The organism is Streptomyces sp. NPDC051104 (assembly GCF_040682835.1).
Taxonomy (GTDB): Bacteria; Actinomycetota; Actinomycetes; order Streptomycetales; family Streptomycetaceae; genus Streptomyces; species Streptomyces cynarae.
The window spans coordinates 1-112029 of record NZ_JBFBBS010000010.1 but is presented as its reverse complement, the minus strand read 5'-3'; the positions used below and the strand labels follow the sequence as shown (position 1 = coordinate 112029).

Sequence of the window (112029 nt, the reverse complement as noted above, 5' to 3'; positions counted from 1 at the left end):
AGGCCGCCGGGGCTTGCGTCGATCGGCCACGGTTGACCACCAGTTGCGTTCGCTCGTCGGGGTCGAGGCCGCCCCAGATGCCGACCGGCTCGCGACGCTGGAGGGCGCCGTCCAGGCACGGCGTGATCGCCGGGCAGCGGGCGCAGATCTGCTTCGCGACGATCGCCTGGAGCTTCCCGGGGCCGCGCCGCCAGTCCTCCGGGAAGAACTCGTCGGGGTCGTACGTGCGGCACAGGGCGTCGTCGCCCCACCAGTCGGGCCGGCTGAGCGTCTTCGGGGCGTCGTAGCTGGTGCGCATCAGCGGCCTCCTCGGGGGTCGTGTCCGGACGTGTCCGGGCTGGTGTCCGCTGACGTGTCCGGACACGTGTCCTTGCAGGTCAGCGGCTTGAAGTGGGGAAGGTGAAGGAGAGGGGCGGACAGTGTCCGGACACGGGTCCGGGCACTGTCCGACAGGGCGAGCCAGGCCAGGGCGAGCAGGACGGCGCAGGCTGCTGCGGGCGGTCCCCACTCGGGCGCGGTGGACACGGCGGCGTCCACGGCCAGGGCGAGGTCGATCCATGCGAGGAGCAGGTGCAGGCTCACGCCGGGACCCCTTTCTCCCGCCACCGCGAGATCGTGCGCCGGGCACAGCCCAGCCGCGCCGACAGCTCGGCGATGGACAGGTCAGGGTCGGCCTGGCGGAAGGCGTACCGCCGTTCCTTCGGCTTCAGCGGCGGGTATGGCGGTTCGCCGCTCAGCGCGCGACGGATCGCAACCAGGTCCATGCCGTTCTGCGTGAGCCCGACCGGCAGCTCGGGGGCGGTCTTCCGCATGACGTCGTCCCGCTGATGTCCGCCCGCCACGCAGCGCTTCCTGGTGCACGTCCCCTCGACGCGGCCCACCGGGTCACGTCCGTGGTGCAGCCGGAACGCGACCCGGTACGCGGACTCGTCACGGCTCGCCATCGGCACGCCGTCCGGGGATGTGCGGCCCAGCCATCGGCGGTGGCCGCCGCGCAGTTGCCGCGTCATCTGGTCGAACCGCTCCTGCGTCCACCGCACCGGGGGCCGCTGGTACTGCGGCAGACCGAGGTCGGCCCGCACCCGTGCGACGAATCGGCGATCTACGCCGAGCCGTACGGCGGCCTCCGTGTTGGAGACGTCCTCGGACTTCAGCAGGCGGGCGATCTGCTCCCACAGCGCGGCGCGGACGTCGGCCTTATACGAGGTCATCCAGCGCCTCCCTGTCGGCCCTGGCCTGCTCGCGGCGACGCTCGCGGATGACCCGGTCGGCGAGGTGCTCGCCCGCCAGGCAGTGGTTCACCAGGCAGGTGCCGCGCACCTGCCCTTCGGGCTCCCGGCCGTGGTGCAGCCGGAACGCGACTCGGGCCGCGGTAACGAAGTGGTCGACCAGCGGCACCCCCTCCCGGGTGGTGCGACCCGACCACCGCACATGGCCGTCGATGCCTTCAACGGCCAGCTCCCGGAACCGCTGCTCCTCCGAGGAGGCGGTCGCACTGGGCGGTGCCGGGAAAGCCGGCTGGCCGAGGCTGGCGCGGACCCGGGCCACCAGGTCCGGGCCGCAGTCCAGCCGCTCGGCCAACTCGGCGTCCGAGACCGTCTCCGCTTCCAGGACGGCGGCGATGTTCTCCCAGCTGGCGGTCACCGGCTCACCACCTTCCGGCGGTTGGCCTTGTAGCAGTCCGCGTTGCAGTACACCTGCGCGCCCCGCGACGGCACGAACTGCTCCGTGCAGCCGGGGCAGGTACGGACGTTGTCGGTGCCCCGACGCATCGTGGAGACGTGCGGGCCGACCACGAGCACAGTGCGGGGGTGCTCGGGGTCGAGCTGGACCTCGCAGTACTTCGCGGTGACCTGCGAGTCGTCCAGCCACACGATGCCGTTACCGGCGTCGCAGACGTGCTTGAGCATGTTGTCGCCGTCGATCAGCTGCATGGACGACCGGAAGAAGACGCAGCCGAGGGCGACGTTCCCGGTCAGCGGCGCCTTCCTCCACCGCTGCCGCAGCCACCACTTCGTCGTCTCCTCAGCCTGCTTGTCCGCCGGGTCCTTGTACGCGCGGCCCTCCCTGTCGAACCGGGGACGCGCCTTGCTGTGGGGCTCGCCGGGGTAGACCGTGCCCCACGTGTCGTCCGTACGGCCGGGCGCCAGGAAGCCCCCAATGTGCTCAGCACGCTCCCGGTCCCCCGGCCGCTCGGCTGCCGAAACGGTCATCCCTCACCCCCGGCCGGCTCGGTGCCCACCGGGGCCACCGGCGCGGTCACGATGCCGCCGGGCTTGTACGGCGGAGCGGGGACCCGCGGGTTGCTGATCCCGAACAGGACCACGTCCTCGTCCCGCGCGGCGGCGGTGTTCGCGTACGCGTGCAGCGTCACGCCCGGCAACTCGTCCACGCCCAGGCCGGTGCCGGAGTTGGCGAGCTGGTACATCGGCACGGACACCGTCGAGTCGGCCACCCGGCGGGCAAGAACGACGCGCGCCAGACGGGCCTTCTTGTCGACGTCCACGACGGTGACCGCGGTGGCCGCCCACTGCTCGACCCGGGCGTCGAGGTACAGCCGGCCGAACGCGGTCAGCCTCGGCCCGTTCTCGCCCAGCTCGACGTAGCGGCGGACCGTCAGCTGCGGCAGCAGCGTCCCGTCCGGGTCGTTGACCGGCTGCTCGGTGGCGATCTCCCGCAGCAGCGTCTCGGCGGCGGGCAGCAGCGGCTTCGTCTTCGCCGCGGTGACGGCGCGGATCCGCGCCATGTGCCACGCCATCGCGCCGTGCGTCGACTCCGCCGAGCACGGGCAGCCCGCGACCGTCGCGCGGGTCTCGTCGCTGGTGTGGTTCGTACAGCCGGTCACGTCCGCCCGGCCCCGCTCGCACAGGGCGGCGCTGCAGCACGGGCAGTTGGGGCAGTCGGCCTGCTTGGGCCGCACGTACTCGGGGCCGAACGGCTCGTGGAAAGGGCCCTCTTCGTCGTAGCTCATGGGGTGTCCTGCCTGGTGAGGTGGAAGCGGTGAGGGCCGCCGCCCGGGGTGCGCCCCCGGGCGGCGGCAGCGGCCGGTCAGGCCGTGGCGGCGGGGGCCGGGAGAAGCGGCCAGTCGAACGGGTCGTCGTCCACCTGGTGGCCGACGCTGGCGAGGTACTCGCGGAACTCGCGGGTCTGCTCTCGCGCCCATGCGGCCTGCATCTCGTGCAGGTCGCCCAGCTCCTCGCGGGTCAGCCACGGGTACCGGCGGGCGATCTTCCAGACGACCCCGCAGGCCGCCTTCGCGTCGACCTCGGCGTTGTGCGCGCCGTCGAGCTTGACGCCCCAGAACGAGCAGATCGCGCCAAGGTTCCGCTTGCCCTTGCGGAACTTCGCGACGTGCTTGTCCAGCACGCGCGGGTCCAGGACGACCGGCGTCGAGGCCCACAGGCTCTTGACGCCGTACCGCTCGCACTCGCGCTCCAGCAACGTCAGGTCGAACTGGGCGTTCATGGCCACGATCGGCAGGCCGACCATCGAGTACGCGGACAGCGACTCGGTGACCTCCCGGATGACCTCGGCGGCCGGGCGGCCCTCCGTGCGGGCCCGCTCGGTGCTGATGCCGTGGATCGCGGTCGCCTCGGCCGGGATCTCCATCCCGCCCACATCCGACAGCCAGTTCCGGGGCTCGGTCGGCTGACCGCCGCCCCAGCGGACGACGCAGGCCGACACGATCCGGTCGCGGCGGACGTCCACGCCTGTCGTCTCGCAGTCGAAGCCAACGAGCGGGAAGTCCAGCCAGGTCTTCGTGTACGCCATGGGGTTACCTCCGTCCCTTGCGGCCCGCGCGCGTCGACCGACGGGGCTGGGACCGCTTCTTGAAAGGCCGCGTCTTCGCGGGGGCCGGGCGAACGTCCTGGGACGCCTCCGCCGCGGTGTGGGCCCGCTCCGCCTCGGCGAGGAGCTGGGCGGCCTCGGTGTCGGGCGCGTGCAGGATCTGCACCTCGCCCCGGTCGCCGGCGTCGTCGGCCTCGACCAGGGCCCGCAGCTCGGCGGACTTCGGCACGACCCGGATCAGGCGGCGGATCGCCGACTTCTCCCACATCCACAGGAAGAAGCGGTGCCAGTACGAATCGCGGGTCCCGGCTGTCTCGGCCCGCTGGTACGACTCGCTGAACTCGTCGCGGATCTCCTCGGCGTCCTCCCGCGTCAGGAGGATCACCTGCGAGCGGGCACCGTTCTTGAGCCAGGCGTACGCGTACGCGATGACGACCTCGCCGCGCTCCTTCTGCGACAGCTTCAGGTTCGGCCGGTGCACGAAGTCGTCGGGGTACCGGGCCGTCGGCACGTAGTCGTACTCGTCGTGCTCGCGGATCACGCCGACGTGCACCGACTCCACCAGGCCCGAGCGGTACATCAGCTCGATGTAGCCCTGGTACATCGGGACGAACGCCGCGGTGGTGCCCTGCCGTGTGATGGCGGCCTGCTTGCCGTCCGGGATCAGTCCGAACCGGGCGCAGGTCAGCAGCGCCTGCAGCACGCTCGCCGGCTTGCACTTCGCCAGCGTCGGCAGCACCGACCGGACGGCCGCGAAGAACGCGGCCTGGTCCACGCAGGCGGGCAGCGCCTCCTCGAAGTGACTGCGATAGACCTGCAGCCACTCCATCACCGTGGCGGACATGGCGGGCTCGACTTGCTCGTGGCCCTTGATGTCCGCGAGCTCGGCCGGGGAGTCCGGGGCCTGGTCGTGCTCCTCCATCGTCGCGGCCGGGGCCGGGATGCTCGCCTGACGGGCGGCGCGCAGACGGTCCTTCAGTGCGGTGCTCATGCTCATCCCTTCACGGAGGGCACGCGCAGCTGCCGGGCCCGGAACTCGGTGTAAACGGCCTTGTCAGGCCCGGACTTGAGGGCGTCGACGTCGAGGACCTCGACCGTCTTGCGGTACTTCGCGGCGATGTCGGGCCGGGCCTTCTCCAGCCGCTTGGGCGCGAGGGTCCCGTTCTGCTTGTTCGTCCAGACGACCTCGCCGCTGGTGTTGCGGACGATCTCGTTCGCGCCGGCGAGCAGCCGCATCTCGTTCTGGATCGTGCGGCGGGCCTCCTCGGCGGCCTTCACCTTCTGGTCCGCCGCCTCGAAACGCTCCAGGAGCGCCTTCGCCTGGTCGTCGTCCACCGTGGCGATCGACTCGGGCTTGACCTCCCACAGCTGGGCGAGGAGGTTCGCGGTGTCCTCCAGGCCGTCAGCGACCGGCGGGAAGCCCTCCACGACGTGCCGCTGGTACCACTGTTCGCAGTGCTCGACCAGCTCGCCGATGATCTCCTCGTCCCGCTCCAGCCGGAACCAGCGCAGCTTGTTCCCGCCGACGAGACCGGCGACGTAGCCGTGATTCCAGCCGCCGACCGCCATCGCCCAGTAGCACTGGATCGCGGGGGCGTCGGGCGGGGTGTCGCCGTCCCAGTCCTTGATCTGGTACTCGCTGCGGTTCTTGCACTCCACCGGCGCCACCACAGCGCCGGTGTCGTCCAGGGCGTACCGGTCGACGTTGACCTGCATCCACGGCCGCTCCAGGTTCTGCAGCGTGCCGGGCGGCATAGCGATCAGCACCCCGGACCGCTTCGAGAACAGGTGGGCGATGAACCCCTCGATCTCGCGGCCGACCTCGGCGTACTCGGTGTCCTCGTCGAACGATCGGCCGTGCTTCTCCTCGTACACGCGGCGCGGGGAGTTGTACTTACCGGCGAGGCCGAACAGGGCGGCGACGTCCGCACCGCCGATGCCGTTGCGGCGCGTCGCCCGCCACCGCTCGTAGTAGTCGGGGTCGTCCAGCGAACCGGACGGCAGGATCAGCCGGGCGGCCGGTGCGTCCGGCAGACCGGCGTCCTCACGGACGAGCGTTGCTGTGGTCACTTACGTCCCCCCTGGTGCTTGCCCGAACGGACCGGGCCGTCGATCCACTGGCCGGTGCTACCGGCCCGCTGCAGGGCCTCCTCGTCCAGCCGGTTGAGGTAGAGCACGGCCGACCGTGCGGAGGCGTTGCCCGAGGTCGTGAACGTCCGCTGGAAGGCGATCACCTCGGCCGCCGCGTCCCGGAATCCGGCGTCCTCCAGCAGCTCCACGGCTTTGTGTGCGCTCAGCCAGGTGTTGTCCTTCACGGCGGCGGCGAGGAAGTTGACTGCCGTCTCGCGCCTTCCGCCCAGCACGCCGCGCAGCTCGGCCTTCCGCCGGTCCCGGGGCGTCTTGGTGGTCGCCAGCCGGTGAGCCTCGGCGAGCACGCCCGGGTAGCTGTCACGGTGGCCGCACGGGTTGTCCCAGGCGTCCCGCGTCAAGCGGACGCCATCCCGGACGAAGCGGTCGGAGCGGATCGTGCCGCGCGGGCCGCCGCACGCCGGGCAGTACGAGGAGATCTCCACCGTGCGGACCCGTACGCCCTCATATCCGGGCTGCGTGCCGTAGTCGGGCACCCGCACCGTCATCGTCTCGGGCAGCGACGTCGTCTCGACGCCGACGAGGTAGCGCACCCAGACGGCGGCCTCGCCGCTCGCGAGGAGCGCCGCGTACGCCTCGTACGCACCCCGCGGCAGGTAGGCGCGGATCCGCCCGTCGCGGATCATGCGGGCGACCGCGTCGGCGGCCTGCGTGGTCCGGTAGTCGTAGCAGTGCTGCCACTGGCCCGGGTGGGCCTGCGCCTCGGAGACGACGGCCACGTGGTCCGCGACCGGCGGATCACTGGGGGTGGTCACCCTGGGGCGCGGGGCCGAGCTCCTGCCGCTCATTCCGTTCCCCCGTTCTTGGTCGGGGCCGGGACCTGAGCGCCGTGCGCGGACCTGTCGGTGCACACGCGGCCGGCGACGATGGAGGCGACCAGGAGCAGGAAGCACGCGGCCATCGCGCTGAGGATCAGTGCGTCGATCACCGGACACCTCCGCCGGGGAGGCACACCAGCTGGCCCAGCGGGCGGGCGGCGAAGATGTCGCGCAGCTCGGCGGCGATGAGGCCGTGGTCGTCGGGCAGCGGGTAGCTGGCCCAGACCTCGACGGGTACGCCGGCGTAGGCGGTGACGAGCTGGGCGACTCCCTGCCGGTCGTCACCGCGGCTGAGGGTGGAGCGGACGACCGTGCCGCCCATCAGGTCGGCGCAGACGTCGATGATCTCGCCGCTGCCAGACTCGCTGATCTGGTGGCCCTTGAGCACGCCGGGCGTCTCGCCGACGGCCCACACCATGGCGGACAGGTCCGGCCGGTGGCCGAGGAGTTGAGCGAGGGCCGCTGCGGCGGCCTGCTCGGGGCTAACATTCGGGTTCACGGAAACCTCGATTCAAGGGATTGAGGTGGCCTGCGTTTGTGGGGCTGCTGGACCCGGCACGGTCTGGCGGCCCCGCAAGCCGTCACACCTGGGCGACCGCGCGCCCTCGGCCCTTGGCGGGCTTGATGGCGGCCAGCGCCCGGACGGGCGGCGTGGTGGGGGTCTGCTTGGCCGGTTCGACCGGCTCGATGACGGCAAGGGCGTCGGCGGGCAAGACGGCCTGCATCGCCTGGATCACCCGCAGGTCGCACATGCAGAAGACCGCGGGATTCCCGCCGAACTTCTGGTGCGGCAGGCGGCTGATGTTGTCCTCCAGCCACCGGCGCTTGATCTTGAGCGCGGCTGCGGCCTCGTCGTAGTCGAGGTTGCGGACCTCGGTACAGACGCAGTGCTTGCGCGTCCAGGCCGTCACGGCGCACCAGCCCCGGCGTCCTCGATGACCAGGTCGTCCAGGCTGATGCCGTACTCGCGGCGCATGGCGAGCAGCGACATGATCGACGGGGTGGTCTCCCCAGAGATGAGCCGGGCCACCGTCGACCGGTTCGTGTTGAGCCGTCGGGCGATCGCCGCGGCGTTGCCGTCGCCTTTCTCCTTCGCCTTCTTCATCAGGCGTTCGGCGTGCAGCGTGGGCATGCGTTCCCTCCCTCCAACGGGGTGTGCACGGGTGCACGTGGTGCGTGCACGCATGAACCTAGACCACGTGCACGCGTGCACGCAAGGAGGATGCAGAGGTTCCAGGCGTGTTTTTCTCGTGGAGGGCCCCCGGCGCACACCGCCCACGACCAGCGAGAAAGCCGAAAAGGGTTGTTGATCAGGGAAGACGTGCACGGGTGAACACTGGCCCGTTGCACGCGTGCACGCTACGCTCGGATTTCATGCGGAGTATGGACACCCCAGACGACCGGCCCCAGAGGCCGGCGGACGACGGCAGCACGACTGCCGAGCGCTTCGGCGCCCTCGTCCGACGGCTAGCCTCCGAGGCCGGCTACGACATGACGCCCGGCGCCGGCGGCCAAGTCGCCCTCGCACGGGCCACCGGCATGAGCAGGCCCGCCGTCGGGCGCATGATCAACGGCCTCACCCTGCCGCTGCCCAACCACTACGAAAGGCTCGCAAAAGTCCTCAACACCGACGTGCGCAACCTTTTGGTCACCGCAGGTGTCATTACCCGCGAGACATGGCCAGAAGGTGTCATTCCGGATGTACGCTCAGGAACTTCGCAGTCACCGCAATCTCCAGAGGCTTACGCGGACTCGTGGGGAATTACGGACCCGATGATTCGCCAGACGATGATCTCGAACATCAACATGGCGATCCGGCTGCAGCGGGCGCAAGACACGGAGCACGCCACGGCAACCTCCTCGGGGTCGCCGTGATCAAGGGGGACTGAATGCCGCAAAGGACAACCATCGCATCCGCCAGCGGCCTGGTCGTCGGAATTGCGTCGACTCTCATCGTCACCGGTGACGTACCCGGTAGCGACAGTGCGGGGCAAACCGCGATCATGGTCGCTTGGTTCTTCGCGATGGTCTGCGTCACCGTCGTGGCCTCGGCCGCAATGAAGAAGTGGATCAAGTCGCTCGACGAACGAAACCGCAACCAGCTCGATCAGATCGCACGCGAACGCACCGCGTTCGCCGAGGCGTGCGAGCGCCGCACAGCGGAGCTGAACGAGCGTGAGGAACGACTCAACAGGAAGGCCCAGGCGTCCGGGGCTCACATGATGAGCCTCGCGCGCCGCCTGGACCAAGCACTCACCCGTAACGGCCAACTGGAAGACCAGCTCTCCGAGGTGACGCACGAGTATGCGGACCTGGCACGGGAACACAACGCGCTCATCACGGAAACCCTCCAGGAGCGCAGCGACCGCTTCGCCCGCAAAACCGCTACCGCACCCGTCCGACCGGCGGCCCCGGCGCCACGAGCGCAGGCACCGATGGCGAACGACCCGACGCAAACGTACGCAGACGAGCGCGGCGGCCACCACCCCGTGGAGCCGATCCCCCTGCGTCGCACCCCGTCCCCCGCTGCGCACCTGGTCGAGCAGCCGCAACACGAGCGCCCCGCTAAGGGCGTTGGCAGCCCGAGGTAGCCCAGAGTCGAAGCGGGGCCCCAGCGAGCCGACACGCTGGGGCCCTTTTGCTTGCCCGAGAGGGTGTCAGCTCACCGGCTCACGGCCGCTGGGGGCCCGGTCCGGATGCATCCCGCAGATCCGCAGCGCGTCCGACCGCGCGGACGCGTACGCCGCCATCACGGCCTCCTTGTCCGGCCCCCAGGCCCACGCCTCCGTCTCCGCGAGGTCGCCGCGGCGCCACTCCGCCGCGCTGTGGGCCGGCTCCTCGGTGAACTCGGCCTCCCAGTCCCACACCCACACCCCGCGCGGCTCGTGCACCCCCACGGCCGACACCACTTCCGTGCCGTCCGCCGCGTACACCGCCGGGCCGACCTTCCAGATGAACGCCCGGGCCGGCATCTCCGACCGCACGGCTTTCAAGCCGTTGTCGCTGCCGACCTGGCCACCCTGCATCCGGATCCACCAGTCCTTCGACCACTTCTCCACCAGCACCGGGCCGCCGCGGTCCCGCGCCCACCGCTCGGCGGTCTCCTCGGCGTCCTCCGCCCGCCAGAACCCGAGCGTCTTCGAGCCGACGTGCAGCGCGTACACCGACCGCCCGGGGTCCTGCACCGGGATACGGGCCTCGTGCTCCTCGTTGGCGTCGTCCACGGCCTGGGCGGCAGGCTCGATGCCGAGCGCCCGGTCGATCGTCGCCAGAGCGCCCTCATGGGCCTCCTTGAGCAGGTGCCCGTACCTGTCCGAAGTCGTCTTGATCGACTCATGGCCCAAGCGCCGCTGAACGTACGTCAGGCTGTGCCGGTCCGACAGCAGCGCGGCCACGTGCGAGTGCCGCAGGTCGTGGAAGGTCGGGTACTTCCACTCGGCGAGCAGCCCCGCCTCCTTGGCCTCCGTGACGGCAGCCACCCACCGGTCGTAGAACGTCGAGTAGACCAGCCGCTCCCCATGCCCGTTGTGGAAGAGGAGAGCGTCCTTCTTCATGCCGGCCAGGCCGTGCCCGAGCAGTTCCTGCCACAGCCCGGCGCTGATGTCGACAACGCGCCGGGACGCCTTGCTCTTGGGCGTGCCGAGGTACGGCCCGGGCTGCGGGTGCGTCTTGGGCCGCCGCTTCCAGGCCCGAGCCACGCGGACCTCGTACACGCCCGCTGCCGGGTTCCGGGCGTGCCGCGCGGCCAGAGCCGTGATCTCACCCCAGCGCAGGCCCGTGCCGTACGCCAGGCGCACCAGCACGCGATCCTCCGGGCGCTTGAAGCAGGAGACGATGCCGGCGACCTCGTCCGGCGTCATGAACTCCATGTCCTCGGTGCGCTCGTCGTCCTCGGCGCCGAAGTCGTCCGTGCGCGGCAGGCGGACGAGGGGGCAGGGGTTGCGGTCCCGCAGCGGCGGCTCCGCGTTCACGGCCTCGTTGAGGATGCTGCTCAGCAGACCGTGCAGGTTCTTGAGCGTCTTAGGGCTCATCAGCTTGCGCTTCGAGCCCCGCCAGACGTACGTCTGGGCCATCTTGTTCACCCAGGCCGACACGGTCGCCTTGGAGAAGTGCTCGGCGGACCGGATGTCGCAGTTGCCGAAGGTGGGCTCGAGGTACGTCTCCAGCTCCCTGTAGCAGTCCTGCCGGTAGCGCTCCTCCACGCCGGTCTTGTTCTTGATGCACTCCCGCGCGTAGGTGCTGAAGATGTAGCTCCGCTCCACGCCCGCCGAGGGGTCGATGTACCCCTCGCCCTTCACCCATCCGGGCGGCCACTGCTGGCCGTTGTCGTTGACGGCATCTTTGAAGATCTCCGCCGCCTCCAGGCCCTCGTCGGTGGCCGGGAATCTCTCGGTCTGCTGGGGCGCCGTCCGGGAGCCTCCGAGCCGCCATTTCACCTGGTAGCTCGTGACCTCCCCGTCGGCGTTCTTCCGTGATGTCACGTACGCCATGACGGGAGGGTACGGCACCGTGCTCCCACGGTGCTCCCAAACGGAGAATGAGAAACGGCCCCGGAGGGCCGTTGCCGCTGGTCACTCGCGGTGTAGGTGGTGGTGCCCGGAGCCGGACTCGAACCGGCACGCCCGCGAAGGGGCAGCGAGGTTTAAGCTCGCCGTGTCTGCATTCCACCATCCGGGCAGGCCTGGGCACCGCATCGAGCGCTCCGAGCCTATCGGGACGCGTCCCTCGAACAGCGGGCCCGGGACGCGATGTTGTCTTATTTTATTGATGTCTGAGGGTGCATCAGCACCCGGTACGGGCCATCCGCACTTGCCAATAGGCTTTCGGGGAAGCGCGGCCCTGTATGCGGAATGACGGAATTTCACCGCCCTGAAGGAGGGTGCGGAAGCGATTCCACTTGGGGTGATCAACCGCTTTCCACGGCCAGTGGCTCAGGACCCGTGTCATCCCCAGGTATGACGCGGGCCGTGGCGGTCCGACCGAAGGCTGTCCCGGGAACCGGAACAGCGGCTGACTCCACGGCGACGACGCGCCGCGACGATGGGACATGTCCTCTTCACCGTCGCCTTCCCGACAGGAGCAGCTCCCGTGACCAGCACCTCCCTCGCCGACCGGACCACCGCGGTGGCCGCCCGCGCCACGGACCTGTCGAAGGTCTACGGTCAGGGCGAGACCCAGGTGGTGGCCCTGGACCGGGTCACCGTCGACTTCCAGCAGGCCCGGTTCACGGCGATCATGGGGCCCTCGGGCTCCGGCAAGTCCACGCTGATGCACTGCGTCGCCGGGCTCGACTCCTTCTCCTCCGGTTCCGTGCGCGTCGGTGACGTCGAGTTGGGCGCGCTGAAGGACAAGCAGCTCACCAAGTTGCGCCGGGACAAGATCGGGTTCATCTTCCAGGCGTTCAACCTGCTGCCGACGCTGACCGCGCTCGAGAACATCACCCTTCCGATGGACATCGCGGGCCGCAAACCGGACAAGCAGTGGCTGGACACCGTGATCCAGATGGTCGGCCTGTCGGGTCGGCTGAGCCACCGGCCCGCACAGCTGTCCGGTGGTCAGCAGCAGCGCGTGGCGGTCGCCCGGGCGCTCGCGTCCAAGCCGGACATCATCTTCGGCGACGAGCCCACCGGGAACCTGGACTCCCGGTCGGGCGCCGAGGTGCTGGGCTTTCTGCGCAACTCCGTACGGGAGTTGGGGCAGACGGTGGTGATGGTCACCCATGACCCGGTGGCGGCGGCGTACGCGGACCGGGTGATCTTCCTGGCGGACGGGCGGATCGTGGACGAGTTGTACGGACCGAGTGCGGAGGGGGTGCTGGACCGCATGAAGCGGTTCGACGCGAAGGGCCGCACGTCCTGACGCGGGCTGCCCCCAGCACCCCCGAGGGCTCCGCCCTCGGTCCCCGCTGAAGCTGCGCCCCGGACCACCCAGCGGGGTCCCACGTCCCCAGCGCCCCGGGGGCTCCGCCCCCGGGCCCCCGATCGGCCTGCGGCCTCGTCCTCAATCGCCGGACGGGCCGGTTCTGCCTGGACTCGGCTGAAAGGCCCCCGCTCGGCTGCACACCCAGCCCCTCCGGCGTTTGAGGAGCGGGGCCCAGGGGGTGGCACCCCCTGGCGGGTCGAAGGGTCGGAGCCCCTGGGGACGAACACCACTCACCGCAACCACCAAGCCCTGGACAGACACATGTTCCGTACCGCCCTGCGCAACGTGCTCGCGCACAAGGCCAGGCTGCTCATGACCGTGCTCGCCGTGATGCTCGGCGTGGCGTTCGTGTCGGGCACCCTGGTGTTCACCAACACCATCTCGAACGCCTACCAGAAGAGCTCCGCCAAGGGCTTCGACCACGTGGACGTGGCCATCCAGCCCGAGAGTCGCAACGACACCGGCGACACCGTCGGCAAGGAGCCGAAGCTGACACAGGCGCTGCTCGACAAGGCGGCCGAGGTGCGCGGCGCCGACAGTGCCGTCGGGGTCGTCAGCGGCTTCACCGCCGTCGCCGGCAAGGACGGCAAGCTCATCGGCAGCGGCTTCCAGTCCCAGGGCGGGAACTACCGGGGCGACAAGGACCCGCGGTACCCGCTCGTCAGCGGGCACGCGCCCAAGGGGCAGGACGAGGTCCTCATCGACTCCCACACCGCGCAGCGCGCCGGCTTCAAGGTCGGGGACACCGTGCGGCTCTCCATCGACGGTCCCGTGCTGACGCCGAGGATCGCCGGCATCTTCACCACCGACGACGGCAACGTCGCCGCCGGAGGCAGCCTCGCCCTCTTCGACACGGCCACCGCCCAGCGGCTGTTCCACAAGGCGGGCGCGTACGACGAGATCGATGTGAAGGCCGCCCCGGGCACCAGCCAGACCGGGCTCCAGGGCGCGGTCGACGCCATCCTGCCCAAGGACGTCGCCTACACCACCACCGGCAAGCAGCTCTCCGACGACCAGGCCACGCGGATCGCCGACCAGACGAGCAGCCTGCGCAGCTCGCTGCTGGTCTTCGCGGGCATCGCGCTGTTCGTCGGCACGTTCATCATCGCCAACACCTTCACGATGCTGGTAGCCCAGCGCACCAAGGAGCTGGCGCTGCTGCGGGCGGTCGGCGCCTCCCGCCGTCAGGTCACCCGGTCCGTGCTGATCGAGGCGTTCGTGGTCGGCGCGGTCGCGGCCGTCACCGGGCTCGTCGCCGGCATCGGCATCGGCGCGGGCCTGCGGTCCCTGATGGGCAGGCTCGGCGGCAGCGTTCCGGACGGGCCGCTCGTCATCTCCCCGGGCACGGTCGCCACCGCCCTCGCCGTCGGTATCCTGATCACGATGCTGGCCGCCTGGCTGCCCGGCCGCCGCGCCGCGAAGATCCCGCCGGTCGCCGCGATGAGCAGCGTCCACGCCAAGGCCACCACCAAGTCCCTCGTCCTGCGGAACACGCTGGGCGCCCTGCTGGCCGCCGCCGGCGTCGTCACCGTCCTGTACGCCACCACGCTGGACAACACCTCGGACGCCCAGGCCCCGATGGGCCTCGGCGCGGCCCTCCTGGTCGTCGGCGTCTTCGTCCTCACGCCGCTGCTGTCCCGCCCGCTGATCGCGGCCGCCGCGCCCGTCCTGCGCGTCTTCGGTGTCGCGGGCAAGCTGGCCCGGCAGAACTCGGTGCGCAACCCGCGCCGTACCGCGGCCACCGCCTCCGCCCTGATGGTCGGCCTGACCCTGATCACCGGTCTGACGGTGATGGCGGGCAGTCTGCAGGCCGCGATCGACAAGATGGCGTCCTCCGCGATCAAGGCGGACTACGTGGTGTCCATGGCGAACCGCTACCCGCTCTCTCCCGACGTCGAGAAGACCCTGAAGTCGACCGAAGGCGTCGCCGCGACCAGCCCGCTGCGCAACGCGCCCTCCCGCATCGACGGACAGACCGAGTACCTGACCGGCGTGAACGGCGCCACGATCGGCGAGCTGACGGACCTGAAGCTCGACGAGGGCACCTTCAAGGTCGGCGGCACCCAGGTCGTCGTCGACGACGACACCTCCAAGTCCCACCACTGGACGGCCGGATCCCGGTTCCCGGTGTCGTACGAGGACGGCAGGAAGCAGCAGTTGACGATCGTCGGCGTGTACCAGGGCACCGAGATGATGCGCGGCATCATGCTGGACAACGCGACGCTCTCCCCGCACCAGAGCGACCCGTCCGACATGCAGGTGATGGTGAAGACGTCCGGCGGCGCCTCCTCCTCGGCCAAGGACCGGCTGGTGAAGGCCCTCGGCGACAACCCGGCCATCGAGGTGCAGGACAAGAAGGACATCTCCAACAGCGTCGCGCAGGTCTTCACGCTGATGCTGAACATCCTCTACGGCCTGCTCGCCATGGCGGTGATCGTCGCCGTCCTCGGTGTCATCAACACCCTCGCCATGTCCGTCTTCGAGCGTGCGCAGGAGATCGGGACGCTCCGCGCGATCGGCCTGGACCGCAAGGGCATCAAGCGGATGGTCCGTCTGGAGTCCCTCGTCATCTCGCTGTTCGGCGGGGTGCTCGGCATCGGGCTCGGTGTGTTCTTCGGCTGGGCGGCCGGTGAACTGCTCGGCACGAAGATGGCGACGTACGAACTGGTCCTGCCCTGGGCCCGGATGGCCGTGTTCCTCCTGCTGGCGGCGGTCGTCGGCGTCCTGGCCGCGCTGTGGCCGGCCCGGCGCGCGGCGCGCCTGAACATGCTGACGGCGATCAAGTCCGAGTAGCGGTACGTACGACAAGGGGCCCCGTTCCACGCCGGAACCGGGCCCCTTCGTCGTACGGGCGAGACTCACGCGCCCCAGGTGCGCGCCCGCAGCGGCATCCCGGACGCGCCCGACTCCGGTGTCCGTACCGCGAGGACCTGGTTGACGCCGATGCGGTTGCGTTCGAAGGCGAGGGCGGAGGCCGCCATGTACAGGCGCCAGACGCGGGCCCGTCCGGGGCTGGTGAGCGCTTGCGCCCGCACCCACTCGGCCTCCAGGTTGGCGACCCAGCGGCGCAGGGTGAGGCCGTAGTGCTCGCGCAGCGACTCCACGTCGCGGACCTCGAACCCGGCGCGCTCCAGCTGGGTCACCGTGGTGCCGATGGGGGCCAGTTCGCCGTCGGGGAAGACATAGGCGTCGATGAACGCGTCGACGGAGTACGAGGACTCGTCCTGCTCCGGGCGCCGGGCGATCTGGTGGTTGAGCAGCCGCCCGCCGGGCTTGAGCAGGGCGTTCAGAGCACGGGCGTACTCCAGGTATCTCTCCGCGCCGACGTGTTCCGCCATGCCGATGGAGGAGATGGCGTCATAGGGGCCGTCGGCGACGTCGCGGTAGTCCTGCACCCGGATCTCGACACGATCGGTGAGGCCTTCGTCGGCGACCCGCTTGCGGACGTAGGCGGCCTGCTCCTGGGAGAGGGTGACGCCGACGACGCTCGCGCCGTGCTCGCGGGCGGCGTGGATGGCCATGGAGCCCCAGCCGCAGCCGACGTCGAGGAGGCGCTGACCGGGCTTCAGGTCGAGTTTGCGGCAGACGAGTTCCAGCTTGTCGCGCTGGGCGTTCTCGAGGGTGCCGTCCGGCGATTCCCAGTAGGCGCAGGAGTACACCATGGACGGGCCGAGGACGATCTCGTAGAAGTCGTTGCCGACGTCGTAGTGGTGGCTGATGGCGCGTTTGTCGGTGCGCCGGGTGTGCAGATGGCCGCGGACCCGGCGGGCCTCCTCGCGGGGCGGCGGAGGCGGCGGGAAGGGCCCGGCCAGCTTCACGAGTCCGCGGACGGCGGCGCGGACGTCAGGGTCGCGGAGCGCCTGGGTGAGGGTGCGGGCGTCCTCTCCGCGTTCCCAGATCAGGCCGGCCATGAGGTCGAGGGCGGTGTACAGGTCGCCGTCGATGCCCAGGTCCCCGGCGACCCAGGCACGGGCGAGGCCCAGTTCGCCCGGCTTCCACAGCAGGCGGCGCAGGGCGCGGCGGTTGCGCACGACGAGGGCGGGAGCTCCCGGAGGCCCTGCCTCGGAGCCGTCCCAGGCGCGGACGCGCACGGGGAGCGGGGCTCCCACGATCTGTTCGACGAGGCTCTTCAGCCGCGGCGCGGCGTCTGCCATGGTGCACACCTCCGTGACGGGGGATCCCGGAATGTCCGACACCACGTAAACATCTGCGGGGCTCGACCGCAGTCCCCCGTTGGCGTTACGGCTGTGCAAAATGCCTGCGCACACCGCGGAAGGGGTACGGGCCCGGATACGCCGAAGGGGCCGCCCGCACCACGGATGGCGGGCGGCCCCTTCGGGCGCTGTCGGTGACCGGGGGTCAGGAGGCCTTGGCCTTCTCCTCCGACTTGCGCGCGGCGGCGACCGGGGCCGGCTTGGCGGCCTCGTAGAACTCCTCGCGCGGGGACTCGATCGCGCCGAGCGAGACGACCTCGCGCTTGAGGAACATGGCGAGCGTCCAGTCCGCGAAGACGCGGATCTTCCGGTTCCAGGTCGGCATGGCCAGACCGTGGTAGCCGCGGTGCATGTACCAGGCGAGGCGGCCCTTGAGCTTGATCTTCATCTTGCCCATGACGATCATCGCGACGCCCTTGTGCAGGCCGAGGCCCGCGACCGCGCCCTTGTTGGCGTGGCTGTAGTCCTTCTGCGGGAAGCCCCGCATACCGGAGATCACGTTGTCGCCGAGCACCCTGGCCTGGCGCAGCGCGTGCTGGGCGTTGGGCGGGCACCAGGCGTTCTCCACACCGGCCTTGCGGGCGGCGATGTCGGGCACCTGGGCGTTGTCACCGGCGGCCCAGATGTAGTCCGTGCCCTTGACCTGGAGCGTGGGCTCGCAGTCGACGTGACCGCGCGGGCCGAGCGGCAGGCCGAAGCGGGCCAGCGCCGGGTTGGGCTTGACGCCCGCGGTCCACACGATGGTGTTGGAGTCGACCTCGAGGCCGTTCTTGAGCACCACGTGGCCGTCGACGCAGGACTCCATGGAGGTGGACAGGTAGACCTCGACGCCGCGGCCCTCGAGGTGCTCCTTGCCGTACTTGCCGAGCTTGGGGCCGACCTCGGGGAGGATCTTGTCGGCGGCGTCGACGAGGACGAAGCGCATGTCCTCGCGGGACACGTTCTTGTAGTACTTGGCCGCGTCCCGGGCCATGTCCTCGACCTCGCCGATGGTCTCGGCACCGGCGAAGCCACCGCCGATGAAGACGAAGGTGAGCGCCTTGCGGCGGATCTCCTCGTCGGTCGTGGAGTCGGCCTTGTCGAGCTGTTCGAGAACGTGGTTGCGCAGGCCGATGGACTCCTCGATGCCCTTCATGCCGATGCCCTGTTCGGCGAGGCCGGGGATCGGGAAGGTGCGGGAGACCGCGCCGAGCGCGATGACCAGGTAGTCGAAGGCCAGCTCGTACGCCTCGCCGACCAGCGGGGCGATCGTGGCGACCTTGCGGTCCTGGTCGATGGTGGTGACCCGGCCGGTGAGGACCTCCGCCTTCGGCAGCACGCGTCGCAGCGGGACGACGACGTGCCGGGGGGAGATGCTGCCGGCGGCGGCTTCGGGGAGGAAGGGCTGGTAGGTCATGTACGAGCGCGGGTCGACGACCGTGACGGTCGCCTCGCCGTAGCGCATCTTCTTCAGAATGCGACGAGCTGCGTACAGGCCTACGTACCCACCGCCTACTACGAGGATCCTGGGACGCTCCGTGGTGCTCATGCCATCGAGTATCCACCCGCCTCAGGGGGGTGGCTCGTGCGCCCCTTCACAAGCTTGGGTGGGGTATCTGCTACACTTCGCCGCCCACGTGACCAAGGTCATGGTGCCGGGTAATGGGCCCCGGGGCGAACTGTCCGTTGTCAAGGCCGCGTGAGCTGCCCTTCCGGGTTCCGAAGCGCCCCATCGGGGCTCCGCACAGGGCCTCTCCGATCCCCTCGGGACACCCTCCGACGCGCTCGTGCGAGCAGCTTCGGAGCCCCCATGAGCCACACGGACGGCCCAACGGCCGCGAATCGCCGCCCAGCAGGGGCGTTTCTCTTGTGAAGAACTTCACGAAGTTTTCTGGCGGCCTGTCGGCCGGGGGCCGGGAAGGCCCCGGGAACCGCGCTCATACGTTACCCAACCTGCTCAGGAGAGGCTACCGGTGGGTAGAAAAATCTCGGCATGAGGACGCGTGAGGGGCTGTCAGGGTGGTGGCGAGAAGGAGGAGTCGGGCTCCATGGGGGCTGCGGCGCGCGGAGGGGGGTGCGGGCCGCTCGGGGGCTGAGGGCCGGGGTTGCTCGCCCCCGCCGCCCCTACCCATCCCGTCCCTGGGGGCTGCCGCCCCCAGACCCCCGCTGACCCTGAGGGCTGCCGCTCCAGATCCCCGCTGAGGGCGACCGCCTGAGGAGGATTCGCTGAGGACGACTCGCTGAGGACGGCTCGCTGAGGACGCGGGGCCAAGGGCGCGCGGCACCGGCCAGGCCGACCCTCGGGCAGAGGGCCCGGCGGCGGCGAGCCGGCGCCGTCCGACCCGTACGGAAGATCCGGGCGCGGACGCACGGCTCCGAGGTCGGCCACCGCTCCGGTCGACGACCGCCCCACGGCATCCGGGCCCACAGGCCGATACGGCCGCGCTCCCGCGCCCGACGACCACCCCACCGCCTCCCCCGGCCCCGCCAAGCCGATACGGCCGACTGCGCTGCCGCGCCCGACAACCGCCCCACCGCCTCCCCCGGCCCCGCCAGGCCGGTACGGCCGGCCGCCCTGACACGCCCGGCCCGGAGACGTCCCCGGGGTCGAGTTCAGGGGAAGCGGCGGTGGTTACGCGATCGACCAGGCGATGCCGTCGAGGATGTCGTGCTCGCTGACCACGACCTCCGTCGCGTCGATCCGTTCCATGATCGCCAGGAGTACGAGGGCGCCAGCGCCGATGACGTCCACGCGGCCCGGGTGCATCGACGGGATCGCCGCGCGCTCGGCGTGGGTGGAGTGGAGCAGCGCACTTGTGATCTCCCGAACCCGGTCGTGGGAGATCCGGGAGTGGTGGATCCGCGTCGAGTCGTACTCCGGGAGGTCCTGGGCGATCGCCGAGACCGTGGTGACCGACCCCGCGAGACCCACCAGCGTGTGCGCCTCCCGCAGCGGCACCGTCTGCTCCGCCAGGTCCAGCGCGGCCTCGATGTCGGAGCGTATGGCCGCGATCTGCTCCTCGGTCGGCGGGTCGGTGACCACCCCGTCCCGCACGAGGTGGCGCTCGGTCATACGGACGCAGCCGATGTCCACGGACCGCGCGGCGCGCACATGGCCGTCGCCGACGACGAACTCCGTGGAGCCGCCGCCGATGTCCACCACCAGGAACGGCGTGGCCAGATCCGTGCGGCCCATCAGCTCCCGGGTCGCCCCCGTGAAGGAGAACTCCGCCTCCTGGTCGCCGGAGATGACCTCCGGTTCGACGCCGAGGATGTCCACCACGCCGCGGACGAACTCGTCCCGGTTCTCCGCGTCCCGTGAGGCGGACGTGGCGACGAACCGGATCCGCTCGGCGCCGTGCTTCCTGATGACCTCGGCGTACTCCCGGCAGGCGGCGAACGTGCGCTCCAGCGCCTCGGGCGCCAGGCGTCCGGTGCGGTCCACGCCCTGCCCCAGCCGGACGATGGTCATCCGCCGGTCCAGGTCGACCAGTTCGCCCGTGGCGCCCGCGCCGGAGGCGCTGTCGGACACAGTCGCGTCGGCGACCAGGAGCCGGATGGAGTTCGTACCGCAGTCGATGGCGGCGACCCGCGTCATTTGGTGTCCTCCTCGGAAACCTCGGCCCCCACGCACGACCCCTTGCGCCACCACTCCGGCAGCATCGCGATCGCCTCGTCGCCGAGCGGGTTGACGCCCGGTCCGGCCGCCAGGGAGTGCGCCACCAGGACGTGCAGGCACTTCACCCGGTCCGGCATGCCGCCCGCGCTGGGGAAGCCCTCCAGTACCTCGATGGCGTCGCGGCGGGCGATGTAGTCCTCGTGCGCGGCGCGGTAGGCGGCGGCCAGTTCCGGGTCCGTGGCCAGGCGCTCGGTCATCTCCTTCATGACGCCGTCGGCCTCCAGCGTGCCGATCGCGGAGGCGGCCTTGGGGCACGTCAGGTAGTACGTCGTCGGGAACGGGGTGCCGTCGGGGAGCCGCGGCGCCGTCTCCACGACGTCCGGCTGCCCGCAGGGGCACCGGTGCGCGATCGCGCGCAGCCCCCGCGGGGGGCGCCCGAGCTGCTGCTTGACGGCCTCGACGTCCGCGTCCGTCGGCTCGGTGCGCGGGGTGGGCGGCGGAGGGGTTTCCATGGCTCTCTTTCGGGCTGTCTTTCTCGGGTGCGTCGGGGCGCGTCGGTTTGCGTCGGTATGCGTCCGGGTGCGTGACGGGCGCGTCAAGGCGCGGTGCGCTCACCGGCCGGACCGTCGGCCCTGTCCGCCTTGTCGGCCCTGTCCACCGCGTCCCAGAGGCCGGCGTACCAGGGGCGTACGGCCGTCGTCCGGTCCGCGCGCGACGGCTTGACCGCGTCCGGGTCGATCATGATGTAGCCGGTCTCCCCCGGCATCACATAGTGCAGCCGCTGCCGGATCTGCTGCTCCGCGTAGGCGTCGTCCTGCCAGCGCGCCTTCAGGTCACGCAGCTGTTCGACGCGCTTGCGGGCCTGCTCCTGTCGCCGCTCCAGGTCGGCGATCTCGCCGCGCTGGGAGACGTACTGCCGCATCGGGTAGGCCAGCGCCACGATCAGCGAGCACAGGACGAGGGCGAGGAGCGCGGCCCGGCCGGTGAGCCGGGAGCGGCGGGCCTGGCGCCGGGTCTGGGAGCGGTAGACCCGGGCGGCCGTCTGCTCGCCGAGCAGCCTGAGCCTGGTCGCGGTGGAGAACCGGTCGCGGTCCTTCCCGGCCATGTCTCCCGCCTCCCCTTCACACGCGCGTACGTCCCCGCACACGGTACGGGACCGAGTACGGGGACGTACGTACGACCGGCCAAGCCTGGCTCGGGCTTGTCCCAGCGGCTTGCTCCGGCCTCGTCTCAGCCCTTGAAGCGGGGGAAGGCCGAACGGCCGGCGTACACCGCGGCGTCGTCGAGGATCTCCTCGATGCGCAGCAGCTGGTTGTACTTGGCGACGCGCTCGGAGCGGGCCGGGGCACCGGTCTTGATCTGGCCGCAGTTGGTGGCGACGGCCAGGTCGGCGATGGTGACGTCCTCGGTCTCGCCGGAGCGGTGGGACATCATGCACTTGAAGCCGTTGCGCTGGGCCAGCTCGACGGCGTCCAGGGTCTCGGTCAGCGAACCGATCTGGTTGACCTTGACCAGCAGGGCGTTGGCCGCCCCCTCCTCGATGCCGCGGGCCAGGCGCTCGGGGTTGGTGACGAACAGGTCGTCGCCGACCAGCTGGACCTTGTCGCCGAGCTTGTCGGTGATGACCTTCCAGCCGGCCCAGTCGTCCTCGAACAGCGGGTCCTCGATGGAGACGAGCGGGTAGGCCGCGACGAGCTCCTCGTAGTACTCCGTCATCTCGGCGGCGGAGCGCTCCTTGCCCTCGAAGAGGTACTTGCCGTCCTTGTAGAACTCGGAGGCGGCGACGTCCAGGGCGAGGGCGATCTGCTGGCCGGGGGCGTAGCCGGCCTCCTTGACGGCCTCGAGGATGAGGTCGAGGGCCTCACGGTTGGAGCCGAGGTTCGGGGCGAAGCCGCCCTCGTCGCCGAGGCCGGTGGACAGGCCCTTGCTCTTCAGGACCTTCTTCAGCGTGTGGTAGACCTCGGTGCCCCAGCGCAGGGCCTCGGAGAAGGACTCCGCGCCGATCGGGGCGATCATGAACTCCTGGATGTCCACGTTGGAGTCGGCGTGCGAGCCGCCGTTCAGGATGTTCATCATCGGCACCGGCAGCAGGTGCGCGTTCGGGCCGCCCAGGTAACGGAACAGGGGCAGGTCGCTCGCCTCGGAGGCGGCGTGGGCGACGGCGAGGGAGACGCCGAGGATCGCGTTGGCGCCGAGGGAGCCCTTGTTGTCGGTGGCGTCCAGGTCCATCATCGCCTGGTCGATCAGGCGCTGCTCGGTGGCGTCGTAGCCGACCAGCTCCGGGCCGATCTGCTCGATGACGGCGAGGACGGCCTTCTCGACACCCTTGCCCTGGTAGCGGTTGGGGTCACCGTCGCGGAGCTCGATGGCCTCGAAGGCGCCGGTGGAGGCGCCGGACGGGACGGCGGCACGACCCGTGCTGCCGTCGTCGAGGCCGACCTCGACCTCGACCGTGGGGTTGCCTCGGGAGTCCAGGATTTCCCGGGCTACGACGACGTCGATGGACGGCACGAGCATCTCCTTCTTGGATGTGACGCTGGAAGTGCGGGGCTGTCTGCCTTGCGGCTGTGCCTTGCGACTAGAGCCTAACCGCCCCGGGGTGTCGGCCGGCCTACCGACCGTCCCGTGGACAGGGTGACGGTACACATTGTTCCCGTCCGGAACAAAGGGCCGGGGAAAGGCGGGGTGAAATCCGCGCGGCCGGGCGGCGAAGCGGCCGGACGACAAAGGGGCCGGACAGCACAAAGCCCCGCTCCGGCGCGTACGGGGGAACACGCGCCGGAGCGGGGAGCCCGCGGGGACGGGGTGGGCCCTCACGTGACCCCCACGGTGGGGGTCACGCCTGGGAGGGGCCTGGGGCCGGCTACCGGGCGGCTGTCACTTCAGGTGCAGCTGCTGGCCCGGGTAGATCAGATCGGCGTCCTGGACGATGTCCTTGTTCAGGTCGAAGAGCTTCTGCCAGCCGCCCTGGACGTGGTGGCTCGCGGCGATCGAGCTGAGGGTGTCGCCCTTGACCACCTTGTACTCGCCGTCGCCCTTCTCGACCTTCCGGCCGGTCGGGGTGGTGACGGTCTTCTGCGGGGCCGGGCGCTGCGTGGAGCGGTTGGCCGCCTGCTGCTCGGTCGAGCGGGTGGTGCTCTTCGTGGTGGTGGTGCTCTTCGCGCTGCTCGAGGAGCCGGTGGCCGCGGAACCGTTGTACGTGGCGCTGGTCAGACCCTTGCCGCACACCGGCCAGGCGCCCTTGCCCTGGCCCGCGAGGACCTTCTCCGCGATGGCTATCTGCTGGCCCTCGGTGGCCAGGTCGGCGCGGGAGGCGTAGGCGGTGCCGCCGTACGCGGCCCAGGTGGAGTTCGTGAACTGCAGACCACCGTAGAAGCCGTTGCCGGTGTTGATGTGCCAGTTGCCGCCGGACTCGCACCGGGCGACGGCGTCCCACTGGGCGGCGGTGGCCGCGGAGGCGTTCCCGGCCGCGAGGAGCGGGCCGGCGATGGCAGCGCCGGCGACACCGGCGAGCGCGATGACACGGGTGGCCTTGGACGAGCGGCGGTGCTTACCGTTGCCGGAACACAGCATGGTTCGTTCCCCTCACCGACGCCTGCGAGGTGAGCTGTCGGGTTCGGGCCGGTTGAGTTGCCCGGCCGTGCCCCTTGCGGGACACGGCTTCACCCCGAGCCGCTTCCGGTCAACTCCCGGACGCGGCGCCTACCTTGGGTCCCCCGCTCCTGCCTACGGCGCTTGACGCGACGACTGTTCCCGTACGGCCGCTGGCAGGATTCGGCGTTGCGACCGCAGGGGCTCGCTGTGGCGAGCGATCACGACCGTAAGCAGTCGATCGCCGGAATTTCAAAGACGATCAGGGCTTATGAGACTCATATCTCACTTTCGCCAAATAGGACATTCGGCGCTAAATGGGTCGCGAACTTCCGTCATACAAAGGGCAGTTCAGGACGACCCGCCGGTCGGGTCGACGTCGAGCGCAAGGCTCTGACCGGGGAGGATGAGGTTCGGATCGGCACCGACCGTCTGCTTGTTCGCCTCGTACAGCGCCGTCCATCCGCCGCCGAGGTCAAGGGAGTCGGCGATGGACGACAGATTGTCCCCGGGGCGGACGGTGTACGAGCCGTCGACGGCGTCGCGCGCGTCCGCGGTGCCGCGTGAGGCGTGCCGGCCGGACGCGTCCGACGCACGGCCGTCCGCGGCACTCTCTTCGGCGCTGTCTCCGCGGTGACGACCGGCACCCGAGGTCTCGGTCGAACTCGCCCCCGGCGAGGCATCGCTCTGTGCCGACTTGCCCGACTCATCGCTCTTCGACGTGGCCGTCGGCGCGCTACCGGACTCCTGTGCGCTCTTGGCTGTGTCGGCGCTCGACGCCCCGGACGAGGGCGAGGACGAGGAAGGCGAAGGGGACGAAGAGGATGAAGAAGGCGACGGAGTGGTCGACGCGGATGATCCGGACGAGTCGGACAGACCGGAGTCGATGCCGGAATCGAGGCCGGAGTCGGAGGACGATCCGCCGCCGGACGACGAGTCCCCGGCGACACCCGTGTCGACGTCGGCGGAGCCGGAGTCCCTGCTCAGACCGTTCAGCAGGCCGCAGGTGCCCCAGACCCCGACGCCCCCGGCCGCCAGGACCTTCTCGGCGACGGCGATCTGCTGTGAACGGCTCGCCTGGTCGGGGCTCGGCGCGTAGTCGAGACCGCCGAACTTGTCCCAGTCGTCCTGCGTCAGCTGCAGCCCGCCGTAGTGGCCGTTGCCGGTGTCCGCGCTCCATGAGCCGCCGCTGACGCAGTCCGCGACCTGGTCCCAGGTGGCGCCGGTGGCCGCGCTCGCGCCGGTGGCGCCGAGCAGCGGGATCGCGATCGCTGATCCGGTCACCCCTGCCGCGACGAGGAGAGCCGGAGCCTGACGGGGGCGACGGTGACGACCGTTCCCGGAGAGCATGCGGTTGCCTTTCACACGACAGCATCGACCGACGCGACGGCCGTGGCGTGCGGACCGCCGCGTTGCTGCGTGAACGTATCGGCACTAGATCGCTTGTCACAAGTTAATGCAGCGTAGATCACGTGAAGATCACAGAGGTGAGATCCTGTCACCTACTTGTGACCGTCCGTTTGTTCGCCGTGTCATGTCCGGATGTCGGCGGGACGTTCGTGACCTTTCTCCGGTACCGGTGTGAATGCCACGGGCAGCGTGCGCAGGCCCCGCATGATGAGTCCGCCGCGCCAGCGCAACGCGGACGGGTCGACCGCGAGCCGCAGGTCCGGCAGGCGGGTCAGGAGCGTGGCGAGCGCCGTCTGTCCCTCCAGGCGGGCCAGGGGCGCGCCCAGGCAGTAGTGGATGCCGTGCCCGTACCCGAGGTGCTGGTTGTCGCGGCGGGAGAGGTCGAGGACGTCCGGGTCGGCGAACCGCGCCGGGTCCCGGTCCGCGGCGGCCAGGACCACCAGGACGGGGTCGCCGGGGGCGATGTCCTGTCCGCCGACGGTGAGCGGCCGTGTGGCGAAACGCCAGGTGGCCAGCTCCACCGGGCCGTCGTAGCGCAGCAGCTCCTCGACGCCCGTCTCGAGCAGGTCGCGTTCCCCGGCGGCGAGCGACCGCTGCAGACGGGCCCGCTGCCCGGGGTGCCCGAGGAGCGCGAACGTGCCGTTCCCGATGAGGTTGACGGTGGTCTCGAACCCTGCGAAGAGCAGGATGAAGGCCATCGCGGCGGCCTCGTTCTCGGTGAGGTGCTCGCCGTGGTCGGAGGCGCGGATGAGCCCGGAGATGAGGTCCTCGCCGGGGCCGGGCTCGACGGGTAGCGCCAGGCGCTTGCGATGGATGAGGTCGGCGAGGTAGCCGCGCATCTTCTTCACGGACCGCGCGACGCCGCCCCTCGGTCCTCCCCCGTGGCGGATCATCATCCCGGCCCAGTCCCGGAAGTCGTCCTGGTCCTCGCGCGGGACGCCGAGCATGTCGCAGATGGCGTAGATGGGGAGCGGGAAGGCGAACTCGTGGATGAGGTCGGCCTCTCCCCTGCCCGCGAACCGGTCGATGAGCTGGTCGGTGAGTTCCTGGACCCGCGGCGCGAACTCCGCGACACGCCGGGGCGTGAAGGCCTTGGAGACGAGCCGGCGCAGCCGGGTGTGGTCCGGCGGGTCGATGTTGAGCAGATGGGTCATCAGCTCCGCCTTGCGCTCGCCGGGGATGCCGGTCTTGCCCTTGGCGTGCGCGGGCTCGTCGTGATGCGCCGGGTTCTTGCTCAGCCGCGGGTCGGCGAGGGCCTGCTTGGCATCCACGTACCGGGTGACCAGCCAGGCCTCCACACCGCTCGGCAGCCTCGTCCGGTGCACGGGGGCGTGCTCACGCAGCCAGGCGTAGGCGGGGTACGGGTCGGCGGCGAACTCCCAGGTGAACAGTTCGGGGGCCGGGGAGGCGGTCTCGTTCACTTCCTCGAGCCCCCGCTCTCCACCTCCCGGATCGCGTCCCGGTACGCGCGTGCCGCCGCGCGCAGGGCCGCCTCCGGGTCCACGCCCTCCGTCTCCGCGCGCGCGGCCAGCGCCAACAACTCGTAGCCGATGCCGTCGCCCTGCGGGAGCGGGACCTGAAGGGCCGCCGTGCGGACGCGGGAGTGCAGCTTCGCGGCGAGGGCGAGGCCCGGCTGGCCGAGCGGGATGCCCTCCGTCACCGACGTGCGCCGCTTCTCCACCGCCTTGGTCCGCAACCAGTGCTCCTTGACCTCCTCCGGCGTCGTCGCGGTCTCGTCCCCGAACACGTGCGGGTGGCGGTGGATCAGCTTGGCGACGATGCCGCCCGCCACGTCGTCGATGGAGAAGGGCGCCTCCGCGTGCTCCTCGGCTATCCGGGCGTGGAAGACGACCTGGAGCAGGACGTCGCCCAGCTCCTCCCGCAGCTCCTCGCGATCGCCCGCCTCGATGGCCTCGACCAGTTCGTACGCCTCCTCGATGCCGTACTTGGCCAGGCCCAGGTGGGTCTGCCGGGACGACCAGGGGCACTCGGCGCGGATGCGGTCCATGACCTGCACCAGGTCCAGGAGACGGGCGCCCGGGAGGTCGTACGACGCGGGCAGCAGCTCCAGCTCCGGCATCTGGACGCGGCCTGATCCGGCGAGGCGCGCCAGGCCGTCCGTCAGCGCGGGCTCGCCCTCACCCGTGGCGACGACGACCACCGTGCGCCCGCCGGCGCAGGCGTCGACCAGCTCCTGCGCGCTCGGGGCGGCCTCCTCGACCGCTATGCCCGCCTCGCGCAGATAGGGCAGCTGCGGGTGCGCGCCGTACGCGCACAGGACCCGGTCGGCGGCGTGCAGTGCCTGCCAGGCGGGCCAGGACAGGAGACCGGGCGCGACCCGGTGGCTGGTGGTGAGCAGGACGATCCGGCCGGGCTCGGCGGTCGCCCCCGGTCCCGGGGCCGCTTCGAAGCTGGTTGCGTTCACCCTCCGAACGTAACGCACGCCACGGACGGCCCCCGGAGTTGTCCACAGGCATGGGCCCATCGCCGCCGGAGTTGTCCACAGGCCCCGGAGCACCACTCCCGGACGCCTACCGCCCGGCCCCAGTCCCGTACCGCCCGTCTACGCCGTCTGCTGCGCAGCCGCCGCCGTGACCTCCTTGACCCACGGGGTCTTCGCGTCCGCCAGGCTGCTCTTCTGCACGTCCCAGGTGCCGTAGCGGGGGTTCAGGTCGACGTGCAGCTCCCGAGACGCCTGCGACATGGCCTTCCAGAACGCGGCCTTGCCCTCGGTCGTGCTCATGTCCGCGCCGAGCGCGGCGGCCAGTTTCTGCGCCTCGACCTCCGTGCGGAGGCTGTCGTCGAGGCGCTGGGGAGCCACCCCGTACTGCTCAAGCCACACGGTCTGCAGCTGCTTCGCGCCGCCCGCCTGCGCCTGGAGGTCCGCCCGCATCTGTTCGACGTCCCTGGCGGTGACGCTCACGCCCGCGTTCTTCGCGGCGCGGTCCAGGACCCGGTCCAGGACCAGGCTGTGCAGCGTGTCGCGGGTGAGGCTGCCGGTCTGGGCGACCGCCTGCCCGTACTGGGCGTCGCCCGTGGCGGCGGCGCGCTGGGCCGCGCGCACCTCGTCCACCCGGCTCTCCAGCTGCGCGACCGTGATCCGCTCACCTCCGACGACGGCCGCGGCACCCGGGTGCGCGGTGCCGCCGCACGCGGTGAGGAGAGGGGCCGCGACCAAGGCGGCGCTGAGGGCGATCGCGGGGCGACGGCGGTGCAAAATGACCTCCCAGGGTGGGGGATTGTGCGACGGTGCACAAGGTCTTGCGGTGATCGATGGTAAGGAGCGGACCGGCTCCGGCCAACCCATTCGACCAACGATTCACCGGCGCTTCGGGCACCGCCCGCCCCTGGTGGGCCCCCGTCCGGCCGCTCAGGCCCGCCCGTCCACCGCTCGCTCGACCGCCCCGGCCACGTCGGCGCGCAGCGTGTCGCCGGTGTCGAGCCTGGTCACATTGGCACCGGCGGTCTCGCCGCCCCCGGTGCCGACGAGCACGAAGCCGACCTTCCGGTACCCCGGTGCCGTCTGCGCGGCGGCCGAGATCTCGGCCCGGCCGACGGCGAGCACCACGTCGCAGGAGCGCTGCAGCAGACCGTTGAGGTACGGGCGCGCGTTGCCGGCGCTCTGCTCCCCGGTCACCGGCGCGTAGCTCACGCGCGCGTGCGTCTTGAGGGAGGCGTCCTGCATGCCCTGCCAGACCTCGGCGGCGGTGGTCCCCGCCTTGATGCCCTTGTCATCGGTGAGCAGGCAGACGTCGACGTCGTCGTAGCGCCTCGCCCGCGTGTCCGGGATCGGCGGCCGGTCGTCGTGCCGGAGAAGCAGCGTGCCGGCGACGACCACCACGGCGACGACGGCCAGCGAGCCCGCCGTCAGCGCGATGGTGCGTCCGCGGAGCGAGCGCAGCCAGGTGACGACGGCGCGCCCCACCGCGGCGGGCCGCCCCCCGGATCGCGCCTGCCCCGCCTTCCCCGGGCGCGCCTGCGCCACCTGCCTGACCTGCTTGGCCACCGGTTCCCCGCTCTCCTGCCGTACGCCGGTGTCTGGTCCCCTGCCGTACGTGTGTGTCCGCTGTCCTGCTGCATGTGTATGTCCGCTGTCCTGCCGTACGCCTGTGTCAGCGGCCGCCGGCCCGCCGCGGCCAGACCTTCCAGGCGTGGATCGAGGGGCCGGCCATCGACAGCAGGATCAGCAGGACGTCGAGCGCGAACAGCGGCCCGTGCGTGGTGTCCGGCGTCAGCTCCAGTTCGGCGACCCAGGCCGCGAGAACCGCGCTGAACGCCGCGAAGGCCCACCAGTCCGTCGCCCTGCGCCGGCGCAGGGCGAGCACGAGGGACGGCACGGGGCACAGCAGCCCCAGGCTGACGACGGGCAGTGCGGCGATGCCCGCACGCATGGCGAACAGCCGCACCGCCGGTATGGCGACGACCTTCATGTACCGCCCCTCGTGTCGTGGCTCGGCAGCCGGTTCAGCGGGTTCAGCCGGTGATGGCGACGGGCGCGTCCCAGGCGTCACGGTCCACGGTGATCGTGTAACCGTTGCGCGTCTCCTTGCTGTTCACCAAGTACTGGTGGGCGCGGCTGTGGTTGGTGTACTGGGTGGAGCCCCACGGCCAGTCCGTGGTCGTCGTGTACTGCTTGTCCCACAGCGCGTACCAGAGGTTGCCCGGCAGGTCGGTCTTGTTGGTCGCGGTGGCGATGGCCTTGGCGCTGGAGCTGCTGAAGCCGTAGTACCCGGCGCGGTAGACCTTGGCGCGCAGCTCCTTGTCGAAGGCGCGGACGTACGTCAGCACGGCGTTGTTGCACGACGTGTTCGTGATGTCGTACGGCTCCATGTCGAGGTAGATGGGGCTGCCGGCCTTCACGCCCAGCGCGGACGCCTTGGCCACCGCGTCGTTCGCGTCGCTCGTCCCCAGGGAGGCGGCGGTGGTGGCGGTGAGCTTCTCCGGGTTGGAGCCGCTCTGGCAGGGCGGCTGGGCGCCGACGTAGATCGGGATGAGCTTCCAGCCCATCGAGCTGACGGACTTCACCCAGGACGCGGTGAGGTTGGGCTGGCTGCAACCGCGGTTCTTGCCGCCGACATAGACGGCGGCCGCCCCGTAGAAACCGGTGTTCCAGGCCTTCATCGCGGCCGCCGAGGGCGCGGTGCAGGTGTCGAAGGCGTGTCCGGTGTACGTCTTCTGGGCGGGCCAGGTCGTGGCCGCCATCGACGTCTGCGCCGCTATCCCGGCACCCGCGACGACGGCGGCACCCGCCACCGACCAGGTGATGTACCTGAACTTCTTCGACTGCCGATGGCCGGCCATCCCCACCCCAATTCACGACAGGCGGACGCGTGCGGCGTCCGCTGGAAAGTCTTCTGAGCCCCTGAAGCGACGCGGGTCCGGCACGGCGACCGTCTGTACGGATTCGCAGGGAGACGTCCGCAGGCACACGGGACTTGAGCGTCCGAAGCGGATCGCACCGTAACCGACGGCGCCCTTCCGCTTGGAAAACGAACCCCCTCGATCGCCACAAGATTATCCCAGGGAACGGCAAAACCACCGGCTGAGGGGAACGACGACCCGGCCCACCGCGTCGCTCCTGCCTGATTTGGTGATCACTTGGACAGCCGCAGGGCTATGCGTGACCTGTACATGACCCGACCCCCATACGGTCCGGTCGGCGCGGCGCCCCGCGGACGCTCCAGCCTTGCCCCCTGCGCTCTCCCCGCCTGTCTGCAGGAGAGGGCAGGGGTTGAGGGTTGAGGGTTGAGGGTTGGGGATCGGGGGGTTCAGATGGAAAAACGGGTGGAAGCCGGCTGGTTCCAGCGGATCGCCTGGGTCGTCCTGGTGTGGGGATCGCTGGGCCTGCTGGTGTGGGGGCCGTTCCTGTACGCGGCGGTCCGCCGTAGGCGGCCGTCGGACTGGGGCGCCTTCGGGTCGTTCGTGCTGTACGAGTGCGTGACCCTGCCATGGGGAGCGGCCCGGGGAGAGGGGGCGGGTGACCCCGTCCTCGGCGCGGTCGTGATGTTGAGCCTGCTGACGGCGACGGGCCTGCTGCTGTTCGCCCTGTTCGACAGGCGGACGCCGCAGCGGGCGACGGTGCACGGGGCGATGCCCGCGCCTCCACCGCCGCGACGGAACCCGTACATGCGGTAGTCCGCCGCCGTACGCCCGTACGAATACCGTCCCGGCCCCCCCGCAGTGCCCCTCACGCCCTCCGCGTCCGCCGCAGGATCCGTACGGCGGGCCAGGCCAGCAGGGCGGTGACGCCCCACATGAAGCCCGCCATGCCGAGCCACTCTCCGGTGCTGGTCTGCGAGTCGTGGCCGAAGACGGTGACCGCGAGGGCCAGGAAGGCGAAGAGGCCGGCGAGGAGGCCGAACACGACCACCGCCGCCGTCTGCCGCCCGGTGCGCCGGGCGGGTGCGGGCCGCTCCTCGCCGTTCCCCGGGGTTGCCTGGGCCGCCCCGTTCCCTTGGGCTGCCGCGGCCGGTCGCGGCTTCGGCTGCTGTTGCCGGGGCGGCAGCCACACCACCGCGGACTGCGGCACGGCGGCGTCGACGGCCGCCATGGTGTGCGCGTCGACGCCGTACAGGCCCGGCTCCACCTCCACGACCAGACCGTCGGTCCCGACGAGCTGACGGCCGCCGTCGGGCCAGCTCAGCACCGCGGCGCACGCGCGGTAGGCCACGGTGACCGCCTTCTCCGTCCCGTCCTTGGCGCGCACGGTCATGCTGACACCTTCGTCCCCGACCACCAGCGCCGACGCGTCACCGCCCAGGGAGGCGAACCGCCGCCCGGTCACCGCGTACGTCGAACGCGTGGGTGCCGCCGTGTACCCGGCCCAGTCCGCGCTGTGCCCGGCGGGCACCTGCATCAGGGCCGTCCCGGCCGCCTCCAGGGCGACCGCGTGCAGATGCTCCGGCGTCACCGCCCACAGTTCGGAGCGCAGTTCGTCCAGGCCGCGCACCGACCGCCCGACGAGCAGGTCCTCCGCCGCCCCCGGCAGCCTCCGTGCGGCCGCCTCGGGCACGGTCAGCGCCCCGTCGGCCCGGGTGCGCACGGCCTCCAGGTCGCCCTGCCCGATCCGGCCCACCTGGAGCCCGGCGAGGACGTCGACGAATCCGCCGAGCACCGCGTCCTGCTTGGCGGGCAGGGCGTCCGCGAAGGCGGTCACGAGGGCGAAGCCGTCACGGCGCGAGGCGTAGTCGGTGGCCGCCGTGTAGGAGTAGCCGCCCTCCTGGCGCAGGGCGCGGGACAGCTCGCGCTCGAGGACGCCCGCGTACACCCGGGCCGCGGTGGTGTCGGTGACGACCGCGTCCAGCAGGACACCGCCCTTGCCGTCGGAGAAGTAGGCGGGAGCGGTGGGCAGCGCGGAGGTGACGGCGGGCAGGGGGCGCCGCTGACCCGCGGGCAGCTTGAGGGTGAGCCCGGCCGGCAGCCGCTCACCGGCGATCCACAGCGCCGCGTTGCCCTGGGTGAACCAGGTGTGCACCCACTCCCGTACGTCGTCCGGGCGCAGGCTGCGCACGCCCCACTCCGGGTAGCTGACCAGGCCGTATCCCTGGGCGCCGTACCGCCACAGCGGCAGCTGGCCGACATCGCGCCGGGACTCCTCGGTGCGCAGGATCTCCTTCTCGGTCTCCAGGCGCTCCATGGGCAGGTCGGTGAGGGAGGCGCAGACGCCCTGGAGGTAGGCGACGACCTCGTGCTCGGCGCCCTCCACGTGGAAGTGGGTGAAGGCGGCCTTGGTGGCGCCGTTGAAGTGGTAGTCGGCCAGGCCCTGGCGGTGCAGGGCGAGGTGCTCGACCAGGTGCGTGACGCCGGTCCGGGCGAGCGTCTCGTCGGCGACACCGACCCGGAAGACGAGTCCGGCGCGCATCGGCCCGGTGGCGTACGCGAAGAGGGTGGGTATGCCGTCGACCTCGGTGGGGTGGATGGCGGCCTGGGGGTTCATCTGGGGCCTCTGTTCGGCGTGTTCGTCGGGATCATCCGGGTCATCCTCTGGCGAGCGCGGCGTCGCGGTGCTTGACATAGGCGGCGGTGGCATCGCGGCCCAGCTCGGCCCAGGGGTACTCGGAGGCGAGGTTGCCGAGCACGCGGAAGCATGCGGCGGCCCGGGGCAGGTCCCCCATGAGGGAGAACAGGGCGGCGAAGTAGCCCGCCACGGTGACCCAGCCGTAGCCGCGGTGGAAGTGCGGGTGGAGCACGGACCTCTCGGCGGCCTCGACGAGTTCGGTGCGCACGGCGTCCTGCCGCAGGTACTCCTCGCGTTCCTTGCCGCGCAGGTCGAGCCTGTGCTCCATGTGCGCCTCGGCCACCATCCCGCCGTTCATGGCGCCTTCCGGAGCGTTGACGAGGCATTCCCGTGCGAAGCCGTGGGCCGCCTCCCAGCTCCCGCTCCACTTGGGGCACAGCTGCTGCAGGAGCCGGCCCTGCGCGGTGAGGTGGTTCGGGTGGTGTGCGGACAGCCGGTCGTACCGGCGCCGCGCCTCGTTCTGCCCGAGTTGCAGCCCCATGGCGGTGGTGAGCCGTGAGGCCCAGGCCGCGTCGAAGGCCGGGTCGAGCGCGGTGGCCCGGATCAGCAGCTGCTCGGCCTGCCGCAGGTGCGCGTGCAGCCCGGCGAACTGCTCACGGCTGACCTGCTTGGCGGGCGCGGCGGTCCGGATCTCCCAGCCGATCTTCACCTCACGGCTGCCGAGGACGGTGAGCGCGAGCACGTCGTCGGGCGTGGCGGCGAGAAGGTCGCGCATCCAGTCCTCGACGCCCTTCACGTCGGCCAGGACACCGACGGCGAAGCTGCGATCGGTCCCCTGCGGCAGCCCGTACACGTACTGGCGTATGGCCGCCCAGTCCCACGCGGCAGCGGCCTGCCGCAGCCAGGCGGCCTCGGGGAAGGCAGAGGCGACCTCGAAGTCGGGGGGCGGCAGGGAGGGGGCGGAGGGGTGCGACATGGCCGGATACTAAGCGAGGCCTGTGACAACGGGATTCGCCGGGCAAGCCCGGCCCGCGGTGGGCAGAAACTCGACCGTGTCTTGGCCGTCCCCCGACCATCCGGCCATCTTCCGTTAACCGGTCCTCCATAGCCTCCGCGCGTCCTGATCACCTAACGTGATCGGCGCGGCGCTGTCGTCGGCCCTGCTCAGCCTTGTCCCACCGAGCGCCCTCGCGCGCCCGCTGGGAGCCGACCGCTCCACGTCTCCTCGTCTCCGTCTCCCCCTCCCACCATTCCGTCTGCTCGCCTCCCCGGAGTCCCCATGGCCCTCAACGCCCGCCGCACCAGGCAACTGCTGGAAACCGCCGCGCCCTTGCTCCTACAGGGCGAGCAGGTGGAGATGACGACCCTGGCGGGCGTCGGCTCGGTGTCGGTCCGCAAGCAGGCGCTCACCGCGGCCGTGGTGGGCGTGCTCAGCGCGGGCACGGTGATGGCGACGGTCACGCCGCGCCCCCTGTACATAGTCCTGACCGACCAGCGCCTGCTCTTCTTCGACGGCAACCGCGGCGGCAAGCCGGGCAAACTGCTACTGAACCTGCCGCGGCCGTACGTGTCGGCGGGCGGTTCGAAGAAGGCGTTCCTGGGCCTGCAGTACGTCACGCACCTGACGCTGGCCGGCCAGGACAGGGGCCTGAAGGTCACGTTCCCGGTGCAGCACCGGTCGGACGGGCCGCGGTTCGTGGCGGGGTTGCCGGTGACGCGGTGAGGGCGCCGGGTCAGGCGGGCGTGGCGCGGTAGCGCCTTTTGTCCCGCACCAGCGCGAGACAGGCGGCCGTCTGCGCTCGTCCAGCGTCGCGACAGGCACTCCGGGCGATCACGGTTTTGGTGCGCAAGGCCAGGGGTTGCTTGTCGGTGCAGTCCCATAACCTGCGCTTACGACGACCGTGCAGTGGCCAGGTGGCGGACGGAGCAGTGGTCACGGGTAAGAGGACGGCCCAGCTCCTGGGCGCGTGGATCGTCTTCGAGGACGAAGCCGGGCAGGACCTGAAGCCCGGCAAGAGCCGAACCTGGTCAAGGCGGGGCAGAACGCCGCTGGCCAAAGTGGCGGGCAATGGTTCGGGCCGGGTCCTGATGGCCGGGATGATCTGCGTCCAACCAGGCCACGAGACCCGTCTGATCTACCGGACCCAAACGTACCGGGGCCGTACCGGCGAGAAGAAGGGCTTCCGGGCCCGCGAGTTCGCGGACCTGTTGACCTCTGCTCGTCGGCAGCTCGGCGATGTCCCGCTGATCGTGGTGTGGGACAACGCCAGCACCCGCCACGCCAAACCCTTACGGGAGTTCTGCGACCGCGACAGCGACTGGCTGACCATCGTCAAGCTCCCGCCCTACGCGCCCGACCTCAACCCCGTCGAAGGCGTCTGGTCCCACGTGAAGAAGTCCCTGGCCAACCTCGCACCCCGCGCGATCGAAGACCTCACCCCGCTCGTGAGGAACCGCTTACGCGGCATCCAACGCCGAGCCGAAGTACTCGACGGCTTCATCGCCGGGACCGGACTGGCACTGGCACCTCCGTAACGCTGTCACCCCACCCTTTCAACCTCAGCGGCAACGGCCGTGCCCGTTGTGCGGGTTGCCGACCCGGTCATGCCGAAGCCGGCAGCGAGTTGGGAGAGGGTGTCGTGCCGCCGCAGGTACACCAGGCCGACCAGCGCACGCTGGTGCGGCGGGAGCTTGCAGCGACGGTCACCCTCGCGGGTGACGATGAGCATCGTGACCCACTCGACCAGCGCATGAGGCAGGTCGAGTACGGCAGGATAGGCAACCAACAAGGCTCCTGCGCCAATGAGTTGAGACGTCGAACACCTCCCTCAACGGCATAGGAGCCTTGTCCGTTGCGGACGCCGACATCCTCACCCGAACAGTGGTCACACTGAAAGAGCTCACTGTCCCCGGCCCGCCCGCATTCAGCGCAGCCGCGCGAGCAGCAGATTCGGATCCGTGCGCGTGAGGTACGCCCCGCTCGCCACGTACACGGTCGAGCCTTTGACCGCCACCGAGGTCGGGTTCTCGATCCCGTCCGCCGCCGTCAGTACCGTCTGAACCGTGCCGTCCGAGCTGACGATGCTGGCCTGGTTGGTGCCGTTCTGGGCGGCCAGCACCTGGTCGCCGCGGCCGGTGAAGCTGAAGTCGTCGATCCCGGACAGGCCGGTCGCCTTGACGGTGTCCGTACCTGCCGTGCCGTCCTTGTTGATCGGTACCCGAAGCAACGTGCCGTTGCCGGTGTTGGTCACCCACACGGCGCCGTTGTGCACCTTGACACCGTTGGCCCCCAACGAGGACGTCGAGGTCGAACCGGGCTGGAAGTCGCCTCCCTGTGTCCATAGGGAGGCAACCCTCGTCCTCAGCGACACCTTCCACACGGTGCCGGACGAGGAGTCGGTCGCGTACAAGGTGTCACGGCTCGCGTCGATCGCCAGGCCGTTCAGCACCTTCACATCGGGCATCGCCACCACCAGCACGGGAGTGCCACCGCCCGCCGGGATCCGATAGATGCCGGAATTGCCGCCCGCGTTGTAGTTGACGTAGAGCGTGCCGTCGGCGGTGCGTACGATGCCGGACGCCGTCGCGCTGCCGGTGGTCGGCGCGGGAAGGGTCGCCAGTACGGTGATCGTCCCGCTCGTGGCCACCTGGGCCACCTGCCGGGACTTCTGGAACGTCACATCGGCGGCCCCGCCCGGCTCCAGCGTGATGTTCTCCGGCTGCTGCAGGGTGGCGATGTCGAAATGGACGACCTCGCGCGCATCGCTCAGCGGCGCGGTGGCACCGAAAGCGGTGCCCATGGTTTGCGTGCCGACGGCCAGTCCGGCGAGCGTGACCGCGCTCAGCAGGAGGGAGCGGCGATAGCGGCGAAGGCGAATGGAAATGAGGGCTCCCGGGTCGTTGGCGGACCGATGCGAGCAGTTGACGGGCCTGATGCTCGCAACCTTGTCTGAGAACAGTCCAGGATTCGCATGAGAAACCCCCTTATCGCCGCGCCAACCGCGCCGCCCGCTCGGGCCGGCCCGGCCCATGGGTGACCACACCCCTCAGACGCCCGCCGGGCCGTGACCTCACGCCCACCCAGCAGACCGTCAACCGTGCGCTGTCGGTATACCCCGCGTGGGGTGTCGTATCTGCTGCACCGGCTGGGCTGGTCACCGCAGGTCCCCGCGCACAGGGCCGTCGAGCGCGATGAGCAGGCAGTGGCCAGGTGGCGGACGGAGCAGTGGTCACGGGTAAGAGGACGGCCCAGCTCCTGGGCGCGTGGATCGTCTTCGAGGACGAAGCCGGGCAGGACCTGAAGCCCGGCAAGAGCCGAACCTGGTCAAGGCGGGGCAGAACGCCGCTGGCCAAAGTGGCGGGCAATGGTTCGGGCCGGGTCCTGATGGCCGGGATGATCTGCGTCCAACCAGGCCACGAGACCCGTCTGATCTACCGGACCCAAACGTACCGGGGCCGTACCGGCGAGAAGAAGGGCTTCCGGGCCCGCGAGTTCGCGGACCTGTTGACCTCTGCTCGTCGGCAGCTCGGCGATGTCCCGCTGATCGTGGTGTGGGACAACGCCAGCACCCGCCACGCCAAACCCTTACGGGAGTTCTGCGACCGCGACAGCGACTGGCTGACCATCGTCAAGCTCCCGCCCTACGCGCCCGACCTCAACCCCGTCGAAGGCGTCTGGTCCCACGTGAAGAAGTCCCTGGCCAACCTCGCACCCCGCGCGATCGAAGACCTCACCCCGCTCGTGAGGAACCGCTTACGCGGCATCCAACGCCGAGCCGAAGTACTCGACGGCTTCATCGCCGGGACCGGACTGGCACTGGCACCTCCGTAACGCTGTCACCCCACCCTTTCAACCTCAGCGTCAGCACTTGCCGTCAGAGGTCTAGCCCTGAGTATTCAGCGGAATCGGGCGATCTGACACCCCGATAGCAGAAAGGTGCCGTTGACCAGCAAGGATGCGAGTGTCTAGGTCGTATCCGCTGCAGAGAGCAAGGCACCTTTCTGGTGGTCGAGACTACAGGGTGGGACCGTCGGCTGTCCGTGGTGGCCGACGGGAAGAGGCTGATCGGGCATGCCGGGGCGGTGCTGCTGCGCCGGTGCGCGGACCGAACGGGGCTGACGGACGCGCTGGCAGGGGTGCTGCCGTCCAGCACAGCAGCCGGCTGGCGGGAACGCGCCGGGCTACTGGTGCACCTCGCGATCGCGATCGTGCTGGGGGCGGCGAACTTCTCGGAGGCCGAGCAACTCCAGTTGCATCACCGGCTGTTGTTCGGGCTTGTGGCCTCGGACTCCACCGCCCGACGCACACTGGCCGCGCTCGACGGGGCCACCCTGGTGAAGATCGCAAAGGTGCGGGCGAGGGTGCGCCGGCACGTGTGGAGCCTGCTGCATCTGCGGCCGGGCGGCTTCCCCTGGCTGACCGTGGCGGGCAAGCGGCTGACCGGCTGGATCGTCATCGACCTCGACGCCACCATCATCACCGCAGCCTCGAAGAAGGCCGGGGCTGCGGTCACCTTCAAAAAGACGTTCGGGTTTCATCCGCTGGCCGCGTGGTGCGCAAACACCACCGAGTCCCTGGCCATGCTCCTGCGACCGGGCAATGCAGGGGCGAACACGGTGGCCGACCACCTCGCCGTGCTCACCGAGGCCCTCGCCCAGATCCCCGGCTCCTCGGCCGCGAAGATCCTCGTCCGAGTGGACGGGGCCGGAGCCACACACGGACTGCTGGAGCACCTGGAAGCCCTGAACACCACGCGGCGCACGGTGCGCTACACCGTCGGCTGGAAGATCACCGAGGACGACGAGAAGGCCATCGCCCGCCTGCCCGAAGCTGCCTGGGAGACCTCCGTGCACCAAGACGGCAGTCTCCAAGAGGGCTACGTCGTCGCCGAGTTCGCCGGGGTGAACACCCGTGAGGGCTGGCCGGAGGGCATGCGGCTGATCGTGCGCCGGGTCCGTCCGACCCGCCGACACCTGAAGAAGCTGACCGCGTTCGAGAAGAGGACCGGCTGGCGCTACTGCATCACCGCGACCAACATCCGCCACATGTGGGGCATCGCCGGCTCGGGCCACGCCCAGTTCCTGGACGTGCTGCACCGCTCCCACGCCGGTGTGGAAGACCGGGTGCGCACCAACAAGGCGATGGGGCTGGGCAACCTCCCCTCCGCCTCCTGGGAGGTCAACCGCGGCTGGATGCTCGCCGTGAACCTCGCCGCCGATCTCGACGCATGGCTGCGGCTGCTGGCCCTGCACGACATCGATGACCTGGCCGACGCCGAGCCGGACACCATGCGCTTCCGCCTCTACCACCTGCCCGCCCGCCTCGCCGACCACGCCCGCCGCCGCTTCTTGCGGATCGAGCGGACCTGGCCCTGGGCGAAGGCGTTCATCACCTGCTGGCATCGGCTGACCGCCATGCCCGCCGTCACCTGACGCCCAGATCACCAGCCCGACGAGACAAGGAAAGGAGCAGACCTGCACGCCCTCCGGGTGCCGTGGAACCCCGGCGCAGCCGCAGCGACACGCGAAGGCCCCGCCCGCGATCACGCGGAACAAACAGGGCGAACCGACGACCCGGTCATGCACTCGCGGCTGCTGAAGAATCGAGGCTAAGGAAGGCTGGCCTTGCACATTACGCCTTCCTCCGAAAAACCTCATCGTACTTATGCGCCACTAAATGGAGTAAGCGCGGGGCACTGCATCCTCCAAATACCAGTGCCAAAATTGCCGCCGCACTTCAGAGTTCCCGAATTCTTCCCACACGGCCCCACCAGCTATGGCCACCGAAGCGAAGAAAGATGGATCCCAATCTTCTGAATCCATGTCCATTTCACCCAGCTCCGACTCGGCCAGAAATCCCCCCGCAAGCACATCCCGGTTTACCGCCCAGCAGGCGAGGCCCGCCGCCACCGCCGGGAAATACTCACGCCCCAACCTCATCTTATTATCAAGGAAAGTGTTGAGAACATTCAGCTCACTTCGATGTTCAGTCAAGGAGAGCGCCGGGTTCTCTGGGGTGGCATCGGGGCAAGGCGAAGCAAATGGGAGATCTTCCGTGAAACGGCTCCCCCACACCGGCCACGCCTTGACCGCACAGGCGGTAGACAGCGTCACATACGACCGCCACTGGTCCTGACCTAGGGCCCGCTGAAGCTCGGCGTGGAGTTGACGCCTCAGCGGATGCTCCAGTTCCCCGTTAGCGGAAATGCTACCAAGGTACTCGTGGCAGACCTCTTCCACAAACCTATCGGACATACATTTCCCCTACGATTTAGTCCAGTTACCGTTGACGTCGAAGTGATTTACGCCGCTCGGATCTCTCACCTCTTGAGGCACCCCTCGGTGTTTAGCCAGTGCCTTGAACCAATCAACACAGTCGTCGCACATATCTCGGTCGACTTCAATTGGTTCATTCGGTCGAGCGACAGCAGCCTGCCTCTCTGCATGAGAGGCGAAGTACTGACCGTCCACCCCGTGGTCCCTGAAGCCACTTGGTGTACGCGCTGCCCCAATCTCGTCTGTGACTTCAAGCACCTCCTCGGGCGGGACCCTTGTGTCGTTCGGGTCCACCTTGGGTTTAGTGGCCCATCCGCTCAAGAAACTGGCATCGTCCGCGTGTGCCGATGTCTTGCCAGCCGGGACACTTGGCCGGGGGCAGGCACCGGGAATACTTCCGTTGTTGTTGTGGACAAGGACTGGAGTGCTGCCAGCCTCCACATAGTACGTGTGCTACGCGACCCCTCTCTACCTGCGTTTTCGCAGGTCAAACGGTATTCGGCGGTCCGCTGAGGTGCGGGTTCGGCCGGGGTTGTTCGTGGTTGTTGCCGTCACTACTGCCGTCAAGGGTCTAGACGAATCAGGCAGGGCTGGGGCCTCGCGACGGCTCGGCGGTGGGCCTCCGAGGCGGCCCTCGGTCGGCGTGCGGCAAGGTTCGTGCGTCCGCCAGTCTGGCAGTTTGGGGGCCGGGGCGGGACGGGTTCACCGCTCGGAGGGCGGCAGGGAGCTTCGCTCCCCGTCGGAGGCGACGCCAGCCACCGCTAGACGGCGAGCTGGCGATTCGCGCGGAGAGCCGACCCCCTGGCCGGCCCTGTTCCCCTGGATATCCCAACGGGACAACTTGCTGCGCCAACAGCAAGTTTCTGGTCAACCTGGTCATGGGCCGCTGTCTCGTCTGGGAGCCGGGTCCGGCTGCGCCGGCGGCGAGCGGCTACTCCGCGCCGAGGATGCGCAGACCGTGGTGGGCTCGGAAGTCCTCGTAGTCCTTGAGGTTGAGCGTGGCCAGCGGCAGGTCGTAGGTAAGGGCACAGGCCGCGATCCACATGTCGTTGATCGGGCGTGGGCGTCCGCGCTGGATGCCCGCGGCTGACAGGCGGCCCCAGGTTGCGGCGACGGCTTCGTCGCCGGGCAGGATCGGGATGCCGGAGAGCCAGTCGGCGAGTTCCTGGCGGCTGCGGGTGCCCCAGTGGCGGATCTCGGTCCACTTGGTCAGTTCGCCGAAGGTCACGAAGGTGATCAGCGGCTTGCGGCCGATCAACCTGGTGGCGAGCGGGCCGGTGAGCTTGCGTTTGTGGGACAGCGAGGCGACGTCGGTGTCGAGGATGACGGGTTGCATGGCGGCGGCTCAGGCGACGTCGCGGTGGCGCTCGGCGTACGTGAAGGCCAGGAACTCCTCCAGTTCCTCGTCCGACTCGAAGGTGTCGGCGGCGAGGTCGTCCAGGGACCGGATCGGCTGGGTGTTCTTCGCGGCCAGCAGCTCCTCGACCGAAACGCGGGGCCGAAGCGGTGGATAGCCGGAGTACTCCGCGTCGGGTGTGCTCATCGGGACCTCCACGGGACGGGATATGGCTACCGAGGCCAGCATACGGGGGCTGACCCGCGCTGACACCGGGCTTCACCCCACGGAGCCGATCTCCGAACGTGCGTGCGCCGGTCCTCGCAGGTGCTGGCGGGATCTTGGGCCGGTGGCCTGCCTGGGGTGGGGTCAGGTACGGGCAGGGGGCCGTACGCCGGGCCGGCGAACGGGGCAGGCACTTGGTCCTGCTACATCAGCGCGTCCGCCGGGACGGCTTGCTGCGCCGGAAGCCAGGTTCTGGTCAGCTCGGTCACCAGACGTCGACGGATCCTGAGTCGGTCGTCGCTCAAGGCTCCACGCGCGTCCGTGGGCCGCGCCGGGAGCTGGCCGCGGCGAACGGCCGAGTGCATGTTCCGGGGCCGGGTGGGGAGGGATCGGCCGATGGTGGGGCGCTGGGAGCTTCGCTCCCCGCCGGAGGCGACGCCGGCCACCGCCCTCCGTGAGCCCGGTGACGGACGTGAAGGGTCGGCCCCCTGGTCGGCCCTGTGCCTGCGATCCGGCCGTAGGACGGTCGTCGGCGACAACTTGCTCCGCCAGGAGTCCAGTTACGGTCAGCCCGGCGACCAGGCAGATTGCCGCTCCGGCAGCCCCGGATCACCTCCGACTGCCGGGGCGGCTCGCCACCTGCGGCGTAGCTGGCCTCCCGATTGAACGGCGGGTTTGTCGGCGACGGCGGCCAGCCTCGGCGGGCGGGGGCCGCCTTGAACCTCGAACCTCGTAGAGAAAATCTGAACGCAAGCGCCGGGGCCGCCCGGCACAGCAGGGTCAATGGCCCCGCTTGCCGCCGTCCGACTCCAGGGCCTCGACGCGGCCACGAAGGTCGCCAATCTGCTGGACTGCCTCGGCCAGCGCTCGTTCCAGTGCCTCGACGCGCGCCGTCGCCCCGCCGACGTGTGCGGTTGCCTCCGGGCCGTCGGGAGCATCAGTGTCGTCGGCATCGTGGTCGTGGTCGTGGTGGGCGACGAAGGCTCCCTTGCCGGGGCGGGAGACCGCCCACCCGTCCTGCTTCAGCAGAGCCATGGCCTTCTGCACGGTCAGGCTCGACGCCCCGAACTCCCGCATCAGCACGGCCTGCGTCGGCAACGCGTCACCCGGCCGCAGCCCACCCGAGCGGATCCGCTCACACAGCGTCTCGGCGATCACCTCGAACGTCAGCGGCACCCCACTGCTCGCCGGCCTGCGCCCACGCCGCCCCACGAACGTCACCGCAGTTCACCCCACCCTTCGTGCCCTCTACCACCGGAATCCGGCCCGTCCAAACCCGGAAACCGGCCTCACACTACCCGCGCCGATCACCCACCAGAAACAGATCAGGAGGGATGCACTTGAATGCGCCCGTGAAGCGGTGCTACCGTCACGCACCGCCGGTGATCAACACCGCGCCTGCCGCCCGGACCAGCTAGCCCTGGTCCCCGCGCCCGCGCCCGCCCTGCGGCCTCCCTTCCCCTGTGAGCCGGTAAACCCGGCTGCCGCGACGCCGTCTTCGTCGTCCTCGCTCTCTTCCTTCTCCCGCCGAAGGTCTCTCCCGCATGCCCGCACAGCTCCAACTCCCGACCCCCACAGCCACTTTCGTCCCCGCCACGTGGACGTTCGCCCTGCCAGTCGGCACCACCACCCCGACCCACAACACCACTGACGCGTCCGCCGGTCAGCGTTCGGCGCTGGACCGCCGCGCCAGGCTCACCGCCAAGCTGGCGAAGCTCGCCGCCACCGGCCACCTCGCACCCCTCGCACGGCAGATAACCGGACTCGGCGGCTGCGCGCACCCGATCCGCCTGACCGGGCACCGCACCGCCTCGACAGCGCGACCGGTGAGATCCTCGACCACTTCGACTCCGGCCAACTCCCGGCGGGCGAACTGCTGGTCCGCTGCGGCAACCGCCGCGCCACCCGCTGCCCCGCCTGCTCCACCGTCTACCGCTACGACACCTACCAACTCATCGCCGCAGGCCTGCGTGGCGGCAAGACCGTCCCCACCAGCGTGGCCGCGCACCCGCGCGTCTTCGCCACCCTCACCGCCACCGGCTTCGGCCCCGTCCACAACCAACCCGACACCGGCCACTGCCGCTGCGGCCAGACCCACCCCGACGGCGCCCCCCTCCCTGGCACCCCGCTCGACCCCGACCGCTACGACTACACAGGAGCGGTCCTCTGGAACGCGCACGCCCCGGCCCTGTGGGCACGCTTCACCACCCACCTGCGTCGGGAGATCGCCAAGGCCGCCGGCCTCACCCAGCGCGCGCTGCGGCACCACGCCACGCTCTCGTACGCCAAGGTCGCCGAATTCCAGAAACGCGGCCAGGTCCACTTCCACGCCGTCATCCGCCTCGACGGACCCACCGGCCCAGGCAGCACCCCACCCGCCTGGGCCACCATTCAACTCCTCGACCACGCCGTACGCGCCGCCGCACGCACCCGCGTCCACCAGGAGGGCGAACCGCCGAAGCAACCGCAGCCCGCCGGGGACATCCCCGCGTCCCAGCCCCAAGACTCCAATCGAGCCAAGCGGTTGGTGTTCCGGTTCGGGCGGCAGATCGACGTCCGGGCGATCCGCGGCAACGACTTCACCGGCGGCCCGGTCACCGACCGGCACGTCGCCGCCTACATCGCCAAGTACGCCACCAAGGGAGCCGAGACCACCACCGGCACCCTCGACCGCCGCCTCCGCTTCCTTGCCGAACTCGCCACCCACGACATCACCGACCACGCCCGCCGCATGATCCACACCGCCTGGCACCTCGCCACCCGTTCCGAGCACGCCCACCTCCGCCTGCGGCAATGGGCCCACATGCTCGGCTTCCGAGGCCACTTCTCCACCCGCACCCGCCACTACTCCACCACCCTCGCCCACCTCCGAGCCGAACGCACCGCCTGGCGAGCCGGTCGACCCGACACCCAGACCCCAGCGTCGGCGGAGCCAGAGGCCGGTCAGACGGGCGGCAGTCCGGCCGGTGACCGCGCCGGACACTCCACCGACCTGGCCGCCGATCACCATCCCGGTCACCGCAACATCGTCGGTCAGCGCGTGGACTCGGACACGACGCTGGTCATCTCCCACTGGCAGTACGCCGGAACCGGCCTCCTACCCGAACTCGAACACCTCGCCGACCTCCTGGCCGCGAAACGGCAGACCCGACCCGCGCAACCGACGCAAACCCGACGCTCGGACCGTCCTGGCGACCGCGCCGGTCACTCCACCGGTCACCCGGCCGGTCACTCCACTGATCGGCTGACCAGTGCAGTCCGGCCTGGGGTCGTCGCGTGACCGCCGGCACGGAACTCCTCACCGTCCCCCAAGTCATGAAGCGCCTCCAACTCGGCCGCACCGCCGTCTACGACCTCATCCGCACCCGGCAACTCCCCTCCATCACCCTCGGCCGAGCCCGCCGCATCCCCACCCACGCCCTCACCGACTTCATCCACACCCGCCTCGACCAGGAAGCCGCCGCCTGATGACCACACCCCGCGACACCCCCGCCTCCCGCCGCACCCGCGCCAACGGCGACGGAACCGTCTACCAGCGAAAAGACCGCCGCTGGGAAGCCGCCGGATACGTCCTCGCCCCCGACAACACCCGCAAACGCGTCCGCGTCTACGGCAGCTCGCGCACAGAGGCACTGGCCAAACTGACCGAGAAGATCGCCGCTAGCAGCCGCGGCGTCCCCGCCGTCTCCGCGCAGGGCAGCCTGGCGGCCTTTCTGACGTACTGGCTGGAGAACCTCGCGGTGCACCAACTCCGCGAGACCACCCACACTCGGTACACCGCCGTCGTCGGCCAGTACCTCATACCAGGTCTGGGCAGGAAGAAGCTCGCGAAGCTCACCGCCAAGGACGTCCGTACCTGGCTGAACGAGCTGCGGGCCGTCTGCCAGTGCTGCGCACGCGGCATCGACGCCCGACGCGACCCCAACGCGCAGGCCAGCCGCCGCCCGCGCTGCTGCGCGATCGGTCAGTGCTGCCGCAAGCGCCTATCCCCGGTCACGCTTGCCTACATTCATTCCGTGCTCAAATCCGCGCTGGAGCACGCCGTGCGCGAGGAGGAGATCCCGCGCAACGTCGCCCGCAACGTCCGCACCGGAACCCCCCGCCCCCGCCGCTTCAACCCCTTCACCGCCGACGAGGCCCGGCAGTTCCTCGCCGCCGCACAGGGGCACCTGCCCGCCGCGCTCTTCGAGCTCGCCCTGCACACCGGCCTGCGCAAGGGCGAACTCCTCGGCCTGCGCTGGGAAGACCTCGACCTCGACGGCGGCACCGCCAGCATCCGCCGCACCCTCCAGCGCACCACCAGCCGAGGACTGGCCACCCTGCCCACCAAGACCATCAGCTCCGAGCGGCGCATCGCCCTGCCGGCCCCCTGCGTCACCTCTCTCCGCGCACACCGCGCCAGGCAGGCGAAAGAGAAGGAGCAGGCGAGCCCGAACTGGCAAGCCAGTGGGCACGTCTTCACGCGGCCGGGTGGGCATCCGATCGAGCCCGCCACCCTCACCCGGCACTTCCACGCGCTGCTCCGCGAGGCACGCCTCCGGCCGGTCCGGTTTCACGACCTACGCCACTCGACGGCAACGCTGCTCCTGGAGCATGGCGTGGAACTTGTCGTCATCAAGGAGCTGTTGGGCCACGCGCACATCGGTGTGACCGCGACGGTGTACGCCCACGTCCGACTCCGCCTCCAGCGCGACGCCATCGACCTCCTCGGCCATGCCCTCGGCAACCTCCCCGACCCCGGAGCCGAGCCTGACGATGGCGACGACCCGCCACTTTGTGCAGCACCCGTCCGCTGACGTTGCCGTCAACTACTGCCGTCAGACACCCCAGAGGCCCCACCGGAAACTGGTTCCGGTGGGGCCTCAAAATTTATCTCCCGACCACGGAAATGTACGTGTCATGACCAGCCGAGATCAAGTTTCGGATACGCCTACGGCCACACTTCAACTGTAGCTGGCGACATGTCATCAGAGCTCATCTTGGCATTTAGTCCGGCAGACGTAAGGATGCGCAAGATGGCGTCAGCCATAATGTGCTTAACCTGGCCCATATGAAGAACTGCAGGATGCGCGCGGTCACCATTGATCAGCGCCTGAAAAGCAGCCCCAGAAAGATTATCGGAGGGTGTCCAAATCACGTACGCCTTGTCCTCGTCAGGTTGGATTCCAAAACCGCCAAGTTGAGGCTCATCGAAAGATGCGGCTTGCAGTCCAGCAAGCTCCAACTGTTGCGCAACTTGATTAAGGAGCAAATCATCGGCCATGCCTTGATGATAGAGCATGCAGGCGCCGCACCTACCCGGGGACCCAGTGCAGCCAGGGCTTCACAGGGTCCCCGGGTAGGTGGTCACCTCCCGCCTCTGGCCCTTCGGATCATTCTGCCCTGTTAGTCTTTGCGGGCGGCTCAACGAAGGCGAGGGCGAGGCCTATTCAGGCCTCGCCCTCGGTGCACTTCGAGGCAGTCACTTAAGCCGGCAAGAACGGCGCAGATTATTCCCTGTCCGCCCAGCCCTGGACCGGAGTCCACAAGCTTCAGGACTCACCCCCTCTGCCATCCGATCGTTGCCAACAGAGCAATTGTCGCGTGATGGTCTCGGACTTAGAGAATTCTTTCGATCAGCCCGGCAGTGAGTTTTCCAGATCCTCGTCCGAAACCACCCCCCTGAGCCAGCCCACAATATCGTGAAGCTGATGGGTGGTGAGACCGTATACGGCCTTCGAGTCGATGGCGACATTGAATTCCTTGCCGGTCTCGAATAGGCCCTCATCCCTAACTTTGTGGACTGCGGTCAATGGCAAGCAACCCTGCCGCCTGGCCTCTTCCAACAAGGCCATACGTTCATTACTCATTCGACACTACTCTCGCCTGAACAGCGCTGAGACGACCTTGAATCCGTCGACACCTTCATCTGCCTGAACTATCTTCACTCGAGTGAACCCGAACTCGGCAGCTCGCTGCCCTGTCCATGTGCCCCTCGCAGCCGTTCTCAGGCTCTCACCGTTGGCAACAGCTTCGTTGAAGTGACCCAGGTTGTCACCGTAGCGCCAATACCCCTGGATCGACTTCGCCCGGTCGCCGAAGTGGTCCATCACATCTGCGAACATTTTCTTGCCTCGTAGAGGGGATCCGAGCTCGGGATGGTTGTCTATCATGAGCGTCAAATTCCCCGTTCTCGTCGAGAGCGGCCTGGTCCTTCTTCTCCGGGATGACCGCCTTGATACCGCGTCTGCGCAGGTGGGCACGGTTGCCGCGGGACGAGTAGGCCTTGTCCCCGGCGACCGCGTCCGGCCGGGTGCGGGGGCGGCCGGCAGGTCCGCGCACCCGCACCTTCTTCAGGACGGGGACGAACTGCGGACTGTCCGTCGCCTGGCCCGCGGTCAGGACGAGCGCCAGCGGGCGGCACTTGCGGTCGGCGGCGAGGTGGACCTTGCTGGTCTGCCCGCCCCTGGAACGTCCCAGGAGGGCGGCCCTCAGGCGGACTCTGCGTCGGCGCCGGATGCGTCGTCGCTCTTCCCGTTCGGGATCTGCTTCGACTTCCTGCCCGGTTTGTTCTTCGGAGCCACCCCCTTTGATCTGGCCTTCTCTTCCCCGGCCGCGGCCTTCCCCAGGGCGGTGAGGACGTCCTGGTCCAGGTGCATGCCAGCGGCGTCGTGGTGAGCGCGCGCGGTGGTGGAGTCGATGCCGACCAGGGACAGGTCCACCTCGCCCTGCTTCGCGGCTTCTGCGATCAGTCCCTCCAGCAGGGCCTCGAAAATACCCGCGTCACGCCACTGCCGGAAACGGTTGTGCACAGTGGGCCAGGCGTCGAACTCCTGCGGCATCTCCCGCCACTGCGCGCCGGTCTTGAACCGCCAGATCACGCCCTCGAGCTGCTGTCGCAGCCGCTCCGGGTACGGACCGTACGCGCCGATCGGCAGGTACGGCTCGATGAACTCCCATTCCTCTTCAGTCAGTTGCACTCGAGTCACGCAAGAAGATCTACCGGTGCAGCCTCCGCTGCGAGGGCGGACCCCGCAGATTGATCACGCCCCAATATGCGCCCTGAGATCAGCCGAGACCACGATGGGCGGCCCACAACGCCCCGGCACGGCTGGCAGCGTCGGAGACCAGGGCCGCCAGTTCGGGTTTATCGGGGACAGGGAACGAGACGTATGCGCCCCAACCGCCACCGACTGGTCTGCCATAGGCCTTCACGGCGAGGTGACCGTCCGGGAGAAGCCGGACGTTGAGTGTGGTCAGCGTGAACGCTTCACCGCGTCGAGTGTCCGTCCAGCGGAGCGCCTGCGGGATCGTGACATTGATCGCCAGAGCACTTACTTCCAGGTCGCTGCTCATGAACGGATGATCTCACGCGAGTTGCCGCAGGCGGCCGCCACCGGCTCACGCAGCAGGCAGTTTGATCACGACTCCATACGCGACCTAGCACACCAACGGCCGAAATCACCAGCCCACCTCCGCAGACGGGCTCATGGACTCTCACAAGATCACAGCGGACCGAGTGTGCCTAGCTCAACCTCTTCAAAGACATGCGACCACCAGGTTTCCTCATCAGAGAAGGCAGCCTCATCAATCTCCTCCAGGGCTTCTTTGAGATTCATGCCAGCCTCGATCAGGGCATCGTCATCCAACTCGCCTGCGATATCACGCGAAGCAGGAGCGGAAATGAATTGATGCCATCCTTCCAGGAATCTCAAGAAATCATTTAGCCGACTATTTACAAAGCGAAACTCCATTTCGCACCCCAGGAAGAATACTCCATCGGCCTGCGACGTCACATATCGCCCGGCGACATCTTTTTCGTTGAAGCCGAGCGTAAAATATTCAACACCATTTACTTCTAGCGGCAAAAACATAACAGCAGGGCTTGTGTAAAACATCCCTTCAATAGTGCTGGGAAGATTCGATTCCCTCAAGAGCCCTACGAGCTCGGCGGGGACATTATGAATGCGGGCGGATTCGACGGCGGCAACGACGTCGCCAATTGTCATCCCAGAACCTTGAGTCATGCGGGTAACCTACCATAACTCCTACTTCAGACTGCTCTTCTGCACGGACGACAACGGTGGGGCAAGGAGGTCACCTTGCCCCACCATCTCAACTGCCCTCACCTAGCGAGGCGTAAGCTAGTCAAAAACCCCATTTCTTATTTGAGTTAGAGCGCGTTTGAGTGCATTCACTCCGGCTCGCCGCGACGCCGAGGTCAAGCCATATTCGAAGCTATGTGTGACTGACGCATTCGTAAACTGATTCAAGAAGGCGCTGCAACCTGCATAGCTACAAGGAGCCAATTCCGTGTATACGCGTGTGACTGAGTCGGCACTCACACCCATAGACTGGAGTTGGTCCCAGGCCATGCGCTCTGCGTGGCGCGGACCACTCCTTGCCACTAGCGTCTGCAAAGCCCCGCCGGAATCCTTGTATTCCCAAACGGAGACATTGCGAGCACTTCTCGTCCAACCATTTGTCTTGCGCGCCGCAATTGCCTGCTTGCTCAGATCCGTTGACCCGTATTCGACCTGGCAACTATTGACGTTATGAACCAGGATTGGGGTCTGTCCTGCCTCCACATAGTACGTGTGGAAGGCGGAGCGTTCTTGCCTGCGTTTTCGCAGGTGAGGGAGGAATCAACAGTCCGTCAGCGTCCGTCGATGTGCGCTGGGGTGCGTCCCGGTTGCCGTCACCGTTGCCGTCAACCGCCGTGCCTGTTGTGCGGTTGCCGACCGGCCTACCGGCGCACGACCGGCCGGAGCGGGTGGGTCCCTCCTCGGTCGGGCAGCTTCGCCGGACCAGGGTTCTCCAGGGGCCGCCAAGGCTCACACCGTGACGCTTGCGCTCGGCCTTGGCGGCCCCTGGAGGTTCCTGGTACGCCTTCGGGGCCCGGCCGGGGAGGGACCCACCCGCGGCAGCCACTCATTCCCGTGCCACGACGCACCCGCGCACGAGCGCCGACCTCTTCCCCCTCCGAGAGAGGGTCGGGGTGTGGGGCAGAGCCCCACTGCTGTTCTCGGGTTGGTGTGCGTTGCTGGCTGCGGCGCCCGTGCGAGCTGCGGGCCGGAGCGGGACGGAGGCAGGAGCGGCGGCGCGCAGTCCGGGCGGGCGCCGCGCCGCGCGGATGCGCGGCGCCTTGAACCCGTAGAGAAAGTTGTAACTCAGTCTGTGGCGTGGGGCTTGAAGTCGTAGGCGCACGCCGGAAGTTCGCCCTGACGGTGGACGAGAGGGAGAAAGCGTACCGGTCGGATGGTCCACGTGACGCGGGTGCTGTCCTGGGTAATGGCCACCGTGCATGGCTCGGCGCGCAAGAGGGCTCGCCTGGTTTGGATGCGGCCTTCGTACAGCCATGCCCACGCATCGTCGGAGCCTTGGGGGTCGAGCGCTGGAGAGGCGGTGCGGAGTGCGACCGCGACCCATCTGTCAGCCTGCGGTGCCGTGTAGGCGTCGAAAGATGCCAGGAGTGCCGGCGGCCGCTCGTCGCTGAGGTCTTCCGTCCAGCATTCGCACCAGTAGCCGCGAACGGGGCCCTTCACGATGCCGCTCCTCGGGGGTAGGCCACGAGTACGTAGCGGGTGCTGTCGTCGTACAGGGTGAGTTGATAAGCGGTCCCTGCGGCCAGGTACGCCAGGGCCCGTTCTTGCTCTGGTTCGTCGGTGAGCCAGTGGCGGCCTGGCCTGGCGTATGCGGTGTCGAGCTGGTCTGTGATGTGGCTCGTGCGCTCCCTTAGCCAGCGCAATGCCAGGCGGGGGCTTGTGGCGTCGTGCGATCCCAGCGGGATGGGTCGGACCTCGTGCAGGGGGTAGGCGGCAGCCCAGCATTGGTAAGCGGCGTGCTGTCCGCCGGCGGTCGGCTCTTCAGGCCTGGTCGACGTCAGCACGGGCGTCCTCCTGGCCTGGGCTGCGTGAAGAGTTCCGCGGTGACCGTGTAGCCGCCGTGGCTGTCGTGGACGACGACCCGGTGTGCGATCGCGCTGACCATCCCTAAGCCTCGGCCGTGCACCGCATCCTCCCCGGGGTGCTCGACCTTCGGGGCGGAGTGCGTGCCGCCGTCGTCTGTGACAGAGAGGGCGATTACCTGTGGTGAGACAGCTAGCGCTAGGTGGAAGCGGCCGGTCACCTGGCCGCTGGCCGTGTGGAGGATCGCGTTCGCGCTCAGCTCGCTGACGATCAGCTCGGCGTCCTCGGCCAGGGGCGAGCCGCGCAGGATGTCCCGCGTCCAGCGGCGGGCTCGACCGACCTCTTCCGGAAATCCTGGGCAAGTGAGTCCCCAAGTCCGGATCTGACTCGTATACTCGTGCATACAAGTTCCTTCGTGCTGATAGGCCGCCATGTGCAGCGGGTTCGGGCTAGACGAGTTTCACACCGTCGTGGGCGCGGATAGCGGGCGGAGACGCCGCGTCCATCGCGTCCAGGACGCGAATCGCGTACGCCTCGTCGGCAAGCTCGGTGACCTCTTCACGGGTGACCCAACGCAGTGCACGGGTCTCGTCACCAGTGGTGGGGCTGCCGTCGGCGGCCTCGCAGCGGAAGACCAGCGAGACGATCAAGCCCTTCATGTTCTTGTAGACGCCGGTCAGGGTCGCGGGAAGTGCGATCTTGATTCCGGTCTCTTCGAGTACTTCACGCTGGAGGGCTTCGGGGACGGTTTCCTCGCGTTCGAGGACTCCGCCCGGGGGTTCCCAGTGCCCGTTGTCACGGCGTTGGATCAAGAGGCCGCGGCCCTGGTTGTCGATGACGACTCCGGCAACGCTCACGGAGTGCGGACGGTCAGTGGTCACGTTCCTCTGCCCTCTCGGATGGCTAGGCTCTCCACCGTAGCAACAAGACTCAGCCACTCGTCTAGATACCTAAAGGAGTACTCGTGAGCCCTCTCCCTTCCGGCCTCCTCGGCGATCTCGACCCCACGAGCGATCGTGCGGTCTTCAGGCAGATCGCCGACCAGTTGCGCGAGGCTATCGACCGCGGGCGGTTCAGAGAGGGCGACAAGCTGCCCTCCGAGGCCGATCTTGTCGAGCACTACGGGGTTTCCCGTATGACGGTCCGGAACTCCTTCTCCATCCTGCAGGGCGAGGGCCTGGTGCACGCCGAGCACGGCAAGGGCGTGTTCGTGCGACCACGACCGCCCGTGCGGCGTCTCGCCTCCGACCGGTTCGCCCGGCGGCACAGGGAACAGGGGAAGTCCGCGTTCATCGTCGAGGCGAACGCGGCCGGCAGTCACCCGCAGGTCGACAGCCTGGAGGTCAAGGAGGAGAAGGCCAGCCAGGACGTCTCCGCCCGGCTCGGATCCGTGCGGCGCGTGCTCGCCCGTCGGCGCCGGTACCTGCTCGACGGACGGCCGGTCGAGTTCGCCAGGTCGTACCTGCCGCTCGACATCGCGCGGGGCACGCCGATCGCCGAGTCCAACCCCGGCCCCGGCGGCATCTATGCCCGTCTTGAGGAGCTGGGGCATCGCCTCGACCACTTCGAGGAGGAGATCCGGGCCCGGATGCCGTCGCCTGCTGAGGTCAAGACGCTTCGGCTGGCCTCCGGTGTGCCGGTCATTCACCTGATCCGGACCGCCTACGACACCGAGGGGCGGGCCGTGGAGGTCTGCGACACGGTGATGGCGGCGGACGCGTACGTGCTGTCGTACCAGCTCCCGGCGACGTGATCGCGTGAGCGACGGTGGTGCGCGGGGCCGCTTCCTCGAACTCGTACACCCCAAGACGCTTACTCGTATAGACGAGTGGGCAAGTTGTGTGGCAAGGTAGTTGCGCGATCCCGGAGATCGGGTTCGCGTGACGCATCATGTATAGACGAGTAGATAGGAGAGTGTGCCTTGCGCACCATCCGTGTGGAGACCTCGGCCGCAACGATCCTGCTGACCGAGGCGCCCGAGCCCAAGGTCCGCGATCGGCAGACCGGCGAGATCGCCAAGGACGCGAACAGCGGTGAGGCGCTGATGACGATCGGCGTCGTCTACATCGAGGACGGCGAGTCGTCGTTGATCAAGGTCACCGTCCCGGAGGGCGGCATCTCGGAAGGGCTGACCCTCGGGGCTCCGGTCTCGCTGCCCGGGCTTGTGGCCCGGCCGTGGGAGAGCGTGTTCAACGGCCAGCAGCGCCACGGCATCGCTTTCCGGGCCGCCGCCGTCACCCCGGCTGCCTTCCCGGCCGCGTCGGGGGCCGCTGCCTGATGACCGACATCACGACACTGCTGGAGGTGGGTGGTCCCCTCGCCGCGCTCGGCGGCGGGGCCGCCTACGCCCGGGCCCAACACCCGGGCATCTACTGGTCCACCATCGGCTTACCGATATCCACGGTCCGGCTGCTTGGCTCGTACAGCTCGGTTATGGAGGCCTGCGGGCTGGCCGTGGCGCCGTCCCGGCTGCGGGTCCTCGCAGTGAAGGCCACCACCCGGCGTGAGGTCCGGCCGGTTCCGCCGCGTCGGGGGATCATCCGCCCCACCTCGACCGGACTCCGGCTTCGGCTGAGACTCGCTCCGGGACAGGAACCCGCAGACGTCGCCGCCTCGGCCGAACGGCTGCGACACGCCTGGGGAGTTCACGCTGTCTATGTCACGACGGTCAAGCCGGGTGTCGTCGAACTGCGGCTTGTTGGCTTCGACGTCCTGCGCAAGGTCCGCATGCCGCGCAAGTCCGAGGGTGGGTTTCTGAAGGCGCCGGTGGCGCTGCGGGAGGATGCCACGCCCTTCGTGCGCGACTACCGGACCATCCCGCACCAACTGACCCTTGGGGCCACGCTGTCGGGCAAGTCCATGTATCTGCGCCATCTGATCGCCGGACTCGCCCGGCAACGGGTCGCCCTGGTCGGCGTCGACTGCAAGAGGGGTGTGGAGCTGGCCCCGTTTGCTTCGCGGCTCTCAGCCCTGGCGACCGACCCGGAACAGGCGGCGGAGCTGCTGCCTGCGCTCGTGAAGGAAATGGAGGACCGATACGACTTGATCAAAGCTCGGCAGGGCATCGCGCCGGATACCCCGGAGGAGGAGATCACCTCGGACATCTGGGGACTGCCCGAGAGCGAGCGCCCGGTACCGATCGTGCTGTTCGTCGATGAGGTGGCGGAACTGTTCCTCGTCGCCACGAAGAAGGAGGAGGAACGGCGCGACGAGATGGTCACCCAGCTCATCCGTCTTGCCCAGCTCGGCCGCGCCGCCGGCATCTACCTGGAAGTGTGCGGGCAGCGCTTCGGCGCCGAACTGGGCAAGGGCGCCACCATGCTCCGGGCCCAGTTGACCGGGCGTGTCTGCCACCGCGTGAACGATGAGGCGTCCGCCAAGATGGCGCTCGGCGACATTGCCCCTGAGGCGGTTATGGCTGCCTGCGCCATCGCTCCCGAGCGACCAGGCCTGGCCGTGGCGGGCGACACCTCGGGCGGCTGGTCCCGCATCCGCACGCCCTACCTCTCCCTCGGCGACGCCGCCGAGATCTGCCGGGACTCGGCCCACCTGGTGCCCGACGTGCCGTCCCTGAAGCCGTTCCGGCCCGACGCGCCCGCGCGGCCGGTCGAGAAAGCGGCCCCGGCTGCCCGGCCGGTCCCCGTGACCGACTGACCTTCCCGCCTGTCCCGCCCCCGGTCGGCATGACTGCCTCACGCCACGTCCCTACCCCTCCCATGCCTGAACCCGGAAGGAGCCGCATCGTGCGCGCCCAACTGGCCCGCGTGGACGCGGTGCTCGTCCAGGCGGTCATCGCCGCAGCGCTGTCCTTCGCCCACCTGCACGACATCGCCTCGGCGGCCGGGCAGGACGGTTGGAAAGCGTGGGCCTATCCCATCTCCGTTGACCTGCTCCTGGTCGCCGCCTGGCGCCGACTACGGACGAGTGACGCGAAAGCGGCAGGGTGGTGCTGGTTCGTCATCGCGCTCGCCGCCTCCCTAGGCGCGAACGTCGCCACCGCCGGACTGCTCGACATGCACCAGGTGCCGGCATGGCTGCGCATCCTCGTTGCGGGCTGGCCCGCGGTCGCCTTCCTCGGCGGAACGCTCCTTGCTCACTCGGCGCCGACGACTACCACCGCCGACACCGAGGAGATCGAGGACCGGGAGGACGTGCCCGAACCGGCACCCGAGCTTCCCGCGCAACCGGCCGCCGTCGAGCCACCGCCCGAGCGTCCCGCCGTCCCCGTTCCGGCCGCCCTCGTCGACCACGCCCGCAAGGTCGCCGACGAACACCGCACCCGTACCGGAAGCCCCATCGACACCCCCACCCTGCGCGCCCGGCTCGGCGTCCCCGCGCCCATGGCCGAAGCCATCGCCGCCCACCTCTGAGAGGAGATCTCGTGACTGCCAACCGCCGCTTCCGCGACGTCACCCGCATCGGCCCCGTCCAGGTCGGCACGTTCAACGACCACAGGGGTCGTGAGAAGCACACCGCGGCCTGTACGGCTCCCCGCTGCGGCTTCTCCGCCGACTACGACAGCCGTGCCGCCGCCGAGCTGGCCGCCCGCACCCACCGCTGCCCCGTCCGCTGAAAGGACTTCGCACTCCGTGACCGTCAGCCTGCCGCTCGTCCTCGTCCTCGGCCTCTTCGCTTGGGGAGCGGTCAAGTTCCTGGGCGTCCGCACGTGGATCGTCGTCGTGATCGCACTCTTCGGCTTTTGGCTCTCGCACACCTTCATGGCCCCCGCCATCGAATCCGGCACCCGCTCCGGCGTGAGTGTCATAAATGGCACACATGACTAGACGAGTAGATAAGGAGACCTTCGCTGTGTTCCTGCCCAAGTACCCCGACAGTCCTGCGCCGCCGCCAGCGCATACCCACACTCCGGCCGATCCGGCGCCCGTACGCCGCGCGTTCCCGCAGGTTTCCGTCAGCACCGGATCGGTTGCGGTCGTGGTCGTCGGTGGTGTGGTCCTCACCGCGCTGCTGGCCGCCGTCGCCGTCTCGGCCATCTCCGTGGCCATAGCCGCCGTGGTCCTGCGTTCCCTGATCCGCGAACACCACCGGCGCTGAAAGACGCCTGACACCCGGGGCGGCACGACACGACCAAGCATCCGCCGCCCCGGGGCCCATCCCTCTCGACCGAGCCAGTCAGAAGGAGACAGCCATCATCACCCGCGCCACCCCGCCCCCGCTCCCGGAACTCGCAAGGATGGCCCAGCACGGCACCCTGCCGGGTATCCTCCGGCAGCTCTCCGGGCTCGGCGGTTGCACCAATCCGATCCGTCTCGACGGCCACCGCACCGAGTACGACGTGGACACGCGTACCGGCGAGATCGGCCGCGTCCTCCAGCACCTCGACTCGTCGGACCTTCCGGCCGGTCAGCTCCTCGTCCGCTGCAACAACCGCCGCACCACCCGCTGCCCGGCCTGCGCCGAGGTCTACCGCCGCGACACCTTCCAACTGATCACCGCCGGACTGCGCGGCGGCAAGGGCATCCCCGAACACGTCGCCGCGCACCCGCGCGTCTTCGCCACCTTCACGGCACCCGGCTTCGGCCCGGTGCACAACCGACCGACCGGCCCCGCCGGCACTGTCCGCCCGTGCCGCTGCGGCCTGCTCCACGACCAGGACGACGACGTACTTGGCACCCCGCTCGACCCGGACACGTACGACTACGAAGCCGCCGTCCTGTGGAACGCGCACGCCGGTACGCTCTGGCGCCGCTTCTCGGTCTACCTGCGGCGCGAAGTCGCCAAGCGGGCCGGGCTGTCACAGCGTGCATTCCGCGATCACGCGCGCGTGTCCTTCGCCAAGGTCGCCGAGTACCAGAAGCGCGGCGCCGTCCACTTCCACGCCGTCATCCGCCTCGACGGCCCCGACGGGGGAGACACCCCGCCACCGGCCTGGGCCACCGCCGACCTACTGACGGACGCCATCCGCGCCGCCACCGCCAAGGTCCACGTGGACGGTCCGGTCATCGACGGACGCGCGCACAGCTTCACCTTCGGCCGCCAACTCGACGTCCGCACCATCCGCTCGGCTGACTTCAGTGGCGGCCAGGAGCTGACCGAGCGGGCCGTGGCCGCGTACATCGCCAAGTACGCCACCAAGGGCGCCGAGACAGCGACGGGCGCCCTCGACCGGCCGCTGAAGTTCGCCGCCGAGCTGGCCCAGCTCGACATCAGCGACCACGCCCGCCGCCTCATCCGAACCGCCTGGACCCTCGGCGCACGCAAGGACCTCGAACACCTCAGGCTCCGCGCCTGGGCCCACATGCTCGGCTTCCGCGGCCACTTCTCCACCAAGTCCCGCCGCTACTCCACCACCCTCGGCGCCCTCCGCAACGCCCGAGCCGAATGGCGCCGAGCCCAGACCGCAGCATCAGCCAACGGACCCGAGCCCGACACGACGTATGTCCTCGCGCACTGGGTCTTCGCCGGAACCGGCCTGTCATCCGCCGAAGCCTGGCTTGCCGCATCCCTCGAACCCGCCCCCGGAACAGAAGGAGAACCCACCCATGCATGACGACGAGCTGCTGACGGTGCCCGACGTGATGGCGCGGTTGAAACTCGGCCGGTCCACGGTCTACGACCTGATCCGCTCTCATCGCCTGCCCTCGATCACCATCGGCCGCGCCCGCCGCATCCCGTCCTCCGCCCTCGACAGGTACATTCGCCATCACCTGGAAGAAGCCGCCTGATGCCCGCACCGCGCAAGAAAACTCGTGCCAACGGAGAAGGCACCATCTACCAGCGCAAGGACGGCCGCTGGGAAGCCGCCGGATACGTACTGACGACCGACGGTAGGCGGAAGCGCGTCCGTGTGTACGGCTCGACTCGACGAGAGGCTGCCGACAAGCTCACCGAGAAGATGGCCGCCAGCAACAGCGGCCATCCGGTCGCCACCGGTAGCGACACACTCGGCGACTACCTCGCCTACTGGCTCAACAACGTGGCCTTACACCGGGTCCGCGCGAACACGCACGAGCGCTACCGCACCTGCGTGCGCCTGTACCTCCTACCCGGGCTGGGGAACAAGAAGCTGGCTCAGCTGACGGCCAGAGACGTGCGCACCTTCCTCGACCGGCTCCGCACCACCTGCCAGTGCTGCGCCTGCAACCTCGACGCCGCACCACGCCGCTGCTGCGCCATCGGCAACTGCTGCGACAGACGCCTGTCCCCGCTCACCGTCGCCTACGTGCACTCCGTCCTCAAGTCCGCACTCGAACACGCCGTCCGGGAGGATGAACTGCCCCGCAACGTCGCCCGGAACGTCAAACTCACCCCGGCCCGCCACCGGCGCTTCGAACCGCTCACCGCCGACGAAGCACGCCACTTCCTCAAAGTGGCCCGGCAGGACAAACTCCGGGCTCTGTGGGAACTGGCCCTGAGAGCCGGACTGCGACGCGGTGAACTGCTCGGCCTCACCTGGGCCGACCTCGACCCGACCGCCGGCACCCTCAACATCCGCCGCAGCCTCCAGCACAACCCCGCCGGAGGACTCACCCTCTTCCCCACCAAGACCCGGGCCGCCGAACGACGCATCGCCCTGCCCACCGTCTGCCTGGCGGCCCTCGAACAACACCGCCAGGAGCAGGAGCGTCAACGCATCGCCGCAGGGCCTCGGTGGCGGGAGAGCGGCCTGATCTTCACCAGCCGTGTCGGCACACCCCTCGACCCCAGCGACATCGCCCGGCGATTCACCGGCCTACTCCACCAGGCAGGCATACGACGGATCCGCTTCCACGACCTTCGCCACACCTGCGCCACGCTGCTCCTGGAACAGGGCGTCCAACTCGTCACCATCAAGGAACTGCTCGGTCACGCCAACATCGGCATCACCGCCCAGATCTACGCCCATGTCCGCCTGCGCCTCCAGCACGATGCCATCAACCAACTCACGGACGTCCTCCAGAATGGCGACGATCCCGAAGATCCGCCGATGGCCACAGTGCCAGCCAACTGACCACGCCACGCAGAGACGCTCGGAGCCCCCACCACGAACCGCGGGTGGGGGCTCCGGCGTCTGCTCGCGTTGCCGTCAGCGTTGCCGTCAAGCGCCTGGGGATATCGTGGTCACCCCTGCCTCGGAGCGCCTTCCTTCACACATGGGATTGCTGGGAAGGCCCAGATCTTTGCGGTGCCGATGGGAGTGTGGAGAGTCTTACCAGGTGTGGCATCAGGCGACCTCAGGTCGCATATACATCGCCCCCGAACGCAATGTCAGGCTGCCCTCCAGCGCCCGTTCAGCAGCCATCTCACCCACCCTAAAGCGGCGTTCCGGGGCAACAGCAGCAGCATTCAGCCCAGCCCCCCTCGTACGCACCATTCGATTGGTGGTGAAACGGTTTAGCACCCTCCAAAGAGAGCCGACAAAATTGGCCATTTCCGGATCCCTTTCTTTGTCGAACCCTGCCGCCCAACGCCCGGATTCCAGAATGCCGGGCGTCTTCTCCAAACTCCTCACCCACTGAACGACAGGACCGATCCCGGGTCCGACAATCGCACCATCCGAACCGATATCCACAGGCAATCTGGGATGCAAGGCGGGATTCCAAATGGTTGCGATAGTTCCGCATTCATCAACCGACTCACGCACTGGCGGGGCCCCCCTATCCACCCATGGAACATAGGCGAGGAGCTTCACCCCTGGATGCTTGGACTGAATAGCCCTTAGGACCCGATCCTCGTCTTCGGGCAACAAAAGAAGCTGAATCTGTCGTCCAGTAGAAGGCATGTTCTCCTCGATCCATGAGCGGGCCACCGGCCACTACATCTATGGTATTGGCTTTGGAATCATCAGAACCGGCCCCTTACCCCACATGTGAATGTCAATGGCATTTGCCAGTTCTCGTGAATCCGGAGTGACACCGTCACTCAAGGTATCGACCGTATTCACGTAGAGAGGTGATCCATCTTCCAACTCGAACGTCAGGTCAGGCCTCCGCACCTCTCCATTGGGCCCGAATATTGTTTGCTCCGGCTTCACTGCGCCAGTGGTTCGGTCCGTTCCTCCAGCAATATGCTTCCAGCCAGGATTGGCGTCCATCAGTTCGTCCCGCACTTCATCCAGGTGCTGCACCGTCGACGGTTTACCCCGCATGCCAAACGGGTTACGGGGAATCCGCGGCTTTGCCCCGTTCGCACACTGACACTTTGTGGAGTGTCCTGCGATAGCTCCGTTGCAGTTGTGAACCAGGACTGGTGTGTCCCCGGCCTCCACATAGTACGTGTGGAGGGTGCCGATGGTGAGGTCGTAGGTCGTGGTGTGCGCGTGGTAGAGGCGGACCCCGGTGACCTTTGCCGTGCCGGTCGGGGTTTGGAGGACGTCGCCGGCCTGCAGGTCCTTGGCTTCGACGAAGGCCGACTGGGTCTCGTCGTAGAAGGGGTGGTGGAAGGTTGTGGTCAGGTGCGCGACCTGCGTGTCCTTCTCGCCCGTGTCGGCCTTGGCAGCCTGCGTGGTCGCCACCGGGCTGACCGCTGCCACCGGTGCCGTTGCCGACTGGTCGGCGTGGCCGTGGCTCGCCGCCAGGGCACCCAGCACCGCGGCCGAGGCCGCCAGGCCGAAGGCCGCCTTGCGGGCCGCCTTCTTGGCCAGGGACTTGGCGCCGGCCTTCAGGCCGGCCTTCGCCCCGTCCTTCGCCCCGTCCTTCGCCGCCTGTTTGGCGCCGGACTCGGCCGTCGCCTTGATCGTGAGGTCGACGAAGTCGTGGTCGGTGTAGGTCACGATGACCGCGGTGACCTTGTGGGCCTCTGTGCCCTTCGCGCCCGGCACGGAGTTGGCGATCGTGTCACCGACCTTCACCTGGTCGATGGCCTTCGTCGTGCCGTCCGCCATCAGGACCCGCGTCGAACCAGTGAAACTGTGCGGCTCGGCGTCCTCACCCGACGGCCTCGAACAGCTGGGAGCCTCCTCTTCGGCCGACCCACCCGGCTCATCCGAATGCGACTGAGCCTGTGTCCCAGCCCCCTCCGACTCCGCCGCCGAAGCAGCCTGGTCCGTGGCATCTGACGCCGCTGAATCAGCCGCCTCGGTCGCCCCCTTGCCGAACAGGCCACCCACGACCGACATCGCCTTCGGCGCCACCTTGGCCAGCAGCTTGCCGCCCAGCTCGCCCATCGCGCCGCCCAGCGCGCCCGCCGCCGCGCCCTCCAGGGCCGAACCCGCGAACGCGCCCACGCTGCAGTCGCCGCCGCCGTTCTGCGCGCACTTGAAGCCCTGCTCCACCAGGGAGCCGGCCGCGCCCGCCATCGCCGCACAGCCGATCGTGCCCACACCCCACGTGGCTGCCTCACAGCCTGCGAACACCGCCGTGGAGACCACGAACGACGTGATCGCCGCCGCATGGTGCTTGACGTACGTCGCCGCCGTCTTCGCCGCCGACACCGTCGCGTGGTACGCCGTCCTGGCCACCGAGGCGACCTTGTGCGCCGCCTTCTTCACCACGCTCACCGCTTCGTGCGCGTAGTGCTTGGCCTTCTGCACCACCCGGTGCACCACACTCGCCACGTGGTGGTAGGCCGAGTGCACCGCATGCACCACATGGCGATACCAGCGTCTGACATGCCGTGCGGCGTAGTGATAGATCCGCCGCGTGTAGCGCACCGTCGCCCGGTACACGTCCCGCACGTGGCTCACGAACCGGTGCGCCGCGTGCTTGACCGCGCTCACCGCGTGGTGCACCACCTGACGCGCCCGGTGGTACAGGTGGGTCGCCGTCTTCTTCACCGCGTGCCAGGCGCTCTTGGCCTTGCTCACCGCGTGCTTGGCCGCCTGCACCTCGCACGACCCGGTCCACCAGGAGCAGTGACCGGACGGGTCCGTGCCCTCCATCGGGTTGTCCGCGACGTACGCGAACGGGTTCGCGGCCGCCGAGTTCGGCGCCGGGTTCGGCGAGAAGCTGTCCTTGTTCAGGAACTGACCCGTGCCCGGGTTGTACCAGCGCGAGGCCGTGCCCACATCACCCGTACCGGGTTCCGTCCAACCCGACTGGAAGCCCAGATGACCCGCGATCGTGTTCGTCGGCGAGACCACCTTGCCCAGCGGGTCGTACGACACCGAACCCGCCAGCCCCGTCGCACCCGAGGTGAAGGTGCCCACCACGTCGTTGTGTTGGTCCGTCAGGGCCAGGACTCCGGTGCCGCCGGCCGGCTTGATGCCGATCAGGCCGCCCGTGGGGTCGTAGGTGTAGGTGTTGTCGCCGTCCGAGGCGATCGTGTTGTCCGCGCCCGAGTACTGGAAGGTGCGCGACGAACCGATCGTGGTGTCCGTGTCGGTGATGTTCCGGCCGGTCGCGTCGAGCGTGTAGGACTGCGTGCCCGCCACGATCTGGTCGCCGAACGCGTCCGTCTTGAACGCCATCGTGCCGCTCGCCGACGACTGCTGCGTCATCGTGCCGCGGGCCGAGTAGTCGTAGGAGTTCACGCCGTCCGACGTCAGCTCGTCGCGCTCGTCGTACGTGTACACGTTCGAGCCGTTGCGGATGCGGTTGCCGGAGGCGTCGTACGCGTACTGCGTGGTCGTCGTGCCGTCGTTCCACGACGTCAGGCGGTCCGCCCAGTCGTAGGTGTAGGTGTTCGACGACGCGCCCGAGACACCCGTCGTCGTCTTCGACGTCAGGTTGCCGTTCTTGTCGTAGCCGTAGGAGAAGCTCGCCGGCGTGGAGGCGCCCTGGACCAGGGTGTCGCCCGTCAGCTCGTGCGCGCTGTTGTAGGTGAAGGTCCGCGTCTGGCCCGTCGAGCCGTACTTGATCGACGACAGCTCGTTCAGTTTGCCGTACGCGTACGTCAGGTGCGTGCCGGTGGCCGCATCGTCCAGGGAGGCCAGGCGCCCGGCCGTGTCGTAGCCGTAGTTCGTCGTGCCCGCGGCGTCCGTGCGGGAGAGCACCTGGCCGTCGTCGTTGTACGAGAAGCTGGACGAGCCCGCCGAGCCGGAGGTCGTGAGCAGGTCACCGCGGTCGTCGTAGGTGAACGCGTCGTGCGTGGCCGCCTGGTGGTCCGCCGCGCCGGTGGTGCCGGCTTCGGTGGTGTCCGCGCTCAGCACGCGGCCGTCCGCGTCGTAGGTGAAGCTGCGGGTCGCCGTCGCCGCGTCCGCACCCGTGCCGGACATCTGCTTCAGCTGGCCCAGCGAGTCGTACGTCATCGACGTGGTCGCGCCGCCCGGCTGCGTCACGTTCGTCAGCTGCCCGTCCGCGTCGTACGCGTACGTCGTGGTCGAGTCCGCCGCCGAGGAGTACTTCGCCGTCGTCGGCTCGATCACCTTCTCCTGCTGGCCCCACGGCGTGTACGTGTAGCGCCAGGAGTTGCCGCGGCCGTCGGTGAACCGGGTCCGCTGGCCCGCCGCGTCGTAGCCGAACGTGGTCGTGATCGACGTGGAGGCGTCGACCGGCTGGATCTCCTGGGTGAGGGTGCCCGCCGCGTCGTACGTGAAGTGGCTGGTGTGGCCGTTCGCGTCGGTCGCGGAGATGACGTTTCCGTTGCCGTCGTAGCTCTGCGACGTCTGCGCCAGCACGTTGTTGCCGGCGTCGTATTGGGTGCTCTGCACCGGGGCGCCGGAGGCGTTGTAGTCCGTCTCCGACGAGGTGCCGTCCGGCAGGATCGTCTTCTGCCGGTTGCCCTCGAAGTCGTACGTGTACTGGGTGGTGTTGCCCGCCCCGTCCGTGACCGAGGTGATGTCACCGGCCCGGTTGTAGCCGTAGGACGTCTTCACACCGCCGGGTGTGGTGGTCGACGCCAGGTGCGCGCCGTAGGGGTTGCCGGAGGTGAGCGCGTACGAGTTCGTGGTCGTCAGCGTCTTCGTCGACGGGTAGCGCTCCAGCGTGCTCTGGGTGAGCTGGCGCCCCAGGAAGTCGTACGTCGCCTGGGTCTGCGCGCCCGTGCCGTCCGTCGCGGACAGCTCGTCGCCGTTGGTGTCGTAGGTGGCGTGGGTCTTGGTGCCGTCCGGTTCGGTGATCTGGGCGACGTTGCCCATCTGGTCGTACAGGTACGACGTGGTCCGGCCGCCCGGCGTCGTCACCGACGTCTGGTTGCCCTCGCTGTCGTACGTCCACACCGTGGTGCCCGCGTTGGGCGTCGAGGCGCCGGCGGGGGTGTACGGCGGCAGGGTCTCGGAGACCTTGTTGCCGACCGCGTCGTACGCCGTCGTCGTGGTCAGGCCGCCCGGGTCCTGCTCCTCGACCGCCTCGCCGAAGGTGTTGAAGCCGGAGGTGGTGACCGGGTGGACGGTGACCGGGTTGGTGCCGTCCGCCTCCGCCTGCACGGCCGGCGCGGTCGTCACCGCCAGGTTGCCGGACTCGTCGTACTGGTAGGTGGTGGTGTTCTGCTCGGCGTCCGTCATGGACGTCGGCAGGCCGCGCTTGTCGTACGTCCACTTCGTCGTCTGCTCGTCGGACGAGCCGACCGTGCCGCCGGTGCGGCCCTTGCCGTACAGGGAGGAGACGTCGGAGGCGGACAGGGCGCGCTGGTAGACCTGCGTGTCGGACACCGCGCCGGCGACCACGTCGGAGACGGTGCCGCCCGCGGTCTTCGTGCCGCCGATCGACAGCGGTCCGGTGCCGGTCCACGGCGTGGTGTCGGTGGCCGTGCCCGCAAGCGCGCCGTCGACGTACAGGTTCATCGCGCCGGTGGTGGCGTCGAAGGTGCCGACCAGGTGCGTCCAGGTGTTCAGCGTCGGTGCTGTGGACGCCTTGGCGTCGTAGAACGCGGACGGGGAGGTCGCGTCCTGGCTGGCGATGTGGAATCGGTAGGCGTTGTCGGCCTTGGAGTACTGCAGGTAGAAGGAGGCCCGGTTGGTGCCGCCCTGCGCCACGAATGTGCGGTAGGTGGAGGTGTCGGTCAGCTTCACCCACGCCGAGACGGTGTACGAGGCGGTGGTGTCCAGAACCGGGCTGTTGGTGGCGACGATGTCGCCGTGGCCGGAGGTGTCGCCGCTGAACTGGGCGGCGTCGTCCGACCAGGTCACGCCCGCTCCGGCGGTGGCGGTGTTGCCGCTGCCCGAGGCGTCGGTGACGTTCGTGCCGGAGGTCTGGTTGAGCTTCCACCAGCCCGCGGGGTGACCGGAGGCGTCCCCGTACAGCGTCTCGCTGAGCAGGTTGCCCATGTCGTCGTAGCTGCTGGTGACGGTGCGGTCGTAGCCGGAGGAGTCGTGGTCGTTCTGGCTGGCGACCTGGTCGTCCGGCGTGTACGAGACCGTGGTGACGCGGTCCACTCCGGTCGGGTCGACGGTGGTGGAGGTGGTGCGGGAGGCCGCGTCGACCGCGTAGTTGGTGACGTTCTCGCCGTTGTCCGTCGTCTTGGAGACGAGGTTGCCGGCGGCGTCGTACGAATTCGACTCCAGGACGTAGCTGGTGGAGCCGTCGGCGCTCTTCTTGGTCGCCGTCGCGAGCAGGCCGTCGTCCGTGTAGGTGTACGACGTGGTGCTGCCCATCGCGTCGGTCACCGACGCGAGGCGTCCGGACGGGTCGTAGGCGCGCGAGGACTCGATGAGGAGGCTCGGGCTCTGCGGGCTGACCGGGTCGCCCTTGTACATCAGGCCCTGGGTGAGCAGGTTGCCCTCGGCGTCGTACGTGTAGTCGATCTCGTTGCCCGCGCTCGAGACCTCCTTGGTCTTGTTGCCGGAGGTGTCGTACGAATAAGTCGTGGTGTTGCCGTAGGAAGCGCCCGCCGCCACGTTGGCGTCGGACTCGGTCGCGACGTGGTCGTAGCCGTCGTACGTCCACGTCTGGGTGCGGGACTGGTCTCCGCCGCTGCCGTCGGAGACGGTCTGCGAGCTGATGTTGCCGTCGTCGTCGAAGACGGTGGTGGTGACGGCGGAGTGGGTGGCGCCGGTGACCCGGTCGGTGAGCTGCGGGTCGTGCTCCTCGGTGACCTGGCCGGCCGCGTCGTACGTGTAGGTGGTGGTGAGGCCGTTCGGGTAGGTGTCGGAGACCACCTTCTGGCTGGTGACCTGGCCGACCCCGTCATACGTGTACTGGGTGACCAGGCCGATGGCGTCGGTGGTGGAGGCCACGTCGCCGTTCGAGAAGTAGGAGACCTGGTTGACCGCGCCGCCGGGGCTGATGGTCTTCACCGGCAGGCCCTTGGGCACCACGCCGCCGTCGGCGGACGGGTAGGTGCTGGTGCCGTCGCTGTAGACGGTCGTGGTGGTGCGACCGCCCGGGAAGCCGGGGACGGCGGGGCCGGTGATGGCGGTCTGGTTGCCCGCCGAGTCGTAGGTGTACGACGTCAGGTAGGTGTTGTCGGTGGCGGACGAGGAGCGGCCGTCACGCGCGGTCAGCACCTGGTCGTTGCGCGGGTCGGCCGTGGTCAGCTGGGCCGTGGTGTCGTCCGGGTAGTACGTGTAGTACTCGGTGTTGCACTTGTTCGCGGCCTGGTCCTGGCAGGTGGTCGAGGAGACGATGTTGCCGCGCACGTCGTGGCCGGTGACGGTCATGGCACCGTTGGGGTCGACGACCGTGTGCTCGAAGCCGGCGGTGTCGTAGCCGAAGCTGGTCCTGTTGCCGAGGGCGTCGGTCTCGGTCAGGGCGCGATTGCCGTGGGTGACGTCGTAGGTGTAGGTGAGCGTCGCACTTGTCGGCGTGGTGACCTTGACCGTCTCGACGGGCAGCAGGCCGGTGGAGTTCTTCGCCGCCTGGAACTGCTCGTTCACATCGCCCGCGGACAGCTCGGACCGGTAGGTGGCGACCTCTGCGACCGAGCCGTTGAAGTAGGTGACGTAACCGGTGTTGGACGTGGTGCTGGCGTGTGCCTCGTCGGGCCAGGAGCCGCCGATGTAGCCCGCGCCTACGGACAGGTTCGGCTGGTTGCTCATGGCGGCCGTGCCGGTCTGGGTGCCGACCAGCGTGTCGTCGAGGTACAGCGACTGGCTGGAGGCCGACGAGGAGAGCACCACGTGATGCCACTTGCCGTCGGTGACGGCGGCGGAGGAGGCCAGCGGCTTGCCTGCGCCGCCGGAGAACCAGAACTCGCCGTTGAGCTTGCCGCTGCTGCCGACGTAGAGGACGGGCGTGTAGTTGCCGGGCGTCGTGCCCGAGCTCAGTGGGTCACGGGAGGTGCCGAGCAGCACGCCGCCCGCGGTCGTGGTCTTGAACCACAGGCTGACCGATTCGGCGCCGGAGCCGGGCACCGCGCCGCTGGGCAGGCTCACATACGAGGTGCTGCCGTTGAACGAGGCCGTGGTGTGGTCGCTGAACGGTCCCGCGGCGCCGAGCGTGACCGCGTTGTAGGTGCCGGTGCCGCCGCGCACCTCGTTCAGCGCCTGGGACGCGCCGGCCGCCTCACCGAAGCGGAAGTACTGGTTCGGGGCGGCACCCAGCACCGCGCCGCGGTAGGTGTTGCTGGAGCCGGTGACCGTCGGCGCGCCCGGCTTCCACACCCCGCCGTTCTCGTCGGTGAGCTGGGTGAGGGTGGTGGCCGAGTCGTACGTCATCGCCGCGAACGTCTTGCCGGACGGGCGCGTGATGGAGGTCAGCAGGCTGGCGCTGTGCGTGCCGTACTTGTACAGCTCGCTGACGTCGGCGGCCTGGAGCGGACGGCTGTACCAGGCGGCGTCCGCGATGGAGCCGTTGAAGTAGGTGGGGTAGCCGTAGCCGGAGGAGGTGGAGTAGTTCGGCTCGTCGGGCCAGCTGCCGCCGAGGAAGCCGGTGCCGAGGTAGTTGAACGACTGGTTCTTGCCGAAGGCGGTCGCGCTCTTGATGGAGACGGAACCGGTGCGCGAGCCGACCTTCGTGTTGTCCAGGTACAGAGTCTGGGAGTTGCCCGCCGCGGACAGCACCACGTGGTGCCACCTGCCGTCGGCGACCGACGCGGTGGACACGATCGGGTTGACGCCGCCGCTGTACCAGAACTCGGCGTTCAGCTTGCCGTCGGTGCCCACGTAGACGGACGGCGTGTAGAAGCCCGCCGCCTGACCGGAGCCGATGGGCTGGGAGGCGTAGGAGTAGATGACGCCCGGGCCCTGGGAGGTCTTGAACCACAGGGAGAGCGCACCGGAGTCGGTGTCGTTGCCGAGGTTCTTCGGCAGGGAGATGTCGGAGGAGGTGCCGTTGAAGCCGGCCGCCGTCGCCGAGGAGCCGGTGAGCGGGCCGGGCTGCCCCAGGGTGACGTTCTCGTAAGTGGCGTTGGTGGTGCCCTCGTTGGCCAGGACGCTGTCCTTGGCCGTGGTACCGGAGGACTCCGACAGCGGCCAGAAGGTGTGCGGGTCCAGGTCGAGGGCGGCGTTGCGGTAGCCGGAGCCGCTGGTGTAGCCGTACGTCGTGCACTTGGTGGCGGACACCGGTGAGCAGACCTTCGTGAGCTGGTCGCCGCTGTAGCCGTAGGTCCAGGTCTGGACGGTGGAGGAGTCGCCGGGGGTGACCGGGTCGGTGACCACGGTCGCCACGTGGGCGGCCTGGGCGCCGGTGGGCGTGGACCAGGTCAGGTTGAGCGAGCGACCGGAGATCGCGGACGTCATCTTGGTGATGTGGCCGCTGGTCCAGGTGAGGTTCACCGACCGCCCGTTGGCGTCCGTCACCGAGGTCAGGCCGTAGGCACCGGAGCCCAGGGACTGGGTGAAGGTGTAGACGGTGTCGTCCTTGTCGGTCAGCGTGTAGCCGCCGGTGACCGACTTGAAGGTGGCGAAGCGACCGTTTCCGGGCGTGAAGGTCCCGTCGCTGTTCTTGCCGTAGCCGACCTCGGAGCCGTCGGGGTAGGTGACGTAGACGCTGGAGACCGCGCCGGAGGCGGTGTACTGCTCGGTGGCCCGGGCGTCGAAGATGCTCGACCAGCCGGCGCCGAACGCGCCCGCCCACCGCGGGTCGCGGGAGTTGTAGTCGCGCTCCACGTCCAGGGACGGACCGACAGTGGAGATCGAGGCGTCCGTGTCGGACGTCGTGTAGTTGCCGATCGAGGCGTCGAAGCCGTGGTCGCTGCTGTTCTGCGACAGGCCCGAGGTGATCACCCGCTGCGGCACCTCGACGGCCATCGCGTACGGGGTGGCCGTGGAGTAGAGGTTGGTGGCGGAGTCGTACGCCTGGACTGCCCAGGTGTAGCTCTTGCCCCAGGCCAGCTTCCCGGCGGGGACGGTCCAGTCACCGGTGGAGAGCAGGCCGGAGTCGGCGACCTTGGCGCCGGTGGAGTCGAAGACCTGGAAGAGGTACTGGTTGCTGCTGCCGCTGCTGGAGTTGGCGCCGCCCGCCCAGGCGGTCAGCTCGGGTGTGGTGGTGTACTCGACCGCGTTGTCGTTCGGGAACTGCTCGTACAGCTGGGGCGCGGTGTTGCCGGTGTAGGTCACCTCTATCCAGGGGCCCTTGTTCGGGTCGTTGAAGGAGCCGAACTGCTTCCAGTGCAGCGCGTCGGCCGTCGACGCGTAGACCGCCAGGCCGTAGTCGTTGGTGGTGCCGTTGAACCAGCCCTGGATGGCGGAGGTGGACAGCGAGACGGTCACCCAGTCGCCGACGCTGCGGTCGGCGGCGGTGTTGGCGCAGGCGTTGGGCACGCTCGGGGTGGCGTTGCCGATCGAGGAGCCCTTGGACGGACCCGGGTAGCTGGTGACGGACTCGGGCGACCAGGAGCTGGTCACGAGGGCGACGTCGAAACGTTCCGCCGTGCAGGTGGAGGCCCAGGTGTCGAACAGGTGCAGGTTGGCGGCGGTGACGGTGTTCCTGCTGCCGTCCCAGGCGGTGTCCCAGTGGTTGACGAAGCTGTTGGCCGAGTGGGTGCCGGAGTCGTAGGAGCCGACCTTGATGGTCTGCTCATAGGAGTGGTCGACGTTGTTGCCGGATCCGGACTCGGCGTAGGTGGTGGTCCAGCCGTCGTCCACGGTGGGGTCGACGGTGACCGGGAAGACGCGGTGCGCGTCGTGCAGCCAGCCGCTGTCCAGGGTCACCTTCAGCGCGTAGCCGTTCTCGTCGTGGACGAGTTCGGTGGTGACGTCGTGGGTGGTGGCCGGGTCGCCGGAGCGGCGGTTCACCTTCGAGTCGTACGCGTACGCCGGAGGGATGCGCTCGACGGTCTTGCCGGCGGAGTCCTTGAGGTCGATCCAGCCGTTGTCGTGCTGGACGGGGGTGAGTCCCTTGAGGGTGAGCGGGAAGGTCCAGGTGGTGCCGGCGTCCGCGGAGTGCAGGACGACCGACTCCTTCACACCGGTGGCGGTGGGCGCGACCTTCAGGTCGGTGGCGTCGAGGACGCCCGCGTAGGTGACGGTGGAGCCGTGTGCGGTGCCCTGGACGGGGGCGGCGCCCTTGAGGGCGTAGGCGACGCGGTGCGCGGAGTCGACCGCGAGGGAGGCGAGGGCGGGGTCGGTGGCCTTGGTGCCGAAGTCGACGGCCAGGGAGTTGGCCTTCTCGTGCCAGCGGCCGTCCGGGCCTGCCCGCACGTCCACGTCGATCGGCGCCCATCTGCCCTTGACCACCTGGTAGTTGACCGGAGACAGATGCATCTGACGGGTGATGGAGCCGTCGGCGTTGTCGTAGACCGTCGCGGTGCGCGAGGACTTGGCGGCGTCGCGCTTGCTGGTCCGGGGGTTGAAGCTGCCACCGCGGCTGCGGCCCTGCTTGATGGCGGGCTGGTGCGGGTGGTAGGCGGCCAGTTCACCACGGCCCTTGCCGGGCGCGTGGCCCGCGCCCCGACCGGCCTCGGTGGCCTTCGCCGACACGTGGTGCCCGTGCCCCGCGGCCGTACCGGACTGCTGGCGCGGCAGGTCGCCCCAGTGCGGGTCGGTGAACCAGCGCGCCATGGAGCTGAGGCTGAGCTGGGGCATCTGGACCGGGCCCAGCTCCATGCCCTCGGCCACGGCCTGACTTGTCGTCAACGACAGGGCCAGAGCCGTGAGAAGAAGCACGGCGACGCGACGGCGCGCTCGGTGGGCACGACGAGCGGGGCGGACGCGGCGGAACGACCGAACGCGCACAGCAACGACTCCAACAGTCAGGAAGGACACAAGAAGCGCGCCGATCTTGCCCGTTGTGAACTTGCCGTGAACAGATCAAGGGAGTGATCTTGCCTTGGCCTTGACCAGCCCTCGATGAACCTGTCCGGGTCGGCCTCGCTCGCCCGTTTGCGTTTTGAGAACTCCTTTACGGGCTAGGGAGGTTCTTGACCCCGGGAGTTCGATGGCCCTGCGGTCGTCGAGGGGTGGGGCCGGCGCCCGATCGGGCAGCCCGCCACCGGGTACTCGAGGTCCTGTTCGTCGCCTGCGCCTGCCGCGGTGAAGTCCATGAGCGCGGCCGGGCCGTCGGTCACCAAGCGTCCCGAAGTCCGCGCGACCGGGCAGTCTTTGTCCGGGCGGCGCCGCTGAGTCAGAGCGCGATTTCGGTGCGATGCAGATCGAGAAGATCCGGATCCTGCCGAACCAGTTCCTCCTCGAACGCGCCCCAGCCCCTTTCACGGACGAAGGCCGCCTCCGTCTCACCGATCGGGACCAGCCACACGACGGATGTCTCCACGCCGTTCTCCAGCACGACCGACGCGAAATCGTCGTCGAAGTAGACCGGCAGCGCGGCATAGAGGGCCGTCATGGTGCTCCCTGGAAGAAGCGGCATGGGCAGCGGGATCACTTCCCCGCGCAATACGGCCTGTCCGTCGGCCACCAGACCCCCGGCGACCCACTCCAGAACGCCCGGCAGAGGCCCGTGGTCCTCATCCGGAACCGGGTGGCCGCACGCCAGCAGTTCGAGGTGCTGGTGCCGCCCCGATACGCGGGACGTCAAAGGAGTCCTGAAGAGGCCGATCGTGGCGTATGACTGGATCCCCGGCAGCGCACCCCCAGTGAAGTAACCCACCTTTGGGGTGCCCTCAGGTGACTGCTCACGGGCTGACCAGGCACCCACCAGCCGACCGAGGCGGGATTCGAAGTGATCGACCAGAGCAGCCACCGCCACGCGCCATCCGTTCTCTTCCGAACTCCCGCTCACCGGTACTTATGGACCGTCCCCACCATGGCCTCGGCCTCCCCGGGGCAGCCTGCCAGTTCCCCGGCGCGGCGAATCTCCTCGTCGGTCATGCCGCGCGCCAAAGTGATCGCCTCATGGAGCCCGTCGGCGTCTCCGGCGTGGATCTTCTTCAAGTACCACTTCAGGGCCTCGACGCTCTGGCCCATGGCCGTGAGCAGGTCACCGAGCACGCCGTAGGCGTCGTCGACACCGCCCGCCGCGGCGGAGCGCAGGAGCGCGGCGACGGCATGGGGGTCGTGCTTCCCCCACCACAGCCGCGCCAGGTTGAACTGGGCGTGGGCGTCGCCGTCGTCGGCGGCCTCCTTGAAGAGCCGCTCGGCCTCCGCGAGGTCCTGCGGGACTCCCAGCCCGTTCGCGAGAAGATGCCCGAGGCTTCGCTTACCCACGGCACTGCCCCGGTCAGCGGTCTTCTTGAACCAGAAGGCGGCATCGGCGGGATGCTCCGCGAATTCCAGGAGGATCCCTCCGAGTACGTTCTGGACGCCCATGTCACCCGATTCCGCCGCAGCCGTGAGCGACGGCAGGATCTCGCCGAGCCGGTCGGCGGCAGCTGGATCCCCGTCCTGCGCCGACTCCAGAAGGGACAGAGCGGTTGCCGCGGTGGCGGAGATCTCGTCTGTCACTCGATCATGCTACCGCTGCCCTTCTCGGCGACTGCCGGCTGCTGATTCACTCGCCCGCTCAGGCGACCGATGCCCTGAAGGGATCGGTCGGGATGATCTCTGCCTCGTCGAAAAGCTGCTCCAACGCCTCGTGTCCGTGACGCCTGCGGAACTCGATCTCGGCGGCGGTCACCGGCAGTGTCCACAGGATGCGGGCGTGTCCCCCGGGCAGCGGACAGTGTTCGAGGTCGGGTCCGTGGAGGTAGGGCAGGCTGATCAGCAAGTGGTCGCAGGTCGAACCCGGCACCCACGGTTCACCGATCGGCATGCTGTGCGCCAGGTCGAGCCGGTGCCCGCCGCAGTGGTAGTACGCGATCATCGCCATGAGCTGGATGAAGCGCTCGTCACGGACGTGCGCGGTCATGACGAACTCAAGTCCATGACCGTCCTTCTCCATCAGGGCCCAGCACCCGGCCGTCACATAGGCCCAGCTGTCGCTGCGGGGACCGGGCGCCACAACGAGAACTCGCAGATCGGGCACTGTCTCTCGTCGTTCGGGCCCGAGGTCGTGGTCGACGGCCTCCACGGAATGTCCCACGAAGAAGGCTCGGACATGTGACTCAACGGCCTCAGCGGCCGGCAGCCTGACATCACTCACCGCGCGATCATCCCAGACTGCGGTCGGCCGCCCACGAGAGCATGGGAGACGCTGCCCGCGGGGCGTGGTTGGATCGGGCCGGGGAACTACGCGGTGGGAGAGCATGATGGCGGCTCGGGCGGTGCTCTTCGCCCTGGACGGCGAGGACGCGGAACGTCTGCGGGCCTGCCGGGACGACGACGAGGTGAGGCACGTCGTCGAGGAGATCGAGGAGCGCTGGGACCTGGACCACCTCTTCGAACTGGACAAGTCCTGGGACGCCCTGCACCGCTGTTTCACGGACGGCAGTCTGGCCTACGACAACGGCGACTTCCCCTTGTCGCACGTCATCCTCGGGGGAGTGCCCCTGTACGAAGGCGACGACTACGTCGTCTGTTTCGTCACCGCCGAAGAGGTCCGGGACGTCGCAGCGGCCCTGGAACCCCTTGACGAGCACTGGCTGTACGACCGTTTCGCCGAGCTCACATTCGACGACTACCAAGGCACCGGTACGCGGAGGACATCGCCTGTGCCCGGGCGTTCCTGCCCGGCCTGAAGAACTTCTGCCGCACGGCAGCGCACAGCGGCAGGGCAGTGATCTTCACCGTCGGCCAATAGGCTGCGCTGCCGCCACCGACCGCTTGCCGGCGCGCAGGACGGCCAGGGCCCGGGCGCGGTCGAAGGCGGCCACGGGGTCCGCGTGGTAAGTCCAAGGCTCAGCGCCCACCCACGGCTCCAGCAGCCGGAACTGCTCCAGCGCCTCGCGGCCTCGTCCAGCCAGGACCAGTGCGGCGGCGAGGGTGTGCCGGACCAGCGGCAGCCGCGGGTCGGTCGCCAGTGCGGCGGCGGTCGCGCCCAGAACGGCGTCGATCGCAGACCTCGGGTTCCGGCCCGCCAGCGGCACGGCGGGGCCGCCCAGCGCCTGCTCGAACGAGGCCAGCAGCGGCAGTACGGCCAGGAGCGAGTGCGCGGGGGCGGAGGTGGCGGCCTCCTTCGCGAAGCGGTGGGCCAGCCGGTCCGAGCCGCACCACTTGGCGCACCAGTACTGGAGGGCGTTGAGGTGACCGTAGAAGTGGTGGGGGGCGCGGGCGGTCAGCTTTACGGATTCCGAGGGATTACTCGGATCGGCCTGATTTTCAGCGGGAGGCCGTCAGGGAGACCGGCTTCCGGTACGGATTCCAGAAATCGACTCCCGCTCCTTCCTGAGCGTCGACCAGCGCACCGATCCCGTGCCGCGCGGCGAAGTCCAGTTCCGCGGGGAAAGCGGGAACGAGCATCAGGAATTCCACGTGCCTGCCATCGGCAAGCACCATGCTCGTCATCTCGCCTTCGAAGGGATCCGTGACCACGAAGCCGGCGAGTTCGGTCCCCGGCCAGAGCGGTCCCGGCGCCCGGTAGATGTTCTGCGCCGCGAGGGCCTTGCCCGATCGCGCAGCGTAGATCCCCACCTGGGCGATCGACTCGGCGATGTCGTCGCACTCCGGATCGCACGACAGGAAGAACTCCTGCCGGTGCTTTCCGTCAGCGCCCGGCACCGGGACGTCACAGACACCCGAGGTGCGGTAGAAGGTCAGCTCGTCCTCCCCCTCACCTTCGACCCACTTCAGGATCCGGATGTCGTAACCGTCCCGGGTCTGGAACGACGCCTCGCGCAGTGGTTCACCCCACTTGCGGATGAAGAACTCCGCGGGACTCGACGGGAGATCTGTCATGGTGCTCCTCCGAAGTCCTGGTACTGGCGCGCCCGCGGATCAGGGGGCGCGGCCTGCTCCTCCCCGGCGAACAGCCAGGCACCCACCAGCCCGAGCACGACGACGGCCGCACCGCCGGCCACCCAGGCCCCACGGCCCCGCAACGCGCCCGCCACCGCCGCCAACGCGCGGACCACCGGCACCCCGCGCGTGGATCGGGTCTTCTTCTTGCCGACACGCCAGCCACGCCGGGTCTTCATCGGGCGTCGTCCCCCGACGGCCTGACGAACAGACAGTGCAGCGCCGCTCCGAGCGTGGAGGCGAACAGCAGCAGGACGTCGGCGGCGTATTGCAGGCCGTGGGTGTCCACCGGTGTGAGCATGGCCTCGAACAGCCATGCCACGTTCACCACACTGAAGACCACCGCCGCCAGTCAGTCGGCGCGCGTGCCCCGCCGGAAGGCCAGCACAAGCGAGGGCACGGCACCCAGCATTCCCAGACTCAAAAGGGGTACGGCCGCCAGTGCCGCCCGGGACAGCAGCCCGGGCACGGTGCCTGTCACCGCCTCAGTCGCGCGCGGCGACCACGTCGTGCTTCACGGCCGTTTACCTTCGCCTCTCAGGCGCGTACCTGCGAAGAGGTCCGTACATATACACGAATATGGACGGGACGCCGTAGGGTACCTCCCCGGCCGGACGATGCCGACAGGGGAAGTCGTCCGCGAGGCCGCCGCCTCAGCCGCCGCACTGCCGCAGCATCATCTGCTTGTCGGCCGCCGTCACGGGAAGGTCGTACTTGAGCGACACCTGGGCGAAGCGGACCGAGTAGGCGCAGCGGATCTGTGTGTTCGGGGGCAGCCAGGTCGCCGGGCCGGAGTCGCCCTTCGCGCCATTGGTCGGTCCGTCCACCGGGATCAGGTTCAGCGGGTCGTTGGCGATGTCCTCCCGCTTGTCCTTCGACCAGCGCGAGGCACCCATCTGCCAGTCGTACGACAGCGGCATGACGTGGTCTATCTGCACTGTCGCCGCGTGGGACTTGGTCCACTCGATCGTCTTCCCGGTGTACGGGTCATGCAGCGTCATGGACGTGACGACGCAGTCCGAGCCCGCCCGGAAGCGGGCCTTCTCGCCATCGCGCTTCAGGAGATCGTTGCGCGAGTCACACCCGTTGTGGGAAAAGGGGATGCCGCCCGGGGCCGAGTCGGTCCAGGCGTAGCCGAACTTGTCCCGCTCGTACCCCGTCTTGGGTCCGCGCCCTTTCGTCGCCACTTTCCCGATCAGCGACCGGGCCTTCGCCTTGTCCGCGCTCGAAGTGATGGCTGCCAGCCCCGGCTTCGTCCCATCGGGATTGTCCAGCGGGTTCACCGCGTGGCCGTCGGCGGCCGTCGGGACGGCGGAACCGGAGGGTCCGCCGTCCGCGGGCGGGGCGAGGCCCTCACACCCGGTCACCATCAATCCGGTGGTCAGCAGCGCGGCGGATGCCAGCAGAACGCGCCGCCTTCCGCCACGGTGCCCGACGTGCCACTCAGTACGCATTGCGCGACGCCCTCCCCTTGCCTGTACCGCCCGCGCCGGGCCGTTCTCCCGGTCTCACGGTAGCCGTCAAGGGGTTGTGTCCCTCACATCGCCGTCGTCATGCGCGAACCGCCCCGCTCACGCGCCGCGACCCGATACGACCGCTCCGACCCGCTAAGACCCGCTCCGGCCCCCTCCGGTCCGATAGGGCCCTGTAGGGCCCGCTGGGACTGGCTAGGACCGGCTAAGCCCCGCTAGGACCCGCTACGATCCCAGGATCGACGTCAGGAACTCCCCGACCCAGCCCAGCAACTCCCGCCCGACCAGCGGCTTTCCGCCCACCTTCGCCGTCTTGGGGCGGGGAACCAGGACCTGGTGGACGGCCGGCTTGACGATGGTGCCGGGGTACAGGCGCTTGAGCCGCAGTTCCTGGGACTCCCTCAGCTCCACCGGGGCGAAGCGGATGTTGGTGCCCTGCAGGACGATCTCGCCGACACCGCAGGCGCGGGCGAGCATGCGCAGGCCCGCCACCAGGAGGAGGTTCTCGACCGGCTCGGGCAGTTTGCCGTAGCGGTCGACCAGTTCCTCGCGGACGGCCTTGATGTCCTCCTCCGAGTTCACAGAGGCGATCGCGCGGTAGGCCTGCAGGCGCAGCCGCTCGCCGGGCGCGTAGTCGTGCGGGACGTGGGCGTCGACGGGCAGCTCGATCTTGACCTCGAGCGGCGCCTCTTCTTCGATCTCGCCGGTCTCCAGCTGGCGCCGGTAGTCCGCGACCGCCTCGCCGACCATCCGCACGTACAGGTCGAAGCCGACGCCCGCGATGTGGCCGGACTGCTCGCCGCCGAGCAGGTTGCCCGCGCCGCGGATCTCCAGGTCCTTCATCGCCACGTACATGCCCGCGCCCATCTCCGTGTGCTGGGCGATGGTCGCCAGCCGCTCGTGGGCGGTCTCCGTCAGCGGCTTCTCCGGCGGGTAGAGGAAGTACGCGTAGCCGCGCTCCCGGCCACGGCCGACGCGGCCGCGCAACTGGTGCAGCTGGGACAGGCCGAAGGTGTCGCCGCGCTCCACGATCAGCGTGTTCGCGTTGGAGATGTCGATGCCCGACTCGACGATCGTCGTGGAGACCAGCACGTCGAACTTCTTCTCCCAGAAGTCGACGACGACCTGCTCCAGCGCCTGCTCCGACATCTGGCCGTGGGCCGTGGCGATCCGCGCCTCGGGGACGATCTCGCGCAGCCGCGCCGCCGCCCGGTCGATCGACTCCACCCGGTTGTGGATGTAGAAGACCTGGCCCTCGCGCAGCAGCTCACGGCGGATCGCGGCGCCGATCTGCTTCTCCTCGTACGGCCCGACGAAGGTGAGCACCGGGTGCCGCTCCTCCGGCGGGGTGGTGATCGTGGACATCTCGCGGATGCCCGTCACCGCCATCTCGAGGGTCCTCGGGATCGGGGTCGCGGACATCGTCAGCACGTCGACGTTCGCGCGCAGCTTCTTCAGCTGCTCCTTGTGCTCGACGCCGAAGCGCTGCTCCTCGTCGACGATGACCAGACCGAGGTCCTTGAACTTGGTCTCCGACGAGAACAGACGGTGCGTGCCGATGACGATGTCCACCGAGCCCTCGCGCAACCCCTCCAGCACCGCCCTGGCCTCCGTGTCCGTCTGGAAACGCGACAGCGCCCTCACGTTCACCGGGAACTGGGAGTAGCGGTCGGAGAACGTGCCGAAGTGCTGCTGCACCAGCAGCGTCGTCGGGACGAGGACGGCGACCTGCTTGCCGTCCTGGACCGCCTTGAAGGCGGCCCGCACCGCGATCTCCGTCTTGCCGTAGCCGACGTCGCCGCAGACCAGGCGGTCCATCGGGATCGACTTCTCCATGTCCTCCTTGACCTCGGCGATCGTGGTCAGCTGGTCCGGGGTCTCCGCGTGCGGGAACGCGTCCTCCAGCTCCCGCTGCCAGGGGGTGTCCGCGCCGAAGGCGTGGCCGGGGGCCGCCATGCGCGCCGAGTACAGCTTGATGAGATCGGCGGCGATCTCCTTGACGGCCTTCTTCGCGCGCGCCTTCGTCTTCGTCCAGTCGGCGCCACCGAGGCGGTGCAGGGTGGGGGCCTCGCCGCCGACGTACTTGGTGATCTGCTCCAGCTGGTCGGTCGGGATGTAGAGGCGGTCGCCGGGCTGCCCGCGCTTGGCCGGGGCGTACTCCACCACCAGGTACTCGCGGGTGGCGCCCTGGACCGTGCGCTGCACCATCTCGATGTAGCGGCCCACGCCGTGCTGCTCGTGGACGATGTAGTCGCCGGCCTCCAGGGTCAGCGGGTCGATCGTCTTGCGGCGGCGGGCCGGCATCCGCGCGCCGTCGCGGCCGGCCGCCCGCTGGCCGGACAGGTCGGTCTCCGTGAGCACGGCCAGCTTGAGGGCCGGGTCGACGAAGCCGTACTCGATCGATCCGCACGCCACGTGCACGACCGACTGGGACAGCGCCCCGAGGTCGGCGTCGAGGCGGGCCGCGATGCCCTCGCTGCCCAGCACCTCGACCGTGCGGGACGCCGGGCCGTGGGCCTCGGTGACGAACACGGTGCGCCAGCCGTCGGCGAGCCAGCCCTTGGTGTCGGCGAGCACCTTGGCGGTGTCGCCGCGGTAGGTCTCCGGGGCGTGCATGCCCAGCGTGAGCGTGTCCGCGTCCAGGTCGGCGTCCGCGGCGAACGGGGACACCGACCACCACATCATGCCCAGCTCGCCGGCCCGGTCCCGGACGTCCGCGAGGGACCACAGGGAGGCGGCGCCGACGTCGATGGGGGCCTCCCCGCCGCCGGCGGTCGCGGCCCAGGACGCCTGCAGGAACTCCTGTGAGGTGGCCACCAGGTCGGCCGAGCGGGTGCGTACCCGCTCCGGGTCGCAGACGACGGTCATGGCGCCCGCGGGCAGCACGTCGAGCAGCAGCTCCATGTCGTCGACGAGGACGGGGGCCAGGGACTCCATGCCCTCCACGGCGATTCCCTCGGCGATCTTGCCGAGGAGTTCGCCAAGCTCCGGGTGCTCCTCGGCGAGGGCGGCGGCGCGCTGCCGCACGTCGTCGGTGAGCAGCAGCTCGCGGCAGGGCGGTGCCCACAGGCCGTGCTCGGCGACCTCCAGGGAGCGCTGGTCGGCGACCTTGAAGTAGCGGATCTCCTCGACGTCGTCGCCCCAGAACTCGATGCGCAGGGGGTGTTCCTCGGTGGGCGGGAAGACGTCCAGGATTCCGCCGCGCACGGCGAACTCGCCGCGCTTCTCCACCAGCTCCACCCGGGAGTACGCGGCGGCGGCGAGGGCGTCCACGACGTCGTTCAGGTCGGCGCTCTGGCCGGTTCTCAGGGACACCGGTTCCAGGTCGCCGAGGCCCTTGACCTGGGGCTGGAGCACGGAACGCACGGCGGCGACGACGACGGAGACCGGGCCGGTCTCGGGGTCGTCGGAACTCGGGTGGGCGAGCCGTCTCAGGACGGCGAGGCGGCGGCCGACGGTGTCGCTGCGGGGGCTGAGGCGCTCGTGCGGGAGGGTCTCCCAGGACGGGTACTCCACGACGCCGTCGGGCGGCAGCAGGGTGCGCAGCGCGGCCGCGAGGTCCTCGGCCTCGCGGCCGGTCGCGGTCACGGCGAGGACGGGCCTGCCCACGTCCCGAGCGAGTGCGGCCACGGTGAAGGGGCGTGCCGCCGGGGGGCCGACGAGGTCGACGTGCATACGGTTGCCGTCGGTCGCGGCCTTGACCGCTTCCGCGAGTGCGGCGTCCTTGACTACGGCGTCGAGCAGACCGTGCAGGCTCATGGAGGGGCATCCGTCCCGGGGTGGGCAACACGAACACCCGGCCGCGAGATGTTCTGGGGCCGGGGTTGTCCAGCGTACGACGCCGGGCGCGTGACCGTCGGGGCTGTGCACAACGTCCCGCCGGCTGCGGGGTGCGGATGCCGGACGGTGTTCGCCCCCGCCGCCCTTACCCGTCCCGTCCCAGGGGCTCCGCCCCTTCGACCCCACCAGGGGCTCCGCCCCTTCGACCCCGGCGGGGACTGCGCCCCCTGCACCCCGGCGGGGAGTGCCCCCCTGCACCCCGGCAGGGACTACGTCCCCCGCACCCCCTTCGCAGGGCCCCGCGCCCCCGCCACCACCACGCAGGGCCCCGCGCCCCCGCCACCACCACGCAGGGCCCCGCGCCCCCGCCACCACCACGCAGGGCCCCGCGCCCCCGCACCCCGGCAGGAACTACGTCCCCCGAACCCTACGCAGGGCCCCGGCCCCGGCACCCCGCTGGGGCTTCGCCCCAGACCCCATCCGGGGGCCGGCCCCCGGACCCCCGCTCCTCAAACGTCGGAGGGGCTGAATTCTCAGCCCGTCCGGGGGTCCCCCGCTCGGGGAGCTCGGGGGAGTCTGAGGACGAGGCCGCAAGGCCGACAGCGGGGGTCCGGGGGCGCAGCCCCCAGGGACGGGAAGGGTAGGGGCGGCGGGGGCGAAAGATCCTCAGGCCGGGCCGGACGACGCAGGGAAGCCCGGCGTCGAAGAGCCTGTGCTCCCCGGCGCCGGGCTCCGCCCGATTCCCCCGTGCTCCCCGCCTCGGGGGCTACTCCGTGGCGATCGCGTTCAGTACGTTCATCCGGCCCGCCCTGAACGCCGGGATCAGGGCCGCGAACAGTCCCACGAAGGCCGAGGCGACGAAGACGCTCGTGATCGTGCCCCACGGGATCTGGAGGACGTTCAGGCCCTCGAGGGCGAGGAGCTTCTGGGCCGTGGCACCCCAGCCCATGCCCAGGCCGAGTCCCAGCAGGGCGCCGAAGAGGGCGATCACCACCGACTCCAGGCGGATCATGCGGCGCAGCTGGCGGCGGGAGAGGCCGATCGCCCTCAGCAGGCCGATCTCCCTCGTCCGCTCCACCACCGACAGGGCCAGCGTGTTCACCACACCCAGGACCGCGACGATGATCGCGAGGGCGAGCAGGCCGTAGACCATGTTGAGCAGCTGGCCGACCTGGTCCTTCAGCTCCTTCTTGTAGTCGGTCTGGTCGCGCACCTGGTACTGCGGGTACGGCTTCATCGACTGCTTCAGCGCCGCGTACGCCTGCTTCTCCTGGCCGTCCTTCGCTTTGGCGAACATGATCTGGTTCGGCGGGATCCTGTCCTTCGGGACGTACTTCTCCATCGTCGCGATGCTCATGTAGCGCGCGCCCTGGTCGAGGGCGGTGTCGTCGCTGGTGATCGCCGCGACCTTGAGCTTCGCCGTCCGGCCGCCCTTGAAGGCGACGGTGACGGTGTCGCCGACGTGCACGCCGTGCTTCTTGGCGTAGTCGGAGCCGACCGACATGGCGTCGTCGCCGTAGGCGGCTGGCAGGGTGCCCTGCGTGGTCGTGCGGCGCAGGTCGTCGGCGTACGACGGGTCCGCGGCCGTGATTCCGGTGTCTTCGGCCTTGCCGTCCGGCGAGGTCAGGGTGGCGTCGAGCATCTTGTAGCGGGTGACGTGCGCCAGATGCGGACTCTGCTGCATGGCCTTCTCGGCCTGCGGCACGATCCGCTGGTTGCCCTGGACGATGAAGTCCGCGCCGACCGACTTGTCCAGCTCGCTGGTGGCCGAGGCCACCATCGAGGAGCCGACCACCGAGAGGCAGGCGACCAGTGCGAGGCCGATCATCAGGGCCGCGCCGGTGGCGCCGGTGCGGCGCGGGTTGCGCAGGGCGTTGCGCTCCGCCATGCGGCCCACCGGGCCGAAGGCCCGCAGCAGCACCGCGCTGATCACCCGGACCACCCCGCCCGCCAGCAGCGGGCCGATGACCACGAAGCCGATCAGGGTCAGGACCACGCCGACGCCCAGGACCAGCGAGCCGTCGCTCGCCTTCTTGGCACTCGCCGCCGCGTACAGGGCGGCGGCACCGGCGCCGGTGAGGACGAGGCCGATCAGGGCGCGCACTCGGCCCGCCCTGCCGTCGGCCGGCGTGCCGGCGTCCCGCAGGGCGGCCATCGGGGAGACCTTGCCGGCGCGGCGGGCCGGCAGGTAGGCGGCCAGGACGGTGACGACGACGCCCAGGACCAGGCCGGCCACCGGCGTGGTCGCCTTGATCGTCAGGTCCCGCGTCGACAGGTCCATGCCCATCGAGCCCATGACCTTCATCAGGCCGATCGCGATACCGACCCCCGCGCCCACACCGAGGACCGACCCCAGGACACCCAGCAGCAGCGCCTCGACCAGCACGGACCGGTTGACCTGCCGACGGGAGGAGCCGATCGCCCGCATCAGGCCGATCTCGCGCGTCCGCTGGGCGACCAGCATCGAGAAGGTGTTGATGATCAGGAAGATGCCGACCAGGAACGCGATCCCGGCGAAGCCGAGCATGGCGTACTTGATGACGTTCATGAACTGACCGACGTCCTGGCGGTTCTCGTCGGCGTTCTCCTTGGCGGTCTGGACCTTGAAGGACCCGGCCTCGGCGAGTGTCCGTGTGACGTTCTGCTTCAGCTGCTCGTCCGACACACCGGACGCCGCGGTGACGTTGATGTTCGTGAACCGTCCGGTGGTCCCGAGCAGTTCGCGCTGCGCGGTGGCGGTGTCGAAGTAGACGACCGCGGCACCGGGGTTGGTCACCTTGAAGGTGGTGATGCCGACGATCCGCGCCCGGAAGTCACCGGTCTGCGCGATGGTGCGCAGTTCGTCGCCCAGTTCGAGGTGGTGCTTGTCGGCGGTGTCGGCGTCGACCATCATCTCGGTCGGCCCGCGCGGGGCGTGACCGGACGTGATCTCCATCGACCGCAGGTCGTTGCTCGTCCAGTCGCCGGCGATCGTCGGGGCGCCGGTGGAGGAGCCCATGTTCTCGTTGTCGCTGTCGACGACGGTCACGTTCATCGAACTGACGCCGCCCTCCACCGACTTGACGCCCTCGGCGTGCCGGGCCTTGTCCAGCACCGAAGCCGGCAGCGACTCGGGCACGCCGTTCTGCGGGGTCTCGTCGCTCTTGGCGACCTTCGGCGAGACGGTCACGTCGGACGCCGTCACCGCGAACAGCTTGTCGAACGTCGTGTTCATCGTGTCCGTGAACACGAGCGTGCCGCACACGAACGCCACCGACAGCAGGACCGCGACGGCCGACAGCGCCATGCGCCCCTTGTGCGCGAAGAAGTTGCGCAGCGAGGTCTTCAGGACGGTCATGACGTGCGCCCCCGGGCGTCGAAGTCCTTCATGCGGTCCAGAACGGTGTCCGCGGTCGGCTTGAGCATCTCGTCGACGATCCGGCCGTCGGCCAGGTACAGCACGCGGTCGGCGTAGGAGGCGGCGACCGGGTCGTGCGTGACCATGACGATGGTCTGGCCGAGCTCGTCCACGGACCGGCGCAGGAAGCCCAGCACCTCGGCGCCCGCGCGGGAGTCGAGGTTTCCGGTCGGCTCGTCACCGAAGATGATCTCGGGGCGGGCGGCCAGGGCGCGGGCCACGGCCACGCGCTGCTGCTGTCCGCCGGAGAGCTGGCTGGGCCGGTGCTTGAGCCGCCCGGCGAGCCCGACGGTCTCCACGACCCGGTCCAGCCACGCCTTGTCGGGCTTACGGCCGGCGATGTCCATGGGCAGCGTGATGTTCTCGATCGCGTTCAGCGTGGGCAGCAGGTTGAACGCCTGGAAGATGAACCCGATGCGGTCCCGGCGCAGCTGGGTGAGCTTCTTGTCCTTCAGGCCGGTGATCTCGGTCTCGTCGAGGTAGATCTGACCGCTGGTCACGGTGTCGAGCCCGGCGAGGCAGTGCATCAGCGTGGACTTGCCGGACCCCGAGGGGCCCATGATGGCGGTGAACTGGCCGCGGGCGATGTCCACGTCGACGTGGTCGAGGGCGACGACGCGGGTCTCCCCCGCCCCGTACGCCTTCACGACCTGCCGAGCCCGCGCGGCAACGGCCGTACGCCCTCCAGTGCTCCCGTGCCTGGGAATGGTCACGGCCGATGTCATGGTTAATCCCCTTTTGTCCATCAATGAATTACATGCGCGTGAGTGCGCTGATCGGTGGTCGATCGGTGACCGATCGGTGGTCGATCGGTGGTCGATCGGTGTGATGAGTACGCCGGTCAGTCTGGTGCCGGCGCACGGCCCGGCGCGCTGGTGCCCGGCCCCGTCTTCCGCTGGGGAAAACCCCACCCCCTCCGGTGCGGCCGGCGCGACCCCCGTGCGCCCCGACCGCTCCCCAGCGGCGTAAAGCCAGGCTAAGGAACGGGACCGGTCCCTCTCGTCCTCCGGTGGGACGAGCCCTCCCCGAGCCCTGATACGGAGTAACCCCTAGGGGTCCTCCACCTCGGGGTGGGCCGGCCTCGGGGGCCGCCTCCACCCGTCGGCCCATCCACTCTCCACCCTGACGTCGCGTGAGGGTCAACTCTCCCCGGCAGGGGCCGTGAGTGAGAGGGTGTCGTACGGCAGATACGTGCACAGGGAAACGACCGGGAGAGGATTCCTGTGGACCAGGGGGACACGGACATACGGACCGCTGCGGCCGGCCGCACCCAGGACGCGACGCGGCGCCGCGGGGCCGTCGTCGCCGCGCTGATGCTGGCGATGGCGCTGGCCGCGCTGGACTCGACGATCGTCTCGACGGCCGTACCGCAGATCGTCGGCGACCTCGGCGGATTCTCCGTCTTCTCGTGGCTGTTCTCGGGCTATCTGCTGGCCGTGACGGTGACGCTGCCCGTCTACGGCAAGCCGTCTGTGGTCGTGCAACGGCGGCGACAACCAGAAGTGGACCCTGACGTAACGGGCACACGCACGGGAAAGACGAACCCCCACCCCGCAGACCGCGGAGTGGGGGTTCGCATCAGAGCGCCGGGCAGGCCTTGCACCTGCATCTCCCCGCAGGAAGCGGGGCGTCTTTCCTTGGACCACCAACGCACCACCGGACACCGGGGGTTCCGACGACCAGCACATGATCAAGTGTAGCCCACTCCCGTCGGGGCTCGCACATCCCCGCCCGTCGCCCCGTAACCATTCACATTGAAGTAACCAGCAGTAACAACACAGATCGATGTAGCAAGCGCATACCGACCGGCCAGTTTGGCGAAAAGCCCCCGCGCGCCCGATCCCCGCGAGTAGCGTGCGTCGCCGCCCCCCCTGCTCCCTGCGGTCCGCACCGGACCCGATTCCACGCAAGGAGAACCGGGATGTCCGACGCGTTCATACCGCGGCACTCGTCCCCCGAGTACTCAGCACCGCACCACTCGCCACCGACGCACCCGACGCACCCGACGCACCCGACCTATCCGACGTACCCCTGGCAGCCGCCGCCCGCGGAACCGGTCCGCCGGCCGCTGCCGCAGCATCCGCCGCTCGGACACCACAGCGACCTGCGGATGCTGCGCACCGCCTACCGCTGGCAGCGGCGCGTGGCCACCCTCACCGCGCTCGGCTACTTCGCGCTGTTCCTCGCCCTGTCCGCGTTCGCGCCCTCGTTCATGACGGCCACCGTCTCCGGCGGTCTCACCATGGGCCTGCTGCTCGGCCTGCTCCAACTGCCCGTCACCTGCCTCGCGATCGGCGTGTACGAGTACACGGCGCGCCGCGGCGTCGACCCGATCGCCGACCGCATCCGCAGACAGGCCGCACTGGACACCGGACGGGGGGCGGCGCGATGACCACGGCGAACGCACCGGGAGGGATCACCGGGTTCAGCAGCTCCGCACAGGCCATGTCACTCGTGGCGTTCACCACCGTCGCCACGATCACACTGCTGCTGTGCGTGATGACCGGGCCTGACCGCGACGACCTCGACGAGTTCTACACCGGCTACAGCTCCCTGTCCCCGATGCGCAACGGCCTCGCCATCGCCGGGGACTACATCTCCGCCGCGACCGTGCTCGGCACCGGCGGGGTCATCGCCCTCGCCGGGTACGACGGCGTCGTCCTCGCGCTGAGCACGGCCCTGTCGCTGATGCTGCTGATGTTCCTGCTGGCCGAACCCCTGCGCAACGCGGGCCGGTTCACCATGGGCGACGCCCTGGCCCGGCGCATGCCGGGGCGCGCGGTGCGTATCACCGCCTGTGCCGTGACCATCGCCGCACTGCTGCCGCTGATGCTCGTCCAGCTCGCCGGCACCGGCGACCTGCTGGCCTTCCTCCTCGGCTTCTCGGGCGACTCCCTGAAGACCGGCTGCATCATCGGCCTCGGCGTCCTGATGATCGGCTACGCGACGATCGGCGGCATGAAGGGCACGGCCCTCATCCAGATCCTGAAGATCGTGATGCTGCTCGGCTCCGGCACGCTCGTAGCCGCGCTGATCCTGCGCCGCTTCGACTGGGACCCGGGCGCGCTGTTCGCGACCGCCGCGCACAACAGCGGGGCCGGTCCCGCCTTCCTGCACTCGGGCCTGGAGTTCGCGGGCGGCACGGCGCCCCGGGTCGACATGATCAGTACGGAGCTGACGGTTGTCCTCGGCGGCGCCTGCCTGCCGCACATCACCATGCGGATGTACACCGCGAACAGCGCCCGCCAGGTGCGCCGCTCGATGTCCTGGGCCGTACCGGCGGTCGCGCTGTTCGTGCCGGTCATCACGGTGGTCGCCTTCGGCGCCACCGCCCTGATCGGGCGCGCCACCATCGCCGCGGCCGACCCGCACGGCAACACCGCCTATCTGCTGGGCTCCCGGGCGGCGTTCGGGGCCGATGTGTCCAATGCCGAGACACTGATGTTCACCACGGTGACCACGGCGGTCTTCCTGACCCTGCTCGCCTCCGTCGCCGGGATGATCCTCGCCTGCGCCAACTCCCTCGCCCACGACGTGTTCGCGGCCCGCGTGCAGGAGATGCCGCCGCGCCGCGAGATGGGCCTGGCCCGTCTGTCGGCGCTGGCGGTGGGCGTCCCGGCGATCCTGCTCGCCACCCTCGTCCAGCACCGCAGCCTGCAGCCGCTGGTGACCCTCTCCTTCTGCATCGGGGCCTCCGCGATCGCACCCGCCCTGGTCTACAGCCTGTTCTGGCGCCGCTACACCCGAACCGGCCTGCTGTGCACGCTGATCGGCGGCACCGTGACGACTCTCGTGCTCATGACCGGCACCAACCTGGTCTCCGGCTCCCCCACCGCGGCCTTCCCGGACGCCGACTTCAACTGGTTCCCGCTCACGACCACCGGCCTCGTCTCCATCCCGCTCGGCTTCGCCTACGGCTGGCTGGGCACCCTCGTCTCCGGCCGCGGCCAGGCCGCCGAGCAGCGCCGGCAGTACGAGGCGGTCGAAGGCTGGATCCTGGCGGGGGCGACCCGCAGGAGCGGCTGACGAACGGCCGGGCGCGCGCGGAGGCCGTGAGGGCCGTCTACTCCGCGGGAGCCCGGCCCGTCAGCATGGCCAGGCTGTTGCGCACATGGTCCATCTGGGCCTGCACACAGTCCCAGACCTCACCGTGCTCCCGCAGCACCCGCTCCGTCTCCCGGGCGATACGGTCCTCCCGCAGCCTCGCCTCCGCGACCAGCTCGGCGGCGCGCGCCTGGGCGTCCCGCTGCACCTGCCGGGCCGACTCCTCGGCCTCGGCCAGCGCCCGCTGCGCCTGAGACAGCGCGACCTCCGCGCGCGCCACCCGCTCCGCCTCCCCCGCCTCGGCCTCCGCGACCCGTTCGGCCGCCGCCCGCTCCTCGTCCGCCCAGCGCTTGGCGTGCTCCCGCTCCTGCTCGGCGAGCAGCGCCGCCGTGCGCTGCCGCACCTCACGCAGCGCGGCCAGCGCCTCCCCGCGCCCCTCCTTCACCTCACGCCGTGCCGTGATCCGTACGTCGTCGGCCTCGGCCCTCGCCGCCAGCAGCCGGGTGCGGACCCGCTCCTCGGCCTCACCGCGCAGCTCGTCGGCGTACGCCTGCGCCTCGTCCCGCACCCGCCGCGCCTCCTGCTCCGCCTCCGCGAGCACACGCCCGGCCTCCTGCCGCGCCTCCTCCCGCAGGGCCTCGGCTTCCTCCCGCGCCATGTCGAACAGCCGGCCGGCCCGATCGCCCAGGCCCTCGTACGTCTGCGCGGGAAGCTGCGCCACCCTCTCCCGCAGCCGCAGCAGGCCTGCCTCCATCTCCTTGGCCAGCACCGTCAGCCGGGCGGCCCGCTCCCAGGCGGCGTCGCGCTCCCGTGAGAGGGCCGAGGTGTAGGCGTCGACCTGGTCGGGACGGTAGCCGCGCCGCACGGACACGAAGCCGTACGGCGACCTCGATGCGCTGCTCATCGTGGAACCCCTCTCCAGCTGACCCACGAATCGATGATTTTGCGCACATCTTGATGGATCAGTCAGAAGTGTTCATAACGCGACACTCCACGCACAAGCAACGGATCGCCCCGAAGATCACCCGAAAAAGCGGCCGGACCCGGTCGTCCGTACGACCGGGCCCGGAACTGACGGGGCGTCAGGAGCGGGGTGTTGGGGAAGAGCTCACAGCAACCCGTCCCACATCTGCTCCAGCAGCACCGACCACCAGCTCTCCGGCGAACTCAGTGCCGCCGGGTCCAGGGAGGCGAGCTGTGCCTGGAAGTCCACCGTCCAGCGGCCCGCCTGCTCCTGGTTGAGGCCGTAGCGCAGCCGCCACATCCGGCCGAGCAGGGCCAGAGCGCGCACGAACTCGGGCAGACCCGTGTTCACGAACTGCGGCGGCACGGAAGCACCGCCCGGCCCCGCCTCCACGGGCACCGCGACGATGTTCGCCGTCCCGTACTGCACACAGATCGCCTTGCCGAAGTCGCTCCCCATGACCAGGTACGAGCCCGCGTCAGGGGCCGGCTGCACCCCGCGCTCCTGCGCCAGCTCCGCCAGCGTCGGCACCGGACGGCCCGGCTGGGCCTGCGCCCAGAAGAACGGGCCCATGTCGAACGGCAGTCCCGCCACCACCAGGGTGTGCGCCACGATCGGCGGCACACCCTGCCGGGACACCGCGGCCTGCTCGAACCGGAAGATCCCCGGACCGAAGGAACCCGCAAGCTCCTGCGCGATGCCCTCCGGCGGGACCGGCGGCGCGGGCTGCACCGCGGGCAACGGCGCACGCACCGGCCCCGGACGCGCCGGACCGTCCGCCACCTGGTGCAACTCGCCCTGGTGCGCCAGCAGTTGCCGCATCCCCTGCTGGCGGGAGGCGTGGTCGGTGCCGTACGGGGCGATGCTGGTGATCCGCGCCTGCGGCCAGTTCTCCCGGATCATCCGCGCACAGTACGCGCCCGGCAGCTCGCACGACTCCAGCTCCGTGTGCAGCTCCAGCACCTGGTCCGGCGGCACGTTCATGGCACGCAGCTCATGGAAGATCTGCCACTCCGGGTGCGGCATGCCCGGCGCCGAACGCCGGATCAGCTGCTGCTCGGAACCGTCCTGCGCGCGGTAGCGCAGCACGGCCTGGTAGCCGGGGCCGACGGTCGGCGGGCCCTGCGGCGGATAACCGTACGACGGCTGCGCACCGGGCATGGGCTGCCCGGGCGGCTGCTGCCCCGGCATCGGCTGTCCGGACACCGGTCCGCCCATGGGCTGTCCTGGCACCGGCTGCCCCGGCGGCTGCGGGGCGCCCGGAGGCATGCCGGGGGCGCCCGGAGGCGGCGGCGGGGCCGCACCGGGGACTCCGGCCGGCGGCCCGGCCAGCATGGTCTCGGCGTGATGTACGGCACCGGGGGCGCCCGGCGGCTGCGAAGCACCCGACGGGTTCGGCGCGCCGGGGACACCGGGCTGTCCGGGAGCCGCGGGCCGCCCCGGAGCACCAGGCTGTCCCGGAGCCGCGGGCAGGGCCGAAGGGCTCGGCGGGCCCGGGAGGTTGGGGGCGTCCGGAGCGCCGGGGCCGGGCCGGTTCGGGTCCGCGAGCATGGTGGCCGCGTGGTGCACACCGCCCGGGGGCGGGCCCGGAGGGGTCGGCGCTCCGGGAGCACTCGGCGCCCCTGGAGCGTGCGGCACACCCGGAGGGTTCGGCACACCCGGCGGCTGGGGGCCGCCCGGCAGCGGTGTTCCCGGCGGAGGCGGCGGCGGAGGCATGCCGGGGCCCGCCGCGCCCTCGGGCCCGTCGGGGCCGAGCTGCGAGACGAGCTGGGTCGGCACATACCCGCCCGCCGAAGCGCCCGGTGCGGGCGGCGGCGGGGGAGGCGGCGGAGGCGTGGCACCCGGCCGCGCACCCGGAACCCCGGGCACGCCCGGCGGATGCGGCGGACCACCGGCGCGCGCAGCCCGCGGAGGCGCCGCCTTGCTGGTCGCGGCATCCGCGATGTCCGCGGCGTTCGGCGCGGGAGCCTGCGGCACGCCGGGCGCAGGCGCTCCGGGCGCAGGCGTGCCCGGAGCCTGCGGGTAGCCGTACGACGCAGCGCCCGGCGCCTGCGGAGCACCCGGCACACCACCGGGAGGCTGCGGGTAGCCGTACGCCGCCGCCCCCGGACCACCCGAGCCATGGGCAGCACCCGGCGCACCGGGCGCGCCCGGAACCTGCGGAGCACCCTGCGGCGTACCACCCGACATCACTGCCGCCTGCACATCCGGCGGCGCGGCGCCCTCGTCAGAGTCGCTCAACGGCGGCGCGAACACCGTCTCCGGCAGCGGCACCGAACGGTCCTCGCCCGCCTCAGCGTTGGTGTCCGTGCCCGCCCACGGCGTATCCCCCGCGGACCTACCCGGCACCTCCTCGCCGCCACCGGCCGCGGGCCACGCCGTACCCGACGCACCCGAAGAAGCCGCCGCGGCCGGACGCGAACCCGCCCCGTCCGACGCACCCTCACCGGACGTCCGACGCTCCGGAACCCCCCTCCTGTCCGCCGCCTCCTGGAGCCACTCCGGCGGCGTCAACAGGAACGACGTCTGGTTCAGATCCACCCGGGCCGCAGGCGCCGGAACCGCGGGTGCCTCCGCGTCCCGCGCCCCGTACTCCTCCTCGTACCGGCGGATCACCTCACCCACCGGCAGCCCCGGCCACAGCGTCGCCTCACCACTGTCCCGGGCGATCACCAGCCGCTGAGCGCCCCCGTCCGAACGCGGCCCCCCGTCCCGGTCCTCCGCCCACACCACGAACCCGAGCTCGAACTCCCGCACCCGCACCTCACGATGCAGATACGCCGGAACATCCCCGTTGATCCACTCTTCCGCGCGCTCCTGCGCCTGCGCGAACGTCACCATCGCCCGAACTCACTCCCCCACCGAAGACGCCGACGGCTCCGACGACACCGGCACCGCACGCGCGAACCCACCGTCCACCATCAGATTCGCCACGGTCTCCAACTCCGGCGGATCACCCGCGAGCCGCCCCAGGAACTGGTCGAAGTCGTCCCCGCACGGCAACAACAACCGCTCCACCCGCTCCGCAGGTGTCCACGACGCGTCCATATCCCGCGCATCGTCATACGCGCAGAACCACACCGAACCGATCCGGTCACCCTTCACCTTCACGGCCAGCAACCCGCCCTGCACAAAACCGACGCCCAGATAGTCCTTCGTCAGATGGTCACGCAGACACTTGTTCACATACACCAGGTCATTGACCGCCGCCTCGTCCCGCACCGTGAAGAACGGCTGGTCCACCAGCAGCCCCAACTCCGCGTCCAGCGCCGCACCCACCGGCGCACAACCACCCGCCGCCTTCAGAAACGACCGATACGCACCCGGCAGCCGATACCCCAGGTCCTCCTCGACCCCCTGCACCTGCGACTCCGTCACCGCCACCGACGACTTCGGCAACCCGAAATGCGCCGGCCGCGTCTCCTGCAACGGCCGCGTCCCCCGCTTGCCCTGATCCACCTTCGCCGTCGCGATCCCCCCGTGATGCCGCAACAGCGCCTTCACCTCGACCGGAACCAACTCCAGCCGCCGCGAACCCCGCACGTGATGCCACGTCCAACCATGCGGCGTCGCCACCGACGCGACCGTGTCCCACAACTCGTGCCCCGACGCCGCCAACGCCGCGTTCGCCGACACATAGTCCGTCAGCCGCAACTCATCCACACCGAAACCCTCCGGCGGATCCGCGATCTCAGCGGCCGCACGGGCATATTGCGAGAAATCCGGAAACCCGTACTCGTCGACCCGCACCCCCCTCGGATGCCGGGCCGCCCTCACCGGGTCCGGAAAGTGCACGACCTGCCCGGCGTATGCCGCGTTCGGCGGCGCGGCCTGCTGCCCGAGCCGACCTGTCGTCACGGTTGCCCCCTGCGGCTTTCTGTCTGGCCTGTACGGCGATACGGATCGCGGACCCCGACAGCCTATGCGGTACGACGACACCGGTCACCGGCCCACCGCTGCCCCACCCCCCGGCCCACCACCCCCACGTGACCAGCCGTCACCCCACCGTGACCGAACGACCCGACCCGGGCGTGTCACACCGCCCCAGCTTCCGCACCCGCCACGGCATTTGGCAGTCTGTGTCCCCACCGGGGGGATGCACGGGAGGGGAAAGACGATAATGAACACGGCACCGGCAGACACGTCCGGCGACCCGCGCATCGGCTGGAGCACCACCGACGCTCCCCCCGCCCCCACCCTCCGCCACCGCCGCGACGGCATCCTCCCCACCGTCGCCGCCGCCCTCTCCGTCCGCGGCGCCACCCTCACCGGCACCGCCGCCCGCGGCGACCAACCCCCCGCCCTGCACCACCTCGTCCAGGACTTCCTCGACACCCTCACCAGCAGGCAACGCGACCGCTACACCGGACGCTGCGCCGAAACCATCCTCATCTCCCGTCACATCGCCGCCGCCGACGCCGCCCGCAGCAAACGCGCCGCCCGCAGACCCATGACCAACGGCGAAGCCCGCAAAGCCCTCAAACACGCCAAACTCACCACCCGCCGCATCCGCGAGGACGGCGACCCCCTCCACGGCAGCTTCGCCCCACCCTGCCGCGCCTGCACCGCACTCAGCGCCCACTTCGGCGTCCGCGTCATCGACCCCACACCGCAGGACTGACACCGCACAACCCCCACGCACAACGGCACCCCCACGCCGGACCAGGAACCCGACGAACGAAGAGCAGATGCACGCCGACCGCTCCACATCCCCCAAGCTCTCGACTCCTGTCCCACTCTCGACTTCGCTCGAGCGGGGGGACCTCCATGAGCAGGGGGGACCCCCATCCCGCTTCCCCGTCCCCGTCGACGCCGCACTGCGCACCGCAGGCTGGCAACCAGGCCGCTGGGACATAAAGCAGGCGGAAATCTGGGCCGACACCCTCCGCAGCCACACCTCACCCGCAGGCCACCGGCACGCCGTCTTCCCCGCCGCCGTCGAAGCCTGGGCCGAATTCGGCGGCCTCCACATCACCGCCCAAGGCCCCGGCCGCCAACTCGCCCCCGCCACCCTCCACCTCGACCCCCTGCACGGCCTCCACATGGCCCGCACCCTCGGCGACCTCGGCCGCGCCCTCGACACCGAAGTCAGCCCCCTCGGCGAGGAAACCGACAGCCACACCCTCATCGCCATCGACACCGAAGGCCGCGTCTACGCCCTCGACCACACCGGCGACTGGTACCTCGGCCCCCACGTCGACCACGGCCTCACCACCCTGCTCACCGGAATCGCCCCCGTACGACTCACCGCAGGGTGACTCAGGCCACCCCCGCCGGAATCACCGCCGACACCCGGAACCCACCCGCATCCGTCGGCCCCGACACGAACACCCCACCCAGCGCACCGACCCGCTCCTTCATCCCCAGCAGACCATTGCCCCCACTGGGCAACCGCGCCGCCTCCACCACACCCGGCTCCGGCGGCGGCTCGTTCTCCACCTGCATCGCGATCTCCGCACTGCGATGCGCCAACCGCACATGCGTCTTCGCCCCCGCCGCATGCTTGTGGACGTTCGTCAACGCCTCCTGCACCACCCGGTACGCCGTCTGCTCCACCTCGGGCGCATACGACCGCACCTCCCCCTCCACCGACAGATCCACCACCATGCCGGCCGCAGCGGACTGCCCGATCAACTCCTCCAACTCGGCAAGGCAAGGACCCTCGGAGGACTCCGGCTCAGCGAGCCGGGACGCGGCAGCGGCAGCCGCCACCCCCACAGCGGCAAGAGACACAGCAGACCGAGCCGGCCGCGCCACGGCCCCGTCCCCGCTCCGCAGCACACCCAGCATCTGCCGCAACTCGGTCAGCGCCTGCCGCCCCATGTCCCCGACCAGGGCGGCGTTCTTCACCGCCTTCTCGGGATCCTTCCGCGCGACAGCCTGAAGCGCCGCCGCATGCACCACCATCAGACTCACCCGATGCGCGACAACGTCATGCATCTCCCGCGCGATCCGCGTCCGCTCCTCGTTCCGCGCCCACTCCGCACGCTCCTCCGCCCGCTCCGCGAGCAGCATCAGCTCCCGCTCCAGCGAATCCGCCCGCTCCCGCAAGCTCTCCATCAACCGCCGCCGGGCACCGACGTACAGACCGAGAAGCACGGGAGGGGCCGTCATACCAAGGGCGGTGGTGACGGACAGAAACGGGATGAACCCACCGGCAATGGACAGACCCCCCCGAACCAACCCCTGATGCGCCCGCACATACGTGACGACGAACATCCCCACGAACGACATCCCCGCCAGCGCACCGATGATCCGCCGAGGCAACTCCGAAGCCGCCAGGGTGTACAACCCGACGAGCCCCACCAGGAACCCCATCTGCGCCGGCGTGACGGCGATGCCCACCAACACGACAGCGACGGGCCACCGCCGCCGCAACAGCAGAGTGAGACCGGCGAACAACCCGAACACCATCCCCACCGGAGCCGGCAACCCGGCATCCCGCGAGAACTGAAGCCCCTCCACCGCACACTCCACGGCGGACACCGCCGCGAGCCCTATATCGAGCACGGCACTACGCCACCGCACCCACCACCACGGCCCCCCGGCCGCGGTGTGCACTTCCCCCGACGTGGTCATGGCCCCAGCCTACGGGCGCCCACCGCGGCTTTTCCGGTGAGTTTCCACGACTGCGCCACACCACACTCCGTAACCGAACAGAAGCGAAACGCCCCGGAATCCCTCGAACTGCTGAATCGCACACCGTTCGACCCCGGAAGGACGGATTCCGCCCAGAGGTTATGCCCATGGCACACGCACAGGGCAAGTACGCGGACTTCGAGGGACTACGGGAGCGGGCGGTGGCGCTGCGGCGCGGCGGCTACAGCCTCCGGCAGATCCGCGACGAGCTGAAGATCTTCAACAACGACATCCTCAACCAGCTGGTGAAGGGAGAGGCCCCACCGGAATGGACGAAGCGCCCCCGAGCCAAGGACGACCTGCGGGCGAGGGCACGGGAGCTACGGCTCCAGGGCTGGACGTACGACCAGATCCAGGTGGAGCTGGGGTGCTCGAAGAGTTCGATCTCGTTGTGGGTGCGGGATCTGCCCACACCGGAGCGCGAGCGCCGAACTGACATGACACCCGCTCGGCGCGGAGCGCGGCGCGCTGCCGAGGACCGCGCTGCCGCACAGACGGAACTGGCGGCCGCCGCCTATACCGAGATCGGCCCACTCACCGACCGGGAGCTATTCCTGGTCGGCGTTGGGCTGTACTGGCCTGAAGGCGCAAAGGCCAAACCTGGCGCGCATCGGCGCGTGATCTTCGTGAACAGCGACCCGCACATGATCAAGCTGTTCCTCACATGGCTTGACCTGCTCGGCGTAGCGAAGGAGCGTCGCCGGTTCTCGGTCAATATCCATGAGTCGGCCGACATCGCAAAGGCGGAGGCCTACAGGGCCGACCTAGTCGGCGTCGAGGTCCATGACCTGCTGAAAACCAGCCTCAAGAGGCACAACCCTCGAACCAACCGCACCAACACCGGAGAGGGTTACTTCGGCTGCCTCAGGGTCGCCGTTCTCCGAAGCGCCGACCTACACCGTCGCATTGAGGGCTGGTGGTACGGCATAGTAGGTGCTGGCTCCGCAGCCGATCTAGCAAATCGGACATAGCGGTAATCCCGGGTCGTCTAAGGGCAAGACGGTGGTTTTTGGTACCACTTATAGGGGTTCGAATCCTCTCCCGGGAGCACATGCCCGGTTCGGGTCCTGACCGGTGACATCACCGTCAGGGCCCGCTCTCATGTCCCCCGCGAAACGCCCCGGTATCCTGCGGATGTCCACCCCACCCCTTGAAGCCGAAGGGCATCCCCGTGAGCGCCAACCGCCCGGCCGCCGTCGTTGTTCTCGCAGCGGGTGAGGGCACCCGTATGAAGTCGGCCACACCCAAGGTTCTGCACGAGATCTGTGGTCGTTCTCTCGTCGGGCATGTGCTCGCCTCCGCGCGCGAGTTGAAGCCCGAGAATCTCGTCGTCGTCGTGGGCCATGCCCGGGAGCAGGTCTCGGCGCACCTGGCCGAGATCGATCCGGATGTTCGTACGGCCGTGCAGGCCGAGCAGAACGGCACGGGGCATGCCGTGCGGATGGCTCTGGAGGAGCTGGGCGGGTCCGTGGAGGGAACCGTGGTGGTCGTGTGCGGTGACACCCCGCTGCTGACCGGTGAGACGCTGCGGCGGCTCGCCGCGACCCATGGTGAGGACGGCAACGCCGTCACGGTGCTGACGGCCGAGGTCCCGGATGCCGCGGGCTACGGCCGGATCGTGCGGGACGACACGGGTGCCGTCACGGCGATCGTCGAGCACAAGGACGCCAGTGACGCGCAGCGGGCGATTCGTGAGATCAACTCGGGTGTCTTCGCTTTCGACGGCCGGTTGCTGGCCGAGGCTCTGAAGCAGGTCCGGACGGACAACAGTCAGGGTGAGGAGTACCTGACGGATGTGCTGGGGATCCTGCGGGGGGCCGGGCACCGGGTGGGGGCGTCCGTCGCCGCCGATCATCGTGAGATCGCCGGCATCAACAACCGGGTGCAGCTCTCGGAGGCCCGTCGCATCCTCAATGACCGGCTCCTCACGGCCGCCATGCTCTCGGGTGTGACCGTCGTCGACCCCGCGACGACCTGGGTCGACGTCACCGTGACCTTCGGGCAGGACGCCGTCGTCCACCCCGGTACGCAGCTCCTGGGTTCGACGTACGTCGGTGAGGGTGCCGAGGTGGGTCCGAATTCGCGGTTGAGGGACACCGAGGTCGGTGCGGGGGCGCGGGTCGACAACACTGTGTCCGACAGCGCGGTGGTCGGGCCGCAGGCTTCCGTCGGTCCGTACGCCTACCTTCGCCCGGGCACGCGTCTCGGCCTGAAGTCCAAGGTCGGTACGTACGTGGAGACGAAGAACGCCTCGATCGGTGAGGGCACGAAGGTCCCTCACCTCTCCTACGTCGGTGATGCGACGATCGGTGAGTACACGAACATCGGTGCCGCGAGTGTCTTCGTGAACTATGACGGACAGGCCAAACACCACACCACGGTGGGGTCCCATTGCCGTACCGGTTCGGACAACATGTTTGTGGCTCCTGTCACGGTCGGGGACGGCGCGTACACCGCGGCCGGTTCTGTGATCACGAAGGATGTGCCGCCCGGTTCGCTGGCTGTGGCCCGTGGTCAGCAGCGGAATATCGAGGGTTGGGTGGCTCGTAAGCGTCCGGGGAGTGCGGCTGCGAAGGCGGCTGAGGCGGCTTCCCGGGAGTCGGATGGCGAGGGCTGACCGGAATCAGGTGCGTCTGTGACGGCGTACCGTGATAAGTGCACACCCGCACCCCACCAGCTGAGACGGTCGTCCGTTTCCAGCCGTTGTGGCTGTGGCGGCTTCTGGATGCCCAGCTGAGTTATGACCTCTGAGGAGACAGTGTCGTGACCGGGATCAAGACGACCGGCCTGAAGAAGTTGATGTTCTTCTCCGGCCGCGCCCACCCCGAGCTTGCCGAGGAGGTCGCCCAGCAGCTGGGTGTCGGGGTCGTCCCGACGAAGGCCTTCGACTTCGCGAACGGTGAGATCTATGTGCGTTATCAGGAGTCGGCGCGGGGTGCCGACTGCTTCCTGATCCAGAGCCATACGGCTCCGATCAACAAGTGGATCATGGAGCAGTTGATCATGATCGACGCGCTGAAGCGTGCGTCGGCGCGTTCCATCACCGTGATTGTGCCGTTCTACGGTTACGCGCGGCAGGACAAGAAGCACCGGGGACGTGAACCGATTTCGGCGCGTCTGATCGCTGATCTGATGAAGACGGCGGGTGCGGACCGGATTCTGACGGTGGACCTGCACACGGACCAGATCCAGGGTTTCTTCGACGGTCCGGTGGATCACCTGTTCGCGTTGCCGCTGCTGGCGGACTATGTGGGCCGGAAGGTGGACCGGGACAAGCTGACCGTGGTGTCGCCGGATGCCGGCCGGGTGCGGGTCGCGGACCGCTGGTGCGACCGGCTGGGTGCGCCTCTCGCGATCGTGCACAAGCGGCGGGACAAGGATGTCGCGAACCAGGTGACGGTGCACGAGGTCGTGGGTGAGGTCGAGGGCCGGGTGTGTGTCCTGGTCGATGACATGATCGACACGGGTGGCACGATCTGCGCGGCGGCGGACGCGTTGTTCGCGCACGGTGCGGAGGATGTCATCGTGACGGCGACGCATGGTGTGCTGTCGGGTCCTGCGGCGGACCGTCTGAAGAACTCGCGGGTGAGTGAGTTCATCTTCACGGACACGCTGCCGACGCCGGGTGAGCTGGGCCGGGACCTGGACAAGATCACGGTGTTGTCGATCGCTCCGACGATCGCGAGTGCGGTGCGTGAGGTGTTCGAGGACGGTTCGGTGACGAGCCTGTTCGACGAGCAGTAGTACCAGTAGTACCTACCGGCCCTGGGGCTGGTGGAGATCGTTTTGGGTGCGGCCTCCTTCTGCGAGTAAACTGCTGCAGTTGCTCGGCGAGGGAGGCCGCACTCGTTTTTCGACTGCGGCGGTCCGTTATCGACGCGCTCTTCGTAGCAGGCCGTTCGTGGCCGGGTGACCCCGACCGTTTGTCCTATGTACTACTACGAGGAGTGAGACATGTCCGAGGTGAAGATCGCCGCCGAGACGCGCACCGAGTTCGGCAAGGGTGCCGCGCGTCGTATCCGCCGTGCCAGCAAGGTTCCGGGCGTGCTGTACGGGCACGGTTCCGACCCGCTGCACCTGACGTTCCCGGGTCACGACCTGCTGCTGGCGCTGCGTACGCCGAATGTTCTGATCTCGCTGGACATCGACGGCAAGACCAATGAGCTGGCGATCCCGAAGGCCGTGCAGCGTGACCCGCTGAAGGGTTTCCTGGAGCACGTGGACCTGCAGCTGGTGAAGCGCGGCGAGAAGGTCACCGTCGAGGTCTACGTCCACACCGAGGGCGAGCTGGCGCCGGGCGGCAACCTCCTGGAGCACGTTCTGAACACGCTGCCCGTCGAGACCGAGGCCACGCACATCCCCGAGTCGGTCACCGTCTCCATCGAGGGTCTGACGGCCGGCGCCTCCGTCCTCGCCAAGGACATCCCGCTCCCGTCCGGCACCACGCTGGCTGTGGACGAGGACACGGTGGTCCTGCAGGTGCTGGCCGCGCAGGCCGAGGAGGCCGCTGAGGGCGAGGCCGAGGGCGAAGAGGCCACTGCCGAGGCCTGATCCCTCACCGACACCGTTTCGTCAGCCGCTGCTCCTTCGGGAGTGGCGGCTGGCGCGTATAGAGGAGACGTGGACGTGACGACCGATCCAGGCGCGCCCTGGCTCATCGTGGGGCTCGGTAATCCTGGGCCCGAGTACGCCATGAACCGGCACAACGTGGGGTTCATGGTGGTGGATCTGCTGGCGGGGCGGGTCGGGGGGAAGTTCAAGCGGGCGGGGAAGGCGCAGGCGCAGGTCGTGGAGGGGCGGATCGGGCCGCCGGGTCCGGGGAGCCGTCGGGTGGTCCTGGTGAAGCCGATGTCGTACATGAATCTGTCGGGTGGCCCGGTAAACGCTCTGCGGGAGTTCTACAAGGTGCCGGTGGGGAATGTCGTCGCGGTGCATGACGAGCTGGACATCGGTTACGGGACGCTGCGGTTGAAGCTGGGTGGTGGCGACAACGGTCACAACGGGTTGAAGTCGATCACGAAGGCGTTGGGGTCGGACTATCACCGGGCGCGGTTCGGCATCGGGCGTCCGCCGGGGCGTATGCAGGTGGCGGACTTCGTGTTGAAGGATTTCTCCTCGGCGGAGCGCAAGGAGCTGGACTACTTCGTGGACCGGGCGGCGGATGCGGTGGAGTGTCTGGTGATCGACGGGCTGGAGCGGGCGCAGAGTACGTACAACTCGTGATGTGTCGCCCTTCGGGGTTGACCGGGTGCGCGGGGATGTCCCATGATCCCCGCCATGCCTGCCACCGCTGCCCGTTCTCGTCGGGCCTCGTCCGCTGCGCTCCGGTCGGTGCGGGTGGTGGTGATGGGGGCGGTCGCCGCGCTGATTCTGGTCGGTGGGGTGTGGGGGTCGTGGGGTACGGCGCAGTTTGTGATGCTGACCAAGGGTCGTGAGCGCGGCTCGATCGAGGTGACGCGGTGTGGGGCGGATGCGTGCAGTGGTCCGTTCAGGCCGGTGTCGGCGGGGGCGACGGCGCGTGACCGTGTGACGATCGAGCAGACGGTGGCGGTGCGGCGGGGGCGGACGTACGCGGTGGTGGTGAGGCCGGGCACGGACGATGTGGTCCGTTCGGGTCCGGCGGGGGTTCTGTATGCGTGGCTTCCGCTGGCCGGGGCGTTGTTGATGGCGTCGGTGGTGGTGGCGGGCGGGCTGCGGCTGAGGCGGACGGGGTGGCTGCTGGCGGCATCGGGGGTGGCGCTGTTGACGGCTGCCTTCGTGGCGCTGTGACGCATGTGGCTTGGCTGGCGTCTGTGAATGAAGTGTCTGTTGCCTCTTCGTGATTGACCTGTGGTGTTCGCAGGCCGGATGCTGAGCCGCCCCCTCCACGTCTTCCGTTCCGTTCCTCGAAGATGGACTGCCCATGCGTACCCTCATGCGCGCCGGTGCCTTTGTCGCCGTCGCCTCAGCAGCGTTGCTGACCGCTCCGTCCGCCCTTGCCTCGGCCCCGGGTGACAACGGCACCGTGAAGATCCACGATGCGAAGACCGGCGAGGAGCTCGTCAAGAACGAGCCCAAGGTCTGCACCTTCTACCTCGACGGATTCAAGTTCGACGGTGCCCAGAAGGTCGTCTGGCACATCGAGGCGTGGGCCAACAACGACCTGTCCAAGGGCACGACTGTCACGTCGGGGTCGCTGACGCTCGACGGCTCCGGTCACGAACGCACTGCCGACATGACTCTTCCGGACGGCCAGTACAAGCTGTTCTGGAACTTCGACAACGAGCACGGCAAGGCCAAGCACAAGGTGTTCTCGTCGGACTGCGAGGGTTCCGGCGGGGGCGGTACGGCGCCGTCGGGCTCCCCCTCGGCCTCCGTGTCGGCCTCCGTGTCCGCCTCCCCGTCGGGCACGGTCGGTGCGAGCGCCTCGCCGGGTTCGTCGTCGGGTGCGGGGGCGTCGGTGTCGGCCTCCGTGTCCGCGTCCCCTTCGGCGCAGGGTGGCAGCGGTGACCTGGCCGAGACGGGCAGTGGTGCTCCGGTGGGGCTGTTGTCCGGTGTGGCGGCGGCGCTGGTGGCCGCCGGTGGTGGTCTGGTGCTGTGGCGCCGCAGGGCCGCCCGGGGCTGACGTCCGCGCGATGTGACGGTGCCCCCGAGCCTTGTACGGGCTCGGGGGCACTGTCGTGTCCGGGGCTGTGTCAGCCGGTGTTGCGCAGGCCGGCTGCGACGCCGTTGACGGTGAGGAGCAGCGCGCGGGAGAGCAGCGGGTCGGGTTCCTCGCCTGCGGCGGCCGCGTCGCGCTGGCGCTTGAGGAGGGCGACCTGGAGGTAGGAGATGGGGTCGAGGTAGGCGTCGCGGATGGCGAAGGTCTGCTTCAGCACCGGCTGGGCGTCGAGCAGTTCCTGTTCGCCGGTGACGCGGAGTACCTCGCGGACGGTGAGTTCGTGTTCGGCCCGGATGGTGTCGAAGACGTGCTTGAGGTTGTCGGGGACGAGTGTGTCGACGTAGTGCTGGGCGATCCGCAGGTCGGTCTTGGCGAGGGTCATCTCGACGTTGGAGATGAAGTTGCGGAAGAAGTGCCACTGTTCGTGCATCTCGTTGAGCACGGTGTCGAGGCCGGCTTCGCGCAGGGCCTTGAGGCCGGAACCGACGCCGTACCAGCCGGGGACGATCTGCCGGGACTGGGTCCAGCCGAACACCCAGGGGATGGCGCGCAGGCCGTCGAGGCCGGCGCCGGAGTCGGGCCTCCTGGACGGGCGGGAGCCGAGGTGGAGGTCGGCGAGCTGGTCGACGGGCGTGGAGGCGAAGAAGTACGCCGGGAGGTCGGGGTCCTCGACGAGCTTTCGGTAGGCGGCGTGGGCGGCGTCGGAGACGACGTCCATGGCGGCGTCCCAGCGGGCGAGGGCCTCGCCGGACTGGCGGGGGGCGGTGTGCAGGGCGGAGGCCTGCAGGGTGGCCGCGACCGTCAGTTCGAGGTTCTCGCGGGCGAGGGACGGGATGAGGTACTTGTCGGAGATGACCTCGCCCTGTTCGGTGACCTTGATCTCGCCTTCGAGGGTGCCCCAGGGCTGGGCGAGGATGGCGTCGTGGGTGGGGCCGCCGCCGCGGCCGACGGTGCCGCCGCGGCCGTGGAAGAGGCGCAGGCGTACGCCGTAGCGGTGGGCGACGTCGCGCAGGCGGCGCTGGGCGCGGTGGATCTCCCACTGGGAGGTGGTGATGCCGCCGAACTTGGAGGAGTCGCTGTAGCCGAGCATGACCTCCTGGACGTCTCCGCGCAGCGCGACCAGGCGCCGGTAGGAGGGGTCGGAGAGCATGTCCTCGAGGATGGTGTCGGCGGCCTTGAGCTCGTCGGTGGTCTCCAGGAGGGGGACGATGCCGATCTTGGCCCAGCCGCCGTGGAGGTCGAGGAGGCCGGCTTCGCGGGCGAGGACGGCGGCGGCGAAGACGTCGTCGGCGCCCTGGCACATGGAGATGATGTAGGACTCGATGACTTCGGGGCCGAAGACCTTCAGGGCGCGCTTGATGGTCTTGAAGGTGCCGAGGGTCTTGGCGCCGGCCGCGTCGAGCGGTGCCGGGGTGGGGGCGAGGGGGCGGCGGGAGCGGAGTTCCTTGGCGAGCAGCTTGTGGCGGTACTCGCGGGGCATGTCGTCGTAGCGCCAGGATTCCTCGCCGAGCCGGTCGAAGAGCTGGCCGAGGGCGTGGTGGTGGGCGTCGGCGTGTTCGCGGACGTCCATGGTGGCGAGCTGGAGGCCGAAGGCGGCCAGGGTGCGGATGGTGCGGGCGAGGCGGCCGTCGGCGAAGAGGCCGCCGCGGTGGGCGCGCAGGGAGGTCTGGATGACTCTGAGGTCGTGCAGGAGTTCGCTGGTGCCGAGGTAGTCGCGGCCGGGCTCGTGCTGGGTGCCCTTGGCGAGGCGCCGCTTGGTGTTGACGAGCTTCTGGCGGATGCAGGTGGCCTTGAGCCGGTAGGGCTCCTCGGCGTTGAGGCGCTTGTAGCGGGGGCTGATCTCGGGCAGGAGGTCAAGGTCGGTCTTGAGGGACTCCAGGAGTTCCTCGGTGGCGCCGGTGTAGCGGATGGAGTTGGACAGGAAGCCGCGCAGCTCGTCGATCGTCTCCAGGGCGTCGTTGATGCCGTGCTCGTGCTGGAGGATGAGGACTTCCCAGGTGACGTCGGGGGTGACGTTCGGGTTGCCGTCGCGGTCGCCGCCGATCCAGGTGCCGAAGGTGACGGGGCGAGTCTCGTCGGGGAGCTTGATGCCGACGCGTTCGAGTTCCGCGGTGAGGTCCTCCAGGACGTCGCCGACGGCGCCGGCGTGGAGTTCGTCGAGGTAGTAGATGGCGTTGCGGGCCTCGTCGGCGGGTTCGGGGCGGACGACGCGGAGCTCGTCGGTCTGCCAGACGAGGTCGATGTTCTCGGCGAGCCGGGTGTCGTGGCGGCGGCGGTCGGACTCGATGACGGGGGTTTCCAGGAGTGCGGCGATGCGCCGGAGCTTGTTGAGGACGGACCGGCGCGCGGCCTCGGTGGGGTGCGCCGTGAAGACGGGGCGCACGTTGAGGTTGCGGACGGTGTCGCGCAGGTGGTCGGGGTCGGCGTCCTTGAGGCGGTCGGCGGTGCGGGAGAGCAGGCCGCCCTCGGCGGCGCGCTTGGCACGCAGTTCGCGGCCGCGGTGCACCTGCTCGGTGACGTTCGCCAGGTGGAAGTAGGTGGAGAAGGCGCGCACCAGCTTGGCGGCGGTCTCCAGTTCGGTTCCGCGCAGCAGTTCCGCGGCGGCGTCACCGTTCTCGCGGGTCAGCCGGCGGACCCTCTCGACCAGTTCCAGGAGCTCGGGGCCTTCCTGGCGGACGAGGGTCTCGCCGAGCAGGTCGCCCAGTCGGCGGATGTCGGCGCGCAGTTCACTGCTGGTCGTCGTCGTCTGGTCGTCGGCACTGCTCACAGGTGCGGCTCCTTGCAGTGTTGAAGCTCATCCGAAGGGGGACCCGGATGGGTGCCGTGCGCGGCGGCTGCCGCATACGGTCCGGGCATCCGGGAAGAAATCAGAGCGGACCGCGCTGTCCGACCGACTCCAAGGATAGGTGGCGATGCGGACGCGCAGGCTTTCGGGCTCTTGCCGCCGGGCGACGCACTGCCATACTTACGACGCCGTAGGTTACGGAACCGTAGGGTCTCCCGTCAGGTGGCGGGAGCACGCCGGGAGCCGTATCCGGACATTTGCCTCGACCCTCGACCCCACAGGGGACGCCCCATGACCACGAGCTCCGATGTGATCGAAGACGCCCCGAAGGCGAACGACGACTCTTCGCTGCCCTCCGCGACGCTGGGTGGCGAGCAGAAGCGCTCGATCGAGCAGATCACGCTGCTGCTGTTCATCACCGTCCCGTTCCTGGCGCTTGTCGCGGCGGTGCCGCTGGCGTGGGGATGGGGCGTGAGCTGGCTCGATATGGGCCTGCTGGTCTTCTTCTACTACCTGGGCTGCCACGGCATCACGATCGGTTTCCACCGTCACTTCACGCACGGCTCGTTCAAGGCGAAGCGGCCGCTGAAGATCGCGCTGGCGATCGCGGGGTCGATGGCCGTGGAGGGTCCGCTGGTGCGCTGGGTGGCCGACCACCGCAAGCACCACAAGTTCTCCGACGCGGAGGGCGACCCGCACTCCCCGTGGCGCTACGGGGAGACGGTCCCGGCGCTGATGAAGGGCCTGTGGTGGGCCCACGTCGGCTGGATGTTCGACGAGGAGCAGACGCCCCAGGACAAGTACGCCCCGGACCTGATCAAGGACCCGGCGATGCGGGCGATCTCCCGCCAGTTCGCGCTGTGGACGACCGTGTCGCTGCTGCTGCCCGCACTGATCGGCGGGCTGGCCACGATGTCCTGGTGGGGAGCGTTCACCGCGTTCTTCTGGGGGTCTCTCGTCCGGGTGGCTCTGCTGCACCACGTGACGTGGTCGATCAACTCGATCTGCCACGCGGTGGGCAAGCGGCCGTTCAAGTCGCGCGACCGTTCGGGCAACGTGTGGTGGCTGGCGATCCTGTCGTGCGGCGAGTCGTGGCACAACCTGCACCACGCGGACCCGACGTCGGCACGGCACGGTGTGGAGCGGGGCCAGCTGGACTCCTCGGCGCGGATCATCCGCTGGTTCGAGCAGCTGGGGTGGGCGTACGACGTGCGCTGGCCGTCACGCTCGCGTATCGATTCGCGTCGCAAGGTGACGGGAGTGGCTCCCGACACGGGAAGGTGACCGCCGGCACGGCATGATGGCGGTGTGGCGACCGACTCCAGCACCCCCAGCAGCGACAAGCCGCGGCGCCCGCGCCGTACTCGGATGACCGGTGCCGAGCGCCGCCAGCAGTTGCTGGAGATCGGTCGCACGCTGTTCGCCGCGAAGGGCTTCGAGGGGACGTCGGTGGAGGAGATCGCGGCCAAGGCCGGGGTGTCCAAGCCGGTGGTGTACGAGCACTTCGGCGGCAAGGAGGGGCTGTACGCGGTGGTGGTGGACCGCGAGATGCGGCGCCTGCTGGAGATGGTGACCAGCTCCTTGACGGCCGGGCACCCGCGTGAGCTGTGCGAGCAGGCCGCGTTCGCGCTGCTGGACTACATCGAGGAGTACACGGACGGTTTCCGGATCCTGGTCCGGGACTCACCCATCCCGCAGTCGACGGGCTCCTTCGCGTCGCTGATCTCGGACATCGCGACGCAGGTGGAGGACATTCTGGGCCGCGAGTTCAAGAGCCGCGGCTTCGACCCGAAGCTGGCCCCGCTGTACGCGCAGGCGCTGGTCGGGATGGTCGCGCTGACGGGCCAGTGGTGGCTGGACGTGCGCCGCCCGAAGAAGGCGGAGGTGGCGGCGCATCTGGTGAACCTGGCGTGGCACGGCCTGGACGGGCTGGAGCCGAAGCCTCGGCTGATAGGTCACCGGAAGAGCTGAGACCGCGGGGCGGTCAGCGTCGGGTGATCGCCTCACCGATCGTGAAGCCTTTGGCGGGGCCCGCGGGGATGACGGCATCGATGCCGTAGCGGACCCGATGTTCTTCCTTGTACGTGGCCTTCTTGTAGTCGGGTTCGCTCAGGATCAGAACGGCGCCGCCCTCGTCGATATCATCGATGATCACGTAGAGGGGGATGTCCGCCCGGGCGTACTCACGCCGTTTGCGGACCCGATCGCGCTCGATGTTGCGACGGCCGGGGGAAACAACCTCGACGACCATGAGAACTCCCGCGGCGTCAACTCCAAGATCCTCCTCGTCGGGGATCTCGTCGAGGTCCCTGGGAGCGACGAAGAGGTCGGGAATCCAGGACTTGCGGCGGTACATGACGTTGATGTCCTGGTACGGCGCATGGCCACCATGCACGAGATGGGCATCCAGCGCCCGCCGAAGACGGTTGATGAGCACGCCATGACGACGACCGGTGGGCGACACCTCGATGGACCCCTCGATGATCTCGGCGCGGTAGCCCTCGGGGAGATCCATGGCCTTCCAGGTCCGCCACAGGATCTCGTCGAGTTCGGAGACCGGCTCGTTCTCCACCACCGGAATCACCTCATGCGCGAGAGTGGTCACCTCCTCCATAAGTCTGGGCGCGGGCGCCACTGCGGCACAAGCGACACCCGAACGCCATGGACGCGAAACACTCAGTGACGCTCGTACCGCAACTGATCATCCGAACGAGTGATCGTCTACTGAAGGGGCTCCAAGAACTCCAGCCGGTTCCCCACGGGATCCTCCGAGTAGAAGCGCCGGTGGCCGGGCAGGTCGTGGTCCCAGGTGACCGGTGCCCCCCGCTGGGCGAGCCGCGCCGCGTACGCCTCGATGCCCGTGACCCGCAGCCCGGGGTGGGCCTTCTTCGCGGGCCTGAAGTCCTCCTCGATGCCCAGGTGCAGCTGCACGGTCCCCGCCTGGAACCAGCAGCCTCCGCGCGCCGCGAGCACCGGCGGCTTGGGGATCTCCGTCATGCCGAGGACGTCGACGTAGTACGCGCGCAGCAGGTCCTCGGAGCCGGGCGGGGCGGCGAGCTGGACGTGGTCGACGGCGGTCAGCATCGGTCAGGCCCCTTTCGTCGCGACGGCGAAGATGCGGCGGAACGGGAACACCGTGCCGTGCTCGGTCGCCGGGTACGCCTCGCGCAGCGCCGCACGGTAGTCGGCGACGAACTCCTCCGCCTCCTCCCCCAGCTCGGCGAGGATCGGCCGCAGTCCGGTGCCCTTGACCCAGTCGAGGACCGGGTCCTCGCCCTGCAGCAGATGCAGATACGTCGTCTCCCAGACGTCCGCCGCGCAGCCGAGCGCGGTGAGGTGGTGCAGGTACGTCTCCGGGGTGAGGACAGCGTCGTCGTGGCGCAGGGTTTCGGCGAGGCGGTTCCTCCAACGGGCGGAGTGGGCCAGTTCGCGCATCAGCCGGTGGCTCGGGGAGCCGAAGTTGCCGGGGACCTGGAAGGCGAAGGTGCCGCCCGGCTCGAGTGCTGTCACCCACTCGGCGAAACGGCCGGTGTGTCCGGGTACCCACTGCAGGGTGGCGTTGCTGATGATCAGGTCGTACGGCTCCTTCGGCGCCCAGGTGCGGGCGTCGGCGTGCGCGAAGTCCAGGCGGCCGCCGCCGGCCGTGGGGCCCGTGTAGGCGTCGGTCTTCGCGAGCATCTCCGGGGAGTTGTCGTAGCCGGTGATGTGCGCGGTGGGCCAGCGCTCGGGGAGCAGGACGGTGACGTTGCCCGGTCCGCAGCCCAGGTCGGCGATGCGGGGCGGGTCGCCGGGAAGTTCGGGCACGCGGGAGAGCAGGTCGGTGAAGGGACGGGCGCGGTGGTCCGCGTGGCGGAGGTACTGGGCGGGGTCCCAGGTGGGGCCGGTGGTGGGCATGGCGGGGCCTCCTCGGGGCGGACGGACGAGCGGGCGCCGCGGCGCGGACGCGCGCCGTCGTACGGAGGCGTCGCCCCCGTTCGACGTCGCCTCCGTACGGCTCGCCATCCTCGTAGGCAACTCTCTCGACGTCAAGAGACTCCACATCAAGATGTCTCACGTCAAGAGACTTCACATCGACACAACCACTACACTGATCGCATGGAGGACGAGGTCGATCGGCTGGTCGCGGCGTGGCGCAGGGAACGCCCGGACCTCGACGTGGAACCGCTCGAGGTGCTCAGCCGGGTGAGCAGACTGGCCCGGCATCTGGACCGCGCACGCCGGCTGGCGTTCTCGGAGCACGGCCTGGAGCCCTGGGAGTTCGACGTCCTCACCGCGCTCCGCCGGGCCGGCAGCCCCTATCAGCTGTCCCCCGGCCAGTTGCTCACCCAGACGCTGGTCACCTCCGGCACGATGACCAACCGTATCGACCGCCTGGCGAAGAAGGGCCTGGTCGAGCGGCTCCCGGACCCGAGCGACCGCCGGGGTGTGCTGGTGCGGCTCACGGACGAGGGCCGGGACCGGGCCGACCAGGCCCTGGCCGGACTCCTCGACCAGGAGCGCGCGATCCTCTCCGAGCTGAGCTCGGCCCAGCGCGGTGAGCTGGCCGCGCTGCTACGCCAGCTGACCGCCCCGTTCGACAACATCCCCGGCTAGGTCGACCGGCCCGACGCCGGCCCTGCGGGCGAGGGCGACGGCGGCGAGGGTCGAGTGGACGCCCAGCTTCCCCAGCACGTTCTGCATATGGGTGCGGACGGTGTGCGGGGACAGGAACAGCCGCTCGGCGACGGCCTTGCGGCCCAGTCCGGCGACCATGCACCGCAGCACCTCCCGCTCCCGGGGCGTGAGGGACTCCACCAGACGCTCGCTCTCGGTGCGGTGCTTGCGGGCCGCGGTCAGCTCGCGCAGCACCCCGGTGAGCAGGGCGGGCGGCAGGTGCGTCTCGTCCCGCAGGACGCCCCGGATGACCGTGAGCAGCCGCTGCAGCGAGCAGTCCTTGGCGACCCAGCCGGAGGCGCCGGCCTGCAGGGCCAGGGCGGCGCGGCGCGGGTCGTCCTTCTCGGCGAGGACGACGGTCCGCACGTTCGGCTGGCCGGAGCGGACGCCGGCGACCAGGGAGATGCCGTCGACGAGGCCGTCCTCGTCGCCGTCCTGGACGGGGACCGCCGGGCGTGAGCCCAGGACGTTGCCCGCGAGGTCCGCGTCGACGAGCATCACGTCGAATCTGCGGCCCTCCGCGGCCGCCCGCTCCAGGCAGCGCAGCGCGGCCGGACCGCTGCCGGCCGCGGACACGTCGACGTCCGGTTCGGCCGCCAGGGCGGCGGCGAGGGACTCGGCGAAGATGCGGTGATCGTCGACGACCAGAACTCGGATGCGAACCACTGATACCCCCACTGTTCGGGGGACGGCCCGGCGCGGACACGGCGCCCGGAGCGCTCCCCGGATTTTCACCTGGGACGGGTAACGCAGCGGCACGGCCGCCGCCGTGCTGGAACTGCTACCCCCGCCCCGGGCGCCGTACCCGACTGTCTCGCCCCCTGATCAGCACCAGCCCCCACCGGTGCTGTTCACAGGGTAGGGCCGCCGGCCTGGAGCGGAAGGAGATTTGCAGAACTGGTCGGCTGACCCGTTTATGGTGAGCCGCATGTTTCGTATCGAGACAGAAGTCGACAAGGAGCGGCGGGATCTGCTTCGGGCTCGGCTGCGCGAGACGAACACGGTGGCGTCCCCGGTGCTGCGCGCCCTGCGCGGAACACCGGCGGAGCGGGATGTTCCGCTCCATGTGTGGGCGTTGGACGCGGCGGGGGGACTGGCGGGCGGGCTGGTCGGGCACACCTGGACGACGTGGCTGCACGTCGCGTACCTGTGGGTGGACGACCGGCACCGCGGCGCGGGCCTCGGCACGCGGCTGCTGGCGCAGGCGGAGCGCACGGCCCACGAGGACCGCGGCTGCACGGCGTGCCGCCTGGAGACGTGGGACTTCCAGGCCCCGGAGTTCTACCGGAAGCAGGGCTACGAGGTGGTGTGCGTGATCCCCGACTATCCGCCGGGGATCACGGAGTACACGTTGACGAAACGACTGGGCTGAGCCGGACCGGTTTCGCCCCCGCCGCCCCTACCCGTCCCATCCTCCAGGGGCTCCGCCCCTCCGACCCCACCAGGGGCTCCGCCCCTCCGACCCCACCAGGGGCTCCGCCCCTCCGACCCCACCAGGGGCTCCGCCCCTCCGACCCCACCAGGGGCTCCGCCCCTCCGACCCCACCAGGGGCTCCGCCCCT

At 69.6% G+C, this 112029-nt stretch carries 106 protein-coding genes, 2 tRNA genes, 5 pseudogenes and 1 riboswitch (2 of these 114 cut by a window edge); of the genes and pseudogenes, 42 read left to right on the top strand and 71 right to left on the bottom strand.

The genetic code is table 11. The features are described from left to right. Positions 1-30: the 5' portion of a hypothetical protein gene (locus tag AB0N14_RS17480; RefSeq protein WP_366026526.1), read on the bottom strand. 225 nt of this gene lie to the left of the window's left edge; only the first 30 of its 255 coding nucleotides appear in the window; its start codon is at positions 28-30; the stop codon falls past the left edge of the window. Next, a protein-coding gene (locus AB0N14_RS17475; RefSeq protein ID WP_366026525.1) for a WhiB family transcriptional regulator crosses the window boundary here: on the bottom strand, positions 1-298 show its 5' portion. Its footprint begins 2 nt before the window's first position; the window shows 298 of its 300 coding nt (coding positions 1-298); the start codon lies at positions 296-298; its stop codon straddles the left edge of the window (only 1 of its three bases is visible, at position 1). Before AB0N14_RS17475 ends, AB0N14_RS17480 begins: the two co-directional genes overlap by 32 nt. Then, positions 298-582, bottom strand: a complete 285-nt coding sequence (locus tag AB0N14_RS17470; protein ID WP_366026524.1) for a hypothetical protein — start codon at positions 580-582, stop codon at positions 298-300. Before AB0N14_RS17470 ends, AB0N14_RS17475 begins: the two co-directional genes overlap by 1 nt. Beyond that, positions 579-1211, bottom strand: a complete 633-nt coding sequence (locus AB0N14_RS17465) for a hypothetical protein (protein ID WP_366026522.1) — start codon at positions 1209-1211, stop codon at positions 579-581. Before AB0N14_RS17465 ends, AB0N14_RS17470 begins: the two co-directional genes overlap by 4 nt. Continuing rightward, positions 1198-1644, bottom strand: a complete 447-nt coding sequence (locus AB0N14_RS17460) for a hypothetical protein (protein ID WP_366026521.1) — start codon at positions 1642-1644, stop codon at positions 1198-1200. Before AB0N14_RS17460 ends, AB0N14_RS17465 begins: the two co-directional genes overlap by 14 nt. Continuing rightward, a complete protein-coding gene (locus tag AB0N14_RS17455; protein ID WP_366026520.1) occupies positions 1641-2213 on the bottom strand; it encodes a RusA family crossover junction endodeoxyribonuclease in 573 nt (190 codons plus the stop codon). Before AB0N14_RS17455 ends, AB0N14_RS17460 begins: the two co-directional genes overlap by 4 nt. Beyond that, positions 2210-2971, bottom strand: coding sequence for a hypothetical protein (locus AB0N14_RS17450; protein WP_366026519.1), 762 nt, complete (start codon positions 2969-2971; stop codon positions 2210-2212). Before AB0N14_RS17450 ends, AB0N14_RS17455 begins: the two co-directional genes overlap by 4 nt. Positions 2972-3048: 77 nt before the next feature. Continuing rightward, a complete protein-coding gene (locus AB0N14_RS17445) occupies positions 3049-3771 on the bottom strand; it encodes an exonuclease domain-containing protein (protein WP_366026518.1) in 723 nt (240 codons plus the stop codon). A gap of 4 nt (positions 3772-3775) precedes the next feature. Next, positions 3776-4780, bottom strand: a complete 1005-nt coding sequence (locus AB0N14_RS17440) for a RecT family recombinase (protein WP_366026517.1) — start codon at positions 4778-4780, stop codon at positions 3776-3778. A gap of 2 nt (positions 4781-4782) precedes the next feature. Continuing rightward, positions 4783-5859 carry a YqaJ viral recombinase family protein gene (locus AB0N14_RS17435; RefSeq protein WP_366026516.1) on the bottom strand — a complete coding sequence of 359 codons (1077 nt, stop codon included), beginning with the start codon at positions 5857-5859 and terminating at the stop codon, positions 4783-4785. Continuing rightward, positions 5856-6725 (bottom strand): hypothetical protein, encoded by an 870-nt coding sequence (locus AB0N14_RS17430; protein WP_366026515.1) that lies wholly within the window; start codon positions 6723-6725, stop codon positions 5856-5858. The genes AB0N14_RS17435 and AB0N14_RS17430 overlap by 4 nt, the downstream gene beginning before the upstream one ends. After that, positions 6722-6865, bottom strand: coding sequence for a hypothetical protein (locus tag AB0N14_RS17425; RefSeq protein ID WP_366026513.1), 144 nt, complete (start codon positions 6863-6865; stop codon positions 6722-6724). Before AB0N14_RS17425 ends, AB0N14_RS17430 begins: the two co-directional genes overlap by 4 nt. After that, positions 6862-7254 carry a hypothetical protein gene (locus tag AB0N14_RS17420; protein ID WP_366026511.1) on the bottom strand — a complete coding sequence of 131 codons (393 nt, stop codon included), beginning with the start codon at positions 7252-7254 and terminating at the stop codon, positions 6862-6864. Before AB0N14_RS17420 ends, AB0N14_RS17425 begins: the two co-directional genes overlap by 4 nt. An 82-nt stretch (positions 7255-7336) precedes the next feature. Further along, the gene (locus tag AB0N14_RS17415) at positions 7337-7666 is read right to left on the bottom strand and encodes a hypothetical protein (RefSeq protein WP_366026509.1); all 330 of its coding nucleotides are present in this window, start codon (positions 7664-7666) and stop codon (positions 7337-7339) included. Then, a complete protein-coding gene (locus AB0N14_RS17410; RefSeq protein ID WP_366026508.1) occupies positions 7663-7887 on the bottom strand; it encodes a helix-turn-helix transcriptional regulator in 225 nt (74 codons plus the stop codon). Before AB0N14_RS17410 ends, AB0N14_RS17415 begins: the two co-directional genes overlap by 4 nt. Before the next feature lie 251 nt (positions 7888-8138). Between AB0N14_RS17410 and AB0N14_RS17405 the strand changes: the two genes are divergently transcribed. Both AB0N14_RS17405 and AB0N14_RS17400 read left to right on the top strand, forming a co-directional pair. Beyond that, a complete protein-coding gene (locus AB0N14_RS17405; RefSeq protein WP_366026507.1) occupies positions 8139-8630 on the top strand; it encodes a helix-turn-helix transcriptional regulator in 492 nt (163 codons plus the stop codon). Positions 8631-8644: 14 nt separating this feature from the next. Beyond that, complete coding sequence (locus AB0N14_RS17400; protein WP_366026506.1) at positions 8645-9346, top strand: hypothetical protein; 702 nt, start codon at positions 8645-8647, stop codon at positions 9344-9346. Between the two features lie 66 nt (positions 9347-9412). Here the strand turns inward: AB0N14_RS17400 and AB0N14_RS17395 are convergent, their stop codons facing one another. Both AB0N14_RS17395 and AB0N14_RS17390 read right to left on the bottom strand, forming a co-directional pair. Continuing rightward, positions 9413-11245, bottom strand: coding sequence for a site-specific integrase (locus AB0N14_RS17395; RefSeq protein ID WP_366026504.1), 1833 nt, complete (start codon positions 11243-11245; stop codon positions 9413-9415). Positions 11246-11345: 100 nt separating this feature from the next. After that, a tRNA-Leu gene (locus tag AB0N14_RS17390) sits at positions 11346-11432 on the bottom strand. Positions 11433-11843: 411 nt separating this feature from the next. On the opposite strand from AB0N14_RS17390, the gene AB0N14_RS17385 reads away from it, so the two are divergent. After that, positions 11844-12614: an ABC transporter ATP-binding protein gene (locus tag AB0N14_RS17385; RefSeq protein ID WP_366026503.1), complete on the top strand. Its 771-nt coding sequence runs from the start codon at positions 11844-11846 to the stop codon at positions 12612-12614. A 324-nt stretch (positions 12615-12938) separates the two neighbouring features. Beyond that, entirely contained in the window at positions 12939-15470 is a 2532-nt protein-coding gene (locus AB0N14_RS17380) for an FtsX-like permease family protein (protein WP_366026502.1), read from the top strand. A 65-nt stretch (positions 15471-15535) separates the two neighbouring features. On the opposite strand, the gene AB0N14_RS17375 is transcribed toward AB0N14_RS17380, so the two are convergent. The 14 genes from AB0N14_RS17375 to AB0N14_RS17310 all read right to left on the bottom strand — a co-directional run bounded on the left by AB0N14_RS17375 (position 15536) and on the right by AB0N14_RS17310 (position 30791). Beyond that, complete coding sequence (locus AB0N14_RS17375; protein ID WP_366026501.1) at positions 15536-16831, bottom strand: cyclopropane-fatty-acyl-phospholipid synthase family protein; 1296 nt, start codon at positions 16829-16831, stop codon at positions 15536-15538. A 205-nt stretch (positions 16832-17036) separates the two neighbouring features. Further along, entirely contained in the window at positions 17037-18419 is a 1383-nt protein-coding gene (locus tag AB0N14_RS17370) for an NAD(P)/FAD-dependent oxidoreductase (protein ID WP_366026500.1), read from the bottom strand. A gap of 1083 nt (positions 18420-19502) precedes the next feature. Beyond that, positions 19503-20468, bottom strand: coding sequence for a Ppx/GppA phosphatase family protein (locus AB0N14_RS17365; protein ID WP_366026499.1), 966 nt, complete (start codon positions 20466-20468; stop codon positions 19503-19505). Then, a complete protein-coding gene (locus tag AB0N14_RS17360; protein WP_366026498.1) occupies positions 20465-21001 on the bottom strand; it encodes a DUF501 domain-containing protein in 537 nt (178 codons plus the stop codon). The genes AB0N14_RS17365 and AB0N14_RS17360 overlap by 4 nt, the downstream gene beginning before the upstream one ends. 83 nt (positions 21002-21084) lie before the next feature. Beyond that, the gene (locus AB0N14_RS17355) at positions 21085-21594 is read right to left on the bottom strand and encodes a septum formation initiator family protein (protein ID WP_366026497.1); all 510 of its coding nucleotides are present in this window, start codon (positions 21592-21594) and stop codon (positions 21085-21087) included. Positions 21595-21719: 125 nt separating this feature from the next. Next, positions 21720-23006 carry a phosphopyruvate hydratase gene (eno, locus tag AB0N14_RS17350; protein WP_366026496.1) on the bottom strand — a complete coding sequence of 429 codons (1287 nt, stop codon included), beginning with the start codon at positions 23004-23006 and terminating at the stop codon, positions 21720-21722. A 360-nt stretch (positions 23007-23366) separates the two neighbouring features. Continuing rightward, positions 23367-24062 carry a transglycosylase family protein gene (locus AB0N14_RS17345; protein ID WP_366026495.1) on the bottom strand — a complete coding sequence of 232 codons (696 nt, stop codon included), beginning with the start codon at positions 24060-24062 and terminating at the stop codon, positions 23367-23369. A 4-nt stretch (positions 24063-24066) separates the two neighbouring features. Next, a riboswitch (cyclic di-AMP (ydaO/yuaA leader) is annotated at positions 24067-24233 on the bottom strand. 198 nt (positions 24234-24431) lie between these two features. Beyond that, the gene (locus AB0N14_RS17340) at positions 24432-25430 is read right to left on the bottom strand and encodes a transglycosylase family protein (protein ID WP_366026494.1); all 999 of its coding nucleotides are present in this window, start codon (positions 25428-25430) and stop codon (positions 24432-24434) included. Positions 25431-25612: 182 nt separating this feature from the next. Continuing rightward, a complete protein-coding gene (locus AB0N14_RS17335) occupies positions 25613-26911 on the bottom strand; it encodes a cytochrome P450 (protein ID WP_366026493.1) in 1299 nt (432 codons plus the stop codon). Continuing rightward, positions 26908-27915, bottom strand: a complete 1008-nt coding sequence (locus tag AB0N14_RS17330; RefSeq protein ID WP_366026491.1) for a nucleoside triphosphate pyrophosphohydrolase — start codon at positions 27913-27915, stop codon at positions 26908-26910. Before AB0N14_RS17330 ends, AB0N14_RS17335 begins: the two co-directional genes overlap by 4 nt. 138 nt (positions 27916-28053) lie before the next feature. Next, on the bottom strand, positions 28054-28707 hold the full coding sequence (locus AB0N14_RS17325; RefSeq protein WP_366026490.1) for a SurA N-terminal domain-containing protein: 654 nt from the start codon (positions 28705-28707) through the stop codon (positions 28054-28056). 153 nt (positions 28708-28860) lie between these two features. Further along, positions 28861-29496, bottom strand: coding sequence for a hypothetical protein (locus tag AB0N14_RS17320; protein ID WP_366026489.1), 636 nt, complete (start codon positions 29494-29496; stop codon positions 28861-28863). Between the two features lie 106 nt (positions 29497-29602). After that, on the bottom strand, positions 29603-29920 hold the full coding sequence (locus AB0N14_RS17315) for a hypothetical protein (protein ID WP_366026488.1): 318 nt from the start codon (positions 29918-29920) through the stop codon (positions 29603-29605). A gap of 43 nt (positions 29921-29963) precedes the next feature. Continuing rightward, positions 29964-30791: a glycoside hydrolase domain-containing protein gene (locus AB0N14_RS17310; protein WP_366026487.1), complete on the bottom strand. Its 828-nt coding sequence runs from the start codon at positions 30789-30791 to the stop codon at positions 29964-29966. A 483-nt stretch (positions 30792-31274) separates the two neighbouring features. Between AB0N14_RS17310 and AB0N14_RS17305 the strand changes: the two genes are divergently transcribed. Next, positions 31275-31625, top strand: coding sequence for a hypothetical protein (locus tag AB0N14_RS17305; protein ID WP_366026486.1), 351 nt, complete (start codon positions 31275-31277; stop codon positions 31623-31625). Positions 31626-31677: 52 nt separating this feature from the next. On the opposite strand, the gene AB0N14_RS17300 is transcribed toward AB0N14_RS17305, so the two are convergent. Both AB0N14_RS17300 and AB0N14_RS17295 read right to left on the bottom strand, forming a co-directional pair. Continuing rightward, complete coding sequence (locus tag AB0N14_RS17300) at positions 31678-33426, bottom strand: insulinase family protein (RefSeq protein WP_366026485.1); 1749 nt, start codon at positions 33424-33426, stop codon at positions 31678-31680. A gap of 40 nt (positions 33427-33466) precedes the next feature. After that, complete coding sequence (locus tag AB0N14_RS17295) at positions 33467-34423, bottom strand: hypothetical protein (protein ID WP_366026484.1); 957 nt, start codon at positions 34421-34423, stop codon at positions 33467-33469. A gap of 303 nt (positions 34424-34726) precedes the next feature. Here AB0N14_RS17295 and AB0N14_RS17290 point away from each other — a divergent pair, with 303 nt between their 5' ends. Next, on the top strand, positions 34727-35170 hold the full coding sequence (locus AB0N14_RS17290; RefSeq protein ID WP_366026483.1) for a hypothetical protein: 444 nt from the start codon (positions 34727-34729) through the stop codon (positions 35168-35170). Between the two features lie 191 nt (positions 35171-35361). Further along, positions 35362-35982: a transposase gene (locus AB0N14_RS17285; RefSeq protein ID WP_366026480.1), complete on the top strand. Its 621-nt coding sequence runs from the start codon at positions 35362-35364 to the stop codon at positions 35980-35982. A 65-nt stretch (positions 35983-36047) separates the two neighbouring features. Here the strand turns inward: AB0N14_RS17285 and AB0N14_RS17280 are convergent. Then, positions 36048-36233: pseudogene (locus AB0N14_RS17280) on the bottom strand (transposase family protein); the annotation flags it as partial. 138 nt (positions 36234-36371) lie between these two features. Beyond that, positions 36372-37478, bottom strand: a complete 1107-nt coding sequence (locus AB0N14_RS17275; protein ID WP_366026482.1) for an SMP-30/gluconolactonase/LRE family protein — start codon at positions 37476-37478, stop codon at positions 36372-36374. Here AB0N14_RS17275 and AB0N14_RS17270 point away from each other — a divergent pair. From AB0N14_RS17270 to AB0N14_RS17255, 4 genes and pseudogenes are all read left to right on the top strand, one after another. Continuing rightward, a pseudogene (locus tag AB0N14_RS17270) lies at positions 37472-37555 on the top strand (IS5/IS1182 family transposase); the annotation flags it as partial. The gene AB0N14_RS17275 and the pseudogene AB0N14_RS17270 sit on opposite strands and share 7 nt — an antisense overlap. Beyond that, entirely contained in the window at positions 37545-37748 is a 204-nt protein-coding gene (locus tag AB0N14_RS17265) for a winged helix-turn-helix domain-containing protein (protein WP_366026481.1), read from the top strand. The pseudogene AB0N14_RS17270 and the gene AB0N14_RS17265, both read left to right, overlap by 11 nt. Next, complete coding sequence (locus AB0N14_RS17260) at positions 37658-38278, top strand: transposase (RefSeq protein ID WP_366026480.1); 621 nt, start codon at positions 37658-37660, stop codon at positions 38276-38278. Before AB0N14_RS17265 ends, AB0N14_RS17260 begins: the two co-directional genes overlap by 91 nt. Positions 38279-38451: 173 nt before the next feature. Further along, the gene (locus tag AB0N14_RS17255; protein WP_366026479.1) at positions 38452-39879 is read left to right on the top strand and encodes an IS1380 family transposase; all 1428 of its coding nucleotides are present in this window, start codon (positions 38452-38454) and stop codon (positions 39877-39879) included. Between the two features lie 240 nt (positions 39880-40119). Here AB0N14_RS17255 and AB0N14_RS17250 read toward each other — a convergent pair whose 3' ends face one another. The 4 genes from AB0N14_RS17250 to AB0N14_RS17235 all read right to left on the bottom strand — a co-directional run bounded on the left by AB0N14_RS17250 (position 40120) and on the right by AB0N14_RS17235 (position 43504). Further along, a complete protein-coding gene (locus AB0N14_RS17250) occupies positions 40120-40686 on the bottom strand; it encodes an Imm5 family immunity protein (RefSeq protein WP_366026478.1) in 567 nt (188 codons plus the stop codon). Between the two features lie 967 nt (positions 40687-41653). After that, positions 41654-42058, bottom strand: a complete 405-nt coding sequence (locus AB0N14_RS17245) for a type II toxin-antitoxin system VapC family toxin (RefSeq protein ID WP_168488495.1) — start codon at positions 42056-42058, stop codon at positions 41654-41656. 9 nt (positions 42059-42067) lie between these two features. Then, positions 42068-42265: a hypothetical protein gene (locus tag AB0N14_RS17240; protein WP_155057999.1), complete on the bottom strand. Its 198-nt coding sequence runs from the start codon at positions 42263-42265 to the stop codon at positions 42068-42070. 798 nt (positions 42266-43063) lie between these two features. Next, positions 43064-43504 carry a GntR family transcriptional regulator gene (locus AB0N14_RS17235; RefSeq protein WP_366026477.1) on the bottom strand — a complete coding sequence of 147 codons (441 nt, stop codon included), beginning with the start codon at positions 43502-43504 and terminating at the stop codon, positions 43064-43066. 455 nt (positions 43505-43959) lie between these two features. Between AB0N14_RS17235 and AB0N14_RS17230 the strand changes: the two are divergent. The 3 genes and pseudogenes from AB0N14_RS17230 (at position 43960) to AB0N14_RS17220 (ending at position 47079) form a co-directional block, all read left to right on the top strand. Then, a pseudogene (locus AB0N14_RS17230) lies at positions 43960-45563 on the top strand (replication initiator). Next, on the top strand, positions 45560-45751 hold the full coding sequence (locus tag AB0N14_RS17225) for a helix-turn-helix domain-containing protein (protein ID WP_366026476.1): 192 nt from the start codon (positions 45560-45562) through the stop codon (positions 45749-45751). The pseudogene AB0N14_RS17230 and the gene AB0N14_RS17225 overlap by 4 nt, the downstream one beginning before the upstream one ends. Beyond that, positions 45751-47079 (top strand): site-specific integrase, encoded by a 1329-nt coding sequence (locus tag AB0N14_RS17220; protein ID WP_366026475.1) that lies wholly within the window; start codon positions 45751-45753, stop codon positions 47077-47079. The genes AB0N14_RS17225 and AB0N14_RS17220 overlap by 1 nt, the downstream gene beginning before the upstream one ends. Before the next feature lie 134 nt (positions 47080-47213). On the opposite strand, the gene AB0N14_RS17215 is transcribed toward AB0N14_RS17220, so the two are convergent. The 10 genes and pseudogenes from AB0N14_RS17215 to AB0N14_RS17170 all read right to left on the bottom strand — a co-directional run bounded on the left by AB0N14_RS17215 (position 47214) and on the right by AB0N14_RS17170 (position 53027). Continuing rightward, positions 47214-47546, bottom strand: a complete 333-nt coding sequence (locus tag AB0N14_RS17215) for a hypothetical protein (RefSeq protein ID WP_366026474.1) — start codon at positions 47544-47546, stop codon at positions 47214-47216. A 352-nt stretch (positions 47547-47898) separates the two neighbouring features. After that, positions 47899-48117, bottom strand: a complete 219-nt coding sequence (locus tag AB0N14_RS17210; protein ID WP_366026473.1) for a hypothetical protein — start codon at positions 48115-48117, stop codon at positions 47899-47901. A gap of 21 nt (positions 48118-48138) precedes the next feature. Further along, a complete protein-coding gene (locus AB0N14_RS17205) occupies positions 48139-48435 on the bottom strand; it encodes a hypothetical protein (RefSeq protein ID WP_366026654.1) in 297 nt (98 codons plus the stop codon). Further along, positions 48317-49251, bottom strand: a pseudogene (locus AB0N14_RS17200) (transposase). The gene AB0N14_RS17205 and the pseudogene AB0N14_RS17200 overlap by 119 nt, the downstream one beginning before the upstream one ends. A 79-nt stretch (positions 49252-49330) precedes the next feature. After that, the gene (locus AB0N14_RS17195) at positions 49331-49618 is read right to left on the bottom strand and encodes a hypothetical protein (protein ID WP_366026472.1); all 288 of its coding nucleotides are present in this window, start codon (positions 49616-49618) and stop codon (positions 49331-49333) included. A gap of 149 nt (positions 49619-49767) precedes the next feature. Further along, positions 49768-50289 carry an SUKH-4 family immunity protein gene (locus AB0N14_RS17190; RefSeq protein ID WP_366026471.1) on the bottom strand — a complete coding sequence of 174 codons (522 nt, stop codon included), beginning with the start codon at positions 50287-50289 and terminating at the stop codon, positions 49768-49770. Positions 50290-50406: 117 nt separating this feature from the next. Beyond that, positions 50407-50850, bottom strand: coding sequence for a nucleic acid/nucleotide deaminase domain-containing protein (locus AB0N14_RS17185; protein ID WP_366026470.1), 444 nt, complete (start codon positions 50848-50850; stop codon positions 50407-50409). A 582-nt stretch (positions 50851-51432) separates the two neighbouring features. Next, positions 51433-51807 carry a hypothetical protein gene (locus AB0N14_RS17180; RefSeq protein ID WP_366026469.1) on the bottom strand — a complete coding sequence of 125 codons (375 nt, stop codon included), beginning with the start codon at positions 51805-51807 and terminating at the stop codon, positions 51433-51435. A 337-nt stretch (positions 51808-52144) separates the two neighbouring features. Further along, on the bottom strand, positions 52145-52573 hold the full coding sequence (locus AB0N14_RS17175; RefSeq protein WP_366026468.1) for an ATP-binding protein: 429 nt from the start codon (positions 52571-52573) through the stop codon (positions 52145-52147). Positions 52574-52619: 46 nt separating this feature from the next. Then, on the bottom strand, positions 52620-53027 hold the full coding sequence (locus AB0N14_RS17170) for an NUDIX hydrolase (RefSeq protein ID WP_366026467.1): 408 nt from the start codon (positions 53025-53027) through the stop codon (positions 52620-52622). 107 nt (positions 53028-53134) lie between these two features. Between AB0N14_RS17170 and AB0N14_RS17165 the strand changes: the two genes are divergently transcribed. From AB0N14_RS17165 to AB0N14_RS17120, 10 genes are all read left to right on the top strand, one after another. Further along, positions 53135-53923 (top strand): GntR family transcriptional regulator, encoded by a 789-nt coding sequence (locus tag AB0N14_RS17165; RefSeq protein WP_366026466.1) that lies wholly within the window; start codon positions 53135-53137, stop codon positions 53921-53923. A 168-nt stretch (positions 53924-54091) separates the two neighbouring features. Beyond that, positions 54092-54448, top strand: a complete 357-nt coding sequence (locus AB0N14_RS17160) for a hypothetical protein (RefSeq protein WP_355899868.1) — start codon at positions 54092-54094, stop codon at positions 54446-54448. After that, entirely contained in the window at positions 54448-55824 is a 1377-nt protein-coding gene (locus tag AB0N14_RS17155; RefSeq protein ID WP_366026465.1) for an FtsK/SpoIIIE domain-containing protein, read from the top strand. The genes AB0N14_RS17160 and AB0N14_RS17155 overlap by 1 nt, the downstream gene beginning before the upstream one ends. 89 nt (positions 55825-55913) lie before the next feature. Then, positions 55914-56540: a DUF2637 domain-containing protein gene (locus tag AB0N14_RS17150; protein WP_366026464.1), complete on the top strand. Its 627-nt coding sequence runs from the start codon at positions 55914-55916 to the stop codon at positions 56538-56540. A gap of 11 nt (positions 56541-56551) precedes the next feature. Further along, complete coding sequence (locus AB0N14_RS17145; protein WP_093765235.1) at positions 56552-56743, top strand: mobile element transfer protein; 192 nt, start codon at positions 56552-56554, stop codon at positions 56741-56743. 16 nt (positions 56744-56759) lie between these two features. Continuing rightward, a complete protein-coding gene (locus AB0N14_RS17140) occupies positions 56760-56954 on the top strand; it encodes a hypothetical protein (protein WP_366026463.1) in 195 nt (64 codons plus the stop codon). Positions 56955-56979: 25 nt separating this feature from the next. Further along, positions 56980-57225, top strand: coding sequence for a SpdD protein (locus tag AB0N14_RS17135; protein ID WP_366026462.1), 246 nt, complete (start codon positions 56980-56982; stop codon positions 57223-57225). 139 nt (positions 57226-57364) lie between these two features. Then, a complete protein-coding gene (locus tag AB0N14_RS17130; protein WP_366026461.1) occupies positions 57365-58681 on the top strand; it encodes a replication initiator in 1317 nt (438 codons plus the stop codon). Beyond that, positions 58674-58856: a helix-turn-helix domain-containing protein gene (locus AB0N14_RS17125; RefSeq protein WP_366026460.1), complete on the top strand. Its 183-nt coding sequence runs from the start codon at positions 58674-58676 to the stop codon at positions 58854-58856. Before AB0N14_RS17130 ends, AB0N14_RS17125 begins: the two co-directional genes overlap by 8 nt. After that, the gene (locus tag AB0N14_RS17120; protein ID WP_366026459.1) at positions 58856-60121 is read left to right on the top strand and encodes a tyrosine-type recombinase/integrase; all 1266 of its coding nucleotides are present in this window, start codon (positions 58856-58858) and stop codon (positions 60119-60121) included. The genes AB0N14_RS17125 and AB0N14_RS17120 overlap by 1 nt, the downstream gene beginning before the upstream one ends. Before the next feature lie 213 nt (positions 60122-60334). Here the strand turns inward: AB0N14_RS17120 and AB0N14_RS17115 are convergent, their stop codons facing one another. The 5 genes from AB0N14_RS17115 to AB0N14_RS17095 all read right to left on the bottom strand — a co-directional run bounded on the left by AB0N14_RS17115 (position 60335) and on the right by AB0N14_RS17095 (position 74282). Next, positions 60335-60892, bottom strand: coding sequence for a hypothetical protein (locus AB0N14_RS17115; protein ID WP_366026458.1), 558 nt, complete (start codon positions 60890-60892; stop codon positions 60335-60337). Positions 60893-60931: 39 nt separating this feature from the next. Beyond that, on the bottom strand, positions 60932-71971 hold the full coding sequence (locus AB0N14_RS17110; RefSeq protein ID WP_366026457.1) for a LamG-like jellyroll fold domain-containing protein: 11040 nt from the start codon (positions 71969-71971) through the stop codon (positions 60932-60934). Positions 71972-72428: 457 nt separating this feature from the next. Further along, positions 72429-73010 (bottom strand): suppressor of fused domain protein, encoded by a 582-nt coding sequence (locus AB0N14_RS17105; RefSeq protein WP_366026456.1) that lies wholly within the window; start codon positions 73008-73010, stop codon positions 72429-72431. A gap of 29 nt (positions 73011-73039) precedes the next feature. Further along, positions 73040-73705 carry a tetratricopeptide repeat protein gene (locus AB0N14_RS17100; RefSeq protein ID WP_366026455.1) on the bottom strand — a complete coding sequence of 222 codons (666 nt, stop codon included), beginning with the start codon at positions 73703-73705 and terminating at the stop codon, positions 73040-73042. A 58-nt stretch (positions 73706-73763) separates the two neighbouring features. Then, on the bottom strand, positions 73764-74282 hold the full coding sequence (locus AB0N14_RS17095; RefSeq protein WP_366026454.1) for a suppressor of fused domain protein: 519 nt from the start codon (positions 74280-74282) through the stop codon (positions 73764-73766). Between the two features lie 163 nt (positions 74283-74445). Here AB0N14_RS17095 and AB0N14_RS17090 point away from each other — a divergent pair, with 163 nt between their 5' ends. Continuing rightward, a complete protein-coding gene (locus tag AB0N14_RS17090; protein ID WP_366026453.1) occupies positions 74446-74877 on the top strand; it encodes a DUF1877 family protein in 432 nt (143 codons plus the stop codon). A gap of 45 nt (positions 74878-74922) precedes the next feature. On the opposite strand, the gene AB0N14_RS17085 is transcribed toward AB0N14_RS17090, so the two are convergent. From AB0N14_RS17085 to AB0N14_RS17050, 8 genes are all read right to left on the bottom strand, one after another. Then, positions 74923-75225 (bottom strand): hypothetical protein, encoded by a 303-nt coding sequence (locus AB0N14_RS17085; RefSeq protein ID WP_366026452.1) that lies wholly within the window; start codon positions 75223-75225, stop codon positions 74923-74925. Between the two features lie 232 nt (positions 75226-75457). After that, positions 75458-76033 carry a suppressor of fused domain protein gene (locus tag AB0N14_RS17080; protein WP_366026451.1) on the bottom strand — a complete coding sequence of 192 codons (576 nt, stop codon included), beginning with the start codon at positions 76031-76033 and terminating at the stop codon, positions 75458-75460. Next, entirely contained in the window at positions 76030-76272 is a 243-nt protein-coding gene (locus AB0N14_RS17075; protein WP_366026450.1) for a hypothetical protein, read from the bottom strand. Before AB0N14_RS17075 ends, AB0N14_RS17080 begins: the two co-directional genes overlap by 4 nt. Beyond that, the gene (locus tag AB0N14_RS17070) at positions 76269-76415 is read right to left on the bottom strand and encodes a hypothetical protein (protein ID WP_366026449.1); all 147 of its coding nucleotides are present in this window, start codon (positions 76413-76415) and stop codon (positions 76269-76271) included. The genes AB0N14_RS17075 and AB0N14_RS17070 overlap by 4 nt, the downstream gene beginning before the upstream one ends. 331 nt (positions 76416-76746) lie before the next feature. Next, entirely contained in the window at positions 76747-77463 is a 717-nt protein-coding gene (locus tag AB0N14_RS17065; protein WP_366026651.1) for an HNH endonuclease family protein, read from the bottom strand. A gap of 327 nt (positions 77464-77790) precedes the next feature. Next, positions 77791-81324: a transcription-repair coupling factor gene (gene mfd, locus AB0N14_RS17060; RefSeq protein ID WP_366026448.1), complete on the bottom strand. Its 3534-nt coding sequence runs from the start codon at positions 81322-81324 to the stop codon at positions 77791-77793. Positions 81325-82111: 787 nt separating this feature from the next. Beyond that, on the bottom strand, positions 82112-84682 hold the full coding sequence (locus AB0N14_RS17055) for an FtsX-like permease family protein (protein ID WP_366026447.1): 2571 nt from the start codon (positions 84680-84682) through the stop codon (positions 82112-82114). Continuing rightward, a complete protein-coding gene (locus AB0N14_RS17050) occupies positions 84679-85467 on the bottom strand; it encodes an ABC transporter ATP-binding protein (protein WP_366026446.1) in 789 nt (262 codons plus the stop codon). The genes AB0N14_RS17055 and AB0N14_RS17050 overlap by 4 nt, the downstream gene beginning before the upstream one ends. Positions 85468-85986: 519 nt before the next feature. Here AB0N14_RS17050 and AB0N14_RS17045 point away from each other — a divergent pair. From AB0N14_RS17045 to AB0N14_RS17035, 3 genes and pseudogenes are all read left to right on the top strand, one after another. Continuing rightward, a pseudogene (locus AB0N14_RS17045) lies at positions 85987-86208 on the top strand (MFS transporter); the annotation flags it as partial. Positions 86209-86663: 455 nt separating this feature from the next. After that, positions 86664-87134 (top strand): DUF485 domain-containing protein, encoded by a 471-nt coding sequence (locus AB0N14_RS17040; RefSeq protein WP_366026445.1) that lies wholly within the window; start codon positions 86664-86666, stop codon positions 87132-87134. After that, on the top strand, positions 87131-88768 hold the full coding sequence (locus tag AB0N14_RS17035) for a cation acetate symporter (RefSeq protein WP_366026444.1): 1638 nt from the start codon (positions 87131-87133) through the stop codon (positions 88766-88768). Before AB0N14_RS17040 ends, AB0N14_RS17035 begins: the two co-directional genes overlap by 4 nt. Before the next feature lie 37 nt (positions 88769-88805). On the opposite strand, the gene AB0N14_RS17030 is transcribed toward AB0N14_RS17035, so the two are convergent. From AB0N14_RS17030 to AB0N14_RS17020, 3 genes are all read right to left on the bottom strand, one after another. Continuing rightward, positions 88806-89690, bottom strand: coding sequence for a cellulose-binding protein (locus AB0N14_RS17030; RefSeq protein ID WP_366026443.1), 885 nt, complete (start codon positions 89688-89690; stop codon positions 88806-88808). 204 nt (positions 89691-89894) lie between these two features. Beyond that, positions 89895-92591 carry an SUKH-4 family immunity protein gene (locus tag AB0N14_RS17025; RefSeq protein WP_366026442.1) on the bottom strand — a complete coding sequence of 899 codons (2697 nt, stop codon included), beginning with the start codon at positions 92589-92591 and terminating at the stop codon, positions 89895-89897. A 9-nt stretch (positions 92592-92600) separates the two neighbouring features. After that, entirely contained in the window at positions 92601-93608 is a 1008-nt protein-coding gene (locus AB0N14_RS17020) for an SMI1/KNR4 family protein (protein ID WP_366026441.1), read from the bottom strand. Positions 93609-93870: 262 nt separating this feature from the next. Between AB0N14_RS17020 and AB0N14_RS17015 the strand changes: the two genes are divergently transcribed. Both AB0N14_RS17015 and AB0N14_RS17010 read left to right on the top strand, forming a co-directional pair. Next, the gene (locus AB0N14_RS17015) at positions 93871-94371 is read left to right on the top strand and encodes a YwqJ-related putative deaminase (RefSeq protein ID WP_366026440.1); all 501 of its coding nucleotides are present in this window, start codon (positions 93871-93873) and stop codon (positions 94369-94371) included. Between the two features lie 67 nt (positions 94372-94438). Then, positions 94439-95008, top strand: a complete 570-nt coding sequence (locus AB0N14_RS17010; protein ID WP_366026439.1) for an SUKH-3 domain-containing protein — start codon at positions 94439-94441, stop codon at positions 95006-95008. 1 nt (position 95009) lies between these two features. On the opposite strand, the gene AB0N14_RS17005 is transcribed toward AB0N14_RS17010, so the two are convergent. Next, on the bottom strand, positions 95010-96329 hold the full coding sequence (locus tag AB0N14_RS17005; RefSeq protein WP_366026438.1) for a histidine kinase: 1320 nt from the start codon (positions 96327-96329) through the stop codon (positions 95010-95012). Positions 96330-96496: 167 nt separating this feature from the next. On the opposite strand from AB0N14_RS17005, the gene AB0N14_RS17000 reads away from it, so the two are divergent. The 8 genes from AB0N14_RS17000 (at position 96497) to AB0N14_RS16965 (ending at position 102993) form a co-directional block, all read left to right on the top strand. Continuing rightward, positions 96497-97360, top strand: coding sequence for a hypothetical protein (locus AB0N14_RS17000; protein ID WP_366026437.1), 864 nt, complete (start codon positions 96497-96499; stop codon positions 97358-97360). Positions 97361-97366: 6 nt separating this feature from the next. After that, positions 97367-97437 (top strand) — tRNA-Gln (locus tag AB0N14_RS16995). Positions 97438-97560: 123 nt separating this feature from the next. Next, positions 97561-99006: a bifunctional UDP-N-acetylglucosamine diphosphorylase/glucosamine-1-phosphate N-acetyltransferase GlmU gene (glmU, locus tag AB0N14_RS16990; protein WP_366026436.1), complete on the top strand. Its 1446-nt coding sequence runs from the start codon at positions 97561-97563 to the stop codon at positions 99004-99006. Positions 99007-99152: 146 nt separating this feature from the next. Beyond that, positions 99153-100133: a ribose-phosphate diphosphokinase gene (locus AB0N14_RS16985; protein ID WP_366026435.1), complete on the top strand. Its 981-nt coding sequence runs from the start codon at positions 99153-99155 to the stop codon at positions 100131-100133. A gap of 210 nt (positions 100134-100343) precedes the next feature. Next, positions 100344-100940 (top strand): 50S ribosomal protein L25/general stress protein Ctc, encoded by a 597-nt coding sequence (locus tag AB0N14_RS16980; RefSeq protein ID WP_366026434.1) that lies wholly within the window; start codon positions 100344-100346, stop codon positions 100938-100940. Between the two features lie 69 nt (positions 100941-101009). After that, positions 101010-101612, top strand: coding sequence for an aminoacyl-tRNA hydrolase (gene pth / locus AB0N14_RS16975; RefSeq protein WP_366026433.1), 603 nt, complete (start codon positions 101010-101012; stop codon positions 101610-101612). Between the two features lie 42 nt (positions 101613-101654). After that, positions 101655-102158: a hypothetical protein gene (locus tag AB0N14_RS16970; RefSeq protein WP_366026432.1), complete on the top strand. Its 504-nt coding sequence runs from the start codon at positions 101655-101657 to the stop codon at positions 102156-102158. 133 nt (positions 102159-102291) lie between these two features. Further along, positions 102292-102993 (top strand): LPXTG cell wall anchor domain-containing protein, encoded by a 702-nt coding sequence (locus AB0N14_RS16965; protein ID WP_366026431.1) that lies wholly within the window; start codon positions 102292-102294, stop codon positions 102991-102993. 70 nt (positions 102994-103063) lie between these two features. Here AB0N14_RS16965 and ppc read toward each other — a convergent pair whose 3' ends face one another. After that, complete coding sequence (gene ppc / locus AB0N14_RS16960; RefSeq protein ID WP_366026430.1) at positions 103064-105796, bottom strand: phosphoenolpyruvate carboxylase; 2733 nt, start codon at positions 105794-105796, stop codon at positions 103064-103066. 309 nt (positions 105797-106105) lie between these two features. On the opposite strand from ppc, the gene AB0N14_RS16955 reads away from it, so the two are divergent. Both AB0N14_RS16955 and AB0N14_RS16950 read left to right on the top strand, forming a co-directional pair. Continuing rightward, complete coding sequence (locus AB0N14_RS16955) at positions 106106-107098, top strand: fatty acid desaturase (protein ID WP_366026429.1); 993 nt, start codon at positions 106106-106108, stop codon at positions 107096-107098. Positions 107099-107182: 84 nt separating this feature from the next. Beyond that, on the top strand, positions 107183-107785 hold the full coding sequence (locus AB0N14_RS16950) for a TetR/AcrR family transcriptional regulator (RefSeq protein WP_366026650.1): 603 nt from the start codon (positions 107183-107185) through the stop codon (positions 107783-107785). A gap of 13 nt (positions 107786-107798) precedes the next feature. On the opposite strand, the gene AB0N14_RS16945 is transcribed toward AB0N14_RS16950, so the two are convergent. The 3 genes from AB0N14_RS16945 to AB0N14_RS16935 all read right to left on the bottom strand — a co-directional run bounded on the left by AB0N14_RS16945 (position 107799) and on the right by AB0N14_RS16935 (position 109708). Continuing rightward, positions 107799-108428, bottom strand: coding sequence for a Uma2 family endonuclease (locus AB0N14_RS16945; RefSeq protein ID WP_366026428.1), 630 nt, complete (start codon positions 108426-108428; stop codon positions 107799-107801). Between the two features lie 107 nt (positions 108429-108535). Next, complete coding sequence (locus AB0N14_RS16940; protein ID WP_366026427.1) at positions 108536-108898, bottom strand: VOC family protein; 363 nt, start codon at positions 108896-108898, stop codon at positions 108536-108538. A 3-nt stretch (positions 108899-108901) separates the two neighbouring features. Next, entirely contained in the window at positions 108902-109708 is an 807-nt protein-coding gene (locus AB0N14_RS16935; RefSeq protein ID WP_366026426.1) for a trans-aconitate 2-methyltransferase, read from the bottom strand. A 201-nt stretch (positions 109709-109909) separates the two neighbouring features. Here AB0N14_RS16935 and tamR point away from each other — a divergent pair, with 201 nt between their 5' ends. Next, a complete protein-coding gene (gene tamR / locus AB0N14_RS16930; protein WP_103837595.1) occupies positions 109910-110407 on the top strand; it encodes a MarR family transcriptional regulator TamR in 498 nt (165 codons plus the stop codon). On the opposite strand, the gene AB0N14_RS16925 is transcribed toward tamR, so the two are convergent. Continuing rightward, positions 110366-111133 carry a response regulator transcription factor gene (locus AB0N14_RS16925; RefSeq protein ID WP_366026425.1) on the bottom strand — a complete coding sequence of 256 codons (768 nt, stop codon included), beginning with the start codon at positions 111131-111133 and terminating at the stop codon, positions 110366-110368. The genes tamR and AB0N14_RS16925 overlap by 42 nt on opposite strands. Positions 111134-111383: 250 nt before the next feature. Here AB0N14_RS16925 and AB0N14_RS16920 point away from each other — a divergent pair, with 250 nt between their 5' ends. Further along, positions 111384-111839: an N-acetyltransferase gene (locus AB0N14_RS16920; protein ID WP_366026424.1), complete on the top strand. Its 456-nt coding sequence runs from the start codon at positions 111384-111386 to the stop codon at positions 111837-111839. Positions 111840-112029 lie beyond the last annotated feature (190 nt).

Excerpts from the sequence above, each read along its gene's own strand:
- AB0N14_RS17315 (WP_366026488.1), bottom strand. The coding sequence starts at position 29,920 with ATGAAGGTCGTCGCCATACCGGCGGTGCGGCTGTTCGCCATGCGTGCG.
- AB0N14_RS17455 (WP_366026520.1), bottom strand. The coding sequence starts at position 2,213 with ATGACCGTTTCGGCAGCCGAGCGGCCGGGGGACCGGGAGCGTGCTGAG.
- AB0N14_RS17400 (WP_366026506.1), top strand. The coding sequence starts at position 8,645 with ATGCCGCAAAGGACAACCATCGCATCCGCCAGCGGCCTGGTCGTCGGA.
- AB0N14_RS17030 (WP_366026443.1), bottom strand. The coding sequence starts at position 89,690 with ATGAGCAGCGCATCGAGGTCGCCGTACGGCTTCGTGTCCGTGCGGCGC.
- AB0N14_RS17430 (WP_366026515.1), bottom strand. The coding sequence starts at position 6,725 with ATGAGCGGCAGGAGCTCGGCCCCGCGCCCCAGGGTGACCACCCCCAGT.
- AB0N14_RS16965 (WP_366026431.1), top strand. The coding sequence starts at position 102,292 with ATGCGTACCCTCATGCGCGCCGGTGCCTTTGTCGCCGTCGCCTCAGCA.
- AB0N14_RS17010 (WP_366026439.1), top strand. The coding sequence starts at position 94,439 with ATGCACGCCGACCGCTCCACATCCCCCAAGCTCTCGACTCCTGTCCCA.
- AB0N14_RS17080 (WP_366026451.1), bottom strand. The coding sequence starts at position 76,033 with ATGACAGATCTCCCGTCGAGTCCCGCGGAGTTCTTCATCCGCAAGTGG.
- AB0N14_RS17395 (WP_366026504.1), bottom strand. The coding sequence starts at position 11,245 with ATGGCGTACGTGACATCACGGAAGAACGCCGACGGGGAGGTCACGAGC.
- AB0N14_RS17090 (WP_366026453.1), top strand. The coding sequence starts at position 74,446 with ATGATGGCGGCTCGGGCGGTGCTCTTCGCCCTGGACGGCGAGGACGCG.
- mfd (WP_366026448.1), bottom strand. The coding sequence starts at position 81,324 with ATGAGCCTGCACGGTCTGCTCGACGCCGTAGTCAAGGACGCCGCACTC.
- AB0N14_RS17340 (WP_366026494.1), bottom strand. The coding sequence starts at position 25,430 with ATGCTCTCCGGGAACGGTCGTCACCGTCGCCCCCGTCAGGCTCCGGCT.
- AB0N14_RS16950 (WP_366026650.1), top strand. The coding sequence starts at position 107,183 with ATGACCGGTGCCGAGCGCCGCCAGCAGTTGCTGGAGATCGGTCGCACG.
- AB0N14_RS17005 (WP_366026438.1), bottom strand. The coding sequence starts at position 96,329 with ATGACCACGTCGGGGGAAGTGCACACCGCGGCCGGGGGGCCGTGGTGG.
- AB0N14_RS17355 (WP_366026497.1), bottom strand. The coding sequence starts at position 21,594 with ATGGCCGGGAAGGACCGCGACCGGTTCTCCACCGCGACCAGGCTCAGG.
- AB0N14_RS16945 (WP_366026428.1), bottom strand. The coding sequence starts at position 108,428 with ATGGAGGAGGTGACCACTCTCGCGCATGAGGTGATTCCGGTGGTGGAG.
- AB0N14_RS17365 (WP_366026499.1), bottom strand. The coding sequence starts at position 20,468 with ATGACGCGGGTCGCCGCCATCGACTGCGGTACGAACTCCATCCGGCTC.
- AB0N14_RS17025 (WP_366026442.1), bottom strand. The coding sequence starts at position 92,591 with ATGGTGACGTTCGCGCAGGCGCAGGAGCGCGCGGAAGAGTGGATCAAC.
- AB0N14_RS17240 (WP_155057999.1), bottom strand. The coding sequence starts at position 42,265 with ATGAGCACACCCGACGCGGAGTACTCCGGCTATCCACCGCTTCGGCCC.
- AB0N14_RS17300 (WP_366026485.1), bottom strand. The coding sequence starts at position 33,426 with ATGAACCCCCAGGCCGCCATCCACCCCACCGAGGTCGACGGCATACCC.
- AB0N14_RS17040 (WP_366026445.1), top strand. The coding sequence starts at position 86,664 with ATGTCCGACGCGTTCATACCGCGGCACTCGTCCCCCGAGTACTCAGCA.
- AB0N14_RS17360 (WP_366026498.1), bottom strand. The coding sequence starts at position 21,001 with ATGGAAACCCCTCCGCCGCCCACCCCGCGCACCGAGCCGACGGACGCG.
- AB0N14_RS17130 (WP_366026461.1), top strand. The coding sequence starts at position 57,365 with ATGGCCCAGCACGGCACCCTGCCGGGTATCCTCCGGCAGCTCTCCGGG.
- AB0N14_RS17205 (WP_366026654.1), bottom strand. The coding sequence starts at position 48,435 with ATGATAGACAACCATCCCGAGCTCGGATCCCCTCTACGAGGCAAGAAA.
- AB0N14_RS17075 (WP_366026450.1), bottom strand. The coding sequence starts at position 76,272 with ATGAAGACCCGGCGTGGCTGGCGTGTCGGCAAGAAGAAGACCCGATCC.
- AB0N14_RS17220 (WP_366026475.1), top strand. The coding sequence starts at position 45,751 with ATGACCACACCCCGCGACACCCCCGCCTCCCGCCGCACCCGCGCCAAC.
- AB0N14_RS17465 (WP_366026522.1), bottom strand. The coding sequence starts at position 1,211 with ATGACCTCGTATAAGGCCGACGTCCGCGCCGCGCTGTGGGAGCAGATC.
- AB0N14_RS17440 (WP_366026517.1), bottom strand. The coding sequence starts at position 4,780 with ATGAGCACCGCACTGAAGGACCGTCTGCGCGCCGCCCGTCAGGCGAGC.
- AB0N14_RS17115 (WP_366026458.1), bottom strand. The coding sequence starts at position 60,892 with ATGCCTTCTACTGGACGACAGATTCAGCTTCTTTTGTTGCCCGAAGAC.
- AB0N14_RS17310 (WP_366026487.1), bottom strand. The coding sequence starts at position 30,791 with ATGGCCGGCCATCGGCAGTCGAAGAAGTTCAGGTACATCACCTGGTCG.
- AB0N14_RS17190 (WP_366026471.1), bottom strand. The coding sequence starts at position 50,289 with ATGACTCAAGGTTCTGGGATGACAATTGGCGACGTCGTTGCCGCCGTC.
- eno (WP_366026496.1), bottom strand. The coding sequence starts at position 23,006 with ATGCTCGTGCCGTCCATCGACGTCGTCGTAGCCCGGGAAATCCTGGAC.
- AB0N14_RS17175 (WP_366026468.1), bottom strand. The coding sequence starts at position 52,573 with ATGCACGAGTATACGAGTCAGATCCGGACTTGGGGACTCACTTGCCCA.
- AB0N14_RS17290 (WP_366026483.1), top strand. The coding sequence starts at position 34,727 with ATGGCCCTCAACGCCCGCCGCACCAGGCAACTGCTGGAAACCGCCGCG.
- AB0N14_RS16955 (WP_366026429.1), top strand. The coding sequence starts at position 106,106 with ATGACCACGAGCTCCGATGTGATCGAAGACGCCCCGAAGGCGAACGAC.
- AB0N14_RS17155 (WP_366026465.1), top strand. The coding sequence starts at position 54,448 with ATGACCGACATCACGACACTGCTGGAGGTGGGTGGTCCCCTCGCCGCG.
- AB0N14_RS17215 (WP_366026474.1), bottom strand. The coding sequence starts at position 47,546 with ATGGCCGATGATTTGCTCCTTAATCAAGTTGCGCAACAGTTGGAGCTT.
- AB0N14_RS17345 (WP_366026495.1), bottom strand. The coding sequence starts at position 24,062 with ATGCTGTGTTCCGGCAACGGTAAGCACCGCCGCTCGTCCAAGGCCACC.
- AB0N14_RS17275 (WP_366026482.1), bottom strand. The coding sequence starts at position 37,478 with ATGGGCCGGGCCGGCCCGAGCGGGCGGCGCGGTTGGCGCGGCGATAAG.
- AB0N14_RS17450 (WP_366026519.1), bottom strand. The coding sequence starts at position 2,971 with ATGAGCTACGACGAAGAGGGCCCTTTCCACGAGCCGTTCGGCCCCGAG.
- AB0N14_RS16970 (WP_366026432.1), top strand. The coding sequence starts at position 101,655 with ATGATCCCCGCCATGCCTGCCACCGCTGCCCGTTCTCGTCGGGCCTCG.
- AB0N14_RS16980 (WP_366026434.1), top strand. The coding sequence starts at position 100,344 with ATGTCCGAGGTGAAGATCGCCGCCGAGACGCGCACCGAGTTCGGCAAG.
- AB0N14_RS17445 (WP_366026518.1), bottom strand. The coding sequence starts at position 3,771 with ATGGCGTACACGAAGACCTGGCTGGACTTCCCGCTCGTTGGCTTCGAC.
- AB0N14_RS17125 (WP_366026460.1), top strand. The coding sequence starts at position 58,674 with ATGCATGACGACGAGCTGCTGACGGTGCCCGACGTGATGGCGCGGTTG.
- AB0N14_RS17410 (WP_366026508.1), bottom strand. The coding sequence starts at position 7,887 with ATGCCCACGCTGCACGCCGAACGCCTGATGAAGAAGGCGAAGGAGAAA.
- AB0N14_RS17035 (WP_366026444.1), top strand. The coding sequence starts at position 87,131 with ATGACCACGGCGAACGCACCGGGAGGGATCACCGGGTTCAGCAGCTCC.
- AB0N14_RS17120 (WP_366026459.1), top strand. The coding sequence starts at position 58,856 with ATGCCCGCACCGCGCAAGAAAACTCGTGCCAACGGAGAAGGCACCATC.
- AB0N14_RS17050 (WP_366026446.1), bottom strand. The coding sequence starts at position 85,467 with ATGACATCGGCCGTGACCATTCCCAGGCACGGGAGCACTGGAGGGCGT.
- AB0N14_RS17375 (WP_366026501.1), bottom strand. The coding sequence starts at position 16,831 with ATGGCAGACGCCGCGCCGCGGCTGAAGAGCCTCGTCGAACAGATCGTG.
- AB0N14_RS17295 (WP_366026484.1), bottom strand. The coding sequence starts at position 34,423 with ATGTCGCACCCCTCCGCCCCCTCCCTGCCGCCCCCCGACTTCGAGGTC.
- AB0N14_RS16940 (WP_366026427.1), bottom strand. The coding sequence starts at position 108,898 with ATGCTGACCGCCGTCGACCACGTCCAGCTCGCCGCCCCGCCCGGCTCC.
- AB0N14_RS17405 (WP_366026507.1), top strand. The coding sequence starts at position 8,139 with ATGGACACCCCAGACGACCGGCCCCAGAGGCCGGCGGACGACGGCAGC.
- AB0N14_RS17000 (WP_366026437.1), top strand. The coding sequence starts at position 96,497 with ATGGCACACGCACAGGGCAAGTACGCGGACTTCGAGGGACTACGGGAG.
- AB0N14_RS17245 (WP_168488495.1), bottom strand. The coding sequence starts at position 42,058 with ATGCAACCCGTCATCCTCGACACCGACGTCGCCTCGCTGTCCCACAAA.
- AB0N14_RS17210 (WP_366026473.1), bottom strand. The coding sequence starts at position 48,117 with ATGGCCTTGTTGGAAGAGGCCAGGCGGCAGGGTTGCTTGCCATTGACC.
- AB0N14_RS17370 (WP_366026500.1), bottom strand. The coding sequence starts at position 18,419 with ATGAGCACCACGGAGCGTCCCAGGATCCTCGTAGTAGGCGGTGGGTAC.
- AB0N14_RS17015 (WP_366026440.1), top strand. The coding sequence starts at position 93,871 with ATGAACACGGCACCGGCAGACACGTCCGGCGACCCGCGCATCGGCTGG.
- tamR (WP_103837595.1), top strand. The coding sequence starts at position 109,910 with ATGGAGGACGAGGTCGATCGGCTGGTCGCGGCGTGGCGCAGGGAACGC.
- AB0N14_RS16920 (WP_366026424.1), top strand. The coding sequence starts at position 111,384 with ATGGTGAGCCGCATGTTTCGTATCGAGACAGAAGTCGACAAGGAGCGG.
- AB0N14_RS17065 (WP_366026651.1), bottom strand. The coding sequence starts at position 77,463 with ATGGTGACCGGGTGTGAGGGCCTCGCCCCGCCCGCGGACGGCGGACCC.
- AB0N14_RS17055 (WP_366026447.1), bottom strand. The coding sequence starts at position 84,682 with ATGACCGTCCTGAAGACCTCGCTGCGCAACTTCTTCGCGCACAAGGGG.
- AB0N14_RS17380 (WP_366026502.1), top strand. The coding sequence starts at position 12,939 with ATGTTCCGTACCGCCCTGCGCAACGTGCTCGCGCACAAGGCCAGGCTG.
- AB0N14_RS17195 (WP_366026472.1), bottom strand. The coding sequence starts at position 49,618 with ATGAGCAGCGACCTGGAAGTAAGTGCTCTGGCGATCAATGTCACGATC.
- AB0N14_RS16935 (WP_366026426.1), bottom strand. The coding sequence starts at position 109,708 with ATGCCCACCACCGGCCCCACCTGGGACCCCGCCCAGTACCTCCGCCAC.